At 40.0% G+C, this 115,343-nt stretch carries 114 protein-coding genes, 3 tRNA genes, 1 other RNA gene and 3 pseudogenes (2 of these 121 running past the window's edge); 54 read left to right on the top strand and 67 right to left on the bottom strand.

Annotation, left to right across the window (positions count from 1 at the left end):
- The 6 genes in view from PR795_RS04995 to hemA are tightly spaced (at most 44 nt apart) and all read right to left on the bottom strand, a layout consistent with a single transcriptional unit that may run on beyond the window.
- Nucleotides 1-663 carry the 5' portion of a TIGR01212 family radical SAM protein gene (locus tag PR795_RS04995; RefSeq protein ID WP_181480813.1) on the bottom strand. It extends 240 nt beyond the left edge of the window, so only the first 663 of its 903 coding nucleotides appear in the window; its start codon is at nt 661-663; its stop codon lies beyond the left edge, outside the window.
- 12 nt (nt 664-675) lie between these two features.
- Nucleotides 676-1,530, bottom strand: coding sequence for a 3-deoxy-8-phosphooctulonate synthase (kdsA, locus tag PR795_RS04990; protein ID WP_006661861.1), 855 nt, complete (start codon nt 1,528-1,530; stop codon nt 676-678).
- Between the two features lie 44 nt (nt 1,531-1,574).
- Nucleotides 1,575-2,384 (bottom strand): transglutaminase family protein, encoded by an 810-nt coding sequence (locus PR795_RS04985; protein WP_036966210.1) that lies wholly within the window; start codon nt 2,382-2,384, stop codon nt 1,575-1,577.
- A gap of 24 nt (nt 2,385-2,408) precedes the next feature.
- The gene (gene prmC, locus PR795_RS04980) at nt 2,409-3,242 is read right to left on the bottom strand and encodes a peptide chain release factor N(5)-glutamine methyltransferase (RefSeq protein ID WP_181480812.1); all 834 of its coding nucleotides are present in this window, start codon (nt 3,240-3,242) and stop codon (nt 2,409-2,411) included.
- Nucleotides 3,242-4,324: a peptide chain release factor 1 gene (gene prfA, locus PR795_RS04975; RefSeq protein ID WP_006659989.1), complete on the bottom strand. Its 1,083-nt coding sequence runs from the start codon at nt 4,322-4,324 to the stop codon at nt 3,242-3,244. Before prfA ends, prmC begins: the two co-directional genes overlap by 1 nt.
- Before the next feature lie 31 nt (nt 4,325-4,355).
- On the bottom strand, nt 4,356-5,618 hold the full coding sequence (hemA, locus tag PR795_RS04970) for a glutamyl-tRNA reductase (RefSeq protein ID WP_006659990.1): 1,263 nt from the start codon (nt 5,616-5,618) through the stop codon (nt 4,356-4,358).
- A gap of 494 nt (nt 5,619-6,112) precedes the next feature.
- Between hemA and lolB the strand changes: the two genes are divergently transcribed.
- The 3 genes from lolB (at nt 6,113) to prs (ending at nt 8,672) form a co-directional block, all read left to right on the top strand.
- Nucleotides 6,113-6,784, top strand: coding sequence for a lipoprotein insertase outer membrane protein LolB (lolB, locus tag PR795_RS04965; RefSeq protein ID WP_181480811.1), 672 nt, complete (start codon nt 6,113-6,115; stop codon nt 6,782-6,784).
- The gene (gene ispE / locus PR795_RS04960; protein WP_006661865.1) at nt 6,781-7,656 is read left to right on the top strand and encodes a 4-(cytidine 5'-diphospho)-2-C-methyl-D-erythritol kinase; all 876 of its coding nucleotides are present in this window, start codon (nt 6,781-6,783) and stop codon (nt 7,654-7,656) included. Before lolB ends, ispE begins: the two co-directional genes overlap by 4 nt.
- Before the next feature lie 68 nt (nt 7,657-7,724).
- Entirely contained in the window at nt 7,725-8,672 is a 948-nt protein-coding gene (gene prs, locus PR795_RS04955) for a ribose-phosphate diphosphokinase (RefSeq protein ID WP_006661866.1), read from the top strand.
- A gap of 340 nt (nt 8,673-9,012) precedes the next feature.
- On the opposite strand, the gene PR795_RS04950 is transcribed toward prs, so the two are convergent.
- The gene (locus PR795_RS04950) at nt 9,013-9,285 is read right to left on the bottom strand and encodes a DUF2583 family protein (RefSeq protein ID WP_006659994.1); all 273 of its coding nucleotides are present in this window, start codon (nt 9,283-9,285) and stop codon (nt 9,013-9,015) included.
- A 311-nt stretch (nt 9,286-9,596) separates the two neighbouring features.
- Here PR795_RS04950 and pth point away from each other — a divergent pair, with 311 nt between their 5' ends.
- From pth to PR795_RS04930, 4 genes and pseudogenes are all read left to right on the top strand, one after another.
- Nucleotides 9,597-10,187, top strand: a complete 591-nt coding sequence (gene pth / locus PR795_RS04945) for an aminoacyl-tRNA hydrolase (protein ID WP_006659995.1) — start codon at nt 9,597-9,599, stop codon at nt 10,185-10,187.
- A 103-nt stretch (nt 10,188-10,290) separates the two neighbouring features.
- Nucleotides 10,291-11,382 (top strand): redox-regulated ATPase YchF, encoded by a 1,092-nt coding sequence (ychF, locus tag PR795_RS04940; RefSeq protein ID WP_006659996.1) that lies wholly within the window; start codon nt 10,291-10,293, stop codon nt 11,380-11,382.
- A gap of 115 nt (nt 11,383-11,497) precedes the next feature.
- Nucleotides 11,498-11,680 (top strand): annotated as a pseudogene (locus tag PR795_RS04935) (tyrosine-type recombinase/integrase); the annotation flags it as partial.
- Between the two features lie 181 nt (nt 11,681-11,861).
- Nucleotides 11,862-12,479, top strand: coding sequence for a Fic/DOC family protein (locus PR795_RS04930; RefSeq protein WP_272516701.1), 618 nt, complete (start codon nt 11,862-11,864; stop codon nt 12,477-12,479).
- Here PR795_RS04930 and PR795_RS04925 read toward each other — a convergent pair.
- Entirely contained in the window at nt 12,476-12,640 is a 165-nt protein-coding gene (locus PR795_RS04925) for a hypothetical protein (protein ID WP_272516700.1), read from the bottom strand. The two genes, PR795_RS04930 and PR795_RS04925, sit on opposite strands and share 4 nt — an antisense overlap.
- A gap of 295 nt (nt 12,641-12,935) precedes the next feature.
- Between PR795_RS04925 and PR795_RS04920 the strand changes: the two genes are divergently transcribed.
- From PR795_RS04920 to PR795_RS04905, 4 genes are all read left to right on the top strand, one after another.
- Nucleotides 12,936-14,399 (top strand): ATP-dependent nuclease, encoded by a 1,464-nt coding sequence (locus tag PR795_RS04920; RefSeq protein WP_272516699.1) that lies wholly within the window; start codon nt 12,936-12,938, stop codon nt 14,397-14,399.
- Nucleotides 14,356-14,847, top strand: a complete 492-nt coding sequence (locus PR795_RS04915; RefSeq protein ID WP_272516698.1) for a hypothetical protein — start codon at nt 14,356-14,358, stop codon at nt 14,845-14,847. Before PR795_RS04920 ends, PR795_RS04915 begins: the two co-directional genes overlap by 44 nt.
- Before the next feature lie 2 nt (nt 14,848-14,849).
- Nucleotides 14,850-16,610, top strand: coding sequence for an ATP-dependent helicase (locus PR795_RS04910; RefSeq protein ID WP_272516697.1), 1,761 nt, complete (start codon nt 14,850-14,852; stop codon nt 16,608-16,610).
- A gap of 250 nt (nt 16,611-16,860) precedes the next feature.
- Complete coding sequence (locus PR795_RS04905; protein ID WP_272516696.1) at nt 16,861-17,688, top strand: DUF2971 domain-containing protein; 828 nt, start codon at nt 16,861-16,863, stop codon at nt 17,686-17,688.
- Between the two features lie 833 nt (nt 17,689-18,521).
- Here the strand turns inward: PR795_RS04905 and PR795_RS04900 are convergent.
- From PR795_RS04900 to PR795_RS04870, 7 genes are all read right to left on the bottom strand, one after another.
- The gene (locus tag PR795_RS04900; protein ID WP_181480810.1) at nt 18,522-19,901 is read right to left on the bottom strand and encodes a sugar porter family MFS transporter; all 1,380 of its coding nucleotides are present in this window, start codon (nt 19,899-19,901) and stop codon (nt 18,522-18,524) included.
- A 157-nt stretch (nt 19,902-20,058) separates the two neighbouring features.
- On the bottom strand, nt 20,059-21,495 hold the full coding sequence (gene zwf / locus PR795_RS04895) for a glucose-6-phosphate dehydrogenase (protein WP_036975860.1): 1,437 nt from the start codon (nt 21,493-21,495) through the stop codon (nt 20,059-20,061).
- Nucleotides 21,492-22,532: a phosphogluconate dehydrogenase (NAD(+)-dependent, decarboxylating) gene (gene gnd / locus PR795_RS04890; protein ID WP_224050988.1), complete on the bottom strand. Its 1,041-nt coding sequence runs from the start codon at nt 22,530-22,532 to the stop codon at nt 21,492-21,494. The genes zwf and gnd overlap by 4 nt, the downstream gene beginning before the upstream one ends.
- Before the next feature lies 1 nt (nt 22,533).
- The gene (locus tag PR795_RS04885; protein WP_006661894.1) at nt 22,534-23,223 is read right to left on the bottom strand and encodes an ROK family protein; all 690 of its coding nucleotides are present in this window, start codon (nt 23,221-23,223) and stop codon (nt 22,534-22,536) included.
- Nucleotides 23,224-24,470: 1,247 nt separating this feature from the next.
- Nucleotides 24,471-25,037 carry a cytochrome b/b6 domain-containing protein gene (locus tag PR795_RS04880; protein WP_036975862.1) on the bottom strand — a complete coding sequence of 189 codons (567 nt, stop codon included), beginning with the start codon at nt 25,035-25,037 and terminating at the stop codon, nt 24,471-24,473.
- Between the two features lie 192 nt (nt 25,038-25,229).
- Nucleotides 25,230-26,216 carry an XdhC family protein gene (locus tag PR795_RS04875; protein WP_181480809.1) on the bottom strand — a complete coding sequence of 329 codons (987 nt, stop codon included), beginning with the start codon at nt 26,214-26,216 and terminating at the stop codon, nt 25,230-25,232.
- A gap of 19 nt (nt 26,217-26,235) precedes the next feature.
- Complete coding sequence (locus PR795_RS04870) at nt 26,236-26,802, bottom strand: nucleotidyltransferase family protein (protein WP_006660005.1); 567 nt, start codon at nt 26,800-26,802, stop codon at nt 26,236-26,238.
- Between the two features lie 207 nt (nt 26,803-27,009).
- Here PR795_RS04870 and PR795_RS04865 point away from each other — a divergent pair, with 207 nt between their 5' ends.
- From PR795_RS04865 to PR795_RS04855, 3 genes are read left to right on the top strand one after another with little or no spacing between them, the layout of a single operon-like run.
- The gene (locus PR795_RS04865) at nt 27,010-29,805 is read left to right on the top strand and encodes a xanthine dehydrogenase family protein molybdopterin-binding subunit (RefSeq protein WP_036975866.1); all 2,796 of its coding nucleotides are present in this window, start codon (nt 27,010-27,012) and stop codon (nt 29,803-29,805) included.
- Nucleotides 29,802-30,353, top strand: coding sequence for a (2Fe-2S)-binding protein (locus PR795_RS04860; RefSeq protein WP_006660007.1), 552 nt, complete (start codon nt 29,802-29,804; stop codon nt 30,351-30,353). Before PR795_RS04865 ends, PR795_RS04860 begins: the two co-directional genes overlap by 4 nt.
- Nucleotides 30,350-31,585 (top strand): c-type cytochrome, encoded by a 1,236-nt coding sequence (locus tag PR795_RS04855; RefSeq protein WP_006660008.1) that lies wholly within the window; start codon nt 30,350-30,352, stop codon nt 31,583-31,585. The genes PR795_RS04860 and PR795_RS04855 overlap by 4 nt, the downstream gene beginning before the upstream one ends.
- Before the next feature lie 87 nt (nt 31,586-31,672).
- On the opposite strand, the gene PR795_RS04850 is transcribed toward PR795_RS04855, so the two are convergent.
- Nucleotides 31,673-32,668 (bottom strand): acyltransferase family protein, encoded by a 996-nt coding sequence (locus tag PR795_RS04850; protein WP_006660009.1) that lies wholly within the window; start codon nt 32,666-32,668, stop codon nt 31,673-31,675.
- 193 nt (nt 32,669-32,861) lie between these two features.
- Here PR795_RS04850 and PR795_RS04845 point away from each other — a divergent pair, with 193 nt between their 5' ends.
- The gene (locus tag PR795_RS04845) at nt 32,862-33,293 is read left to right on the top strand and encodes an SgcJ/EcaC family oxidoreductase (protein ID WP_181480808.1); all 432 of its coding nucleotides are present in this window, start codon (nt 32,862-32,864) and stop codon (nt 33,291-33,293) included.
- Nucleotides 33,294-33,412: 119 nt separating this feature from the next.
- A complete protein-coding gene (locus PR795_RS04840; RefSeq protein WP_006661900.1) occupies nt 33,413-33,871 on the top strand; it encodes a hypothetical protein in 459 nt (152 codons plus the stop codon).
- Between the two features lie 118 nt (nt 33,872-33,989).
- Here PR795_RS04840 and PR795_RS04835 read toward each other — a convergent pair whose 3' ends face one another.
- Nucleotides 33,990-34,514, bottom strand: coding sequence for an Lrp/AsnC family transcriptional regulator (locus tag PR795_RS04835; protein ID WP_006661901.1), 525 nt, complete (start codon nt 34,512-34,514; stop codon nt 33,990-33,992).
- A 150-nt stretch (nt 34,515-34,664) separates the two neighbouring features.
- On the opposite strand from PR795_RS04835, the gene PR795_RS04830 reads away from it, so the two are divergent.
- On the top strand, nt 34,665-35,276 hold the full coding sequence (locus PR795_RS04830) for a LysE family translocator (protein ID WP_006661902.1): 612 nt from the start codon (nt 34,665-34,667) through the stop codon (nt 35,274-35,276).
- 52 nt (nt 35,277-35,328) lie between these two features.
- Here the strand turns inward: PR795_RS04830 and PR795_RS04825 are convergent, their stop codons facing one another.
- A complete protein-coding gene (locus PR795_RS04825; RefSeq protein WP_036979333.1) occupies nt 35,329-36,747 on the bottom strand; it encodes an aminotransferase-like domain-containing protein in 1,419 nt (472 codons plus the stop codon).
- A 244-nt stretch (nt 36,748-36,991) separates the two neighbouring features.
- Between PR795_RS04825 and PR795_RS04820 the strand changes: the two genes are divergently transcribed.
- The 4 genes from PR795_RS04820 (at nt 36,992) to PR795_RS04805 (ending at nt 40,456) form a co-directional block, all read left to right on the top strand.
- The gene (locus PR795_RS04820; RefSeq protein WP_036962294.1) at nt 36,992-38,329 is read left to right on the top strand and encodes a cytochrome ubiquinol oxidase subunit I; all 1,338 of its coding nucleotides are present in this window, start codon (nt 36,992-36,994) and stop codon (nt 38,327-38,329) included.
- Entirely contained in the window at nt 38,319-39,329 is a 1,011-nt protein-coding gene (cydB, locus tag PR795_RS04815) for a cytochrome d ubiquinol oxidase subunit II (RefSeq protein WP_006660016.1), read from the top strand. Before PR795_RS04820 ends, cydB begins: the two co-directional genes overlap by 11 nt.
- Nucleotides 39,286-39,465, top strand: a complete 180-nt coding sequence (locus PR795_RS04810) for a DUF2474 domain-containing protein (protein WP_036975873.1) — start codon at nt 39,286-39,288, stop codon at nt 39,463-39,465. The genes cydB and PR795_RS04810 overlap by 44 nt, the downstream gene beginning before the upstream one ends.
- A gap of 151 nt (nt 39,466-39,616) precedes the next feature.
- A complete protein-coding gene (locus PR795_RS04805) occupies nt 39,617-40,456 on the top strand; it encodes a siderophore-interacting protein (protein WP_006660017.1) in 840 nt (279 codons plus the stop codon).
- 51 nt (nt 40,457-40,507) lie between these two features.
- Here the strand turns inward: PR795_RS04805 and phoH are convergent, their stop codons facing one another.
- The 4 genes from phoH to PR795_RS04785 form a co-directional block, all read right to left on the bottom strand.
- Nucleotides 40,508-41,293, bottom strand: a complete 786-nt coding sequence (gene phoH / locus PR795_RS04800; RefSeq protein WP_006660018.1) for a phosphate starvation-inducible protein PhoH — start codon at nt 41,291-41,293, stop codon at nt 40,508-40,510.
- A gap of 489 nt (nt 41,294-41,782) precedes the next feature.
- Nucleotides 41,783-42,748 carry an endonuclease gene (locus tag PR795_RS04795; RefSeq protein WP_220128209.1) on the bottom strand — a complete coding sequence of 322 codons (966 nt, stop codon included), beginning with the start codon at nt 42,746-42,748 and terminating at the stop codon, nt 41,783-41,785.
- Between the two features lie 323 nt (nt 42,749-43,071).
- Nucleotides 43,072-43,533 (bottom strand): threonine/serine exporter, encoded by a 462-nt coding sequence (locus tag PR795_RS04790; protein WP_006660021.1) that lies wholly within the window; start codon nt 43,531-43,533, stop codon nt 43,072-43,074.
- Nucleotides 43,533-44,345 (bottom strand): threonine/serine ThrE exporter family protein, encoded by an 813-nt coding sequence (locus PR795_RS04785; protein WP_048654608.1) that lies wholly within the window; start codon nt 44,343-44,345, stop codon nt 43,533-43,535. The genes PR795_RS04790 and PR795_RS04785 overlap by 1 nt, the downstream gene beginning before the upstream one ends.
- 148 nt (nt 44,346-44,493) lie before the next feature.
- Here PR795_RS04785 and PR795_RS04780 point away from each other — a divergent pair, with 148 nt between their 5' ends.
- Nucleotides 44,494-45,123 (top strand): TetR/AcrR family transcriptional regulator, encoded by a 630-nt coding sequence (locus PR795_RS04780; protein ID WP_006660023.1) that lies wholly within the window; start codon nt 44,494-44,496, stop codon nt 45,121-45,123.
- A 16-nt stretch (nt 45,124-45,139) separates the two neighbouring features.
- Here PR795_RS04780 and PR795_RS04775 read toward each other — a convergent pair whose 3' ends face one another.
- The gene (locus PR795_RS04775) at nt 45,140-45,547 is read right to left on the bottom strand and encodes a hypothetical protein (RefSeq protein ID WP_006661907.1); all 408 of its coding nucleotides are present in this window, start codon (nt 45,545-45,547) and stop codon (nt 45,140-45,142) included.
- Between the two features lie 246 nt (nt 45,548-45,793).
- Here PR795_RS04775 and PR795_RS04770 point away from each other — a divergent pair, with 246 nt between their 5' ends.
- Nucleotides 45,794-46,087: a DUF5339 domain-containing protein gene (locus PR795_RS04770; protein WP_006661908.1), complete on the top strand. Its 294-nt coding sequence runs from the start codon at nt 45,794-45,796 to the stop codon at nt 46,085-46,087.
- 56 nt (nt 46,088-46,143) lie between these two features.
- Here the strand turns inward: PR795_RS04770 and PR795_RS04765 are convergent, their stop codons facing one another.
- From PR795_RS04765 to sra, 5 genes are all read right to left on the bottom strand, one after another.
- On the bottom strand, nt 46,144-46,593 hold the full coding sequence (locus tag PR795_RS04765) for a universal stress protein (RefSeq protein ID WP_006661909.1): 450 nt from the start codon (nt 46,591-46,593) through the stop codon (nt 46,144-46,146).
- Nucleotides 46,594-46,771: 178 nt separating this feature from the next.
- Entirely contained in the window at nt 46,772-47,110 is a 339-nt protein-coding gene (locus PR795_RS04760) for a hypothetical protein (RefSeq protein WP_006660027.1), read from the bottom strand.
- Between the two features lie 124 nt (nt 47,111-47,234).
- Nucleotides 47,235-47,663 (bottom strand): universal stress protein, encoded by a 429-nt coding sequence (locus PR795_RS04755; RefSeq protein WP_006660028.1) that lies wholly within the window; start codon nt 47,661-47,663, stop codon nt 47,235-47,237.
- Nucleotides 47,664-48,110: 447 nt separating this feature from the next.
- Entirely contained in the window at nt 48,111-48,890 is a 780-nt protein-coding gene (locus tag PR795_RS04750) for a YaeF family permuted papain-like enzyme (RefSeq protein WP_006660029.1), read from the bottom strand.
- A 262-nt stretch (nt 48,891-49,152) separates the two neighbouring features.
- Nucleotides 49,153-49,368, bottom strand: coding sequence for a stationary-phase-induced ribosome-associated protein (gene sra, locus PR795_RS04745; RefSeq protein WP_006661910.1), 216 nt, complete (start codon nt 49,366-49,368; stop codon nt 49,153-49,155).
- A 395-nt stretch (nt 49,369-49,763) separates the two neighbouring features.
- On the opposite strand from sra, the gene PR795_RS04740 reads away from it, so the two are divergent.
- Both PR795_RS04740 and PR795_RS04735 read left to right on the top strand, forming a co-directional pair.
- Complete coding sequence (locus tag PR795_RS04740; protein WP_154636644.1) at nt 49,764-50,459, top strand: aspartate/glutamate racemase family protein; 696 nt, start codon at nt 49,764-49,766, stop codon at nt 50,457-50,459.
- A gap of 126 nt (nt 50,460-50,585) precedes the next feature.
- Nucleotides 50,586-50,822, top strand: coding sequence for a helix-turn-helix domain-containing protein (locus PR795_RS04735; RefSeq protein ID WP_006661912.1), 237 nt, complete (start codon nt 50,586-50,588; stop codon nt 50,820-50,822).
- Between the two features lie 326 nt (nt 50,823-51,148).
- Here the strand turns inward: PR795_RS04735 and PR795_RS04730 are convergent, their stop codons facing one another.
- From PR795_RS04730 to PR795_RS04715, 4 genes are all read right to left on the bottom strand, one after another.
- Nucleotides 51,149-51,619 (bottom strand): GNAT family N-acetyltransferase, encoded by a 471-nt coding sequence (locus PR795_RS04730; protein ID WP_036975878.1) that lies wholly within the window; start codon nt 51,617-51,619, stop codon nt 51,149-51,151.
- Between the two features lie 170 nt (nt 51,620-51,789).
- The gene (gene cspE / locus PR795_RS04725; RefSeq protein ID WP_006661913.1) at nt 51,790-52,002 is read right to left on the bottom strand and encodes a transcription antiterminator/RNA stability regulator CspE; all 213 of its coding nucleotides are present in this window, start codon (nt 52,000-52,002) and stop codon (nt 51,790-51,792) included.
- 404 nt (nt 52,003-52,406) lie between these two features.
- Nucleotides 52,407-52,619: a YccJ family protein gene (locus tag PR795_RS04720; protein ID WP_006660036.1), complete on the bottom strand. Its 213-nt coding sequence runs from the start codon at nt 52,617-52,619 to the stop codon at nt 52,407-52,409.
- A 575-nt stretch (nt 52,620-53,194) separates the two neighbouring features.
- Nucleotides 53,195-53,494, bottom strand: a complete 300-nt coding sequence (locus PR795_RS04715) for an HdeA/HdeB family chaperone (RefSeq protein WP_006660038.1) — start codon at nt 53,492-53,494, stop codon at nt 53,195-53,197.
- Nucleotides 53,495-53,793: 299 nt separating this feature from the next.
- On the opposite strand from PR795_RS04715, the gene PR795_RS04710 reads away from it, so the two are divergent.
- Together PR795_RS04710 and PR795_RS04705 are read left to right on the top strand one after the other, a co-directional pair.
- Nucleotides 53,794-54,240, top strand: a complete 447-nt coding sequence (locus PR795_RS04710; protein WP_272516695.1) for a DUF3290 domain-containing protein — start codon at nt 53,794-53,796, stop codon at nt 54,238-54,240.
- Between the two features lie 8 nt (nt 54,241-54,248).
- Nucleotides 54,249-54,899: a DUF421 domain-containing protein gene (locus tag PR795_RS04705; RefSeq protein WP_006660040.1), complete on the top strand. Its 651-nt coding sequence runs from the start codon at nt 54,249-54,251 to the stop codon at nt 54,897-54,899.
- A 316-nt stretch (nt 54,900-55,215) separates the two neighbouring features.
- On the opposite strand, the gene PR795_RS04700 is transcribed toward PR795_RS04705, so the two are convergent.
- The 4 genes and pseudogenes from PR795_RS04700 to PR795_RS04685 all read right to left on the bottom strand — a co-directional run.
- Nucleotides 55,216-55,737: a YagU family protein gene (locus tag PR795_RS04700; protein WP_036965053.1), complete on the bottom strand. Its 522-nt coding sequence runs from the start codon at nt 55,735-55,737 to the stop codon at nt 55,216-55,218.
- A 362-nt stretch (nt 55,738-56,099) separates the two neighbouring features.
- Complete coding sequence (locus PR795_RS04695; RefSeq protein WP_006661916.1) at nt 56,100-56,555, bottom strand: Hsp20 family protein; 456 nt, start codon at nt 56,553-56,555, stop codon at nt 56,100-56,102.
- Nucleotides 56,556-56,774: 219 nt separating this feature from the next.
- Nucleotides 56,775-56,879, bottom strand: a pseudogene (ymcF, locus tag PR795_RS04690) (cold shock small protein YmcF); the annotation flags it as partial.
- Between the two features lie 12 nt (nt 56,880-56,891).
- A pseudogene (locus tag PR795_RS04685) lies at nt 56,892-57,079 on the bottom strand (cold shock domain-containing protein); the annotation flags it as partial.
- Between the two features lie 470 nt (nt 57,080-57,549).
- Here PR795_RS04685 and ttcA point away from each other — a divergent pair.
- Nucleotides 57,550-58,491, top strand: coding sequence for a tRNA 2-thiocytidine(32) synthetase TtcA (gene ttcA, locus PR795_RS04680; protein WP_272516703.1), 942 nt, complete (start codon nt 57,550-57,552; stop codon nt 58,489-58,491).
- A 265-nt stretch (nt 58,492-58,756) separates the two neighbouring features.
- Here ttcA and zntB read toward each other — a convergent pair whose 3' ends face one another.
- Nucleotides 58,757-59,740 carry a zinc transporter ZntB gene (gene zntB / locus PR795_RS04675; RefSeq protein WP_006661918.1) on the bottom strand — a complete coding sequence of 328 codons (984 nt, stop codon included), beginning with the start codon at nt 59,738-59,740 and terminating at the stop codon, nt 58,757-58,759.
- A 363-nt stretch (nt 59,741-60,103) separates the two neighbouring features.
- Complete coding sequence (locus tag PR795_RS04670) at nt 60,104-61,726, bottom strand: peptide ABC transporter substrate-binding protein (protein WP_272516694.1); 1,623 nt, start codon at nt 61,724-61,726, stop codon at nt 60,104-60,106.
- A gap of 461 nt (nt 61,727-62,187) precedes the next feature.
- On the opposite strand from PR795_RS04670, the gene tpx reads away from it, so the two are divergent.
- Nucleotides 62,188-62,688 (top strand): thiol peroxidase, encoded by a 501-nt coding sequence (gene tpx / locus PR795_RS04665; RefSeq protein WP_006661920.1) that lies wholly within the window; start codon nt 62,188-62,190, stop codon nt 62,686-62,688.
- A 124-nt stretch (nt 62,689-62,812) separates the two neighbouring features.
- Here the strand turns inward: tpx and PR795_RS04660 are convergent, their stop codons facing one another.
- The 8 genes from PR795_RS04660 to pspA all read right to left on the bottom strand — a co-directional run bounded on the left by PR795_RS04660 (nt 62,813) and on the right by pspA (nt 69,555).
- Nucleotides 62,813-63,187, bottom strand: a complete 375-nt coding sequence (locus PR795_RS04660) for a hypothetical protein (RefSeq protein ID WP_006660050.1) — start codon at nt 63,185-63,187, stop codon at nt 62,813-62,815.
- A 273-nt stretch (nt 63,188-63,460) separates the two neighbouring features.
- Nucleotides 63,461-63,889 carry a hypothetical protein gene (locus tag PR795_RS04655; protein WP_036962198.1) on the bottom strand — a complete coding sequence of 143 codons (429 nt, stop codon included), beginning with the start codon at nt 63,887-63,889 and terminating at the stop codon, nt 63,461-63,463.
- A gap of 4 nt (nt 63,890-63,893) precedes the next feature.
- Nucleotides 63,894-65,459, bottom strand: a complete 1,566-nt coding sequence (gene tyrR, locus PR795_RS04650) for a transcriptional regulator TyrR (protein ID WP_006661922.1) — start codon at nt 65,457-65,459, stop codon at nt 63,894-63,896.
- Nucleotides 65,460-65,692: 233 nt separating this feature from the next.
- The gene (locus PR795_RS04645; RefSeq protein ID WP_181480802.1) at nt 65,693-66,748 is read right to left on the bottom strand and encodes a YcjF family protein; all 1,056 of its coding nucleotides are present in this window, start codon (nt 66,746-66,748) and stop codon (nt 65,693-65,695) included.
- Nucleotides 66,745-68,142, bottom strand: a complete 1,398-nt coding sequence (locus PR795_RS04640; RefSeq protein WP_006660055.1) for a YcjX family protein — start codon at nt 68,140-68,142, stop codon at nt 66,745-66,747. The genes PR795_RS04645 and PR795_RS04640 overlap by 4 nt, the downstream gene beginning before the upstream one ends.
- Nucleotides 68,143-68,231: 89 nt before the next feature.
- Nucleotides 68,232-68,588 carry an envelope stress response membrane protein PspC gene (gene pspC / locus PR795_RS04635; RefSeq protein ID WP_006660056.1) on the bottom strand — a complete coding sequence of 119 codons (357 nt, stop codon included), beginning with the start codon at nt 68,586-68,588 and terminating at the stop codon, nt 68,232-68,234.
- The gene (pspB, locus tag PR795_RS04630; protein ID WP_006660057.1) at nt 68,588-68,818 is read right to left on the bottom strand and encodes an envelope stress response membrane protein PspB; all 231 of its coding nucleotides are present in this window, start codon (nt 68,816-68,818) and stop codon (nt 68,588-68,590) included. Before pspB ends, pspC begins: the two co-directional genes overlap by 1 nt.
- 71 nt (nt 68,819-68,889) lie before the next feature.
- Nucleotides 68,890-69,555 (bottom strand): phage shock protein PspA, encoded by a 666-nt coding sequence (gene pspA, locus PR795_RS04625; RefSeq protein ID WP_006660058.1) that lies wholly within the window; start codon nt 69,553-69,555, stop codon nt 68,890-68,892.
- Nucleotides 69,556-69,840: 285 nt separating this feature from the next.
- Between pspA and pspF the strand changes: the two genes are divergently transcribed.
- The 6 genes from pspF to sapF all read left to right on the top strand — a co-directional run bounded on the left by pspF (nt 69,841) and on the right by sapF (nt 76,520).
- A complete protein-coding gene (gene pspF / locus PR795_RS04620; RefSeq protein WP_272516693.1) occupies nt 69,841-70,848 on the top strand; it encodes a phage shock protein operon transcriptional activator in 1,008 nt (335 codons plus the stop codon).
- Between the two features lie 349 nt (nt 70,849-71,197).
- Complete coding sequence (gene sapA / locus PR795_RS04615; protein WP_006661926.1) at nt 71,198-72,883, top strand: ABC transporter substrate-binding protein SapA; 1,686 nt, start codon at nt 71,198-71,200, stop codon at nt 72,881-72,883.
- Nucleotides 72,880-73,845 (top strand): putrescine export ABC transporter permease SapB, encoded by a 966-nt coding sequence (gene sapB, locus PR795_RS04610; protein ID WP_006660061.1) that lies wholly within the window; start codon nt 72,880-72,882, stop codon nt 73,843-73,845. Before sapA ends, sapB begins: the two co-directional genes overlap by 4 nt.
- Nucleotides 73,832-74,722: a putrescine export ABC transporter permease SapC gene (sapC, locus tag PR795_RS04605; RefSeq protein ID WP_006661927.1), complete on the top strand. Its 891-nt coding sequence runs from the start codon at nt 73,832-73,834 to the stop codon at nt 74,720-74,722. Before sapB ends, sapC begins: the two co-directional genes overlap by 14 nt.
- Nucleotides 74,722-75,717: a putrescine export ABC transporter ATP-binding protein SapD gene (sapD, locus tag PR795_RS04600; protein WP_006660063.1), complete on the top strand. Its 996-nt coding sequence runs from the start codon at nt 74,722-74,724 to the stop codon at nt 75,715-75,717. The genes sapC and sapD overlap by 1 nt, the downstream gene beginning before the upstream one ends.
- Nucleotides 75,714-76,520, top strand: coding sequence for a putrescine export ABC transporter ATP-binding protein SapF (gene sapF / locus PR795_RS04595; protein WP_006660064.1), 807 nt, complete (start codon nt 75,714-75,716; stop codon nt 76,518-76,520). The genes sapD and sapF overlap by 4 nt, the downstream gene beginning before the upstream one ends.
- A gap of 54 nt (nt 76,521-76,574) precedes the next feature.
- Here the strand turns inward: sapF and PR795_RS04590 are convergent, their stop codons facing one another.
- Complete coding sequence (locus PR795_RS04590) at nt 76,575-77,441, bottom strand: DUF817 domain-containing protein (protein ID WP_036979318.1); 867 nt, start codon at nt 77,439-77,441, stop codon at nt 76,575-76,577.
- Between the two features lie 292 nt (nt 77,442-77,733).
- Between PR795_RS04590 and gstA the strand changes: the two genes are divergently transcribed.
- Nucleotides 77,734-78,348 (top strand): glutathione transferase GstA, encoded by a 615-nt coding sequence (gene gstA / locus PR795_RS04585; RefSeq protein WP_006660066.1) that lies wholly within the window; start codon nt 77,734-77,736, stop codon nt 78,346-78,348.
- A gap of 66 nt (nt 78,349-78,414) precedes the next feature.
- Here gstA and pdxY read toward each other — a convergent pair whose 3' ends face one another.
- The 4 genes from pdxY to anmK form a co-directional block, all read right to left on the bottom strand.
- Complete coding sequence (gene pdxY / locus PR795_RS04580) at nt 78,415-79,278, bottom strand: pyridoxal kinase PdxY (RefSeq protein ID WP_006660067.1); 864 nt, start codon at nt 79,276-79,278, stop codon at nt 78,415-78,417.
- Between the two features lie 110 nt (nt 79,279-79,388).
- Nucleotides 79,389-80,663, bottom strand: a complete 1,275-nt coding sequence (gene tyrS, locus PR795_RS04575) for a tyrosine--tRNA ligase (RefSeq protein ID WP_006661929.1) — start codon at nt 80,661-80,663, stop codon at nt 79,389-79,391.
- A gap of 160 nt (nt 80,664-80,823) precedes the next feature.
- The gene (gene pdxH, locus PR795_RS04570; RefSeq protein ID WP_006660069.1) at nt 80,824-81,477 is read right to left on the bottom strand and encodes a pyridoxamine 5'-phosphate oxidase; all 654 of its coding nucleotides are present in this window, start codon (nt 81,475-81,477) and stop codon (nt 80,824-80,826) included.
- 20 nt (nt 81,478-81,497) lie between these two features.
- Nucleotides 81,498-82,622 carry an anhydro-N-acetylmuramic acid kinase gene (gene anmK, locus PR795_RS04565; protein ID WP_272516692.1) on the bottom strand — a complete coding sequence of 375 codons (1,125 nt, stop codon included), beginning with the start codon at nt 82,620-82,622 and terminating at the stop codon, nt 81,498-81,500.
- A gap of 524 nt (nt 82,623-83,146) precedes the next feature.
- Between anmK and PR795_RS04560 the strand changes: the two genes are divergently transcribed.
- Complete coding sequence (locus PR795_RS04560) at nt 83,147-83,614, top strand: glycine zipper 2TM domain-containing protein (protein WP_006661931.1); 468 nt, start codon at nt 83,147-83,149, stop codon at nt 83,612-83,614.
- 455 nt (nt 83,615-84,069) lie between these two features.
- On the opposite strand, the gene slyA is transcribed toward PR795_RS04560, so the two are convergent.
- Nucleotides 84,070-84,504, bottom strand: a complete 435-nt coding sequence (gene slyA, locus PR795_RS04555) for a transcriptional regulator SlyA (protein ID WP_006661932.1) — start codon at nt 84,502-84,504, stop codon at nt 84,070-84,072.
- A 518-nt stretch (nt 84,505-85,022) separates the two neighbouring features.
- On the bottom strand, nt 85,023-85,262 hold the full coding sequence (locus PR795_RS04550; RefSeq protein WP_006661933.1) for a DUF1289 domain-containing protein: 240 nt from the start codon (nt 85,260-85,262) through the stop codon (nt 85,023-85,025).
- A gap of 179 nt (nt 85,263-85,441) precedes the next feature.
- On the opposite strand from PR795_RS04550, the gene gloA reads away from it, so the two are divergent.
- Both gloA and rnt read left to right on the top strand, forming a co-directional pair.
- Entirely contained in the window at nt 85,442-85,849 is a 408-nt protein-coding gene (gene gloA / locus PR795_RS04545) for a lactoylglutathione lyase (protein ID WP_006661934.1), read from the top strand.
- Nucleotides 85,850-85,975: 126 nt separating this feature from the next.
- Nucleotides 85,976-86,620 carry a ribonuclease T gene (rnt, locus tag PR795_RS04540; protein WP_006660075.1) on the top strand — a complete coding sequence of 215 codons (645 nt, stop codon included), beginning with the start codon at nt 85,976-85,978 and terminating at the stop codon, nt 86,618-86,620.
- Between the two features lie 105 nt (nt 86,621-86,725).
- On the opposite strand, the gene PR795_RS04535 is transcribed toward rnt, so the two are convergent.
- Complete coding sequence (locus PR795_RS04535) at nt 86,726-87,073, bottom strand: Grx4 family monothiol glutaredoxin (RefSeq protein ID WP_006660076.1); 348 nt, start codon at nt 87,071-87,073, stop codon at nt 86,726-86,728.
- 612 nt (nt 87,074-87,685) lie between these two features.
- Here PR795_RS04535 and sodB point away from each other — a divergent pair.
- Entirely contained in the window at nt 87,686-88,264 is a 579-nt protein-coding gene (sodB, locus tag PR795_RS04530; RefSeq protein ID WP_006660077.1) for a superoxide dismutase [Fe], read from the top strand.
- Between the two features lie 88 nt (nt 88,265-88,352).
- On the opposite strand, the gene cydH is transcribed toward sodB, so the two are convergent.
- Nucleotides 88,353-88,436 carry a cytochrome bd-I oxidase subunit CydH gene (gene cydH, locus PR795_RS18085; protein ID WP_112860191.1) on the bottom strand — a complete coding sequence of 28 codons (84 nt, stop codon included), beginning with the start codon at nt 88,434-88,436 and terminating at the stop codon, nt 88,353-88,355.
- Nucleotides 88,437-88,703: 267 nt separating this feature from the next.
- On the opposite strand from cydH, the gene purR reads away from it, so the two are divergent.
- Entirely contained in the window at nt 88,704-89,729 is a 1,026-nt protein-coding gene (gene purR / locus PR795_RS04525) for an HTH-type transcriptional repressor PurR (RefSeq protein WP_006660078.1), read from the top strand.
- A 15-nt stretch (nt 89,730-89,744) separates the two neighbouring features.
- On the opposite strand, the gene punR is transcribed toward purR, so the two are convergent.
- A complete protein-coding gene (gene punR / locus PR795_RS04520; protein ID WP_006661936.1) occupies nt 89,745-90,650 on the bottom strand; it encodes a DNA-binding transcriptional activator PunR in 906 nt (301 codons plus the stop codon).
- Between the two features lie 122 nt (nt 90,651-90,772).
- Here punR and punC point away from each other — a divergent pair, with 122 nt between their 5' ends.
- The 3 genes from punC to PR795_RS04505 all read left to right on the top strand — a co-directional run bounded on the left by punC (nt 90,773) and on the right by PR795_RS04505 (nt 93,205).
- On the top strand, nt 90,773-91,996 hold the full coding sequence (gene punC, locus PR795_RS04515) for a purine nucleoside transporter PunC (RefSeq protein WP_181480797.1): 1,224 nt from the start codon (nt 90,773-90,775) through the stop codon (nt 91,994-91,996).
- Between the two features lie 156 nt (nt 91,997-92,152).
- Nucleotides 92,153-92,908 (top strand): helix-turn-helix transcriptional regulator, encoded by a 756-nt coding sequence (locus PR795_RS04510; RefSeq protein WP_181480796.1) that lies wholly within the window; start codon nt 92,153-92,155, stop codon nt 92,906-92,908.
- A gap of 24 nt (nt 92,909-92,932) precedes the next feature.
- Nucleotides 92,933-93,205, top strand: a complete 273-nt coding sequence (locus tag PR795_RS04505) for a putative quinol monooxygenase (protein ID WP_006660082.1) — start codon at nt 92,933-92,935, stop codon at nt 93,203-93,205.
- An 81-nt stretch (nt 93,206-93,286) separates the two neighbouring features.
- On the opposite strand, the gene PR795_RS04500 is transcribed toward PR795_RS04505, so the two are convergent.
- Nucleotides 93,287-93,964, bottom strand: a complete 678-nt coding sequence (locus PR795_RS04500) for a riboflavin synthase (RefSeq protein WP_006660083.1) — start codon at nt 93,962-93,964, stop codon at nt 93,287-93,289.
- Nucleotides 93,965-94,246: 282 nt separating this feature from the next.
- On the opposite strand from PR795_RS04500, the gene PR795_RS04495 reads away from it, so the two are divergent.
- The 6 genes from PR795_RS04495 to PR795_RS04470 all read left to right on the top strand — a co-directional run bounded on the left by PR795_RS04495 (nt 94,247) and on the right by PR795_RS04470 (nt 98,632).
- Entirely contained in the window at nt 94,247-95,620 is a 1,374-nt protein-coding gene (locus PR795_RS04495; RefSeq protein WP_006660084.1) for an MATE family efflux transporter, read from the top strand.
- Between the two features lie 158 nt (nt 95,621-95,778).
- Nucleotides 95,779-95,855, top strand: a tRNA-Val gene (locus PR795_RS04490).
- A 40-nt stretch (nt 95,856-95,895) separates the two neighbouring features.
- Nucleotides 95,896-95,972 (top strand) — tRNA-Val (locus tag PR795_RS04485).
- A gap of 42 nt (nt 95,973-96,014) precedes the next feature.
- Nucleotides 96,015-96,091 (top strand) — tRNA-Val (locus PR795_RS04480).
- A 449-nt stretch (nt 96,092-96,540) separates the two neighbouring features.
- Nucleotides 96,541-97,953, top strand: a complete 1,413-nt coding sequence (gene pykF / locus PR795_RS04475; RefSeq protein WP_006660085.1) for a pyruvate kinase PykF — start codon at nt 96,541-96,543, stop codon at nt 97,951-97,953.
- Between the two features lie 442 nt (nt 97,954-98,395).
- Complete coding sequence (locus PR795_RS04470) at nt 98,396-98,632, top strand: major outer membrane lipoprotein (protein ID WP_004263789.1); 237 nt, start codon at nt 98,396-98,398, stop codon at nt 98,630-98,632.
- A gap of 107 nt (nt 98,633-98,739) precedes the next feature.
- Here the strand turns inward: PR795_RS04470 and PR795_RS04465 are convergent, their stop codons facing one another.
- From PR795_RS04465 to ydiJ, 9 genes are all read right to left on the bottom strand, one after another.
- Nucleotides 98,740-99,792 carry a L,D-transpeptidase family protein gene (locus PR795_RS04465; protein WP_036962165.1) on the bottom strand — a complete coding sequence of 351 codons (1,053 nt, stop codon included), beginning with the start codon at nt 99,790-99,792 and terminating at the stop codon, nt 98,740-98,742.
- A gap of 250 nt (nt 99,793-100,042) precedes the next feature.
- Nucleotides 100,043-100,459 carry a cysteine desulfuration protein SufE gene (gene sufE / locus PR795_RS04460; protein WP_181480795.1) on the bottom strand — a complete coding sequence of 139 codons (417 nt, stop codon included), beginning with the start codon at nt 100,457-100,459 and terminating at the stop codon, nt 100,043-100,045.
- Nucleotides 100,460-100,515: 56 nt separating this feature from the next.
- Nucleotides 100,516-101,754, bottom strand: a complete 1,239-nt coding sequence (sufS, locus tag PR795_RS04455; RefSeq protein WP_181480794.1) for a cysteine desulfurase SufS — start codon at nt 101,752-101,754, stop codon at nt 100,516-100,518.
- A gap of 4 nt (nt 101,755-101,758) precedes the next feature.
- A complete protein-coding gene (sufD, locus tag PR795_RS04450; RefSeq protein WP_006660089.1) occupies nt 101,759-103,066 on the bottom strand; it encodes a Fe-S cluster assembly protein SufD in 1,308 nt (435 codons plus the stop codon).
- Complete coding sequence (gene sufC / locus PR795_RS04445) at nt 103,041-103,787, bottom strand: Fe-S cluster assembly ATPase SufC (protein WP_112860188.1); 747 nt, start codon at nt 103,785-103,787, stop codon at nt 103,041-103,043. Before sufC ends, sufD begins: the two co-directional genes overlap by 26 nt.
- Before the next feature lie 45 nt (nt 103,788-103,832).
- Entirely contained in the window at nt 103,833-105,332 is a 1,500-nt protein-coding gene (gene sufB / locus PR795_RS04440) for a Fe-S cluster assembly protein SufB (RefSeq protein ID WP_154633657.1), read from the bottom strand.
- A 16-nt stretch (nt 105,333-105,348) separates the two neighbouring features.
- Nucleotides 105,349-105,717 carry a Fe-S cluster assembly scaffold SufA gene (gene sufA, locus PR795_RS04435; RefSeq protein WP_036962289.1) on the bottom strand — a complete coding sequence of 123 codons (369 nt, stop codon included), beginning with the start codon at nt 105,715-105,717 and terminating at the stop codon, nt 105,349-105,351.
- Between the two features lie 383 nt (nt 105,718-106,100).
- Nucleotides 106,101-106,517, bottom strand: coding sequence for a 1,4-dihydroxy-2-naphthoyl-CoA hydrolase (gene menI / locus PR795_RS04430; RefSeq protein ID WP_006660093.1), 417 nt, complete (start codon nt 106,515-106,517; stop codon nt 106,101-106,103).
- Complete coding sequence (ydiJ, locus tag PR795_RS04425) at nt 106,514-109,570, bottom strand: D-2-hydroxyglutarate dehydrogenase YdiJ (protein WP_272516691.1); 3,057 nt, start codon at nt 109,568-109,570, stop codon at nt 106,514-106,516. The genes menI and ydiJ overlap by 4 nt, the downstream gene beginning before the upstream one ends.
- Before the next feature lie 254 nt (nt 109,571-109,824).
- Here ydiJ and ydiK point away from each other — a divergent pair, with 254 nt between their 5' ends.
- Together ydiK and rprA are read left to right on the top strand one after the other, a co-directional pair.
- Entirely contained in the window at nt 109,825-110,940 is a 1,116-nt protein-coding gene (gene ydiK / locus PR795_RS04420; RefSeq protein ID WP_006660095.1) for an AI-2E family transporter YdiK, read from the top strand.
- 235 nt (nt 110,941-111,175) lie between these two features.
- Nucleotides 111,176-111,282, top strand: an RNA gene (gene rprA / locus PR795_RS04415) — antisense sRNA RprA.
- Between the two features lie 370 nt (nt 111,283-111,652).
- Here the strand turns inward: rprA and ppsA are convergent.
- On the bottom strand, nt 111,653-114,031 hold the full coding sequence (ppsA, locus tag PR795_RS04410; RefSeq protein WP_036962149.1) for a phosphoenolpyruvate synthase: 2,379 nt from the start codon (nt 114,029-114,031) through the stop codon (nt 111,653-111,655).
- A gap of 280 nt (nt 114,032-114,311) precedes the next feature.
- On the opposite strand from ppsA, the gene ppsR reads away from it, so the two are divergent.
- Nucleotides 114,312-115,154, top strand: a complete 843-nt coding sequence (gene ppsR / locus PR795_RS04405) for a posphoenolpyruvate synthetase regulatory kinase/phosphorylase PpsR (RefSeq protein ID WP_179896531.1) — start codon at nt 114,312-114,314, stop codon at nt 115,152-115,154.
- Between the two features lie 135 nt (nt 115,155-115,289).
- A protein-coding gene (locus PR795_RS04400; protein WP_006660098.1) for a 3-deoxy-7-phosphoheptulonate synthase crosses the window boundary here: on the top strand, nt 115,290-115,343 show its beginning. It continues 996 nt past the right edge of the window; the window shows 54 of its 1,050 coding nt (coding positions 1-54); the start codon lies at nt 115,290-115,292; its stop codon lies beyond the right edge, outside the window.

The following is a 115,343-nucleotide window of genomic DNA, read 5'->3' as shown; positions in this document are numbered from 1 at the left end:
GCCCTCAACAATGTGCAATGGATGCAGCTTTATACCATCTGTGCCACATGCCAAAACCGCATCTAATGTCTGCATATTCATGGTTGCATTTTCGCTTGGCAGACCGCAAATCAAGTGCGTACATACCTTGAGTCCAAGTGCGCGAGCTTTTTGCGCTGTTGCTTGATAAGCCGCAAAGTCATGCCCACGATTTATACGGTGTAACGTCTTATCATGAGCAGTTTGTAACCCAAGCTCTAACCAAATTTCATAACCTTGTTGACGGTACCCAGCCAGTAAAGAGAGCACAGCATCAGGTACGCAATCAGGGCGAGTACCTACACATAACCCAACCATATCAGCTTGTTGTAGCGCTTCTTCATACAATAGTTTTAATCTATGCACTTCGTCATAGGTGCTGGTATAAGCTTGGAAATACGCTAAATAGCGATTTGCGCGGGATATTCGAGAAATTTGCTGTTGGATTTGCAAACTGATGGGTTGCTCAGATTGGTTTTCATCACTGAAGGATGACACATTACAAAATGTACAGCCACCCCGCCCCAACGTGCCATCACGGTTTGGGCAGCTAAAGCCACCGTGCAAGGTGACTTTGTGAATTTTTTCACCATATCGGCGCTGAAGATCAGCGCCGAACATGGAAACAACATCGTTTAATTGCATTTGGAACCGAGATTAACTGTTAGTATCCAGTGCAGGGAAGCTTTTTACCACTTCGTCGATCGCTTTAACTTGTTGCAAGAATGGCTCTAATTTATGCAATGGTAGTGCAGAAGGACCGTCGCAACGTGCATTTTCTGGATCTGGATGCGCTTCGAGGAATAGACCAGCTAAACCTACTGCCATGCCAGCTCTTGCCAATTCCGCCACTTGACCACGACGACCACCAGAAGCCGCACCAAATGGGTCTCGACATTGCAGTGAATGTGTCACGTCAAAGATGACTGGGCACCCTTTAGACGCTTGCATCATGACATTAAAGCCAAGCATATCAACCACGAGATTGTCATAACCAAAGTTTGCACCGCGGTCACACAGAATAATTTTATCGTTGCCACCTTCAATGAATTTCTCAACGATGTTACCGATTTGTCCTGGGCTGATGAACTGCGGTTTTTTGATGTTAATCACTGCATCCGTTTTTGCCATCGCAGCGACTAAATCCGTTTGGCGAGCAAGGAAAGCGGGTAATTGGATAACATCAACCACTTCAGAAACAGGTTGTGCTTGATCAGGCTCATGCACATCTGTAATGATTTTTACACCGAAAGTCTGTTTGATTTCTTGGAAGATTTTCATCCCTTCTTCCAGACCCGGACCACGATAAGAGTGAATAGATGATCGGTTAGCTTTATCAAAAGAGGCTTTAAACACATACGGAATGCCTAATTTTTGTGTCACAGTGACATAATGCTCACACACTTTCATCGCCATATCGCGAGATTCAAGTACGTTCATGCCACCAAACAGAACAAATGGCAGATCGTTTGCGACCTTAATATCACCGATACTGACTACTTTCTGTTGCATACTCTTACCCTTCATAGGAAGACAGTAAACTGTCTATACGTTAATCAATGCAGTACGACTGGAAGATTATCCAGCGAATAAATTTGGATCTTAATCATTTCGGACACTGGGTCTTCTGGGCAATGCTCAACAAAATAGTTAAGGTCGCTCAGTGCCACATGATTACAGTCTAAATGCGCGAGGATAAGTCCTCGGTCACGAATTTCATAGGGATCTTCAGGATCTAAGATTAGCAACGTCTCACAGACTTTTAATGCCATCTCCATTTTCTTCTCTTCCATCAGCGCCGCTTTCAATGTATCAAAAGTTTTGCGTACGATGACGCTATGTTCAGCGACATCTAGCTCATCAAAGATAAATTCAGAGTATGGATCGACCGTCCCTTTCAACCACATTGTTAATGTATGCTGAGATAGGGTTTCACCATTGACAGGGTTAATAAACCATTGAGAACCATCGCGCTTTGTCGAAACAAATAGCAACTGAGTCGGGAAAATCGCGGCGTCAACATCCAAGTCGAGTTGCTCAGCGATAAATAAAAAAATGGAACCAAGAGAGACAGGCGTACCTTGTTTGGAGGATAAGACTTTATCCAGCCACAACATATCCGACAGGGCATAGATGCCTTCCGCAGCACCATATTTCCACTGAGAATAAAACAGAGTAATCAGCTGCTCTATTTTTGACTGATTATCCGCAGTCAAATCTATTGCATCTCGCGCTTTAGCGACAAGTTCATCTAATTGCGCTTGTACCTGCATAAAAGGAAAATCGGCACGAATGATTTGAGAAACCATCATAATGCCTTCGCTTAACGGTAACTGATTAAACTCAATATTTGCTATTGTTTTCATTACAATTCCACTACTATTGCCCACTTAACCATTCCATTGACCAAGAGAAACTCGCTCTTTACCACCATAATCGAGACAAGTCTCGACATTGGTGTACCCATTTTCATTAAATAGCTCTCGGACTGTTGAGCCTTGCTGCCAACCATGTTCAAGCAGCAGCCACCCTTGTTGTTTTAAGTATTGTTTTGATGTGGCAATAATGTGTTCTAGATCTGAAAAACCGTGGTTATCAGCAATCAACGCGGTTGATGGCTCAAAACGCACATCACCTTGGCTCAAGTGAATATCATCCTCATCAATATAAGGAGGATTACTCACAATCATATCAAATAGTTCATTTGGTAGTGAAGCAAACCAATCACTTTGCGAAAATTGAATGTTTGGAAGCGCTAAGCGTTGTTGATTTCGTTGTGCTAACGCCACAGCCTCAGGGTTAAAGTCTACGCCGATAACACAACTATTCGGCAACTCTGATGCTAAAGCTAATCCAATCGCGCCAGTGCCAGTACCAAGATCCAAAATTCGGCACTCTGCGTTAGGTAATCGCACTAACGCTTGCTCAACAAGGCATTCGGTATCAGGGCGAGGGATTAGCGTCGCTGGCGACACATACAATGGTAAAGACCAAAACTCACGTTCGCCGACAATGTATGCTATTGGCTCCCCCTGCTCACGACGCATTAATAAAGCGTCAAGCTGGGTCTGTTCATCTGACGTGAGTTCCGTCTCATCAAAGGCTAGAATATAAGTACGGCTACGCCCCGTCGTGTATTGCAACAGGATCTGCGCATCACGTTTAGCGCTATCACTGGCAGACAGCCTTACGACTGCCTGCTGTAACCATTCGCTATAACGCATTAGTCCTGCTCAGATAATGCAGAAAGCTGATCAGCTTGGTATTCGTTGATGATAGGCTGGATTAATGTATCCAGTTTCCCTTCCATCACTTCATCCAAACGGTACAGTGTCAGGTTGATACGGTGATCTGTCACACGACCTTGTGGGAAATTGTATGTCCGGATACGGTCAGAACGGTCACCAGAACCTAACAAGTTACGGCGCTCAGATGCTTCCGCAGCATGACGTTTATCCATTTCTGCTTGGCGTATACGTGCACCTAACACCGACATCGCTTTCGCTTTGTTCTTGTGTTGTGAGCGCTCATCCTGACACTCAACCACAATACCCGTTGGTAAGTGGGTAATACGAATTGCTGAGTCAGTGGTGTTAACGTGCTGACCACCCGCCCCAGAAGAACGGAAAGTATCAATACGCAGATCCGCTGGGCTGATTTCTGGCAATTCAGCTTCTGGCAACTCAGGTAGAATAGCAATAGTACATGCGGACGTATGAATACGACCTTGCGACTCAGTCTCAGGAACACGTTGTACTCGGTGACCACCTGATTCAAATTTCAGACGACCATAAACACTGTCACCCGAGATTTTCGCGATCACCTCTTTATACCCACCGTGCTCACCATCGCTGGTGCTCATCAGCTCAACACGCCAGCGATTACTTTCTGCATAGCGGCTGTACATACGGAATAGATCACCCGCAAAAATCGCTGCTTCATCGCCACCCGCACCAGCGCGGATTTCCACAAAACAGTTATATTCATCATCAGGATCTTTTGGAAGTAACAGCAATTGTAATTGCTGTTCCAGCTCTTCATTGCGCTCTTTTGCTTCTTTAAGCTCTTCTTGAGCCATCTCTTTCATTTCAGGATCGTCTAACAGCATTTGGGCTGTTTCGATATCATCCTGAACGGTGCGCCACGCAGTAAAACACTTCGCGACATCCGTTAACTGAGCATATTCTTTTGATAAAGCACGAAAACGGTCTTGATCAGCAATCACACCCGCATCAGCAAGGTGCGCTTCAATTTCTTCGTAGCGTTCTTGTAATGCTTCTAGTTTTGCGACAATAGAAGGCTTCATTCGTTATATCAGACCTATGATTAAAAAGTGGTTATTGATGGTCCAGCCCTAAGCTGTCCCTAAGTAGATTTAGACGCTCAACATCCCCATTTCCTGCAGCTTGCTGCAAAGATTTAGTCGGAGCGTGGATCAGGCGGTTGGTTAACTGTTGTGATAATTGCATGATTACTTGCTCAGGGTTGGCACCTTGGGCAATGGCTGCAAGTGCTTTCTCGGTCATACTTGCCCGAATTGCTTCCGCCTGTTCTCTATATTCGCGAATTGTAGAGACTCCGGCTTGTGAGCGCAACCAATCCATAAAATGACCGCTTTCTTGTTCAACGATAAATTCCGCTTCAACCGCCGCGGCCTTACGCTGAGCCAAGTTTTGGGCAATGATGGATTCAAGATCATCAACAGTATAGAGATAAACATCTCTGAGTTTTTCTACATCCTGCTCGATATCACGAGGTACAGCGATATCAATCAATAACATAGGTTTACTGCGACGTGCTTTCATCGCACGTTCGACCATTCCTTTACCAATAATTGGCAATGGGCTGGCTGTCGAGCTGATCACGATATCTGCTTCAGCTAAACGGTTATCGATGTCCGCTAATGAAATAACTTGTGCGTTAACTTCCTTGGCGAGCAGTTGTGCACGTTCAAGGGTTCGGTTAGCTATCATCATTTTCTGCACGCCATGCTCACGTAAATGACGCGCGACTAATTCAATAGTTTCACCTGCACCGACTAACAAAATATTCAAATGTTTGAGTGATTCAAAAATCTGTCTCGCGAGTGTACAAGCAGCAAATGCGACAGAAACGGCATTCGCACCAATATCGGTTTCTGTTCGTACACGTTTTGCCACGGAAAAAGATTTTTGGAATAAGCGCTCTAATTCGCTAGACAGTGAATGGTTATCTTGCGAAAGCGCAAAGGCCTTTTTCACTTGACCGAGAATTTGAGGCTCCCCGAGAACCAGTGAATCTAACCCACTCGCCACGCGCATAAGGTGACTTACTGCGCGTGCATCTTGATGCCAGTAGAGACTGGGTTGTAGGTCTTTAGCGGTGATCCCATGAAAATCACATAACCATTTTGTTAACTGTTCTTGCGCTTTTTCTTGAGATTCAAGGCTTAGATACAGTTCAGTTCGGTTACAGGTAGACAGCACAACACCGCCACGCACTTGAGGCTGTTTTAAAAGTTCCTCAAGTGCGTGGTCGATTTTTTCAGGACCAAAAGCGACTTGCTCACGCAAAGCTACCGGTGCTGTTTTATGATTAATGCCTAAGGCTAATAAGGTCATTGTGCTTACGACTTACTCACATTGCTCACATTGCTAATTTATTTATCAGCCTGATACTAGTAACCTAGCTCATTGCTGAGATTTATATGCGTATATTGTAGATGATTAACGCTTCTGTTTCTACGGGTACTCAATGGCTAACAGCCAGAAAGATGATTAACCCCAAAATATGAAGTAATTATCTGACTAGCTGCCTTAAATATCAATAAGATGCTTTAAGAATGCATTTATTACGCACAGAAAGCAAATCCATACTTTTCATCATATTATCATTGATAAGCCAATAAGATTGGCGCAATATCCCTGAAAAATATCTCATTTTAACGTTAGCATCCCATTAAAGCACTCTGGTGTTTTCGATAGCTTTAATAGGCAATGATGTCTAAAATAAATTTAATTCTCTATTGAGAAAACCAGAAAATGGTTAAAATAACGACCCTGTTTGTGGTTTCATCTGCAATGTCATTACTATTCACTCTATGTTGAGAATCGATATGCAATTTTTTTCTGCTCTGTCGTTTATTCGCCCAGCCAAAGGCTTTTTGCGATTAATTCCCCTCTCAGCCTTATTTCTTACCGCCTGCGTGACAACGTCACAAAAAACCACAAAAGAAACCTCTTCATCTTCTGATGAACAGTGGCAAAAACATCAGGCTCAAGTTTCGGAATTGCGAGATTACCAAACTCGAGGCTCCTTTGTGTATATCGGCGGACAAGGAACTGGCACGGAAACCAAAACCTACGCGAAATTTTTCTGGCAACAATACACGCCTGAAAAATACCGTTTATTGCTCACCAATCCATTAGGAACTCGCGAACTGGAACTCAGCGTTGAGCCCGATTTAACCAAGTTAATCACCAAAGACGGTCAAACGCATATGAGCGATGTACCCAGTGAGCTAATTTATCAACTAACGGGTATGGATATCCCAATTGATGAACTCACCGCGTGGTTAGTCGGCTCACCCGGTCGAGCGTCAGAATACACCCTTGATAGTAACCACCTGTTGAAATCAGTCACTTTTAAAGTCAATGGTGAAACATGGAATTTGGATTATCTCTCTTACGATACCAAAACCACACCAATGTTACCGAATCAGATGGAATTGCATCAAAAAGATAAAATCATCAAGTTAAAAATGGATAGTTGGACACTGAAAAAATGACATTAACGTGGCCATCACCGGCAAAATTGAATCTATTCTTATACATTACAGGGCAGCGTGCTAATGGCTACCATGAGCTACAAACCTTGTTTCAGTTTTTAGATTATGGTGATGAAATTACCTTCACTGCACGTTCCGATGATCACCTTAATTTACTCACTCCAATGGTGGGCGTGGATGTCGAAAAAAACTTAATTATTCGCGCTGCCAAAAGTTTACAGACCTATTGTCGTGAGTCACTAAACCATCAGGGTCCTTTGGGTGCCGATATTTGTATTAACAAAGTGTTGCCTATGGGTGGCGGTATTGGTGGTGGTTCATCCAACGCGGCCACTACGCTCATTGCGTTAAATGAACATTGGCAAACCCACGTTTCTGATGATGTTTTAGCAGAATTAGGTCAACATCTGGGTGCAGATGTGCCTGTTTTTGTTCGTGGTCATGCTGCCTTTGCTGAAGGGATTGGCGAAATTTTAACACCGGCAGAACCAAAAGAGCGTTGGTATTTAGTCGCTCACCCCGGAATTGAAATCTCAACCCCGATGATCTTCACAGATCCAGAATTAAATCGAAATTCTCCAAAACGCGCTTTAGCCGCATTATTACTGGCTCCGTATGCAAATGACTGCGAACCAATTGCAAGAAAACGTTTTCGTGAGGTTGAACAGCTCGTTTCTTGGCTGTTACAATATGCTCCGTCTCGCCTAACAGGAACAGGCGCTTGTGTCTTTTCTGAGTTCGAAACACAAGCGGATGCCCTGAAGGTGTTAAATAAAGCCCCATCGTGGGTGCACGGATTCGTCGCTCAAGGAGCGAATGTTTCTCCTGTGCACAAATTCCGCGCTGGGATAACCCGTGTATTGCACCAATAAGTAATGACCCATCCATCATTGCTGTTGGTCAACAATATCTCTCTGGACGCAAGCCTGAGGTTTTTCTCGTGCCCGATATGAAGCTTTTTGCTGGTAACGCTACACCGGAACTAGCACAACGTGTTGCTAACCGCCTTTACACTAATCTTGGAGACGCGGCTGTTGGTCGTTTTAGCGACGGCGAAGTCAGTGTTCAAATTAATGAAAATGTTCGCGGTGGTGATATTTTTATCATCCAGTCAACTTGTGCACCAACTAATGACAACCTGATGGAACTGGTTGTGATGGTTGATGCCCTGCGCCGTGCATCTGCTGGTCGTATTACCGCTGTTATTCCTTACTTCGGTTATGCAAGACAGGATCGTCGCGTACGTTCTGCCCGTGTACCAATCACCGCTAAAGTTGTTGCCGATTTTCTGTCTAGTGTAGGTGTTGACCGTGTTCTTACCGTTGACTTACACGCAGAGCAGATCCAGGGCTTCTTTGATGTTCCTGTAGATAACGTATTTGGTAGCCCAATCCTTCTGGAAGACATGTTGCAGAAAGACTTAGAAAACCCAATCGTTGTTTCTCCAGACATCGGCGGCGTCGTTCGCGCTAGAGCAATCGCGAAATTACTGAACGATACCGATATGGCTATCATTGATAAACGTCGCCCACGCGCAAACGTTTCTCAAGTCATGCATATCATTGGTGACGTTTCAGGTCGTGACTGTATTTTAGTTGACGATATGATTGATACTGGTGGCACACTGTGTAAAGCAGCTGAGGCGCTGAAAGAGCGTGGTGCTAAGCGTGTATTCGCTTATGCAACTCACCCAATCTTCTCCGGTAACGCTGTAGACAACATCAAAAACTCTGTGATTGATGAAGTCATTGTTTGTGACACAATTCCTCTTTCTCCTGAAATCAAGGCGCTGAACAAAGTTCGCACCCTGACCCTTTCAGGCATGCTGGCCGAAGCTATTCGCCGTATCAGCAATGAAGAGTCAATTTCTGCGATGTTCGAGCACTAATTCTAAAACGGGGTCTTAATGGCCCCGTTTTAACATACTGGTTTCAGTCGTTTTTCATTAAATTATTGAGGCGAGAAATGTGCTTTATCGCACCACATTCATTGTGGTCACGATACAAAAATTTATAAGTAGCGCCCCTACTGTTGTCCATCAACCGTAGGGGCTTTATTTTTTGTATGTGATATTAAGATAATTTCTAAACAAAAAATAAGAGTGAAATTCTTAGTCAATAATTTCACTCTTATTTATATTCATCATGCTTCCGCTCACCGAGCGCATTATTTTCTGCAGTCAGCTCTCAACAGTTAATTTCACACTGTTGGGATTTGACGTTAACTTATCATGGATAACGATGGTTATCATTACGGGAATGAAATTGGCGTTTTACTAAACAGTAACGATCTTCCACTTTTTCCCTACCACCCATTCTCGCACCCACTAACCAAACTAATGCACCAATAAAAATTCCAAACAACGAACCGTTAATGATGTCATCGGATAAGCCTAAGTCCACAATATGAGAAAACAGGTTTAAACCAATGCTCCCTCCCATGACGACCATGCCCAGTCCCATTAAACCATTTCCGATGAATGTAACCGTTTTCCGTTTCATATTTACCTCCAATATCAGTAAACTGATAAGCAAGCATTGAAGAAAAGTTCGATAAAACTTTATATTTATGTAAAGAGTATAGCTCTTTAAGTAAAATTATTTGCGATAAGCTTCACATGTATAGAAGAGTTTAAGGATATCTACTCAAAAAATGCTTTTTATCAAACTATAAACTTGCCTTATAGCATTACCGAATAATTCAGAAGCTAATTATCACTACAGAAATCTTCTCGCTGACAATTTTGTACATCCACCCCGACACGAGGTAAACTAGTCACCAATTTCTATACATTGACAGTGAAAAAGTCCCCGTGAGTAAAATAAAATTAATTGTTGGATTAGCCAATCCGGGCGCTGAATATGCGCAAACCCGCCATAATGCTGGTGCGTGGTATGTTGATTTACTGGCACAACGCCATAACCAATCACTAAAAGAAGAACCTAAGTTTTTTGGCTATACAGCGCGCATCAATATTGGCGGCAATGATATTCGTTTGCTAGTACCAACGACTTTTATGAATTTAAGTGGTAAATCCGTCGCCGCAGTGGCCAATTTCTATCGAATCAATCCTGATGAAATTTTAGTCGCTCATGATGAGCTCGACTTACCACCGGGCGTTGCAAAAATGAAACTGGGTGGTAGCAACGGCGGACATAACGGCTTAAAAGATATTCAAAGCAAATTTGCCAATAACCCGAACTTTTACCGCTTACGCATTGGTATTGGGCATCCAGGCGATAAAAACAAAGTTGTTGGTTTCGTGTTAGGCAAACCACCGCTGTCTGAACAGAAGCTTATTGATGATGCGATTGATGAATCTGTGCGCTGCACGGACATCCTGTTATCAGATGGAATGGATAAAGCTATCAATCGCTTACATGGTTTTAAAGCCACTGCCTAAGAGTTGATTTCATCAAACACAAGTTTTTGTGTATAATCAGCGCCAATTTTCTAAACATTAGGGGCAGCACACGCCTGCCCCTCGCTATTAAGGTGAGAAACATATGGGTTTTAAATGCGGTATCGTTGGTCTGCCTAACGTGGGTAAATCCACTCTGTTTAATGCATTGACCAAAGCCGGCATCGAAGCAGCCAACTTCCCTTTCTGTACGATTGAACCAAACACGGGTGTTGTGCCAATGCCAGACCCACGTCTTGATCAATTAGCTGAGATCGTGAAGCCTCAGCGCATTCTACCAACCACGATGGAATTCGTTGACATCGCTGGCTTAGTAAAAGGCGCATCAAAAGGTGAAGGTCTTGGTAACCAATTCCTGACTAACATCCGTGAAACCGAAGCGATTGGTCACGTTGTTCGCTGTTTCGAAAATGACAATATCATCCACGTTGCGGGTCAAGTTGACCCTGCGGCGGATATCGAAGTTATCAATACTGAATTAGCACTATCTGACTTAGACACTTGTGAGCGTGCTATTCACCGCGTACAAAAGCGCGCAAAAGGCGGCGATAAAGACGCAAAAGCGGAATTAGAAGCACTGGAAAAATGCCTGCCACACTTAGAACAAGCGGGTATGCTGCGTTCACTGGATTTAACGGCTGAAGACAAAGCCGCTATCCGTTATTTAAGCTTCTTAACGCTGAAGCCAACCATGTACATTGCCAACGTCAATGAAGATGGTTTTGAAAATAACCCTTACTTAGACAAAGTTTACGAAATCGCGAAAGCTGAAGGTTCTGTTGTTGTTCCTGTTTGTGCCGCTATCGAATCCGATATCGCCGAGCTGGACGATGAAGAGCGTGATGAATTCATGGCAGATTTAGGCATTGAAGAGCCAGGTTTGAACCGTGTGATCCGTGCGGGTTATGAGTTATTAAACCTGCAAACTTACTTCACCGCTGGTGTGAAAGAAGTGCGTGCATGGACTATCCCTGTTGGCGCAACAGCTCCACAAGCGGCAGGTAAAATCCACACTGACTTCGAAAAAGGCTTTATCCGCGCACAAACTATCGCATTTGAAGATTTCATCAAATACCGTGGTGAGCAAGGTGCAAAAGAAGCGGGTAAAATGCGCGCGGAAGGCAAAGATTACATCGTCAAAGATGGTGATGTGTTGAATTTCTTGTTTAATGTGTAAACTTACACTTTAGTCTCACACTGTTTCACAAAGTACCACCTCATAAAAAAATAGCATAAAATTCATAACATTAACTGGGTTTTATGCTTTTTTATGTCTCATTAAGTTTCATAAAAGCTCGCGATTAAATGAGCTTGGATATAGACCTGATGCTATAGAAGCACAATTAGCCCATATGGACTCAAATAGCGTTAGACGTTCATATAACCATGCAACTTATCTTGAAGAGCGCAAAATCATGATGCAGGATTGGGCTGATAAACTTGATATTTGGGTAAAACTAGCCAATTTTGAATGAAAACCATGATGCATGGGTGTGTTAGCGTTGAAATATAACGATATTTATTAATTTTTCAGAAAAACCTATAATTTAACCTACACTTAATTAATCCGTTGATTTATAGGTAGTTATTATTTATTTGATGTTTTTAGCATTATAACGTACAAAATTCATACCCATACCACAAGAACACGCTTATATGAATAAATACGATGTGTTTAACAGCGAAGGAAAATTTGCTGATAGTTCTGATGAAGAAGTGCTAGCTAATAAGCTAGGGCTTTCAAACGTTGATGATATCAATGATGCAGAGCTTGTCCTGTTAGAAAAACTGTATCAAGTCATTTTTGAAGAACAATTTCCCACTGAGCAAATTACCGTATCACTTATTCAGCGTTGGCACCGCCAATGGTTAGGGAATGTTTACGAGTGGGCTGGTCAGTTACGTACGGTGAATATTAGCAAGGGTGGCTTTATGTTTGCCCCTGCGGGACGTGTTGCAAAGTTACTTGCTCAATTCGAGAAAGAGTTTCTAGCGAAGTACACACCTTGCACCAATATGAGCCGAGAACAAGTCATAGAGGCTATTGCCACGGTACATGTGGAGTTGATTCTGATACATCCATTTAGAGAAGGTAATGGGCGCTTATCGCGCTTACTTGCCGATGTAATGGCAGTACAAACTGGTTTCCAGCCGTTGGATTATGAAAGTTGGACTCAACACCCCGAGCAGTATATTGCAGCAATCCACGCAGGGTTAAACCTTAACTATGAACCCATGAAATATTGGGTTAGCGAAGCCTTAAAAGAAAGCTAAATCGCCAGTTTCAAATGACCAAACTTCTCACGCTTTGCTTTCATTTCTTCTTCAAGGCGACGGGACTCCTGCCCTGTTTCAATAGCCGTAGACGTTGTTACCGCGCGAATGAGCTGGGTGCGAGTGGGTTTTGTGGCTTGAGTTAATTCATTTTTGTTCATAGTTATCTCACTTCAAACTGACAATAGTGCATTTTATCACCGTTGTTTTATATGGCAATACAGCTTTCCTGTTCTCTTTAAGTCATAATACTCTAAAAAGAAATAAAACCTATACTCAAACTCGAAAAACGAATATTTTCACTTCTATTTATGAGAGTTTTTCCACAAATCAGGGTAGGAGGCTTCAGTTTTTTCTTTAATATATTGAAATTATGTTGTTTTTTAGTTAGAACGTTTATCTAAAGCTTTAACTTGACGTAAGAAATTTTCGAATATTATCAGGACGGACACTCACATGTTTCTAAGTAAATTAAAAATTAAAGGTTTCAGATGTTTTGATGATGAATTTAACATTTCTTTAAATGAAGGCCTTAGTGTTATTGTAGGAGAGAATGGAGCAGGGAAATCTGCTATTATAAATTCAATAAGACAGTTATTTATCGATTCGGAATCAGAACGATACAATATAACTGAGAATGATTTTCATAGCCCATTTAGCAATCCCCCCAAGGTAAGTGATTCATTTACAATTAATGCGGAATTTTCTAATTTAGATGTAAAAGAGAAAGTTGCTTTACTTCCTTGGACGGGAAACTCTGATGTAGCTAAATTAAATTTACACATTGAGAACAAGGAGATAAGAGGTAGATATAAAAAATCACTGTGGGGCGGTGATTCGCAAAGCTCTCAATTTGATTATGAATTATTAGACCTAATCTATTGCATATATCTTCCTCCATTAAGAGATGCTGAATCAAAATTAACCAACGGCCGCCAATCCAGATTATCAAAGCTTTTAAAAGCCATAAACAGAAAAGATCTAAAAATATTAAAAAGAAATGGAGAAGTGCATCCTCTTGTAGATAAAGTAAATACTTTTAATGATGAGTTATCAAACAGTGATTTATATAGTATAAAAACCGCAAATCAATTAATTAAAAACCATCTACAAAATGCAATAGGATTTAATTTCGGTCAAAATACAGCCATTCAATTTGCAGAAAGTGATTTTACTAGAATTGTAGAGAGTTTAAGATTAATATTTTTCCCTAATTTAAATGAAAAAGATACCAAACTTTTCAGAAGTTTAGAGCAAAACAGTTTAGGTTATAACAACCTTCTTTATATAGCCTCTATATTAGCCGAGTTAACTCTCGGTAATGAACAAGATTCATCTACTTGTAGAATATTATTAATAGAAGAACCTGAAGCCCATCTACACCCTCAACTTCAAATAAGATTACTTGATCATTTAAAAAAAGTATCTGAAGATAAAGAAAATAATGTTCAAGTAATTGTTACAACACACTCAACAACTCTTGCATCGTCAGTCAACGTGGATTCTATAATTCACTTATCCAGATCAACTTCTCCAGTAGCAACACGTATAAAAGACTGTGGATTAGCAAAAAAAAGTAAAGAGTTCATTAATAGGTGGATGGATGTGACTAAATCCAACTTACTTTTCGCAAGTGGGGTAATTCTTGTTGAAGGCATAGCCGAGCAAATGTTATTACCTATTTTAGCAAATAGGATATTAGCGGATCGAGGTGCAGGGAAGAATACTTTATCAGATTTAGGTGTTTCTGTTATAAATCTCAACGGAATCTATTTCAGACACTTCATGGGAATATATTGTAACTTTACTATCCCAAGCGAAAAAACAAAGCATGATGGAGATAACATTCCTGTAAGGTGTGCAGGATTGACAGACCTTGATCCACAAAAAAAAAATAACAGAGAGTGTTGGAGAAGATAAATTTATCGAAAAAACAATTATTCCCCATGATGGCAATATGTATGAAGGCACCAACCATGCAATCAAGCTCGTAGAAGAGATAAACTGTTCAAAATATGCAAGACTATATGTAAGCAAATACAAAACACTTGAATATGATTTAGCAATGGAAGGAAATAATATTGCAGTTATGTCAGCTGTACTCTATGACATTTGGCCAACAAATGGGGAAATAAAAAAGAAAATAAAAATAATTGCAGATGTACAAGACGATTGGTCTAGTAAAGATTCAAAAGAGCGGGCAGTAGTTGCGCATGATTTACTACAGTACATTGAGCACAATGAGTTAGGAAAAGGATACTTCGCACAAAGCTTGTCAGACAAAATATCTACAAATCTAGTTATTTTTGAGACACCAGAATATATTAAAAATGCTATTCTCTGGGCATGCCAAGAGGGAGATGAATAAAAATGAAAGACTTTAACTCTCAACAAATAGATTATCTTGAATCCTCCATCAACTCAAGTATTTATCTCGAGGCTTGTCCCGGCAGCGGGAAAACTGAAATTATTGCAGCAAAAGTGGCAAAAGAAATACATAATTGGGGACATTCCCCTGGAGGTCTTGCCTTATTATCTTTTTCTAATAGCGCTACAGAAGAACTTATCTCAAGAGTTCAAAAATACTCTCCAGAAACCTTCTGTAAATTCCCGCATTTCATTGGGACTTTTGATAGCTTTATATTTAAATTTTTAATTAGCCCTAACGCTAAAGACCTAACTAAATTTGAGGGTGAGGATAATAACAACACATTAAAAATCATAGAGGCCACATCGCCATTATTCATTCAAACAAAATATGCATACAATAAACGAGGAAAGATTAAAGCACATCATTTTAGTTTCGATAGAAAAAATAATTGTATACGTTTCAACTCTAATAATTCTGAACTTGATAGAATGAGAAAATCTATAAAATTAGAAGACTGGCAACTTGACGATTTAATCGACACAAAATACAGACTATTTAAATCCGGGTTCATGAATCATGATGACTCGTTATATCTAGCTGAAGAAATTTTTAGTGACCAGAAATATAAAACATATGCGTCATTACTTTCACAAAGATTCCCACTTATAATTATTGATGAATGCCAAGATTTAGCATTCGAGCACTTATTTATATTGCAAAGCCTTCATGATTTAGGTGTTGCACTTCATTTTGTTGGTGATTTAGACCAATCTATTTATGGTTTCCGTGCTGTAAATCCAGCTGATACAATAAAATTCATTGCGGATAACAACTTTAAAAAAATGCCACTAAAAACCAATTATCGAAGTTGTCAGCAAATAATTAATCTTTGTTCAAAATTAATATCAAATAGTGGTATCAGTGGCCAGTTTAGCTCTATGGAATCACCATGTATTGTATTGCAATATAATGAAACGCCATTAGAGCTAATCGACAAGATTGAAAAATCATGTCTCGGTTACAGCAACAACGTAATAGTAGCTCGTGGACATTCAATTTTGGAAAAGTTTACATTTAATGGCATTGAAAATAATCAAGTAAAAAATCTTGTTAACGCAATAAATCTTTTCTCATTTCAAGGAACTCAAAATATTAAAAATGCCTTACAGTTATTTTCGACAGTAATACGCTCAAAATTAAACCATCCAATAAGAGAATCTACGTATAATCGCCCTAATGAAATAGAATCATCTGTACAATGGCGAATGTTTCTTTTCAATACATTAAAATATCTCATCGAGAATAACCTCAATGACTTTACAGTAACATGGAGCAAATGGTGTAAAAATGCTAATACAGTTCTTCCCATTATTCACCAGCAATCATTCATTATTGATGAATTAAAATCGATAGCTGAAGACGTATTTTCCTTACCAATAAAATCACCGTCAGGACTTGCCAAATTTAATGTATCAGAATTCACTACAATAAATGAAAGGAATAACGAAAATTATAAATACGCTACAATTCATAGCATTAAAGGTGAAACCCACGATGTGACAATTCTACTATCATCTCCTTCAAATACAGGAAATAATGGCTCACATTGGAAGCAATGGATAAATAATCCTAATTCAGAATCGGCTAGATTTGCATATGTCGCGAGCTCAAGACCTAGATATCGACTAATTTGGTGTGTCAAAAAATTGAAAGTTGATGAATCTGAATCATTAAAAGAACTTGGTTTTATCATTGAATAAAATATTTAAAGCGGACACTCGCTTGAAGGTGATTTTCTAAAACAGATCAATCAATACCTTTGGATGGCAAGAAGGTATCTATTAAATTTATGGTGATTTAATCTTCATTTGATTATTATATTGTATATATTCATATATTTTGTGATAGAGTTTTTGAGGGGTATGAATGGTTGAGAGTTGGCATTAACTAAGTCATGACGCTCTTATAAGTAAATTATATATTTTTATATAAAACATGGAGTTATGTTTAATGAGTGTAATTTATCACTATTGTGATCTTAATGCATTATTGAGTATTATAAATAATAAGAAACTTTGGGTTTCATCGGCTGGAAACTTAAATGATTACACTGAAATAAATTATGTCAGAAACATTTTCGTTGACTCATTGAATTCAAAGAGAAACCCATCTAGTGATAATGTTATTAATGAATTCATAACTTGTTTTCAAGGTACATTTCCTCACCCTTATATTTGTAGTTTTTCAAAAAATAAAGATCTTTTAAGTCAATGGCGTGCCTATGCTGGTGATGGCTGTGGAGTTTCTATTGGTTTTAATACAGAAGCCTTTGGTTTTTCTGACACAGCACCAATTTTGAGTATGTCTAATGTTCATTCCATTGGTATCAATGAAGTTTTTTACGATGATGTTGAGGTTATTTGTGAGTTTGCTGATCGCATGTCTGAAGCTGTAACTGCATTATCTATTCATAATGAATCGGATAGATGGTTGGGCTACAATCAAATAGCAAGTGAAGTCAGAACAAAATGTTTGTTTACTAAAAATAAATTTTTCGAGGAGGAACAAGAGGTGAGAATTGTACATCTTCCTTTCGTTACAGGAAATGATCGAGGCGAATTTAACGTTTTACATTCAATTTCAGATCTAAAGCAAAGGGTCACAGGCACTAAAATAACTTCGTATTTTGAATATGATTTTTCTTCAAAAGATAACCTTATATTTGATGTTGTTCTTGGCCCTAAATGTGAAATAAACGAATATGAAATTGAGATGTTGCTAGCATCGAATGGCTATCTAAATATACCAGTATCTAGATCTGGCGCGAGTTACAGATAACCAGATTAACATTTTTTTGTTTGTACAAAACAACGTTAATCATGAAGCTCTAGCTTGGGCTGTAATGATGTTTGTATGATGTCCGCTCTTGGCACCAAGCTGCCTGTCAGATTATGTTATACTCTATGCAATAGATTAGTGTTTTATACTGATGTAATTTTACTTTGATAATCTTATAAGTACTATTTTAGCAGACACCTTGTTCTAAATGAGTACACCGCTGAGTACAAAATAAATAACTTAAAATTAAATCATTATAAATCAAAATTATACGACATAAATTTAGGTTTAATGTGTAAACTTACACTTTAATTTCACACCGTTTCATCTCTTAATAAAACAGCATAAAATTCATGAGATTAACTTGGTTTTATGCTGTTTATCGTATCTCAGACGATTCATGAAAACCTACAACTGAATGAATATATAACTGAGTACCGCTTATTTATCTTCGTTGAAATCCACCATCATCGTCTTCATAGATAGCGCCAAGACGGAATTGAGCACCTACATTCTCCTGCTTACCTGATTTATGAAACCACTCAATGACCAATCGTCCGCTGTTTTAAAATCTTTGGGAGCACCGTTACCAAAGTCATAATCGGACCCGATTATAATTTGAGCACCCGCGTCACCACGACTTGCCGTTGCGAAGTTTTAATTTTTAATCCATGCAATATCAGAGTAATTCATATAGCACAAGTAGCTGATTTGAATTGTAAATACAATATACTTACTTGTAGTAATTGAACAATAATAGACGCCAGTAATAAAAAGTTGGATATTTTATACATCAATATCCAACTCATTTTAAGAAAATAGAAAGTAAGGTATTACGCTCTACCTATATCTTTTAAACGATTTCCTTCCATTAATTTTCTTTCTATTTGTTCAAGCGCCACATTTTTAGTCTCAGGTACATAATATAATGTAATGACAATAAATATAATATTAAGTATTGAATAAATCCAAAATGTATTTGTATCTCCTAACAATGATAGCAATGTTAAGAATGTCGCACTCACTAACATATTAGCCACCCAGTTCGCAGTCGTTGAACATGTTATTCCAAAATCTCTGCCTTTTAATGGCTGAATTTCAGAGCAAAGAACCCATATGATAGGACCCGCGCTAACCGCAAAACCGATGATAAATAATAATAATAACGATACACTAATATATTGTAAAAATAGAGTATGTGTTTGATAAGACAGTATATGAGCAAGTAATGCTATACTGATAGCCATAACAGAAAACCCAGCTAATAATAGTTTTTTCCTACCAAAACGGTCAACTATTGCTATAGCAAATAATGTCGCAATTACATTAACAATACCGACTAAAACGGTTCCATACATTTGCTGAGAAGTAGAAGCAAATCCAGCTAAAGAAAATATTTTAGGCGCATAATACATAATTACATTTATGCCGGTAAGTTGTTGCATAAATTGCAATGAAATACCTAAAAATACACTTCTTCGAAAATTTCTATTATCTCTAAATAAATTAAATCCCGATTGTTTCACTTTTAAGCTATTGAGAATATCACCAAGTTCTTGTTCTACTTCCTCTTTGGACTCACGTAATTTGAATAATATTTTTTTAGCTTCTTCAACTTTATTTTTGCTTGCTAACCAACGTGGACTTTCAGGTAAAAATGTAACACCAAAAAATAATAATACAGCTGGAATAGCCGTAATCCCTAACATCCAACGCCAAGCATGATCATAACTAAAACCCGTATCTGATATAAAAGCTAATAATATACCGATAGTAATCATTAGTTGGTACATAGAAATCATGCCACCCCTGATTTTCTTAGGGGCAATCTCAGATAAATAAGCAGGAGTTGTAAATGAAGATATACCAATCGCGAGGCCTAATATAACTCTAGAAAATATAAGAAAATAAGCATTTGGTGATAGTGAAGAAGCTAAAGCTCCAATTATAAATAATACAGAGCTAATAATTAGACTTTTCCTTCTTCCATTACGAGATGAAAGCCATCCACTCATCAATGCACCCAATGCAGCACCTAACATCATAGAGCTAACAATAAATTCTTGTAATGTTGACGAGATTTCAAAATCTCGGCTAATAAATGGAAGCGCTCCTGAAATCACTCCGGTATCTAACCCAAAGAATAGTCCTGCAAGCGCAGCTAATAATCCAACAAAAAACACCATGACATTTATCGAATGTTTTGTTTTCATTATAAAATCATCCTGTTATTAATATATTTCATCGTTGATTTCACTAATTAAATCAATAATTACTTACAATTCGAATAAACCTTAATTTTATAAAATACAGTAAAAATATTTTCCTGTTATGTACATGTAAAATTAAAAATTCACAAAAAAATATATTTCATTGATTACCATAATTAATTGAACGCCAAGAATGATTTTTTTGCATTATTTTATTCTGAGAGTTAGGTCCTTCCGTTCCTGCCTGATAAAGGTCAGGTTCTCCATGACGCCACGATTTTATAATTGGCTCAATGACTCGCCATGCCCACTCAACCTCATCGAATCGTAAAAAGTTACTTTTCTCTCCCTTTAAAGCATCTAATATTAATTGCTCATAAGCAGATACTTCGTATTCTCCCGCATGAGTATAAGGTGCAGTGAGTTCTATATTATGTGTATTTAACTTCATCCCAGGTAACTTAGCTGTCACCTGCATATCTATTTGTAGATTAGGAAGTAATCTAAAAACCAGCCAATTATTGTCAACGCTGATATCGTCAGGCAGTGCTTCTGATGGACCTTTAAATTGAATTGCTATTTCTGCATAATTGCGAGCTAATCTCTTTCCACTACGTAAATAAAAAGGCACACCTCTCCAGCGCCAATTATCAATATCTATCCGTAATGCAGCGAAAGTTTCTGTATTACTATTGGCAGGAATCCCTATTTCATCGCGGTAAGAAATGGTGCTTTTATCATTTATTTTTCCAGCTGTATATTGTCCTCTTGCAGCCCAAGTATCTACATTTGTATCGTTCACCAATCGAATTGATTTTAATATTTCAACTTTATGATCTCTAAGTATTTCACTATCCCAATGTCCTAATGGTTCAATTGCGGTCAATGTTAATAACTGCATTAAGTGATTTTGCAGCATATCCCTCATCGCACCTGCATGGTCATAGTAAACGGATCTATTTTCAACCCCCAGAGTTTCGGCATAGGTAATTTGTACTTGTTCAATATGTTCAGAACACCATATAGGCGCTAATACACGATTAGCGAAACGAAAAATCATCAGGTTGAGAGTGGCTTCTTTACCTAAAAAGTGGTCAATCCTATAGACTTGAGATTCATTCCAATAAGAATGAATTTGACTATGTAAAAACTGTGCCGAATCTAAATCAGTGCCAAATGGCTTTTCAATTAAAATACGCCGCCAATAACTTGAGGATTCTATTGATAGACCAGCTTCTCCAATTTTAACTGCGGCTTTAGCAAATAACGTAGGTGGTAGTGCTAAATAAAAAAGAGCTGAGCCATCAATTTTTTTACTTAAAGTAGCCAGATCTTTTACATCAAGTGAACCACTAATAAAGCTCAAACACTTGCTGAAACTAATCCATTTTTCATCATCAAAATCAAGAACAAACTCACTAAGCGCATCATGAACATGCTCAATAAAATCGTTATCATTCCATTGATCGCATGAGTATCCAATTATATTTAATTTAGAAATCAAACCTAACTGATGCAATCTAAATAACGAAGGCATTAAAAGTCTTTTGGTCAAATCACCGCTAGCACCTAGAATAACTAAAGATAATGGTTTCATTTTTCACCACCATTTAATGTATTTTTTTCTTGGTGACCACCAAAAGCATGACGCATTGCAGATTGTACTCTGTTTGAAAATGAATCGCTTTGCTGTGAAAAGAAACGAGAATATAATGCGGTCGTTAATACTGGTGTTGGTACACCCAAGTCAATCGCAGCAATAGATGTCCAACGCCCCTCGCCTGAGTCAGAAACTTTTCCGGTATAGTTATCTAAGTCTTCTGAGAAAAACATTTCTTGTGCAATCAAATCTAACAACCAAGAACTAATCACACTTCCTCTTCGCCAAAGCTCACTAATATCTTTTAATGGTAATTCATATTTATAATTCATCGGGGATTCAAGGGGGGCTGTTTCCGCATCCACATCTGTTTTATCTAATCCTTGGTTGGCATGTTTTAAAATACTAAACCCCTCTGCATATGCTGCCATTAATCCATATTCAATGCCATTATGGACCATTTTCACAAAATGCCCTGCGCCATTCTCTCCACAATATAAATATCCATTCTCTGCGGGTGATGGCTCATTTTCACGTCCTTGAGTCCTTTTAGCACCTGAAACTCCAGGCGCTAAAGCTTTGAATACGGGTTCAAGGAATTCATACTCGTTTTTGGATCCACCTATCATGAGACAATATCCTCGTTTCTCCCCCCAAACGCCACCGCTAACACCCACATCTAAATAATTTATACCGTCATTTTTTAATTCATTTGCTCTACGGATATCGTCAGTAAAATGAGAGTTCCCACCATCGATAATAGTGTCACCATTTTTTAAGTATGGTTTAAGTTCAGTAATAACCGTATCAACGATGCCTGCCGGAAGCATTAACCATATTTGTTTAGGTTCAGATAAACTTTCAATAAAATTATTTAAATTTGTTGTAAACTTTATTTTTTGGGGTATGTTCGCTTGAGCTTCAATATTCTTGTCATAAACTACACATGAAATACCAGAACAAGAAATACGTCTAACCATCGCAGCGCCCATTCTTCCTACACCGATAAAACCTATTTGTTTTTTCATATTCATCTTATTCATTCCACATTTTCATTCCACCAATAAATGCTTTATCATTACCACCTCTTCTAACATATTCAGGCAGATTATTAAGTCTTACTACGTTGCCGCCACCAAGAACAATATAATCTGGCATGAATACCTGATAGAAATCATCGGTAATATTTAAAACCTCATCTTCCCAATTTTTATTCCCATTTTTTTGTCGGTAAGCATCACAAGTAAAATATTCATAATTATGATCTAAATAATTAAGGTGTCCTAATTCTAGAGAGATAACTTCATTATTCACGACCAAGCTACTACCTAATCCTGTCCCCAATCCTAAAAAAAGCATTTTCCCGCCATCGTAGCTTCCTGTCGCTTGCATTGCGGCATCATTGATTATCTTAACAGGACAGTTAAATGCAGATTCCAAATCAAAGTTCACCCATCCATAACCTAGATTAGCAGGCTCTTTCATTATTCGATTTTCAATAATTGGTGATGGGAAACCAATGCTAACACCCGCGTAATGAGAAAAAGAAAGATTTTCATTTAATTCATGGATAAACTTTTGTGGTGTCATTGAAAGACCTGATTTTATTTTTATCACATTATTTAAATCAGAAGAATAAACCTTAATGAAAGTTCCACCTATATCAATAACTAAGATATTTCTTTTTTTAAAGAAATATTGAACATTCTGATTGGATGATGCCATCAACAATCCCTCCATATTTCAATTTCAATTTCAATTTCAATTTCAATTTCACATAAAAATTTCAAAATAAACATTTAAATAGACATGACCAGCCTAATAAATTTAAAATTTATTTACTAATATATTCAATAAATCCAATTTTAAATTGAGGACAATAAAAAATTAAGATTAGATCATCAAAAAACATTTAATTTAATAATACAAATTTATCTATCGATTGAAAGAAGAAATACAAACCTGTTGATGAATCATTTAATATAATACACGACCACCACATCATAATAAGACTATTACAATAGTATAATGAGATTGAAAATTAATTACATTAATAGTCTCGACTTATGAAGTTAACAACTTAATATAAACATCAAAACAAAAAGTTATTTATGATATATTCCTCTATATAATGCATGTTTTTGAAAATAAAATTTTGAAGAAGTATTATTAAGAGTATGATAACAATTAATAATTTTATTAGCTTCGTAAAATTATACATATATAACGTATCTCTTCTAAAATACTAAAAAATGATTTTATTTTTCAATTTTATCATAAAAACAAAGAATTAGATCATCAAAAATCCGATTGCTTGAAGCATATCGAATAACTTTTGATTCACCTTCTCTGCTAAAGCCATCGTTAAACAATGACATCAATATTGTATGTCACTCGTTTTCTTTAATGGGTACTGGCTACGCTTGTCGTTTTCAACCTTAACAGTCTTTGTAGCGATGACGTGACCTGTGACTGCGTTAGCTATTTCAGAGACTGTCATGACTATTCTTAATATTGTGAACTTCACTAATTTTACATTTCTCATTTCTGACTTCTGACTTTTTATGTTGATACCATCACAAAATAAAATATTTAAGCTATTAATAAATATAAAATACAAGTTGAACACCAAATATACAGATAATAACTCTAATGATGAGGGAGAAGTTAAACATTAACTTAGCCATGATGATGCGACATAATCCTTTGTAAATATATAACAAATTGATTATATTAAACTTTATGGGGTCGATAAAATGAAAATACCACTAATTACGTAAACTTAAGTCAGCCACAAAACAGAATAGCAAGAGTTGGTCATCTCTTCAGTGGCCAATGGCAATAGATAACAACATGTTTTTTCATTCATGCTACGGTAATTTATTGGTATTACGGGTATTTGGTAAAATATCAGATGGGTAGACAATATGGGCACTCATTGCCCATATTGTCTATAAGAGTATCAAATAAGCCTATTTACTTTTCTTCCAAATGACAAAATGAATAATGCCTAAGCCACCATGACCATAAATATAAATCTCAATTAAAATCGTAAGTGATTTATGAATACTCCTAGCCTCTAATGCAAGTGGAGACTGCTGTAACCATAGAATAAACCATGCAATGCCCGATAAAATAACAATTGATAAAGCACCTAATCCTAACCCTTGAACTGTTGCGGCGAGTCCTTTAGGAGAGCTGTCTGGTAGCTTTTTAGCTAAAAGAGAATTTACATCTTCTTTGATTTGTTTAAAGTCGCCCCAGAGATAAGGATAAAAATACCTAAGACCGCGTTGATTAAAGCACGATACAACTAAAAAGAATGTTAAGAAAAAAAGTACAAAACCGGAAACAATATGTATCCAAGTGAATAAATAAGTCATATCAAAAAAAGGAGGAACAACTGACTTTGTTCCAGTCATCCAATTACTCACTATGATTTGCAGTATCACCAAAAGTAAAATTAGTGCATGTAAAACTCTTATTTTTTTAGTTTGGTAAATCCCAAAAAAATCCCAAATTGATTTAAATATGCTCACAATGACTCTCCTTTTTTATAATTATTCGATCGGATATAGCTTTATAGCTTATAACCCATTTGTTATATAAACTGAAGCTCTAACCATAGAACACCTTATATAAAAAACCGCAGACATCTACTGGTTAATTATGCCTTCCTTTTGTGATTAGCGCCCAACTATTAGGGTCACTTACATTCATGGGCTTTATTATTAATGGCTCCGGCTCGTTGCAAGCTCCCGCCCATTCTTATGAGCCACAATGTCCGCCATAATGGCTAACGCAATCTCGGGGGGTGTTTTACTGCCAATTGGGATACCGATAGGCGCATGGATCTGGTCTAGCATTTCAACCGTCAAGCCGCCTGAATTTAATAACCGCTCACGACGCTTAGCGCTGGTTCGGGTTGATCCCATGGCGCCAATATAAAATGCAGAGGTATTAACCGCTTCCATCAAGGTTAAATCATCAATGCGCGGATCATGGGTCAACGACACGATGGCGGTATTGGCTGCGCTTGGATTCTCTTCTAAAAAACGAGCCGGAAATATTTTTTTAATCTCGATTTGCTCTGCAATTTGTCCCGCAAAACGCAATAACTCATCATCTCTATGCTCACAAATAATCACTTCAAAACCGAGCGTCACCGCAAAGTTTGCACAATACACCCCAACATTAGAAATGCCGGCAATAATCAGTTTTGGCGGTGCCATGATATAAAACTGAATATCATCACCGTTGCGCTCAATCTGAGTAGGATGTTGTGAGTTTGGAATCGTTGTAATCTCACTCATATTAGGTAACGTGAGTTTCTTGATAATTGCCGTATAGCCAAGTAATGCAGTTTGAATTTGTGTGAGATATTGGTAAGAACGTTCATTACAGGGTAAATACTCGATAAGAACATCTAAACTCCCTTCACACGGTAAATTCACTTTGGCTTCCACGCCCCCCTGACCATAGCGAACAACTTGGCTATTTTCTAAGTAGTGTCCTTGTTGAATACGTTGAAGAAAATCCTCCTCAATACATCCACCAGAGAGCGATCCCGTATAGCTCCCATCTCCCTTAGCGACTAACAGCGATCCTGGGCTTCGTGGTGAAGAGCCATAAGTATTTAGTACCGTACATAACCAAACTGGCTCCACCTTGATCCAGCGAATAGCTTGAGAGATAACAGAAACATCTTCACGCAGCATATTGAAATCCTATTCATTTTTATTCTTGATTTTTATGGGGAAGATAATCAAAGTCTTTAGTGACATTTTCATCGTTTATCTCTATTTCATAAACAAACTGATGTCGTAAGATTGATTTTGCACCATCATCTCCCACTAAATGAATTAAATTTTGCCGATATTTTTCTGATATACCGACGGGATGCCCCGGTATATTTTTATATACAGGGCGTACTAATGAGTAATTTTTTAATTCATCAGCAATTCGGATAAATATTTCACGGGGTATATAGGGCATATCCCCCAATTGAATTAGCCAGCCATGCCAATTAGGGGTATTTTGCACACCGACTGCAATAGACTCACCTAATCCGTAGCTGTTTAACACGGAAAATGGAATATTAAATTGTAAACAATTATTAATAACGCCATCATTATCAGCGCGAGTGACTACATGAAGAGGCAACCCACTACTCATTGAATTTGAAAGTGTTTTTTCAAAAACCGTTTGTTTATCAAGCAAGTGGTTGAGTTTACTTCCACGTCCTCCAGTGCTTTGGAAACGCTCACTTTTTCCTGCTGCTAATATTAATATGCCTATATTCATGGTTTACATTATACATAGTTATATTTATTGTTTATATTATAAATAATATATAAAAATGACTACTACAATTATTAGTTGTGACGGTCGCCAATTCTAATCACATTTAGATGAATTATTTTTGGATATATAAAAATTTACATTACGACACTGGCAATAAAATAAAAAATAATAAATTGAAGCAATGAAAAATAAGTGTAAGGGTATATTATGAGCAATAATCATGTCGGACTATCCCGCAGACACTTTCTTAAATGTGCTGTCGTTGCTGGGATCTCTTGTTATATCGCCCCTTTGTATAGCCGAGCTTTTGATGTGCTATTCGAGGAAAAAATTCTCCAAGCCCCAGATTGGAATCCCGTCGATAAAAAAATTAAATTTCGTATCGATGGCTATGCCAAAGTCCAAGGCGAAAAAGTCTTTGCTAGAGATATTCGAGCGCGAGACATCCCACATTGGCCTAAACAACAAGGTCATGCCTTTCTTCTGCGCGTCACCGAAGCCGATAAAATTTACGAAGGTTTTAATCTCGAGCGACTCAATGATGGCTTAATGCCTGATCGAATTGTCACCGCTAGCGATTTAGAAAAAGATGGAGTCGCCTTTCCTGAATTTTATGGAGAAGATTTACTTCTACCAACGGGAAAAACCCCCGCTTATTTAGGACAAGCCGTCGCGTTACTGATTTACCATGATTTTGCCAAGTTTAGCTTTGCGAAAGAAACGCTTAAATTCCACGATGACGTCATTCAATATGGCGCGTATACCGGTCCATTACAACGTGACCCATGGGGAAGTTACCGAGGCGTTCGTATTGGCGGTGAAAATCCATTCTCCCCTGATGTCTATTCCAGCATGAAGGATATGCCGATTTCGCCGATTGGCATGAAAAAACACCTACCAATCTGGCCTGAAGGACGTGAAGGTGGGAAGCTGGATGAGGAAGGTATGTATTATGCCGATGAGCTGGCAAAACAACTGGAAAATCCCCCTGAAGACTGGCTGATTATCAAGCGTAAATACTTTTCACAGTCCATCGACACTTGTGCACTGGAACCAGATAACGCCAATGGCTGGTACGATGCTAACACACAATCCTTTCATTTAGTGATCCCGACACAATCACCTCAAGAAGTGGCGGCATCACTCCCTGAAATGCTGGCAAAAACCAAATTTCCGATTAAGCAAATTTTCTTACACCCTTGCTTTACCGTAGGTTATGGCTCAAAAGACCACACTCCGTTCCCATATTATGGTGCAATGGCAACCCTTTATGGTGATGGAGTTCCTATTCGCTTAGCTAATGATCGCTATGAACAGTTTCAATCCACCATCAAACGCCACGCGTTCGATATGGACTATACCCTTGCCGTCAATAAGAAAACCCATAAAATTGAAGCACTTTCCGCCTCATTTATTGGGGATGGTGGTGGGCGATGTAACTTTACCCCGTCTGTCGTAATGGTTGGCGCGACAGGCGCTCAAGCAATTTACTATATCCCTCGCAGTGATTTATCAGCTGTCGGTATCGCCTCTCGTGCCGTTGATGCAGGTTCGGCCCGTGGCTATGGTACCTTACAAGCCATGGCAGCGACCGATATGCTAATGGAAGAAGCCGCCAAATTATTGAATGCCGATCCTATCGAATTTCGCCTGAAAAATATTATCCAATCAGGAATGAAAAATACCCAAGGTGCCATCCCCGGTGGTGCTATTCGAGCCGATGAAGTTCTCACCCGTTGCGCTGAACACCCGATGTGGAAAGAAAGAGCAAAACGGAAAACCGATTTTGAAGCCAAAAATACAGGTAAACTGTTTGGTACTGGCATTTCCTGTGTGCAAAAAGACTTCGGCACAGGCGCTGAATCCTCATTTGCACGGGTTGAGCTCACCCCTGAAGGTAAAATCGCGATTTATCACAGTGGTGCAGAGATTGGTACGGGAATGTCGACATCCCAAGCGGTGGTATGTGCTAAATGGTTAGGTAAACCGGCTGAAGAAGCGCATTTCTCCGTGGTGGATTGGTCCGTGCTCCCAATGATTTCGACGGGTAATCCATTTGCCATGGCACAGGATGAGCAAGACCGTCTTGCAGCGAACCCGCTCTGGACACCAAATTACTGTTCTCCTGCAAGTGCCAGTAACTCTGCTTATTACTTTACCCACAGTACAGAAGAAGCAGCTCGATTAGTTTTCGAATATGGTCTTTGGCCTGCTGCAATGTCCATTTGGCAAGAAGGGATTGGTGGAGGACAAGCTGCGCCATTAGTCGTCCGCCGTGAAGATGCTCGCTGGGTCGCCAATGGTCTCACAGCCGATGGGCTCGAAGTCCTGAGTTTACAACGCCTCATTGATCGTACGTTTGAAATGGGCGGTCTAACAGGTGCGGTTTGCCATGTCTTTAACCGCTGGGAATGGGCTGAAGCTGATTTCGAAATCAATCATGAAACTCGCCGCCTTCCTGTGGATGGTCTTTCTCTGCGTTTTGCCAACAAAGATTATCAAGTTTGGAAACGCCAAAAAGCCTATTATCCTGATACACAGCGAAATAATGCAGGTGTGACCTATTACAGCGCAGTGGCTACCATCTCTGAACTCGCCATTGATAAAGCAACTGGTCATGTTGAATTGCTCGACCATCATACCGTTGTCGAGTGTGGTAATTTAATCGTTCCACAACTCGTTTCAGGACAAATTCAAGGTGGATTGGCGATGGGGATTGGTCATGCCCTCCATGAATATTTACCTCTCTATGAAGATGGACCGGGGAACGGAACTTGGAACTTTAACCGTTACCGTTTACCACTTGCGAGTGACGTTGCAGTTTGGAAACAAACTAGCGAGGTTCTGCCTGGGTTATCCGAAACCGATCCACCGAAAGGGGTTGCTGAAGTTGTTATGATCCCGGTCGTTTCTTCTATCGTTAATGCTATTGCTGATGCAACAGGTCACCATTTCTTAAGTTTGCCTGTTCGCCCTAAAGACATTCTAGAGGTATTATCATGAGCCTAAATTATCTGCCACTCACCATCAACATTAACGGTCAAAAATATGGACCGATGGATGTGCCTGAAGGTCTCATGATGATTGATTTTCTTCATGAGTATGTTGATCTTACCGGTTCTCGCCTTGGCTGCGGTCAAGGTATCTGCCACGCTTGTGTGGTGATTTTAGATAACCCATCAGGCACCAGTGAAGAAGTGCGTACTTGCATTACAGGCGCGCACTTCTTTAACAATAAAAGTATTCGCACCGTTGAGGGTGCTGCAACGAAAGAAGAAAATGGGGAAGTTAAGTTATCCCCTGTTCAACAAGCGTTTGTCGACCACTTTAGTTTCCAATGTGGTTACTGCACCCCTGGTTTTGTGAATGCTGCAACGATTTTTGTTGAAGAATTGCAACGTAATCCTATTGCCGAAGAAGACTTAGAAGAAGCCATCAAAACCGCCCTGAATAACCACATTTGCCGCTGTACTGGCTATGTCCGTTATTATGAAGCCGTGCGTGATGTCGTCATGAGTACCCCAGGACTAATCAAGGAGGCGATAAAATGATCAAACGTATTATTTTATGGCTGATAGCGATAGCTATTGTGGTCTTGGCGGTTCTTTATTGGTATGAAAGCCGCAAACCTGATGGTCCAGTACAAAAAGTCACCGCCAGCGCGGAAGAAATTGAGCGTGGTCGCTACCTCACACTAGCAGGTGATTGTGCCGCCTGTCATACCAGTGCTAATGGTGCGCCACTAGCTGGTGGTTTTCCTCTTGATACCCCATTCGGTACCATTTATAGCAGCAACTTAACACCTTCTGCCGATTATGGTATTGGCCGTTGGACGAAAGACGAATTTCACAAAGCCCTCACAGAGGGAATTTCTCCGCCAAGTAAAAATCTTTACCCAGCGATGCCATATACCTCATATAAAGGCATCAGTCGCAGTGATTCTGATGCGATCTATAGCTATTTAATGAGCCGCCCTGCGGTCGATGTCGCACCACCTGAAAATTCACTTCCTTTCCCACTGAACCAACGGATGGCGATGATTGGTTGGAATCTATTATTTTTCAATGACACACCGTTACCAAATAGCTCACAAGGTAGCTCCCCTGAATGGGTGCGCGGAAAATATTTGGTTAATGTGTTAGAACACTGTGCTGAGTGCCATACCCCAAGGGGCGTCTTCGGTGAAATGGAGTTAGATAAGTACATGAAAGGTGGCTCACTGGGTCGTTTTACAGCCCCAGACATTACACCTGAAGCCCTTGCAGCACGTGGCTGGACAAAAGAGGATCTGCAACAATTCTTCATGACAGGACTTGCGCCGCAAGGTTCCGCTTACAGCGATATGCACCCTGTTATTTATCTCAGCTCTCAACATCTCACTCCGGAAGATAACAAAGCCATCGCCACATACCTGATGGGTGATAATCCACCAGCCACATTACCGCTCAAAATGGGTGAAGGCAATCCACAAGGAAAACAGGTTTATCTTGAAAGCTGTTCAGGGTGTCACTCTTATGATGGTGAAGGTAAGCCAAATGTTGCGGTCGCAATGAAAGGGAACTCAACGTTGCGTGATGTGGATAGCACCAATCTCATCAATGCTGTTTTAGATGGTTTGCCGGAACAAGCGTTCCCAAATAACCAAAACATGCAAAGTATGCCGGGTTTTGCTGACAAGCTTAATGACCAACAAATTGCGGATTTGGTCAACTTCCTCCGAGTTCAATGGGGTGGTCAAGCCGCAGATGTTACCCCTGAGCAAATTAAAGCGCTGCGTAAATAACGTATACTGCACTTCATAAAGGCTTACCGCGAGTATTAGGTAAGCCTTTATTTTATCGAACCCTTTCATTTCCAGCTTTATTTCACTTTACTCTTTCCTCAGCTTTATTTCTGGATTCAAAAACCAATGAATGATCCGGTTTTTAGCAAGAAATAATGCTAGCGCAATCGTAAAAAGAGCCAATAAAATTAAGAGCGGCAGACTAGCGTCAATCTCGAGTGAGCCTAAACCCGCCAATAACACAAAACAGATGATCGGGTGAATCAAATAAACCCCTAATGCATTATTCGCTATTTTCACAAAACGTTCAGTCGATAATGAAAGGCAAATAATCGCTATCGAGATCAACACCCCTATTAGAAAGGCAAAAACATACAGACAAAAATGATGAATGAATAGATGACTACCGAAGACGTTTATTAATCCTGATTCGATTTCCACTTGAAAATAAAGATAAATCGTCACCAGCATAATCACGCTTGATACGATAGAAAATGCATGTTGCCTCAACCAAAGGACTTTTTTATCATCACAAAAGTAAGCCATAACAAAGAATGGAAAATACCAAATTATAGATGAAAAACCTGTTATATCAGATAAATAGATTTTCGAAACATATGCAATACCAAGAGACAGCAGCAAAATAAGAAACACGCCCCTCGCCTTGTTCTTGATAAAGGGAGGCAGTAATAGAAAAATGGCTTGCCATATTGGGACGGCTAAAAAGAACCAAACACCGTTTTGAGGAAACAGCAAATACTCTTCGACGCTTAATCTATTCGTGAAATAAAGTGGGATCGCATCTATCGATTGGAAAGTCACATAGATAATCAACGGTGGGATTAAATGTGCACGCCAATCCTGCCATGAAATTCCTCTGCTTGTATATGCCGCAATAAAAACAAACATAGGAATTAACACTAAATCAAATAAGTTGATTAATATTGAATAATCAGATTTCACACTTGGTACAATATTTAAATAAAAATTAAAAACAATCAAAGAACTTAATATTAATTTTAATGTTTGCCAATTAGGTAAATGCTGATTTTTTACCTGTATGGTCAGAGCGTTATCACTCATGTTTTTCCCTGTATTGCCCTTATTTGATTAACATCCGCGCGCGTTTAAAATCGTCCCCCTAATTTAACAAACACCATCGTAATAATCTAACCCTAGCCGAAAATCTGAAAAAATTTTCGCCATTGACTTTCGCACTCGTACATTTGATCTAGTATTGATAGCAAACCCTACTTAACCAATATAGGCATTTTCAATGCACCCTACTGTCAAAAACGCCGAAGATATGCCTTTATCCTTTGAATCTGCGTGGAATAATCACGATATGAATGTCTTTGGTCAGCTATTTCACCCTGAGGCTACCTTTGTGAACCGATTTGGACACTATGTAAAAGGTATCAACGAAATCATCGAGTTGCATATTCCCCTTCACAAAACTATCTATTCTGATTCCATCATGAAAAATGAGCTTATCGATATTATCCCATTAGATGAAAGTCATATAATCACCCATTTTTGGAGCCGTCTAGCTGCAGGTGAGGCACACCCTATCGGACCACATAAAATTGATACCTTAATTATGGCGGTATTAGCTAAGCAAGATGAAACATGGCAAATCCGCGCTTTGGAAAACGTGACCTTGGTAAATCCCAGAACAGGACATATCAAACTAAGAGATGTGGAATAGTCTGCTTTTTCACCCTTAATACATTTAGCTTAATTTTAAATGCTAAAATGACCATTGAGCATATGAATAAGATGCCGATAACATAACACATTGATGACTCTTTAATTGGTAGGGACCCCATGAAACTTCGCCGTACATTTATAGCTATAGTATTACCGATATTAATGTCTGCCCCCGTATTGGCAGATTCACATACAGTGACTGTATTTCAATGCGTTAACAAGAATGACCGTCAAGTCAAAGTGACATTGATTAATGGTCAGTATCAGTATCAATTTGGAAAATTAAATCAGCAACCGGACATTGAAATTACCCGAAGTCCTAAACAGCTTACGCAGGGCTTTTTCCAAACCCGTTATGCAGATACTGATACTGGATATGCGGCTTCTCAAGAAATTGATTTTAAAAATGGGACTTATACCTATACCATTTTTACGAACCATTCAGGCTCTAAAATAGAATCAGGTGTTGAGGTGTATAACAAAGATAAGAGACTGACAAAGGTTGTTTGTGTGCCAAATACTGTTGTTGATAATATTTATGAGCACCTTTCAGAGATCCCTGAACGTCCTGAATAATCTTTTTGCAAGATAATGATTCCGCTAAGGGCATTCAGCACTGATCAGCAAACTGCTCAGTAATATTTATCGATATTATTGAGCAGTAGAAGAAGACAAATACGTTAAACTGTTCAGTCTATAATGGCAATGCATAGGTCACTTTGACCGTTTCCATTGGTACTTCGGTTTTTATACTCTGTACACTGCGAATTTGTGTCAGATAATCAGCATGGAAACGACGATAAGATGCCATATCCTCCGTCACAATACGGATTAACGCATCACATTCACCCGCCATGAGATGGCACTCCACCACCTCAGGCATCCCCTGAATATCCTCAACAAATTGATTGATTGTTTGTGCATCTTGCGTTTTGAACCAAATCCGCGCGAACAGTGATAATCCTGCACCAATTTTTGTGCCATCCAACACCGCAACATAGTGCTTAATCACGCCTGCGTCTTCAAGCAATTTAACGCGCCTTAAGCACGGGGATGGAGATAACCCAACTTCTTTCGCTAATTCAACATTTTGGATTTTTCCATCACGTTGAAGTACCTGCAAAATATGCTTATCAATTGCATCTAACTTGATAGGCGATGAACTGCTGTGTTCCAGCTCATGCTTTTCAGATTGATGTGCGCCTGTACTCTTTGGCATGCGAACCTCTTTTGTTTTTATTTTTTGATATTAAATGTCAAATAAACATCCATGACAAGCAACAAAACAACCAAATTTCAAAGGAAAATAGCTATAATAACCAAACATTTTTCTCTTCATAAGAAAACAATAATAAATAGAGGTGTTTGGATGGAGCTACAAACGTTATTGCTGTTTAGTGCAACCGTAATCCCTCTGGTTTGCACACCGGGACCCGATATTTTATTTATCTCATCACAAGGATTATCTGGCGGCATTTCTGCTGCGTGGAAAGCCAATTTGGGCATTATCCTGGGTTATGTTGCTCACGCTATTTTAGCGGCACTTGGGCTCGCCGCTATTGTTGCCGCATCCCCGTTCATTTTCCACACAATCAAATGGGTGGGCGTTGCGTATGTTGCTTATTTGGCCGTCCGTATGCTGCTATCCGCCCTAAAATCGAAAGCGCTCCAGCTTAACACAGTTTCCACAAAAGCAGTGATTGGCAAAGCCTTTCTTACAAGTTTTCTTAACCCTAAAGGGTTACTGGTGTACTTCGCGATTTTACCTAATTTTATCCATGTTTCTGAAAGCGTTGCAATACAATCTTTAATCTTATCAGCGACTTTTATCACATCGTGCATCATTATCTACGGTACAATTGGTATGGTATTCGCCTCCATGCATAGCAAGCACCAATACAATGACAAAAAGCGCCGGATTACAGAAGGTGTGTCAGGTGGCATGCTCACATTCGCCGCCATCGGACTTGCCAACAGTTAACTATGTCACATTTAGGGGCGGGTTCCCTTCCGTCCCCCATCTGCATCGCGGGTTATTTATGCCCCGTTAATCGATAACACAAACGCCCAAGAACCTTCATCGCCTGCTCTAATCGGTCATTCCATGTAAATGATGCATTTAATCGAAAAGCATGGTTAAACTGATCGCTGGTTGAAAACATACTCCCCGGCGCAATACTAATTCCTTCTTTCAGTGCTAACTGATAGAGCTGTAGAGCATTAAATGGTGGCTCAAACTCAAGCCACAGGAAATACCCGCCCTTTGGTGTATTCACCTTCACTGTCGGTGGCATGTATTTGGCAATTGCGCTCAACATCAAATGTTGGCGCTGCTCCATTGTTTGGCGTAATTTACGCAAGTGGCTATCATATCCCCCTTGGGATAAATATTCGGCTATCGCTAGCTGTGTTGGCACACTCGCAGAGACTGTACTCATCATTTGTAGATGCTGAATTTTGGTCGCATGATGACCCGCAGCTACCCAGCCTACACGGTATCCCGGCGCTAAACATTTCGAAAATGATGAACAGTGAAAAAAGTTACCCTGTGAATCTAATGACTTAGCGGGAATAGGCTGCTGATTGCCAAAATAAAGCTCGCCATAGACATCATCTTCGATCAACACAATTTTGTGGTTATTCAAAATATCGACCAGCCGTTTTTTATTGGCGGGAGGCATCGTTCCCCCTAACGGATTTTGGTAGTGGGTCATTAACCAACACGCTTTGATCGGATACTTATCGGCGATATTTTCCAAGGCATCGAGATCGATTCCAAATAACGGATCCGTTTTTATCGCAATCGCTTTGAGCTTTAAACGCTCAATAGCCTGCAATGAGCCATAAAATGCAGGTGACTCAATGACCACCCAATCACCCGGTTGGGTGACTGCTTGTAAACTAAGCACCAAGGATTCCATCGCTCCAGCGGTGATCACAATTTCATCGGGAGCCACGTGGATCCCTTGAGTTGCGTAACGCTGGGCAATATTTCGACGTAACTGTTCGTTACCCGGCGGTAAGTTCGTCGTCGTATTCGTTTTCGATAAACGTCGCGCCACTGACGCGAGAGATTTGGCTAATTTGGGGTCATCCAGTAAGGCGGGCTCAGGGAAAGCGGAACCAAAAGGGATAATATCGGGGTCTTTGCAAGCTTGTAAAACACCAAAAATCGATGCGTTTATCTCCACATTTTCGTTTAAATGGAGTCCTTTTCCCCCTTTTGCAGCCGCAAAGGCGTTATTACGATTTGCCACATAATAACCTGACTGCGGGCGCGCTGAGACCCACCCCTGACTCTCAAGTAACTGATAGGCTTGAACTACCGTCATTAAGCTTAGACCTGACTGCTTAACACTTTCCCTAAGTGAAGGCAGCCTGTCTCCAACCTGCCAAATATGATCTTCAATCTGTTGACGAATTTGTGCTGCTAGCTGTTCATATCTCGTCATTACCGCCTCACTGTTATAGGTGATTTGCCAAAAATTGTTACTATTATAGTTTATCGTCTCATGTTCTACTTATCCACACATTCACCTGACTTTTTTTAACTATAACCACAAAACATTTTTAGTTGGATTTATGAGTGTTAACAATCCAGCGAAATCAATTATTTATTGCTAAGGAACAGCCAAAAATTACTTCGCAATGGCTGAAAATGTGGCGTGTCGTAATCAATTCCATTCAGGGGTCAATATGTTTGGACTAACTGCGCTGGAACTTGCCCGTATACAATTCGCGTTTACGGTGTCGTTCCATATTATCTTTCCCGCCATCACCATCGGGCTTGCCAGTTTTTTGGCTGTACTCGAGGGTTTATGGCTAAAAACCCGCGATACTGACTATATAAAACTGTTTCATTTTTGGTCGAAGGTTTTTGCGGTCAATTTCGGTATGGGCGTTGTTTCTGGATTGGTGATGGCATACCAATTTGGGACTAACTGGAGCTTTTTTTCAGACTTTGCAGGTGGGATCACGGGTCCCCTCTTAACCTATGAAGTTCTGACTGCCTTCTTTTTAGAAGCAGGATTCCTGGGTGTAATGTTGTTTGGTATGAACCGTGTTGGTGAAAAGCTGCACTATTTTGCAACTTGTATGGTTGCACTGGGCACCATCATTTCGACCTTCTGGATCCTCGCCTCCAATAGCTTTATGCAAACACCACAGGGATTTGAAATTATCGATGGGCGGATTGTTCCTGTCGATTGGCTGGCGGTAATATTCAACCCTTCATTCCCCTATCGATTACTGCATATGACCACCGCTGCATTCTTAGCGGCAGCATTTTTCATTGGCGCATCTGGCGCATGGCATTTACTCAAGGGCAATAACTCCTCCGCGATGAAGAAAATGTTCTCCATGTCCTTGTGGTTGATTCTGATTTTAGCACCGATCCAAGCCTTGATTGGGGATGCTCATGGATTGAATACCTTAAAATATCAGCCAGTGAAAGTTGCAGCAATGGAAGGTCACTGGGAAAACAAACCGGGTGAGGCAACACCGCTCATCTTATTTGGTATTCCTAATATGGAAAAAGAAAAAACCGAATATGCCATTGAAATTCCGTATATGGCGAGTCTTATTTTAACGCACAGTACGACCAAACAAGTTCCTGCGCTAAAAGAATTTCCACCGGAAGATCGCCCGAATGTGTTTATGGTGTTCTGGTCATTCCGAGTGATGGTGGGACTTGGTCTATTGATGATTGCTGCCGGTGTTTGGGGATTATGGCTACGCTCACGTAAAAAACTGTATGAATCCAAAATGTTTCTACGTTTTATGTTTGTCATGGCGCCGTCTGGTTTAATCGCTATTTTAGCGGGTTGGTTTACCACTGAAATCGGGCGTCAACCTTGGGTCGTTTACGGTTTACAACGCACAGCGGATGCCGTGAGTGCTCATGGAGAAATGCACATGAGTATTAGCTTGCTCGCCTTCTTTGTGGTGTATGGCAGCGTATTTGGCATTGGCTACATGTACATGATGAAATTAATTCGTAAAGGTATTTCCGAGGAGGCAACTCATGGGCATTGATTTACCACTGATTTGGTTTGTCATCATTGTCTTTAGCATGTTGATGTATATCGTGATGGATGGCTTTGATTTAGGAATTGGAATTCTGTACCCCGCTCTGAAAGAGAGCCAAGACCGCGATTTAATGATGAACAGTGTTGCCCCAGTTTGGGATGGTAATGAAACATGGTTAGTCCTCGGTGGCGCGGCGCTATTTGGTGCATTTCCTCTCGCTTATGCCATTGTTTTAGACGCCTTGTCTATTCCACTGACCTTTATGTTATTTGCGTTGATTTTCCGTGGCGTCGCCTTTGAGTTTCGCTTTCGTGCAGATGAATCCCATCGTCGGCGTTGGGATCATGCCTTTATTTGGGGCTCAATTCTCACCACATTCTCACAAGGGGTTGTCATTGGTGCTTTCATTCAAGGTTTCCATGTTGAAAATCGCGTCTATATGGGAGGATATTTTGATTGGTTCGCACCATTCCCACTGTTCTGCGGCTTCGGTTTAGTGATTGCCTACGCCCTACTGGCATGCGGCTGGTTAATCATGAAAACTGAAGGACACCTGCGCAAAACTATGTACCGCGTGCTACCCGTATTAACACTCGCCATGTTAACGGTTGTAGGGGTGCTCAGTGTATGGACACCGATGTTAAATGACGCTATCTATGAACGCTGGTTTAGCTTACCTAACCTGTTTTTCTTTTTACCCGTTCCATTATTAGTGCTCGGCTGTGTGTGGCTAATTTTAAAAAGCGCCAAGCGCCAACGCTATGATAGTGTGCCTTTTTTAGCCGCATTAATGCTGATTTTCTTAGGGTTTACGGGTTTAGGCATCAGTATTTGGCCAAGCCTGATCCCACCAGCAATTACATTCCGTGATGCAGCAGGTCCATCAGAAAGCCTCGGCTTTATGCTGGTTGGTGCCCTATTCATCATCCCTGTTATTTTGGTTTACACCTATTGGAGTTACTATGTCTTCAGAGGAAAAATTACCCCAGATCAAGGCTATCACTGATACTTCAGTTAATTCTCCTTGGTGGAAAAAGCTCGGTTGGATGGCAGCAATTTGGTTAGGAAGTGTATTGGCGCTCTTTGCATTTTCATCCTTATTTAGATTGTTAATGACCGCCGCGGGAATGAAAGTGAAATAAACACCGATGCCGCAGTATTCAATGCTGCGGCATATTCATTTTTACATTCAAGAATTCTGTATCTTTGATTAGTTTTCTAATAAACATTCATGATATGATAATGATAATAATTAACATATAATAATATTATCATTAAGAAAGGAGACGGTTCGTGGCTAGTGAACAAACTGTTGAAAAAAATATCTACCGTCCTGCCCCCCCACAGCTCATTCAAGTAAAATCTATCGTCGATATTAGCCCGTCTATTCGTAGCATTACGTTTACGGGTGAAAAGCTAGCAAATTACCCGACAAAGTGTGAAGGTGGTCATATCAAGATCTTTATTGCCCCTGACCACCAAAGCCAACCTGCGCTTCCCGTTTTAACCGAAAAAGGACGCAGTTGGCCCGAAGATAAGCCGCGCCCTTTTGTGCGGACTTATACCGTTCGCGCGATCCGTCCCGAACTCAACGAAATTGACATTGAATTCGCTATGCATGAAGGCGTAACAGGACCTGCGTATCTGTTCGCCCGTGATGCAAAACCGGGTTATTGGTTGGGGATCACCAACCCTGGTGGTCCAGATCCACTTTTACCTATCCGTGCTCACTACTTTATGGCTGGGGATTCAAGTTCTTTGCCTGCAATTACTGCATTACTGGAAAAAATGCCTGCAACAGCAACAGGTCGCGTCGTTTTGCGCCTCGACCACCAAGACGATATTCGAGAGTTAACCAAGCCGGCTGGCATAGAGATTGATTGGATTTGTGGCGATGTCAGTCAAACCACTGACCTGATTAATACATTTAAGTCGTGGGATATTCCAACAGAGAATACAGGGTTCTGGATTGCAGGCGAAGACCAAATTATTCGTGAATTACGCCGTTTTGTTCGCCGTGAAAAAGGAGTTAATCGCGATGATATCTACGCAATCCCTTACTGGCGATATGGCTATGATGAAGAAGGTTATCATCATGAACGCCATGCAGTTATGGATAATCCTGACGATTAAACATAAAACTGCCCCGAAAAACGGGGCAGTTCCACACATAAATATTTTTAGTTAATCATTATAAGCTAGCAAAGCTTTATGACACAGTTGCGATCTCACGCAATCATCAATCGTAAAGTTCACCATTGACACCATTTCATCACTACTAAAACGCTGCAATGCATCACCTAAGCCCGACTGTACCCCACTTGGTAAGTCGCACTGAGTAACGTCACCATTAACAATGACCGTCACATTTTCACCCAAACGTGTTAAAAACATCTTCATTTGAGTGACAGTGACGTTTTGTGCTTCATCGAGGATGACAATGGCATTTTCAAATGTGCGACCTCGCATGTAAGCGAATGGTGCAATTTCAACTTTCGCAATTTCAGGTCGTAAACAATACTGTAAGAACGAAGCACCTAATCGCTTCATGAGAACGTCATAAACAGGTCGGAAATATGGCGCAAATTTTTCGGACATATCCCCCGGTAAGAAACCAAGATCTTCCTCCGCTTGTAGCACAGGTCTAGTCACAATAATTTTACTGATTTCCTTATTAATCAAGGCATCCGCTGCTAACGCCGTACTGATATAAGTTTTACCGCATCCCGCCTCACCGTTAGCGAAAATTAACTGTTTATGTCTTATCGAACTAATATAGAGCTTCTGGGCTTCATTACGTGGTGTTATCGGAGTTTCATCGCGGCGTTCTTTCGCCATACCTATCGGCTCAATGCCTGTAAATTCGGCAAAGGAGGTGACGTTATTCATATCATACCTCCCTGAACGGTCTTTGCGTGATGTACGTTTCATTTCACGACGTGCTTTTGTTGCAGCTTTCTGTCTACTCATAGTATTAACCCTTCCAGGTATCGATGATGTCAATTTCAGATGACGAACTATTCAAAACAGAGAGGAGCTCCCTTCAAGCTCTTGTGTCACATAGGTTGATAATTCAGATATAAAAAAACCGGTTAGCAATCTCATCATGTCAGTTTCATGATGGAGTGGTAACCGGTTCCGCGTACTCATTAACAAACACCTAGTTCTCATTAGTCTCTCCTATACAGGCGATACTCGTAAACTAAATAATCTGTATGACAATATTATGACAATATAAAAAATAATTCGAACGGGAGAGCAAATATTATATTGACCTGAATATCATCAACCTACACAGTTTCCTTACATTAAATATAGCGCGAGTTTTTTTAAATTTGCAACATTAAGTTAACAGAAAATGTGTAAATTCACCTATCCATAAGATAAAATGTGAGAAATATCATATAAAAGCTGTAATAACACCGCGCCATATATTGCATTATTACAGCCAGACTTTGATTAACGCGGTTTGCAATTACCGGCTAATTGATAACCTTTTGCTTGAGCGTCGGCTTCACTTGTAAACAACTCAGCATTTTTATCTGATAAGGTTTTAAATCCAGAACAGTGCGATAAATGGTATTTTTTTGAATTACGATTACCTTTTACCTGCGTCTCACTTTCCTGGTTTGGGATAGACTGAGGTACTGGCTGAGGGACTATTTCACTGGGCTTATCACTCATTTTTAAGCCATCGCCGCTATTTTTATGCCCTAAACTCCATGTTCTTGCGCCCGTCACAAATGGGTTATGGTGCCCCATCGACTTAGCAATGCGCTGGTCACGTTTTTGTTCCCACTCATCCACTGGGTACTGTTTATCCCACGCCATAAATAACTGCTGCTGTTGGCGTGACATGGATAAATTATAGCGGTCATGCATATAGAAGTAGACCCGAGCAACCTGTCCTTTCACCTCGTCGCGCGGCTCAAATATTTTCTGTTTAAAATCAATACGACTACGACATGCACCGTAAGAATAAGGCGCATTAGCAGGTAATTGACCATAGCTCCAATTACTGCGGTCACCGTTCACTTCCCCAATTGAAGGCGCAAGGTTATGCATATCTGCTTCCATTCGAGAAAACACAGGGTCAGTTGAGACGCAATTTTTACGACCGCCATTCTGCCAGCACTGTCTTTGATGACCAAACACCCAAGCAGGAACGATATGTTCCCATTCAATACGCTCTGCACGGCTCTGTTGTTTGCGCACTTGGTAGCCGCAGGAGGATAAATCAACTTGCCCACCACTTTTACCTGTCCACTCCCACTCACAACCACAATATAGCGTTCCTTGTCCTTGGTGATTTTGATCACCATAAACGAGGCTTTTACTGGATGTTTTCGCTTCAGTGAAATTGCTCGGTGCAGCATAAACGGAAGAGATAAATAACGAGGAAAAACACACTAACGCAATAATCATGCGCGAAAAATAAAAAATCTGTTTCAAAATAACACCATTGATAGGAAAAAAAGCAATTTATTAAATACAACACGCAAGTTATTCATGTAAAAATCGCCGAATACACTATGTATACTCGCTAGTTGAATGAAATATAAGTCTTTTTGATATCAATTGGTACTCAATTTTATTACATCAAAAACAATATCGGAATTTGCGCAATAATATACAAAGAATAGATAACAAACTTTATTAACAAAAAGCGTTAATCACTATCAATTAACGCTTTTGCTATTGCGTGGTTTATTACTTAATGGGTTCTAGCAATAAAACATCATTGAGTATCAAACACTTGGCTTTTTACGGTACAACCATAATCCAGGTAATGAAATCCCTATGGAGAGCGCTCCAACAATAAAGGATGCTCTTAAAAAGTAAGTCACGAGGGTTTCCATTAATTCAGGTGTATAACCATACTGAGAAATTTTCACCACTGAAATCATCGCAATATAGGCACTGATCCCCGGAAACATAGGAATAACGGCCGCCACAGTAAAGACTTTGGGATGAGCAAGCCACCAACGCGACCATTGGATCCCAATCATGCCAATAAGAATCGCGGCAAGAAAACTCGCCCACTCAATTTGTAAGCCAAAAGACATCAGAATCATACGTGAGCCATAGCCAATCGCGCCTAATAATCCACAGAATTTCAATGCTCTTGCAGGAACATTAAACACCATGGCAAAACCAACGGCTGGGATCGCCGCTAAGACCATTTTTTCAATCAGCTCGACAATAAACATTATGCCCACTCCCTCAAATTCCAGATAATCATTGCCAGCACGACGCCAATGCAAGTAGCCAAAGTGAGCAAGCTTGCCATCATCCAACGGGCAATGCCGGTGTTAACATGTCCTTTAAACATGTCTGCAACCGCATTAATCAATGGAAATCCGGGGACTAGTAACAGAACACTTGCCGCCATCGCGATTGTTTCAGTGACATTCAAATACGGCACTTTGAGTAATAAGCCAGAAACCGATGTGGCAACAAAAGCTGTAATACAGAAATTAATCAATGGGTTAATTTGACGGGAAGTCAATATTTGCCGGATATACATCGCGCAACCACTTGCCATAAACGTGATTACTGCACTTTCCCAACCACCGCCATTAAGAGAACTAAAACACGCACAAGAAAGCGCAACCATCACCACCATTAACCAACGGGGATAGCGTAATGGTTTGATTCCCGCTAATTTCTTTTTCAGCTGTTTGCAGTCAAGTAAGTGATGTTCAACAAGGATCACCGCATGCTGAACTTCCGTCACAACATGCATGTTAATGCCACGGTCAATAATTCGCCGAGTCGAGGTTAGGCAACGCCCATCAATAATTGTTGTTAATACTATCGAGTTAGATGAAATCGCACTGTCCACCTGAGTTGCCCCCAAGGCAATCCCCAGACGAGTTGTCAGCTGTTCCACCAGCATACTTTCCGCGCCATGTTGCAATAGCAACAAACCGCATTCAATACACAGCTTTGTAATTTCCCGCTGCCCATCAAGGATGCGTTCCTCTCCCTGTGCCTTTTCATCAACCATGCAACCCTTCATTCTCTCCCCCAAGGATTTGACAAAAATTCAGATATTGATTTAAACATGATAATATTCATATACATCATAGAGGAAAATAACAAACTGAATTATGACCTCTTTCAGATAATTTAGTCCAATGCCGCCATTTTGTTAGGAAATTGATTTCATGAACCAAACTCGCTCGGCCAAAACCCCGAAAGGACAGCGTCGTCATCAAGCACTTATTACAGCAGCGGCGGATATTTTTCTACAATATGGTTTTGAAGGCACCACATTAGATATGATCATCGAGCGAGCGGGAGGCTCTCGTTCAACGCTATATAAAAATTTTGGAGATAAAGAAGGCTTATTTGCGGCAGTTGTTGCGCATATGATCGACGATATATTTACTGAACCAGACCATAAAGAGCCACCTTTAGACAATATTGAAGCCGTATTATCATTTTATGGTTCGCGTTTTTTAGTCAATGTGATTAAACCTCAATCTATCGGGCTATACCGCCTAATACTGGGAGAATACAACCGCTTCCCTGATATTAGCCAACTTTTTTTCGAACAAGGTCCCGTACAAAGCTATCAGCGCCTTGCCGAAAAGCTTGCACAAATTCCGACTGTAAAAGTAGATCAAGCCATATTACTAAGCATTTCATCTCGTTATTTAGAAATGCTAAAAGCGGATGTATTTATCAAAACCTTCTGTGTTGAAAACTTTAAGCCTAGCGACGAGTTTATTAACCAACAGATAGGTCTTTCTGTTGATATCATCGCTAGCTATATTCGTAAAATCAGCGCGTAGAATCAGTACCAATAGATCAGTGCGCCTTTAAAATTTCACTCGCACGTTGCTGCGCGGCTTGAGAATTGTCGACGAGAAAAACATCGGGTCCATATAATGATGAAACCACAGGGGCAGTACGTTCCATTTCCTCTCTATCTCGACCGTCTGGTTGTAGCGTAATCACCATTGCTCGACAATATTTAGCCATCAGTTCCCTTTCTGTTTTCAGCCAACGACGTATAAATTTCATACATTCCATATCTTCAGTTGTCGGCTTTCCTTTAGGCTCCATCGGCGGATAAATTAAAACAAATGATGTTTTTTTCTCTAATAATTGCTCAAGTTCCGATAGCCATGATTGTGTTTCTACCATCGTTGATGGAAATCGATTCATCGAACAACAAGGCCAATCTTGGGTGTTAATTATTACATTATTGCTCATTATCATTCCTCTCTCTATGTATGTGCTATCAATAAAGTGTACTGAAATGTACACTTTACTCACACAACCAGTCAAGAATGATTCTCATTTATAATTTGCAGTTTATGCTATTTACCTACTTTCAAAATTTGCAGCATTTAATTTGATAAAAATTAAAACTCTCTGAAATATTCAGCGTTCGCTGATGTCTTTTTAAAAAATGAGATGATATGCTGGTCGAAATAGGATTTTTAAAAGTGAATTATGATGAAAAATATTCTGCCAATTGCATTGGGTCTATTTGTCTCACTGACTGCATTAAATGCGAGTGCAGGACAAGTTTGTGATAAATATTTCAAAGAAATGAATGCGCTGGTTCAACAAGCGGAAGAACAATATAAGAATGAGCCGAATGCGAGTGAACAAATCGCATTAATGAAATCTCAATTAGAAGATGCTAAAAAAACACTTGCTAGTTACCCTGAAGATACTCAAGAACAAGCATGTAGCCAAGCATTAACCGCCATTGCGCACGCCAAAGAAACAGTGAATAAATCATAAATTTTTCTAAAAAAAAAAGACCTGACAAATCAGGTCTTTTTTATCAGATAATAGAATTATCTCACCACTAAAACTGATATTTTCGCATAAGAAACAATACCTGAAGCATTCGAGCCTAATAGATGAGTCGAAATACTCGGGTTACGAGACCCAACAACAATTAGGTCAGCCTGTACCTTTTCAGCTTCGTCTAATACCTTTTCTCTCGGAGAGCCGAATTCGACTTTATAAGAGATACGATCCGCTGGAAAATCCATCTCTTTAACAATACGATTAACTAATTCAACAAGCTGCTCTTCAGAGCGCTCTACCGCCTTTTTAGTAAATGATGACAGCAAATCATAATGATAGCTATAACTCATCGAGAATCTCGAAACATCCGGTACTGAGTGGAATAAATGGATTTTAGCATTATCCATTTTTGCTAAATGAATAGCCTGTTTTAATGCTTTTTCAGTCAATGTATCTTCAGAAATATCAACGGGAACCAAAATAGTTTTATACATATAAGCCCCTCTCAAGGATGTATCTCTCATTCAATTTATTCGTTTTTTGAATAGACGAGATAGCGGTTTAATGGTTATTTTTGTCCAGAAAAGTATAGCCTGAATTAAATAAAAATGTCGTGAACTGATTTACTAATCTGAGAATAGACGCAGTAAATTGATTACAATTTTATTCAATTTAATCCTCTTCTAAGTGCCACTTATGTAATATGCGATGAATAAATGGTGTGACGATTAATCCAATACTAATAATGAATACACTTTGTAAAAATAAACCGTAAATAGCGATAAAGAAACGTCCTGCTTGAGTGATAGGCGCTGGCTCTAGTGCTTGACCACTCAACATTGATAAGGCATTTAACATGGATTCTATTATTGAATGCCCTTCGATAAAATAAAATCCAATAATTCCGGGTAGTAAGCCAATAAAAAACACCAACAACGCTAAAAAATAAAAGCGTAGAATTCGTAATACAAAATGCTCAACACTTATTAATTCTTTAGTGAATTTCTCCATAAAAATCCCAATACATCCATACTGATAGAAACGATGCTCATACCAGTAATATCTATCGTTTTATTGACTCATCAGCAATATAAAAAACCTATGCAAAAATGCATAGGTTTTAAAAGAAAACAAACTAGCGAACAACCAGAACAGATGTTTCCGCGTAGCGGACAATTCCTGCCGCAGTTGAACCTAACAGGTGCGTCGTAATATTTGGGCGACGAGAACCAATAACAATGATATCGGCGTTGATATCTTTTGCTGTATTAATCACTTCGTCACGAGGTGAGCCAAACGTAATCGTGTAGCTCACATCATCATGAGGAAGATCAATCGAATCCATCAGCATTTTCATATCTTCTTCCGCTTTCACGGTTGCTCGGTCTTTAATTTCCATATAGCCCAAAGCATATGCATTTATAATTGCCGAAGAGATAGGCAGAACGTGGATCAAATGAATTTTCGCACCAGACTGTTTCGCTAAATTTACCGCATGGCGAACTGCTTTGCTGGTCAGCTCTTCTTCAGTGAGATCGATAGGGACCAAAATCGTTTTGTACATAAGCCCTCCTGATAAATTGTCGAATAAACATTAACAATAAAATTATAATCAACTGTGCATAAATGTCTCTTATCTAAAAAGATAAATGAGATCTCTGGCTACAAATTAACAACAATATTTCCTTGCACATGTTTTGCCGCACCTGAATCCTCAGAATAAAAGTAAAAAATAATAAAATTTTTTCGCTCCGATTACATTAAACCATAGTAACGAAACTGGGTAAAATCTCCAAATCAATTGTTTTTTAATGTATTTTTATCATGTGCGATAAGGTGAAGAGATTGAATAGTGATATGAAAAAAAGGGTTGATTTCTTAAATGAGAATGGTTATCTTTTACCTCGTGAATAGTTGAGCGTTTTACTCAACTTTTTCACAACGACATTGCTCACATTGCTTCCAGTTTAGCTGGCCAACTCATTTGAGTTGGCCTTTTTTTTATGCTTTATCATTTATTGAGGATTGCACCACCAAAACTCCAATTTTTTAAATGCCCAACATAAGTTAATCGTTCTGTCGGCATAAAGGTCGGCACATCTCCTGAACGCATATGCAAAATATCTGCTGGCGTAATCCATGATGAATTTCCTTCAAATAAAGGCACTCCTGCATATTTGTACGCATCTAGGACAAACTGCGAACAAAAGAATCCATTGGCTTGTTCAATATCATCCCCTAACTGCACACTCGCCAATGTTTTTAGACAAAAGCTTCGGATAGATTGCCCAATGAGTGGCAGCTCACAAACACGTTTGGTAAGCATCCAGGGTGCAATCATAACAATCCCTTTCATATTATATTTACCGCCATCATTAGCGACAGAGAATTCACGCAATTTCTCTGCATGAAATGACGTTAATAAATTATGCCTCAAGACCACCATATTATTAGAATCAGTGATAGCTTGATCCAAAGGAATTATTCTAACGCCACTCCCAACCGACTCCGCTACCTGACCGAAACCCAGATAAATAGAAGCATGGCTCACGCCACTGACGCTAAATAAGCGGATCCCCCATGAGTTCATGCCTGTTGCTGAAGACAAAAGAATATCACCGGGTAGCATATCTGCAACCGTCAGTGCTTCCACCGAGTCCTTAATTGGAATGGTATTGGCATGCTGGATACTAAATTTCAGCTTATTTGACTCATCATCCGCTTTAAATTGCGTAGAACAACCATTTATAAATATAAAACACAAAAACAGCATCCATTGGCATAATTTCATCTACATATATCCATTTTAATTGTATTTATCATTATTCTCTTCATTGATTCTATCGACAGAATATAACTACCACACTATTTTATTTTCTTTAAGGCTAAGAAATTTAGTGGGTGGTCACAAAAAATCGTAAAATAATCATGACTTGAATGTGTGGTAACACACCATCAGATAATTCAAAAAAACGGATTTGGATATAGGAAAGGTATGGTTCAGGAATACCATTAACCCTCTAGCTACTAGAGGGTCTTATTCTACTTAAAAGTTAAATATATTCTGGATAAAAAACGCTGACTGAGTGATAGGTTTTTTTCTCTGTCGCTTTATTTTTTTGCATTGCAACAAATGGCTTATCTTCCAGATTTTTTGGCAGAGTCGTCGCTTTTTCTTTTGCAATCACAGAAACTTGGATGTTGCGCTTAGAACGACTCAATTTAAATGACATACCTAACAGGCGGCGAGCCTGATTATTACTTACCATCATAAACTCCTTAACTAAAAAATTTAAATTCATAAACTGAACATCAAAAAAATAGTCAGTGTAGGTCACTAGGTTTATTTCATTTTCACTAAACTAAAAAATAAAATAAGTAACTTTAGTAGTATAGCAGTAATAATATTTTATTTAATGAAGATTTACTGGATAGTCCCATTGAGTGACTAATTAATAATTAAAAATAGTGTAGACTAACCTAATATAGAAATATTTTTATGATTCGATAATTCAATGCTAATAAGCCTATATTTCTTATTTTAAGGTTGATAAATTAAACTTCTAATAATTTACCGCCACTGATAAAAACTTAAGTTAATTCATTGACTCCCAATAAATTCACTCAGTATAGTAAGGAAAAAATGTATACGAGGCATCAATAAATGAAAACTATAGGATTGATTGGAGGTATGAGTTGGGAATCAACTCAACTCTATTATCAACAGATCAATGAAGGCATAAAGCAACAGCTAGGTGGGCTGCATTCTGCAAAAGTTATTTTATATAGCATTGATTTTGCTGAAGTTGAGCATTTTCAATCCCATGGACAATGGGATCTTGCCGGTGAACATTTAGCGAGTGCAGGAGCGAGCTTAAAAGCTGCTGGCGCTGACTTTTTGGTTCTCTGTACCAATACAATGCATAAAGTTGCCCCTCAAATTGAGGAAAAATCAAAACTTCCATTCCTACACATCGCTGACGCTACAGGTGAAAAAATAACGCAGTCTGGCATTAAAACTATTGGTTTGTTAGGTACTGCGTTTACGATGGAACAAGCCTTTTATAAAGATCGTCTGACCGATAAATTTAATTTAAGGGTGATAACCCCAAATGAAGCAGATAGAAAAATCGTCCATGATATTATCTATCATGAACTCTGTTTAGGGATCATCTCCGATACCTCACGCACTGAATACCAACGCATCATGAAAACACTTGTCGAACATGGCGCTGAAGGAATTATCTTAGGATGTACTGAGATCACCCTACTGGTGAATGCTGGCGATACTTCTGTACCTGTATTTGACACGACAGCTATTCACGCACAATGTGCGGTAGAATATGCACTGAAAGCTTAATTTGAATGAATCTTAGGATAATTTTTACTAATTATCCTAACCATCACAAAATACAGATATTCCCCTATGAAAAATCAAAGCAAATATGTTACTTATTGCTTCACGATTATTCTAGGATAGGGAATTATGAACGAAAGAAAACCCAACAACCTCTCGTTGGGTAAATTTATCCAAAAAGAGAGGCTCGCGCGCCAAATGACTACCACGGAAATCGCCCAAGCAATTTCCGTCTCAGAGCGAGTGTACTCCCACTATGAAGAAGGTTCAGTGTCTATCTATATTGAGCATCTTGTCGCATTAAGTTCAATATTAAAAATTGACCTTCAATTATTTTTTGAAGCGTATTTAAATCCAGAAAAATAGAGCTTTCATCTTTTATTTAGCATAAAGCGCCATACCTGACTTTATGCTAAACGTTATTTCTTAATTTTACTCTCTAGTGTTACATATAAAATACACCCATCATAAATATCTCTGAGATTTTCCCACTATAAAGTAGGTACTCAAAAGGTACTGCAACCATATTAATCGTGCTCATCATAACGTCCGCGATTATTTCTATTGGACTAAATACAGGCATACTTATTCTCCTCTTTTGAGTACAATATCTTGACTAGGTAAATATAACTATAGGATTAAGAGCAAATTATGCCTCAAGTGAGTTTTTAAATTTACATTGAGTTATTTAATCAACTTTTACTTTTTCCATGAATATAAATATCAGGTCGATTAATCGTCCATGCATAATTTTGTTTGTTGACAGGCTCATAACCAAATTGTTGATATAGCCATGCTGCGGTTGTTGTAAATAGAGTGATTCTACGTAGTTTTTGAAAAATTGGATGGCTATGAATACAACTTATCAGCCATTTGCCAAGCCCCTGCCCTCGATATTCTTCAAGCACATATACATCACAAAGATAAGCGAAAGTTGAGTAATCTGTGACTAAACGGGCAAATCCTATTTGTACCTCATTACGATAAACACCAAAATTAAGACTATGCTCAATAGATAAACGAACGGTTTCAACATCAATGCCTTTCGCCCACGTAGATCTTGTTAGATAGTGTTGTATCGCGTGAATATCTAATCTGTTTTTATCTGTGCTGATCAGATAATCATTCTTATTCCATTCTTCTGTGGCTGAAAGCATATTCATGGTCACACCTTTTTGGTGATTATGAAAATTTCACCATACCATTACCTGAAGAGAATGACACTACTGCAACAATTAGTTTATGTGGATGCGATTTACTGATAGCTATAAACGAAAAACCCCCGCCAATTGGCAGGGGTTTGAAATTTTAAGCGCTGTATTAAGCTGGTATATTAAAGAGCTACGACGTTTACAGCCGCTGGACCTTTTGCGCCATTCTCTACTGAGAAGCTAACTTTTTGTCCTTCGTTCAGCGTTTTGAAGCTGTCGCTTTGAATTGCAGAGAAGTGTACGAACACATCTTTGCTACCATCAGCAGGAGAAATAAAGCCAAAGCCTTTAGATTCGTTAAACCATTTTACTAAACCAGTCATTGTATTAGACATATTGAATTCCTTTAAATTTTAATTGTTGCCACACGGCATATAGGTTTGATACTTCTTTATACTTATGGAACTAATTAGGAGGAATTCACTACGAGTGGATATCAATGGATAACACTTGATGGGGAACTTTTCAAAACTTGCTTTCATAAATAGGTCTGTACTTTCAAACCGATGGACGTATTTACTCATATATCCTTAATCATAGCAATGTTTTTTTTCATAAATACTGTAATTATTTTAAAATCAATTTCAATTGAACATGTTTTCATACATAACAAAAAGCAGTAACAAACTGAAAAATAAGAAAATTCAAAAAACCATACGATGATAACTCAGGCAATAAAAAAAGCTACGCGGTGCGTCGCCTTGTATAGAGCAAACCCCTTTAGGACATTAAAATACAGTTAAATATTTTTACGCTCTATTGTTTGCTCACCCCAAAACAATTTGTCTTCTGTTGTCTTAGAAAATGCCAGTGGAAGTACTTCATCAGACCCTTCCTCCCAAATTTTTTCAGCTAACACCTCATTCCCTTTAGCTAATTCAAATATGGCTTGAGCAATCTCAATTGAAGTTTCACGGACCTTTGCCCATTCAGATATGTGATGATCTTTCATATTTAATATCCACAGTTATTAGTCTTAAGTGAAATCATAACATAGCTACAAAATTTTTAGTTAGCACCTTCTCAGCTAATTAAAATACACCGCATTAGATAATACTTATTCAAATATTAATAGCGCTCAAATACACCATAATCGGGTCTTTCACCACGCATAATAGCTCTTTGTTGCTCATGAACGGCGTCCCTATCAACTCTCTTTTGCTCATCTGAACGCGCGTCTTTATGTTGCTTTGGCCACGTTGATTTATTTGGCTCAAACGTTGGATTGAATGAACACCCTGCAATAATAAAAAAACAAAAAAATAAGGTAATGAGTTTCATTAAATATATTTAGTATTAGATAACGGAAACTATAACCTATCAAAATTAGAATATCACAGCAACCGATGATTTTATATTTAAGCCACAGACGCTATAATTAACCACAGTTAGGCTAAATATTATGATTGAGTGAAAAATAATTTATTTTATTGTCATTAACGCTTGGTTTAGTAGAAAGATAAGTCTAACAGTCAGTCATACGAGTAGCCGCAGATGTAAACTGTGGCTACTCGAGATTAAGAAAACTTATTTCTTACTAGCGAGGTAATCTTTTAAGGTTCCCTCTGGTTTTTTCTTGCAAAATTCAAGAATTAAAGGTGCTTCTGCAACGCTTTTTTCAGATAGCGCCACCCAATCACCGCCTTTAAATTGAGTGTCTTGTGATGTTACCCACAAGGCAACTGGAGCCCAACTTTTAGGATTCAGGTCCACATACTCTTTACATGTCATATTTTCGGGTGTCGAGGTGACTTTGTCGGCAGCTAATGCGTTGGATGACAGAATACTTGAAGTCAGTATACAAGCAGAAATCAGAACTTTATTCATAAATATTCCTCTTTATTTTCTAGTGGTAATGCCTATTGAAACAAGTCTATTATTTATAAATAATAAGAAATTTCAGCAAAGTCAATAGTGTTAAAAGGGTAATTTTGCCCTATCAAATTACAATTATCGCTTATAGATTATCCGCAAGTGAATGTATACTTTGGTTAGCAGGGGAGACATAAATTTGAGAACGTAATAGTGCCCACTTCACACTAATTGTTATTTAATATCGACGCTGAAATGGCAATAAGTCACTATGATAAAAATTAATATCGTAAACAATCAGGAAAGATGTCTCTATGAATTTTTATGGAATAGATTATTTACAAACACAGTCCAATATAAATGATTATTTAAAATATATTGTTATTTTTGGCACATTATTCACTTTGATCGTCGCTTTTATCCTGTATATGCGTCATCGTTTACAGACTAAATATCGAGATTTAACGATTATCGCCTTCTTATTTTTGCTCTTCATTTCAGGTGTTCAATATGCAGAGTATACTGACAACCAAAATATGCACTCGAAATCATCACAAATGGTTAATTTTGTAAGAGTATTATCGAAAGACAAAGATGTAAATATAAACTCTATCCTTTCCAATTCAGTACAATTATCCGATGCTGTCATCATTAAAATTAATGATCGTTATTACCGTATTAACTTAAGCTCAGATCAAAAAACTTACAATTTAGTCGAGGTTTGGTTAACAAATCCCGAAATAACCATCATAAAAAATTAAGGAAGAAAATGATTATTTATGCACCGATTATTATAAAGCTGGGATTGGGAATACTATGTTTGATTGTTCAAATCAACCTTATGGGAAAAGGTAACCTAGCCCCCTCATCCGCAATGGACCAGGTTCAAAACTATGTTTTAGGTGGGATTATTGGTGGTGTCATTTACAATGAGTCGATAACCGTGCTGCAATTTATACTCGTGTTAATCATCTGGACTTTGCTTGTTTTTACCCTTAAATTTTTAAAAGAAAATAACCCATTAATTAAACGTGTTATTGATGGAAAGCCAATTACCTTAGTACATAATGGCAACGTTAATGTTAAAGAGTGTTTAAAAAATGGCGTTTCCGCAAATGATTTAATGTTTAAGTTAAGATCCAATGGTATTTATGAAATAGAACAGCTAAAACGCGTTGTTCTTGAACAGAATGGGCAGTTAACTATTATTCAAAGTGGTGATGAAAACATACGTTATCCAATTATCGTGGATGGCTTAGCTAACGGTGATCTACTTGAAATCATCGGAAAAGACATTGGGTGGTTAGAAGACAACATCTCTAAACAAGGCTTCAATAAAATTAGTGATGTCTATTTAGGTGAGTATTTGTCGGGTAGAATTAATTTATATGGATATGAGAAAAATGGAGTCAAAGATTAAGTCAAATTTATTCCTTGCGTGTAACTGATAATGTTCTTTTTCTGAGTATTGTATTATTAATAAGGTGTAATTTCGCTCATACTATCACGCTATAGTGGCCAATAACCTTTGTTCGGGATGATGTCCTATCAAGCATCCGAGTTAATTGATAACAATGTAATTGATTCTGAGTCTGCATATATCTGACAATCATCTAGAAATCAAAAAAATAAAAAGGTCGCACTAGGCGACCTCTCGAATAGATAACTTATATAGCTTAAACGAGCCTTTACATTTTATCAGTAATTTATAATAGATAAGGGGTAAACATCCCAATCTACTCAGCATCTTTTTCTTTGGTTAAACAATAACGCAAATTTTGCCTAATTGCTTCAATTGACCAGATCCAAAAAGCTGTTCCAACAAACTCAGAAATAAGGGCTTGATAGCCAGCAGTCCATAGCCAGCCAGATAGTCCTAATAATGGTACGACTAAGCCATGAGCAAAAATAGAAACAGCGATACCAAAACAAATACCGTGTAATAATCTAACTTTGGGTAAATACTCAGCAATAATACAATATATTACTGCAATCACTATTGAAAATAATATATGGACACCATTTCCCCCCCAATTAATGCTATAGCCCATCCAATGATAAGTCATTGTATCTATATTTAACCCAAGCTTTTCTAGTAAGACGATTGGCGGTGGTGTTGTTTCAATGGTTCTTGGCGGAATTAAGCCTTCAAAACCTGACTTGACTAATGCTGAAAAAATACCCGCGATGATACCAACATATATTGCTATACCAATATGTCTGGAACTTTTTTTTGTTAACCTAAAAAAATCAATCATTATATACTCGCTCTATAATTTGGATATTATAAGTATAGTAGAGATAAGAATACGTGTTTATTATTTTAATTATTAGTTATAACAGTACGGCTTAATTCATAGGATAACAGTAATTTTTTTCTTAAACATAAACAAATAATCAATCAAAAAGAGAAAAATAAACACATGTATTTTAACAAAATAGCATTTAAATATATATAAAAATCACTTAAAAGCGAGATTTCATACTATAAGATTAACGGATTTGTATTAACATTGATTCTTTAAGCACACAATATTGCCTTACTATACACCAATGCTCATAGCAACCTCTATTGAATAAAAAACCCGCCATTGTTGGCGGGTTAAAAAATATAGAAAAATTATTTTGTATCTTTATTTTCAATAGCTATGACCCGAGGTTTTTCTTCTTCCGGGATTTCATATTCAATATTTAATGTTAACAAACCGCTTGATAATTCTGCATTTTCAATTTTTACATTCTTACCGAGATTAAATTCAAGAGAAAACTTATTTTGAGTTATCCCTTGATGAATCCATTTTTCTGAATCATTAACTAATTCAGTTGATTGCTCACCTTGTACATAGAGTTTCCCACCTTTTAAGGATACACTTAACTCATCCTCCTTATAACCAGGAACACTAACAGTTAATTGATAATTTGATTCATTTATTTGTTTTAAATTATATGGATGCTCTGAGGTTAATGGCCGGTTACCTGTTAATTGACTGAATAAACGATCCATTTGGTCAAACCTGTTAGAAAGCAGGTTATCAGATAACGCTGGAAATAATGAAAAAGATCTAATGTTAGACATAATTTCTCCTTCAATATCAAAATAAATATCTATTACATAAGCACTATTAGCCAGTATGGATTAATTTTTTATCCTGTTACATCACTTATATAGGATTGCTAGCGAGAATTTCAAGATAATGATTACAGTTCTTTACATTTAATATAGGCAGTCATAAAAAAATCACCACAGCGAGGTTCTTAACCATAGCCTGTCAAGTGACTAACATGCCTGAGCTTGCATGGTGCTTTTGCAAAAAATACATTTAGCACCAGAAGGGTCACTTTTTGTTACTTCAAAATGGTACCGTCTGTACTGAGTCCCTTTACAGCAAAGACATCTCATAACGATATCGCCCTAAAGCGCCACCACATTTGCCGCAGCTGGACCTTTTGCACCATTCGCTACTGAGAAACTAACTTTTTGTCCTTCAGTAAGCGTTTTGAAGCTATCACTTTGAATTGCACAAAGTGTACGAACACATCTTTGCTTCCATCTTCAGGAGAAATAAAACCAAAGCCTGTAGATTCGTTAAACCATTTTACTAAAAAATGTCATTGTATTAGACATATTGAATTCCTTTAGATTTTAATTGTTGCCACACGGCATATAGATACGATCATTATTTTAATCATCAATATGAATTGAAAATGTACTTAACATAAAAAACATAACATACTGATAAATATTTATTTTTATGATATAGACTCCTGATGCCGTCTTATTATCATCCCACTTAATTTGCCTTCAAATCGATCAGAGTATGATCATAAGGTAGAACCTTTTTTGCTTACTAGTATCGAAAGCCCCCTACCATCTGCTATCATTGCTGGCTTAGAGATTTCTTTACCGTGAATGTTTTTTAGCTTTTTGTCTGTGAATTTTTATTAAATTCTGACATATCAGTCTTATTCAATGTCTTACTACATGAGTCAGTGTAAGACTGGGTTAATTCGGAAACAACGAGAACGACAAAAAACCAAAAAACATATACTTTTCAAAAAATTAAATAGCAATCAGAAACAAGAAAGAACAACCGAGAATGACGACTAATAAAGAGCAATATAACCTAAATAAACTCCAAAAAAGAATCCGCCGTGATGTTGGGCAAGCTATCGCCGATTTTAATATGATTGAAGATGGTGACCGCATCATGGTTTGCCTATCTGGGGGAAAAGATAGCTACACCCTACTGTCTATTTTGCAAAGCCTGCAAAAAAGTGCCCCAATTTCATTCTCTTTGGTTGCGGTAAACCTAGACCAAAAACAGCCTGGCTTCCCTGAGCATATTTTACCGGCTTACTTAGAGGAACTCGGTGTTGAGTATAAAATCGTTGAAGAAAATACTTACGGTATTGTGAAGGAAAAAATTCCTGAAGGAAAAACGACCTGCTCTCTGTGTTCTCGTCTGCGCCGTGGTATTTTGTATCGTACAGCAACAGAGATAGGTGCAACCAAAATCGCATTAGGTCATCACCGCGATGACATTTTACAAACACTGTTTTTAAACATGTTCTATGGCGGAAAATTAAAAGGCATGCCACCAAAGCTCATGAGTGACGACGGGAAACACATTGTTATCCGCCCTCTGGCTTATTGCCGTGAAAAAGATATTGAGCGTTATGCGAAAGCCAAAGCATTCCCTATCATTCCTTGTAATCTGTGCGGTTCTCAGCCTAATTTACAACGTCAAGTGATTAAAGAGATGCTCCGTGATTGGGATAAACGCTATCCTGGTCGCATTGAAACCATGTTTAGCGCAACTCAAAATGTTGTTTCCTCGCATCTGTGTGACACTGAACTTTTTGATTTTAAAAATATCTCTCATGGAGATGCCGTGATCAATGGCGGCGATATGGCTTTTGACCGCGAAGAGCTACCGACTCAGCCAATGATGGATGAAGATGATCAGCCCGACTATAACGCTGACCGTTTAGATGTAATTGAACTTAAATAAGATTACTCATAGTTATCCCACTACCTCTATATAATAGGGGTAGTGTCAGATTTTATGCAAAAAAAAAGCCGATGTAAGAGACATCGGCATTACAGTGGTCAATTATTCTGTATAAGAACTCAATATGAGAAAAACTACAATTATGGAGCACAACGTTCATCGCTCAACGTTGCATTCACCTGCGGGAGTAATATTGCCTTAAAACCCTATTCACTTTATTGATTTATCTCAAACTAGTGCCCATTATCCAGAATAATTCACCGTCTTATAACCATCGACTTCTTTTTAACCACCAGAACACTGTGGCAATCAAACCCGCGAGTAACAAGCAGAATGTACTGAAGGCAAACTTGAACTCATTACCCGGGATCCCCCCTAAATTCACACCAAATAAACCGGTTAAAAACGTGGTGGGTAAGAATATCATTGCCATTAATGACATAGTATAAATTCGGCGATTCATCATTTCTGTCATCATGTTCGTAATTTCGTCAGACATAATCGCAGTACGCGCAATAAAACCGTCTAGATCTTCAATACAACGCCCGAGTCTGTCCGATATTTCTTGCAAACGACGTCTATCATTTTCATCCAGCCATAATAATTTTTCGGCCGTTAACCGTGAAAACATATCTCGTTGCGGTGCCATATAACGGCGAACAACAATAATTTGTTTACGCAACAGGGCTAATTCCCCTCTTTCCGGAATTTCGCCATGCAATATCACATCTTCCATTTCAATCAATCGTTCGTGAAGAGAATCAGTAAAATCACTAATTTCATCAGTCATTGCATCCGTAACATCAGCAAGCCATTCTCCTGTGCTTTGAGCACCTACACCTTCTTTTAAATCATCAATAACCGAATCCAATGAATGAACACGTCGATGTCTACATGAAACAATCAAACGGCTATTCATGAAAATGCGAAATGCCACTAGCTGCTCTGGACGCTGACCTGTCGTGTTATTTAATGTCTGCAATGTGAGTAACACACCATCGCCAATACGCACCATACGCATACGATTCATTTTACCAGTCAGTGATGATTTCACTTGGTCATTAAATAAATCAGTCTGTTGGATCCAGCTAGCGGTCTCTTTATTTTTATAATCGTAATGCAGCCAAAATGGAGATTGCTGTGTCGCATTTGCATTTAAATCGATAGGAAGAACCCCGCCATTCCCATCTAACTGAAAGGCATGAACAGGGCTAGAGTGTTGAAATTGCGATCCATAGGTCGACGCCATGCAAATATCTCCATAAATTGAAAAGTAAGGTATTTTTAGTTGATTAAAGGGAATATTGCAATGATTTCAATAACAAAATAAAAATACAAAGTTTAATTTAGTGTTAAAGAACAGAAAATAAAAGCATTAAAATAAGATGGTGTGCAGGATTTATAGCTCAATGAAATTTCTCAATTTTTGCTAGGGAGATCCCATTCGATTGACACAAATTAGCAATAAAACCGCAAAGTTTTTCCCTATTATTAGCTCTGTAGTGTTTATTCCTTTTTGGTCCTCCTTCTAACTCTCCAGTGGAAGGAGTTTTTTTATTTTAGGACCGCAAAAAGTTTAGCCAGCACGGTGGGTACTGGCTAAATATCATTGTTAATGCTTAATAATATAGAAGCTATGGCTGTATGCCACATCCTCTGGATTTTCAATCGGATAACCTTTCAACCACGGCTTAATCAACCGTGCATTCGTGTATTGGTAGATTGGCGTAATTGGCGCTTCTTTAGCAATAATCGCTTCTGCTTGATTATAATAGGCATTACGTTGAGCATCATTGGTTTCAATACTTGCTGACGTCATTAATGCATCATATTGCGAGCTATTAAACTTAGGAATATTGCCATTATGTTGAGATGTCAGGAGCGATAAAAAAGTCGATGGCTCATTAAAATCCCCAATCCACGATGCGCGGATCACATCAAAGTTTCCGGTGTTACGGCTATCAATGTAGGTTTTCCACTCTTGGTTCACTAACTTAACCTGAACCCCTAGCTTCTTCTTCCACATAGAAGCAATCGCAATCGCAATTTTTTGGTGGTTTTCCGAACTATTATAAAGCAATGTCAATTCCAAAGGGTGAGCTTCACTATACCCTGCTTGTTGTAACAATATTTTAGCTTGTTGATCCAACTCTTTTTGCTTATGTGACTGATACAGTCCTTTTTGGGGCTTGAAACCTGCGGTGACATCAGGTGTAAAATAATAAGCGGGTTTCTCACCAGTGCCTAATACTTTGCTGGCAATCAGTTGTCGGTCAATCGTCATAGATAATGCCTGACGGACTCTCACATCATTTGTCGGTGCTCGCTGAGTATTGAATGCGTAATAGTAGGTACCTAATTGGTCAGGCGTAAAAACTTCATTCGGAATATCTTGTAATAATTTTTGATAACGCTGTTTCGGGAAGGATTCAGTAATATCTAAATCACCCGCCAAATAGCGATTGGTTGCATGAGACTCTTGGTTAATCGGAACAAAGGTGACCTTTGTGATAACGGTATTTTTATGATCCCAATAATGCGGATTTGGGGTTAGTACGATTTTTTCATTCACAACGCGATCATTCAGTTTAAATGCACCGTTTCCAACCAAATTTCCCACTTTTATCCAATCTGCGCCATATTGTTCAACGGTTCCACGATGGACAGGAAACAGGCTAAAGTTAGCAGTTAATGAAGGAAAATAAGGAACTGGCTTATTTAAGACAATTTTCAATGTATGCTTATCTACTGCTTCTACTCCTAATTGCTCTGGAGGAAGCTTTCCATCAATAATATCTTGCGCATTATTAATACCAGCCAGTGCAGCAAACCAAGCAAATGGGGAAGTATTAGCGGGAGTCACTAAACGACGCCAGCTGTAAACAAAATCTTCGGCGGTAACGGGTTCACCATTCGACCACGCAGCATCAGGACGTAATTGAAAAACCCAAGTTCGGTTATCATTGGTATGCCAATTTAATGCCACTCCCGCGATTGGCTGACCGTGATTATCTTGATTAACAAGACCCTCAAATAAATCACGCATGACTTGAGCTTCTGTAAGGCCAACTGATTTAATTGGATCTAATGATGCGGGTTCATCTTTAAGATGGCGCACAACTTCTTGATTTTCTGCTAAAACAGTACCTGCGGGAATGGTCGCGCTGAGAGTAGATGTAGAAAGGAAAAGTGACGAAATGAATACAGCTAAAGAGGTCAATGAACGTTTATGCATATTATTATTTCTATCTATTAATCAAAAAGAAGGTAACTCAACAGTAAAAACCATTGAGCTTTGATGAATTCATCCATTAAAAACCGCTAAATTCATATTTAGTAAGTCAGCGCTCTCCCAATGATATCCAGTAAACCATTGACTTGATTATCGGTTTAAAATTAGCTTTCGCCTCATCATATAACAAGTAAAACACGGCACAAAGCGCTCTTTTTATCCCATTGAATATGGTATTTTAGGATGATACATAATAAAAAACATAAACTCTTAATAGAGCTTATTAATTGTATACTGCAGCGTCACCTTCTTGTTTATCATACTGAGAAGCTGACAATGCAATTGGTCAATAATAGAATGTAAAAACAACAGTTCAGGGCGTGAAATTACGTAATTTTTTGATTATAAATATTACTTTCTCATTTCATCCTCTGCAGCTCAACCTATAAACGGGAGAAAAACGAATGTCACAGACAGTTAAACTCAAAGGCAACAGCATTTCACTTGCAGGTACATTTTTACAGGCAGGTTCACAAGCGAAACCTTTCACTTTAGTCGCTAAGGATTTAAGCGAAGCAACTTTAGAAACGTATCAAGGTAAACGCAAAATTCTGAATATTTTTCCAAGTGTAGATACCGGTGTTTGCGCTGCCTCTGTACGAAAATTTAATCAACTAGCAAGTGGTTTAGATAACACCGTTGTTTTATGTATTTCTGCTGACTTACCTTTCGCACAAGCTCGCTTTTGTGGTGCTGAGGGTTTAGACAACGTCGTTACATTATCTGCATTCCGTAGCGATTTCGCAGCAGATTACGGTGTTGAGATGACAACAGGACCATTAAAAGGCTTAACTGCACGTTCTGTCGTGGTATTAGATGAGAATGACAAAGTCATTTACAGCCAGCTAGTTCCTGAAATTACCGAAGAACCTGATTATGACAACGCGCTAAATAGCCTGAAATAATCTCAATTTATGCTGGACCACAATCACCGATACTTTCAGTGATTGTGGCCTTTTTTATCGACAGGTATTTTACGAATAATGTTGACGGGTAGCATTGACGTTTACGAGGCTTACGCAGCACGTTTTAATCAACATGAGCCCAAAATAGCCGTTTGTGATTTTTCGCGTTAACGACATTAGTAAAAATCATGTTTTCCTTCATCATACTCACTAATGAGTGTGACAGAGTACTTAATACTCGCTGTGCTTGCTCTTGTGTAACAGGGCAACAAGAAGTGAGAATATCAATAATCAAATCCCGCGGTTTATCCCCATTTTTCACTAGTGCTTCCCACGTAAAACGGGTCTTTTTGGCTAAATAATTTGCCGCTGCCTTATTCATTAAATAAAGTTCTGCCGCAGCATTAGCTGATTCAAACATATCACCTTGATAGTGACTCTTAGACATATACTCACGTAGCTTGAAATTGACAATAAAATTAATAGTGAATTGTTCCATTGCAACTCCTTGAAGGTATAAAACCAGCGTTGCTATTATTCATAATCAATGCACAACTTAAGCATTTATTTATCATTAACTGAGAAAGTAAAATGGCGTTCACCATTTTTATAGCAGAAAAAATCACCAGCACGCAATGATCAAAGCATCGCTTTTTAGGTAAAGAACATGAAAATTTGGGTTAATCGAGTTAGCTCACTAAATTATTTGCGCTTATATTTAATTTAGTGAGCATTTTCATTGGATGGGCTTTACAAGTTGGGAGCGGTGCCATTAATCTGGAAAGTACCGTATTTCAAGCAAAGTGTCTTTCTTGTCTTGAATAAACTGGAGATAGGTTTCTCCTCCTGAAAAACTTTGCTCAATTTCTAATTTATTCTCACCACTCCAACGGTAAATAATCGATAGACAATTATCATCAGAGCAAATCACTTCCTTGTTTTTATTGGGTTCTAATTTCGCCTCTAAAAACTGTTTATCCTCACCGAGCAAGTCACGATATTCTTGATAAGCGCTAAGCAATGAACGATCAGAAAAATGGCACTGAGTTAACGCACCGTTTTCATACACGTCATCCATTGTTTGCACTGCATTTTTGCAAAGTTTATCAATCAATTTATTGTTTGGTTTTTCTTGTGCGAAGCTGTTGACGCTCACGCTCATTAATATGCCGATCACACTCAATTTTAAAATATTCTTCATCGCGTTAGTCTTGCTCTTTCTTAGTGCTGAGACCATATTCTCTCAATTTATTCGCAATCGCAGTATGAGAAATATCTAAACGTTTTGCCAATTTTCTTGTGCTCGGATAATCACGATATAGTCTTGCTAATACAGATGCTTCATAACGTTTGGTAATATCATCCAGCGAGCCATTTAATGTATCTAAAGCAATCGCAGGTGCATTAACTGCATCCGGTAATTGAACATCGCCCACATCCAGAATATCGCCATTAAATTGCGATAATCCTTGATATAATGCATTCCTCAATTGTCTAACATTGCCTGGCCAGTAATAAGAATTCAGTGATTCAATTAATGCTGGTGAAATTTTAGGTTCAGCAATATGTAATTCTTTAGCAAAGTTAGCCACAAACATTTTAGTGAGCGGTTTAATATCTTCACTGCGCTCTCTTAATGGTGGAATAGTCAATGTCAGTACATTCAGGCGATAATAGAGATCTTCTCGGAATTTTTTCTGTTCGACTAATTCGGGTAAGTTTTTCTGTGTCGCACAGATCACTCGTACATTTACCTTAACTTCATGCTCCTCACCGACACGTCGGAATGTGCCATCATTCAGGAAACGTAGCAGCTTGATTTGCATTTGAGGCGACATCTCGGCAATTTCATCCAGTAAGACAGTTCCACCGTTTGCCTGCTCAAAAAAGCCTTTTTTCCCTTCAATAGCATTTGGATAGGCACCCGCAGCATATCCAAATAACTCACTTTCGACGACATCATCCGGCAACGATGCACAATTTAATCCTAAAAATGGCGCATTGCCGCGAGCACTGTGTAAATGGCACGCTTTTGCCAAAATATCTTTACCTGTTCCCGTTTCACCGACTAACAAAAGTGGCTCATCAAGCATTGCAACACGTTTGGCTCGCTCGATCACTTGAACCATAGCAGGGCTAACCGCAACAATTTGGTTAAATCCACGGTTATCCACATCAACTTCTGCCGCTTGCTTACGCTGATTTTCCAATATAGCGACCGATTTGAGGAGAATAACTGCGCCTGTGCAGTGAAATTTTCCGTCTTCATCCGCTAGAATGATTGGTGTGACCTGCATTAAATAGTCACTTCCTTTTACAGAGACTCGCTCGGTATAAGGCTCAGGTGACTCCCGCTCAAACCAACGATGTAGCCCATGATTAGGAATTAACTGCGAAAAAGATTTTTGTTTGATTTTGGTTTCATCAACCCCAAATAACTGCAAACTCATTGGGTTAATCAATTCGATATTCAGCTTATTATCAATGGATAATACAGGTTCAGGGAATGAGTTAAGCAATGCCCAAACAGCTCTATGCTCACGCTCTGATGGCATAAAGTAGATACGACGTACATCAATCACTCCATTAATACGGCGGATCTCTGCCATTAACGTGCTAAAAACCTGAAAATCGACAGGTGCAAAATTCAGGTAAATTCGACGTTGAGCTGAAATTTCGATACCTTTTAAGTCAATGTTTTGTAGGACTAAAAGATCAAGTAATTCACGCGTTAAACCGATACGGTCTTGGCAGGTCACTTCGAGGCGCATGATGAAACCTTCTGTAGAGAACATAATTCTTGATATTTTAGCGTTAATTAGGTCAGTAATACAGTATTCGTGTCACATATTGTTGACACCCATCTAGTTTCTAAGAAATATCAGTCCGAGTTTTTTCTTAGAAAGCAGGGTTGTTGATTAAACAGACAGGAAAAGTCTCTTTTAGAGGGGATAGGCAGGATGTGATTAAACTGTCAACTCATCCTGCCAGCTATATTTACAGCTTATGAATTATCTTTCTTTGTGGGGATCGCGTTTTTCAACTGCCCAATTAATTGGCGGCGGAAATCGCCTAATCTTGGCTTATCGTCTATCCATGGTAATGGACGACATAGCTCCATCGCCTTGATACCAAGTCTAGCCGTCAGTAACCCAGCCCCTATTCCTTGTGCCGCTCGAGTCGAGAGCCGCGCGGTAATATCCTGAGACAGCCAGTCCATACCCACTTCACGAATAAGCTCGGATGCACCTGCAAATGCAATATTAATCAGTACCATACGAAATAAACGAATTCGGCTATAGTACCCAAGTTCAATACCATAAATTGCCGCAATGCGATTAATTAAACGAATATTGCGCCATGCAATAAATGCCATGTCCACAATCGCCAATGGACTGACTGCAATCATTAATGCAGATTCTGCCGATGAACGGCTAATCTCTTTGCGTGCTTGTTCATCCAAAATTGGCTGCACTAATTTACTATATAGCTCAATCACTTCCCTATCGTTATGGGAGTCATGAACGGTTGCTTGCCAACTCTGAATGGCGGGATGCTGCATCGGTAATGCGGATTGCTTGGCTAGCTTCTCACAAAATGCCTTACCCTGCCCCATTCCATGGCTATGAAGCAATTCCCGTGCATGATCTCGCTCTTGAGCTCTCTCCCTGAGTCGATATAAACGCCTCCATTCACCAACCACAGAGCCAACACCAGCCACGACAATCAGTCCGCCCGCAGCAGCCGTTCCAAGTGCAGTCCAATCTTGGGTAATCCATGATTGGTGGATCCAAATACCTAATTGAGCAACAACGCTTACGCCAAAAATACCCGCTGCAGTCCCAACCAGTTTTCGCCAAAAACTGCGCTTAGGTTTGAGTGCGTCATTGATCAAGCTTTCAACTTCACCGTCTTGGCTATCTTGCTCTTCCTGTATATCGACTGGAATAAATTTTTCAAATGCACTTTCATCAAAAGTTTGAGCTTGTTTTAACGACTCCATAGCAGGTTTACCTGCTTTATCTGCAAAATCCACACGTTGTTTTAGAGGTTCACTCATTTCAGTTTATCTCCTAACAAAAATTCCAGCGCACTGTCCATTCGGATATGAGGCAAAGGTTGGTCTAACGGCGTTGGACGAGGGCGGAAATTTTCAAATTGGAAGCCCTGCTGTTGCCAGAACTGTTCATTTGGCAAACGCTTAGGCACATCTCCTGGGTAGAAAGTCAGTGGCTGACCATCACTAAGACGTTCGCCTTTCAACGCTGGTAATTTTTCGCCTTTATAATCGACAATACCGCTTTCCGTTGCTTGAATTGACGCAAGCCCAACACAATCCATACTGATACCTTCAAATGCTGCATTTTGCCATGCATCTTGGACTAGTTGTTGTAATAACGAGACCAAATTAGCATGTTGGTCGGGTGTAACATGATCGGATTTACTGGCTGCAAATAGAAGCTTATCAATACATGGGGAAAACATCCGTCTAAGTAATGTGCGTTTTCCATAATGGAAGCTGCGCATTAACTGTGTTAACGCCATCCGCATATCATTGAATGCGTCTGCACCGCTATTTAGGGGTTGCAAACAATCCACCAGCACAATTTGACGATCAAAACGTTGAAAATGGTCTTTATAAAACCCTTTCACCACATGGTCACAATAGTATTGATAGCGGCGCTGCAACGCACCAATATTGGTGTGTTTATCCGCTTGCACTAACTGTTTTTCACCATATTTTTCAATGTTTGGCCATGGGAAAAACTGTAATGCAGGTGCACCCGCGAGATCTCCCGGTAAGACAAACCGACCAGGTTGAATAAAGTGCTGCCCTTGACGCTTACATTCATGTAAATATGCAGTGTAAGCATCCGAAATTTCAGCTAACAAGTTCTCATCTACGGGCGCTAATGGGTCACATTTTTCGCAAAGCTGTAACCACTCATTAGCGAGTTCAGCACGCTTGCCTTTCAGCAGCACCTTCATTTGGCTAGACCATGTTAAATAGTTCAGATCCAGCATAGGTAAATCCAGTAACCACTCTCCCGGATAATCTACAATCTCCAAATACAAGGAGGAGTTATCTACGAAATGACGAACAAATGAGTCATTTGAACGGTAATGCAGTTTTAAGCGAATTTCGCTGACACCTCGAGTTGGCGTGGGCCATTGAGGCGGATTCCCATACAGTGAGGCAATACCTTCATCATAAGCAAAACGAGGAATAGACATATCGCGCTGAGGGATACGTTTAACGCCTAAAATACGTTTGTCTCTTGCCGCAGAAAATAGCGGGAGACGCGCACCTGTCGTGGAATTAAGGAGTTGATTGACGAGAGAAGTGATGAATGCAGTTTTGCCACTACGGCTTAGCCCCGTAACAGCAAGCCTTACATGGCGATCAACGCTACGGTTCATTAAGTCAGTTAATTCATTTTGTAGCCGTTTCATAGTGCTCCTAATTCTCGCTCTCCCAATAAAAATATAATGGGAATACAGTTATTAAACTCTATTCCCATTTATGTGATGGTGCAAATCTGTTATAGGTGACGAAATTTACTGTTCACGGTATAAGTATCCGAGGTCACATAGCGTTCCATTTGACGCAACTTCATTTCTCCAGCTTGTAGCTGTGCATCAATTTGGTTTAATAGTGTCGTCACTTCAAGACCAATGTCTCTTTCACTGCGATAACCACTTGGCGCAGCTTCAACAAAAAAGCACATCACCACATACACAATTAAGGTCAATCCAAAGCTCATAAACAGGGCGAGTACTGCTAATGCTCTGACCAAAGCAACCGGTAACTCTAAATAGTCAGCGAGACCGGAACAAACACCACCAAAAACCCGTTTATCCGTTAAGCGATATAACTTACGGTTGCGTAGATTAGTCATTATTTTTGCCTCCAATTTGGATGCTCGGCATCTAAAATATCTTCAAGCGTTTTAATACGTTGCTGCATACGAGATGACTGTTCAGCCAATTGCATTAAACGTTGCACTTCATTCTCAGTAAGCTGACTTCCCTGCCCGTTATTTTTCTTACCATAATGGAGCCACAACCAAATTGGCAGAACAAAAATGACAAAAATGATTAATACGAGAGACAATAAAACGTAGCCCATCACATTTCCTTATTTATGGTTATTTAGCCTAGCGCACTGGCGCAGAAATACTGCGCCTTGCGTGTTTAATATTATTCGTCTTTGTTAATTTTAGCTTTAAGCGCGGCTAATTGTGCACTAATTTCATCATCCGCTTTTAACTCAGCAAATTGCTGTTCTAAAGAGCGTTGTTTACCAATACCGTAGCTTTGCGCTTCGCCTTCCATATGGTCAATACGGCGCTCAAACTGCTCAAAACGTGCCATCGCTTCATCCAGTTTACCACTATCTAACTGGCGACGAACGTTGCGGCTTGATTGCGCAGCTTCTAAACGCACTGTCATTGACTGCTGTTTTGCACGAGTTTCTTGCAATTTATTTTCTAATTCAGTGATTTCACCTTTTAAGCGAGTCAGTGTTTCATCAACAATAATCAGCTCATGTTTTAAGGTATCGACCATGGCGCTGACTTTTTGCTTTTCAATCAATGCCGCACGCGCTAAATCTTCTTTATCTTTAATGAGTGCTAATTCCGCTTTTTCTTGCCATTCAGCAATTTGCTTTTCACCCATTTCCACACGACGCTCTAAGCTTTTTTTCTCCGCTAGCGTACGTGCTGATGTGGAGCGAATTTCCACTAACATGTCTTCCATTTCCTGAATCATCAGGCGGATCATTTTCTGCGGATCTTCAGCTTTATCAAGCAGTGAAGCAATGTTGGCATTAATGATGTCGGCAAAACGTGAAAAAATACCCATAATTTATATCCTCTTGATGGATGTTATCTTTCTGTAGAGCCTCAACCCGATGTTGGCGTCCAACCAATACGTGATGCTCCATGAATATAAAATTGAAATTATTAAACCGATAATTATTTCAATTTAAATCTTTTACAACTCTAAAATAGCAAGCAGCGTGCCAACTTTTCAATTATCAAATAACATGTTGAAAACAAACAAAAATAAAATTTTATTTTCTATTGGTGACCATTTACACTATAGTTAAAGGCAGGTGAAATTAACCAACACTTGGTAAAAAAAACCATGAAAGAAACTAACAATACTATCATTGGGGTTTCCAGCAATTTCCTCGATGTTCTCGAACGAGCCTCCGAACTTGCAAAACTCAATAAGCCTGTGCTCGTCATTGGTGAACGAGGAACGGGTAAAGAGCTCATCGCCGATCGTCTTCATTATTTATCCCCACGCTGGCAAGAGCCTTTTATCTCCTTAAATTGCAGTGGACTCAATGAGAACTTACTGGATTCTGAATTATTCGGGCACGAAGCAGGTTCATTTACCGGCGCACAAAAGCGCCATCAAGGTCGCTTCGAACGTGCGGACAAAGGGACGCTGTTCCTTGATGAGCTCGCAACGGCTCCTATGTCTGTCCAAGAAAAGCTCTTACGAGTGATTGAATATGGCGAGCTAGAACGTGTCGGAGGAAGCCAATCTTTAAAAGTGGATGTTCGCTTAGTGTGCGCAACCAATGCCAATCTTCCGGAGCTGGCACGTCAAGGGCGATTTCGCGCAGATTTACTCGATAGGCTCGCCTTTGAAGTCCTGCATATGCCACCTTTACGAGAGCGCATTCCAGATATTCTTTTGCTCGCTGAGCACTTTGCGATTGGCATGATAAGGGAGTTAAAACGTCCTTATTTCACGGGTTTTTCTGAAAAAGCACAACAGACTCTCATGCAATATGCTTGGCCGGGTAATATTCGTGAGCTTAAAAATGTGGTGGAACGATCGGTATATCGTCATGGAGAAAGTGACCAACCTGTCGATACGATTATTTTAGATCCGTTTGGGGAAAAACTTGCCGAACTACATGATGCCACCCCGTCCTCATCAGCCCCCCAAGAAGCGCACCTTTCCTTCCCTTTTGATTTACGCCAATGGCAATTGGAATCGGAAAAAAATCATGTTAAAGCAGCACTACGTCACGCGCATTTTAATCAGCGTAAAGCCGCTCAGTACTTGTCACTCAGCTATGATCAATTTCGAGGATTGATAAAAAAACATCAAATTAGCTTAGAAGGCGGCGATTGAGCAAAAAAAAAGCCAGCACCCGAGCTGGCTATACAAATAAAACACTGGAAGCAATGTGAGCAATGTCATGCCTTGTCTGCAAAAGCTAAGCACTTAGGAGACGAATTTAATGATAATGGTTATTAGTATCATTTGTAAAGCTTTTTAATGCGATTATTTCTCATTAAGATTAGATGCAAAATAACTCTTTATTTTATAATTAATTACGACCAAGTTGATTCTCATTTACATACATTAACTTTCGTTTCAATTGATATTATGAACAAAATATCACCACAAATTTTGCTTATACCCAGTAACCCTATTTTTACGCTACAATAAGGCAATTCAGGTCAACTACATTAGATCTATGCGCCTTTTAACTCTTTGGTTTTTATTTACTGTTTCTCTGTCAGCATTGGCTGAGCAAACAGACATAAGTTACAAAGACACCATTGCCAATGATGTCCCAGCAGATATTCGCCAAAATGGCTTCATTTACTGCGTCAATGGCATTGTCACTACATTTAACCCACAACTTGCCAGTAGTGGGTTAATTATTGATCCCCTTGGTGCACAACTGTATGACCGCTTGCTCGATGTTGACCCATTTACTTATCGATTAATTCCCGAACTAGCCTCACGTTGGGAAGTGCTGGATAACGGTGCTACCTACCGGCTATACCTCAGAAAAGACGTCAAATTTCAAACTACACCTTGGTTTACACCAACACGCAATATGAATGCTGATGATGTGGTTTTTAGCTTCTCTCGCATGTTCGAAACGAGTAATCCGTACCATTTTATTAATGGTGGACGTTATCCTTATTTTGACAGTTTGCAATTTGCGAGTAGTGTCGAAAGCATAAAAAAATTAAATAATTATGCGGTTGAGTTTCGCTTAAAATCCCCCGATGCTTCCTTTTTGTGGCATTTAGCGACTCACTATGCACCGATTTTATCTGCGGAATATGCAGATGCACTCTCTGCGAGCAATCACCAAGAAATGATTGATTGGCGCCCCGTAGGGACAGGTCCATTCTATTTTGATGATTACCAATCTGGGCAGTTTGTCCGTTTATTACGTAATAAAGATTATTGGAAGGGAGAACCTCGTATGGAGGAAGTGGTCGTTGATATGGGGGCCGGTGGTACTGGGCGCATATCAAAACTGCTCACAGGGGAATGTGATGTTCTTGCTTACCCTGCTGCCAGTCAATTAAAAGTCCTACGTGATGATCCTCGCCTGCGTATTTCCATGCGCTCAGGCATGAATATCGCCTATTTAGCCTTTAATACCAGCAAGCCTCCACTCGACCAACTCAAAGTTCGCCAAGCCATATCCTATGCAATTAATAATGAGCGACTCATGCAATCCATTTACTATGGCACCGCAGAGACGGCTTCATCCATTTTGCCACGCGCTTCTTGGGCGTTTGATAATCAAACAAAAATAACTGATTACAATCCAGAGCTGTCGAAGCAGATGCTACAAGAAATGGGATTAGAAAATTTGAAACTTGAGCTATGGGTTCCTGTTGCATCACAATCCTATAACCCAAGCCCTTTAAAAATGGCAGAGTTAATTCAGGCTGATCTTGCACAAGTAGGCATTGTCATGAGTATCCGCTCGGTTGAAGGTCGCTTCCAAGAAAATCAGTTAATGGATCGTTCTCATGATATGACATTGGCGGGTTGGACAACCGACAGTAATGACCCTGATAGCTTCTTTCGCCCTCTGCTAAGTTGTGCCGCAATTGGTTCACAAACTAACTTAAGCCATTGGTGCGATACACAATTTGATGAGGTTTTACATAAAGCCCTTCTGACCCAAGAGCTGGCTGATCGCATTGATTACTATCATCAAGCACAGAAGATTCTCGCTGAAGAATTACCCATTTTACCCCTAGCTTATTCACTGCGTTTACAAGCTTATCGTTTTGATATGAAAGGATTAGTGATTAGCGCTTTTGGGAACACCTCATTTGCTGGGGTTTATCGTGAAATGCAAGAACCGAAAAAAGTAGTACCTAATAAGGCGGAGCAGCAGCCATGATCATCTATTCTTTGAGGCGACTGCTACTTTTGCTGGTAACTGTATTTTTTCTATCACTGGTCAGCTTTAGCTTAAGTTATTTCACACCCAATGCGCCACTCAGTGGTGCATCACTCATTGATGCCTATATTTTCTATTTCGATGGTTTATTGCATTTCGATTTTGGGGTTTCCAGCATTAATGGTGAACCCATTACGGACCAACTTCAAGACACATTCCCAGCCACTATGGAACTGTGCATTCTCGCTTTTTTATTCGCGTTGTTTGTGGGCATCCCACTTGGAATGATCGCCTCATTTTGGCGTAATAAACCCGTTGATATCGCAATCAGCACCTTTGCCTTACTTGGGTTCTCCGTACCGGTTTTCGTTTTAGCTTTGGTCTTAACTCTATTTTTCTCTCTCCATTTAGGCTGGTTACCTGTTTCGGGGAGAATTGACCTGCTTTATAACCTAAAGCCAGTCACTGGATTTGCGTTAATCGATGCATGGATTTCGGGCTCACCATATCGTAAAGATATGATTATCAATGTATTAGAACACATGATCCTGCCTGTAGTCACACTCGCACTGGCGCCAACCACTGAAGTGATTCGATTAGTTCGTATTAGTACCGATGAGATAGCCAGCAGTAACTATGTCAAAGCTGCCGCCACGAGAGGGCTTTCCCGATTTAAAATTATCCGCCGCCATATTTTTCATAATGCTATCCCACCTATCATTCCCAAATTGGGTCTGCAATTCTCCACGATGCTAACATTAACGATGGTGACAGAATTAGTGTTTAACTGGCCTGGATTAGGACGTTGGTTGGTTACCGCAATACGCCAAGGGGATTATTCCGCAATTTCCGCAGGCGTCATGTTGATTGGCGCATTGGTGATCACCGTGAACGTATTATCCGATATTTTAGGTGCGATGATGGACCCATTAAAGCATAAGGATTGGTATGTCCTCAGATAATTTTTATCGTGAACAAAAAATGCCATCCCCAACACGGGTGGTGTGGAATATTTTTTCCTCCGACGTCCTAGCAATGATCGGCTTTTTTGGGGTTCTTTTTTTAATCATCCTCTGTTTTGTCGGTCCCTATTTAGCGCCTTATGCCATTGATCAACAATTTTTGGGATACCAAATTACGCCACCATCATGGTCTCATTATGGTGAAGTTGCCTTTTTCTTTGGAACTGATGATTTAGGTCGCGATATTTTAAGCCGCTTACTCATTGGGACAAAATCAACCTTCGGTTCTGCTTTGTTAGTCACCATAATTGCAACAATTGTTGGCTTAGTTTTAGGCTGTTTAGCTGGGATGACTCGTGGTCTTAAATCCGCAGTGTTTAACCACATTCTCGACACTTTGCTATCCATTCCTTCTTTGTTGCTCGCCATTATCGTGGTCGCATTTATGGGTGCCAGTTTGACCAATGCCATGCTGGCGATTTGCCTTGCTTTGATCCCACGTATGGTGCGCACAATTTATGTTGCTGTTCATGATGAACTTGATAAAGAGTACATTGTGGCAGCACGCTTAGATGGCGCTTCAAACATCTTTATTTTGTGGTATACCGTATTACCGAATATCACGCCGATTTTAGTCACTGAGCTGACGCGTGCGCTTTCAATTGCCATTTTGGATATTGCTGCTCTAGGCTTTTTAGACCTAGGCGCTCAACTTCCATCTTCCGAGTGGGGCGCCATGCTTGGGGATACGTTAGAGCTCATTTATGTTGCACCGTGGACCGTGATTTTGCCCGGTGTGGCGATAATGTCGAGTGTCTTGTTTGTAAACCTACTAGGTGATGGACTACACCGTGCGATTAATTCGGGGGTAGAATAATGCCATTACTTGATATTCGTAATTTAACGATTGAGTTTATGACCGCCAATGGTCCCGTTAAAGCCGTTGATCGGGTATCTATGACCCTCTCTGAAGGTGAAGTTCGTGGCTTAGTTGGCGAATCGGGTTCTGGTAAGAGCCTCATCGCGAAAGCCATTTGTGGGATCACCAAAGATAATATCCGTGTCACTGCTGATCGTTTTCGCTTTCAAGATATCGACTTACTTAAGCTTAGCCCGCGCAAGCGGCGTCAACTGATCGGGCATAACATCTCCATGATTTTCCAAGAGCCGCAATCGTGTCTTGATCCCGCGGCTGATATAGGAAAGCAGTTGATTCAATCCATTCCCGGCTGGACATATAAAGGACGTTGGTGGCAGCGCTTTAATTGGCGTAAACGCCGCGCAATCGAATTACTACACCGAGTGGGTATCAAAGATCACAAAGATATTATGCATAGCTACCCTTATGAGCTAACTGATGGCGAATGCCAAAAAGTGATGATCGCCATTGCTATCGCCAACCAACCGCGCTTATTAATTGCAGATGAACCAACTAACGCGATGGAATCCACCACACAAGCACAAATTTTCCGTTTATTGGATAAATTAAATCAAAACAATAATATGGGAATTTTGCTCATCAGCCATGATATGGAAATGATGTCTAAACTGGTGGACCGCATTAATGTGCTGTATTGCGGTCAGACCGTAGAAAGTGCAACACCTGAAGATATTTTACAGCGTCCTCGTCATCCTTATACACAGGCATTGATCCGTTCTATTCCTGATTTTGAAAGCCCAATTCCCCATAAAGGTCGATTGAATACTTTACCAGGCGCAATTCCATCATTAGAACATTTACCGATTGGCTGTCGCCTAGGTCCTCGCTGTCCTTATGCTCAACGTACTTGCATTGATGCGCCACCACTACGCAGTATTAAGGGTCATCTGGTTGCCTGCCACTATCCCCTGAATACGGAGGAGCAACCATGATGGAAACGTTACTTGAAGTGCGTAACCTAACCAAAACTTTCCGTTTTCGTGAAGGACTCTTTCGCCGCCATGAATTGCAAGCCGTTAAGCCCCTGAGTTTTAACCTACAGGCGGGACAAACTTTGGCCATCATTGGGGCAAACGGCTCAGGTAAATCAACCCTTGCCCGTATGCTTTCAGGCGTAACGGAACCGTCTGGTGGTGAAATTCTTATTCGTGGTCATCGACTCAGTTTTGGTGATTATAGCTATCGCAGTCAGCGTATTCGCATGATATTTCAGGATCCAAGCACCTCCTTAAATCCGCGACAGCGTATTGGGCAAACACTGGAATTGCCGTTAAAATTGAATACCGATTTAACGGGAATTGAACGGGAACGACGGATTATCCAAACGCTACGCCAAGTCGGCCTGCTCGCTGATCATGCTGAATATTACCCACATATGCTAGCATCTGGTCAAAAACAGCGAATCGCCCTCGCCCGCGCATTGATTTTACAGCCAGAAATTATTGTTGCTGATGAGGCACTGGCTTCCCTTGATATGTCGATGCGCTCGCAGATCATTAACTTGATGCTCGATTTGCAAGCTAAGCAAGATATTGCTTATATCTACGTGACTCAGCATTTAGGTATGATGAAACACATTAGCGACAAAATGCTGGTGATGGATAAAGGCGAAGTGGTTGAGCGAGGTAATACTGCAGAAGTTCTCGCAGCGCCACTCCATGATGTGACTCGTCGCCTCATTGAAAGCCACTTTGGTGAGCCATTATCCATTGATGCATGGCGGCAAGATTTGTAATCACAGAAAATGCGAGCGAGATTCACTTGCTCGCATTTCACGAAAATCGGGTCTCTAGCGAGCGATTGAAACACAGCTTTTGATATGTTTGAGATGCACCACAATAGTAAAAGTGACGATCACCAACAACGACCATGCCCCCCATTTTCCTGCATGCACCATCGACCATGCTCCAATCTGGTTTGGATATTGCCAAACACCGAAGAACGTCCCAAAATTCTCCGCCAGCCAAATAAAGAAGCCAATTAGCATAAATGCAAGTAACAGTGGCATTTTTCGCTCTTTATCCAATGGGGTGTAAAACACCATGCTGCGAGCATATAAGCCAAAAATAAAGGCAGTCAAATACCAGCGATAATCATCAATATAATGGTGGCTGAAAAAGTTAATGTAGATTGCCAAGGCCACTAAAGTTGCCATCCAGTAAGGCGGATAATGTTCAATCCTAACGTTAAAAAAACGCCAAGATTGAATGATATAACTGCCTACCGCTGCATACATAAACCCCGTAAATAACGGGACACCCCATAATTTAGTATAGGCATCATCAGGATACTGCCATGAACCAATCGTCGCAGAGGTTTTAAATAATTCCATCATAAACCCAACTAAATGGAACACGCAGATAGCTTTTAATTCATCCCACGTTTCTAATTTCGCCCACACCAATAACGCTTGAAATGACACAGCAAAAATCAATAAAACATCATAGCGAGGAACACCCAAGATCCCTTTTGCTGGTACTAGGAATAGTGCTAAAAAGAAAAAACCTGCAAACAAGCAAGAGCGCGCATTAATCAAACCAAAAAACCAAAACTCAAGAATAAAGCGTTTGAATCCTTTACTATTATTAGGTTTGTGCGCCATCAAAAGAGAGTCAAGCTTGGTAAGATGGTTCAATATGTGAGAAACGGATGCCATTTTAGCCGCTCATAAAATGTAGTCGGAGGGGTTGAGGGATAACCTCAATACAATGCGCGAGAGTATAACAAACTACTCTCAGATACCCACCCTGTAACAATCTTAATTTCAGATGATTATCAATTGGCTAGATGGCCAGCTCCTCGCTGCTCACTTATCGTAAGAATCACCTATTTTTACCGATTTTAAATATTGAGACTAATTCCACATCCTTTAGCAATTCTCTTTTTGAATCTAGTGTATACTTGGTGGAACAATAAAGATGATTATTCTATGACTTAGGAGTTTTATAATGAAATTGTATTACGCTCCCGGTGCCTGCTCACTCTCCCCTCACATCATTCTGCGTGAAGCAGGATTAGATTTCAGTATTGTTCGTGTTAACTTAAAAGAAAAAATCACAGAAACGGGTGAGAACTTCTTAGCAATTAACCCTAAAGGTCAAGTCCCTACTCTCGTTTTAGATGATGATGAACAATTAACAGAAGGCGCAGTCATTGTTCAATATATTGCGGATCAAAACCCAAACAGAAATTTAATTGCACTGCCGGGTTCAATGAAACGTTATCATCAGTTAGAAGCGTTAAACTTCATTTCTACCGAACTCCATAAGAACTTCGGACCATTATTTTCCCCTGGTACCCCAGAAGAATATAAAGATGTTGTCCGCGCAAATTTACTGAAGAAATTCCAGTATGTGAACGATGTTCTGAAAAACCAACCTTACTTTGTTGCCAAAAGCGATTTCTGTGTCGCTGACGCATATTTGTTTACTGTCACTAATTGGACCCGTTTGGTCGGTGTTGATATCAGTGGATTAAGCCATCTGAATGAATATTGCGAAAAAATTGCTAAACGACCAAAAGTTCAAGAAGCATTAGAAGCAGAAGGATTACTGAAAAAGTAATCACTCACAAATAACCATTTATACAAAAACAGCGCCAATGGGCGCTGTTTTTATTTACAATCTCAATTAATCTAACTGAGTTGCACAGAACTTATGTTGAGGATTAACCATCAAATCTTGAGCTGCAACTAATTGAAGCTCGTATTCACCCATTTCTTTAGTTTTCAACATTACTTCATAAACCGCCGCGGCAACATGCTCTAAGCCTTTATTTAATGGCTCGCCTTTCAAGATATTGACCAACATTAGACCGCTAGTTAAATCACCAACCCCAACAGGTTGCTTTTCACCAAAATCCACTAATGGACGGCTAACATGCCAACTATGTTCTGCAGTGACTAAAATCATTTCAAAGCGATCTGCACGATAACCCGCTCGGCTCAAATGCTTAACTAATACTGTTTTAGGACCTTGATGGCATAACTTACGCGCCGCGTTCACCGCTTGCTCAACCGTAGTGATTTTTTCATTCGCTAACGTTTCTAACTCTAATAAGTTAGGTGCAATAACATCACTCGCCGCTAATGCTTGCTGGCAAAGAAACTCAGCCACTCCGGGGGCAACGATACACCCTTTTTCTGGGTGTCCCATAACAGGATCACAAAAATAGAGTGCTTGAGGATTTGCAGCTTTAACCTTTTTCACAATTGCCAGAATGTCACTACCTTGTTCAGCGGAGCCAATATATCCACTTAACACGGCATCACAGATTTCAAGCTTATGAATCTTTGCTAATCCCTCGACAATATCCGTCAAGTGTTGAGCGGGAAATACAGAACCTGTCCATTGAGGATATTGTGTATGGTTGGAGAATTGCACTGTGTTAAGTGGCCACACATCTACGCCCATACGGCACATAGGGAATGCAGCAGCACTGTTTCCTGCATGGCCGAAAACAACATGGGATTGAATTGATAATACGCTTTTCATTGGAAACCCAGAGAATTGTTATGTCGAATGAAGAGAAATCAGTGAGTAGCCATTGCCAATATGAATAGCCCGGAGATTTCCGGGCTCAATATTACAAAGGTTCGTCAGAGCTATTTCCAGTTAATTAAGCAGTCGTTCTTCTTACCGCGGCGGATAAGGGTATAACGGCCAAATAAACGGTCAGCATCAGTAAATACATACATTGGTTCAGTTTGTTTTTGACCATTGATAGATACTGCATTTGAGCTGATTGCGGTTCTAGCTTGACCACGGGAAGGAGCCAGCTCTGAATCAACTAATGCTTGCTGAAGATCTGCGCCGTCTTCAAGGGCGATGCATGGAATACCATCTTGCGCCAATTGCTCGAAGTCAGCCTCAGTTAAATCAGATACCGCACCAGAGAATAGGCTTTCAGTAATACGTTTTGCTGCTGCAAGACCCGCTTCGCCGTGAACTAATTTAGTCACTTCCTCTGCTAATACATACTGTGCTCGAGGTGCTTTGCCACTATTTTTGTCTTCTTCTTCCAATGCATCTATTTCGCTTAATTCCATGAAAGTAAAGAATTTCAGGAAGCGATAAACGTCAGCATCTGCTGTATTGATCCAGAATTGGTAGAATTTATATTGGCTGGTTTTCTTTGGATCTAACCAAACTGCACCACCTTCAGTTTTACCGAATTTAGTACCGTCAGTTTTGGTGATCAGAGGAACGGTTAAACCAAATACTTGGTTTTGGTGTAAACGACGTGTTAAGTCGATACCGGAAGTGATATTTCCCCATTGGTCTGAACCACCAATTTGCAGTTCAACACCCATCTCTTTATTCATATTCGCAAAGTCATAACCCTGTAACAGGTTATACGCAAACTCAGTGAAAGAGATGCCGACATCATCGCGGTTTAAACGCTGTTTAACGGACTCACGATTAATCATTTGGTTAACAGAGAAGTGTTTACCAATATCACGTAAGAACGTCAGTACGTCCATTTTGCCAAACCAATCATAGTTGTTAGCTAGACGTGCGCTGTTTTCACCGCAATCAAAACTAAGGAATGGTGAAACTTGGTTACGGATTTTTTCTACCCACTCTTGAACGGTTTCTGTGGTGTTTAATTTACGTTCAGTAGCTTTAAAGCTCGGATCGCCAATTAGACCCGTTGCGCCACCAACCAACGCCACAGGCTTGTGCCCGGCTAGTTGGAATCGTTTTAAACACAGCAAAGGAACCAGATGTCCCAAGTGCAAGCTGTCAGCGGTAGGGTCGAAGCCACAATAGAGAGAGATAGGGCCCTGCGCCAGTCTCTCTGCTAACGCATCCTCATCCGTTACCTGGGCAACGAGGCCCCGCTCTTGCAATTGTTTAATCAGGTTATTGCTAGACATCAATGACTCCATCGGTTGAATTTTGTCTATCTATTTTAATATTAAAAATGGACAAAGTGAGACAACGCTCAAAGGCTTGCCAATATGATTTGTCAATTTTCTTAAACGAGGCTATAGCATAAAGCGCATATCAATTAAGCGCCAGCTAAAAAACCATTTATTACGGGGCTAATCGGTCAATTACCCAACCATCCCCTTCTCTTTGGTATAGAAAGCGGTCATGCAGGCGGTGAGCACCACCTTGCCAAAATTCGACACTATTGAAAACAACACGATATCCCCCCCAAAAACTGGGTAATGGAACCTCGCCATTTTGGAATTTCTGTTTAAGTTCTAAAAATTTCCCTTCTAGGATCCCTCGCGCTGAAATTCTCGAAGATTGCGCCGATGCCCAAGCCGCAATTTGGCTATCTTTTGGACGGCTATGGAAATATTTCAGTACTTCAATCGGGCTCAATCGCTCAGCAACTCCCGTAAAATGAACCTGACGATCCAATTGATACCATGGGAAATGCAGGCTGATTTTATTGTTATGCTCTAAATGCTGCGCTTTACGACTACCTAAGTTGGTATAAAAAACTAACCCATCTTTATCAAAATGCTTTAATAACACGATTCGCTGATAAGGCTGTCCGGTTTCATCGACGGTTGCTACACACATTGCGGTAGGATCGGTTAACCGTGCTTCGCAAGCTTGCTTTAACCAACGCTCAAAAAGCGGAATCGGATCAGGAGTTAAATCTTTGCGTCTCAAGCCACCTTTTGTATATTCACGTCGTACCGCGGCAAGATCGATCTCTTCAAGCTCGTTCATTTTACTGTCCTTTATAGCGGTTATTTTTTATCTATATTAGCAGGATATATCGCACCTAATACGCTATCTCTGCTGGCACCAGTGACTGAGGCAAGGCTACCGGATAAACCTGAAATTGTGCGGGCCGCAAGCCATGCAAACGCGAGTGCTTCCATATCATCGCCACTCAGTCCATATTTATCGCTGGGTGCCACTTCAATACCCGGTAATAATGTCGCTAACCGCAACATTAAGAATTTGTTCTGAGCGCCACCACCACACACTATCAAACGTTCACAGCCGCCGCATAATTTAACTTGATCCACAATAGATACAGCGGTTAATTCACACAATGTAGCTTGAACATCCTCAGGTGATAACAATTGAAAATGCACTAGATGCTGCTCCAACCATTGCATATTAAAATATTCACGCCCAGTACTTTTGGGTGCTGAACGTTTAAAGTAGCCATCATTAAGCATCATGTTCAATAGTGCTTGATTCACCGTACCCGTCTTTGCCCATTCTCCATCTTTATCATAGGCTTGTTGCTTATTACGCCAGACCCAAGTATCCATTAGCATATTGCCAGGTCCTGTGTCATAACCTTTTACATAAGCATTTGGGAGTAATGCGGTAACATTCGCTATTCCACCAATATTGAGCACAATTCGTTTTTCAGTGGGATGCCCTAATACCGCCAAATGGAATGCAGGAACTAATGGCGCACCTTGACCGCCGTAAGCCATATCTCTACGACGAAAATCACCAATTGTAGTGATTCCCGTTAAGGCTGCGACTCGATTGTTATCACCAATTTGCATAGTAAAGGGGGTTTCGCTATCAGGTTCATGCCAAACCGTCTGCCCATGACAGCCAATAGCAATAATATCTTCAGGAGATAAACTCGTTTGCTGAAGAAGCTGATTAATGGCATTGGCATATATTGTGCCGAGTTCTCTGTCAATTTTCCCTAGCTCAGAAAGTGTTGTTTCCTGCCCTTGGCAAATATTTAGAATCCGCTTTTTCAATTCGATAGGAAATGAGGCACTCAAGCTCGCTTGTTCCGCAACAAATTTATCATTTATTGCAGCTAAAACGACATCAACACCATCTAGGCTAGTTCCTGACATAACACCGATATAGCGACCTGACTTAATCATCATTTATTCCCTTTAACGTGCCTATTCACTTGATGAGATAAACTACGAAAGATTGTGCTTCGAGGGAAGTATTTGTCAACTGATCGATTCAATTTCTCGTACCGCTTCGCAGGAATAATAAATAAATGAAGAGAAGATTCAAAATAGTGAGCAAAATAGCAGCAATAGATGTTTTTTTTATCTATTGCTTATTTAATTTGATTTATAATGGTTCATTCTGTAATTATCTGCTACACCTTAAAGTGAGTGGTCACCATTACAGGTAAAAGTGCACTCTTTATTGATTGCTATAATGAGATGCTCTGAAATAGATAAAAACAGAACACTCTTTAGCAAAGGGTGCCCTAAATTGGGATTTTAGGTGGAATTTGAGACATTTTACCTAGTGTTGATGCATTATTTAATTCAAGATTAGTAATCTAGGCTCTGTTATCTAAAATAAATTTTTGATGTTATTGCGCTTATGGTAAGAACAAATATTCAATGCTACGTTACTGCCACAAACAGCAAGTCTCATAGGAGTTATTATGCTTAAGAAAGTTTTTGTAGGTGTTGCTGCGGTTGTTGCATTATCTGGCTGTGTCAATACGAGTACGCTTTCTGGTGATACTATTTCAGCTCAAGATGCTAAACAAGTGCAAACCGTTACTTATGGTACAGTCCTGAATGCGCGCCCTGTTACTATCCAAGCGGGTGAAGATGGTAACGTTATTGGTGCTATTGGTGGTGCTGTAATTGGTGGTCTATTAGGTAATACTGTTGGTGGTGGTACAGGCAAAACGCTGGCAACCGCAGCTGGCGCAATTGCCGGCGGTTTAGCAGGTCAACAGGCTCAAGGCGCTTTAAATAAAAGCCAAGGTGTTCAACTGGAAATTCGTTTAGACAGCGGTAAAAATATTGTTGTTGTTCAAAAACAAGATCCAACTGCTTTCCGTGTTGGTCAACGTGTCATGATTGCAAACAGCGGAAGCACAGTCACAGTTTCACCTCGTTAAGTTGATTCAAATTAAAATAAAATGCGTTCACCTCCCATGATTCGGTGAACGCATTTTCTGTTAACAAGTTTTAGTGATTTAATTTTAATCTCATGGCTGTTAATAAAATTTAGTGTTATTAACAATGCTAAATTATTTTACTGAATTTTTTTGTATGCTTCATTTTAAATTTATTTTGATTCGTCTTTACATCCCCATACTTCATAGATGAAATAATTTAAATTGATATTATTTTAATGAAAGGAAAATATGATATTTTCACACTATCCTTTACTGTTCAGCCTTATCTACAGCGTCCAAAACTTTATATCTAAAAGTAGCAAAATATAAAGCCGCCTCACGTAAAAAATCATGCATTAGATAAAATCAAAATACATATTACGTGAATAGTGGCTATATTTATTAGTTCAATATATTTTCGATTACATTTCATTCATGAATAAACAATTATTAAGCTATGAATCATTCTGTAATCGTAGGATATTTTTTTCCAACTTTAACAACAATAGAGATAACTGCCCTAGCTCATCATGGCTAATATTACTCAGAATTTCTGTACGCGTATTATTAATCACTTGATCCACAGTTTTGATAAAAGGCTCTGATTCCTCAGTTAATTTGATTCTTTTGGCTCGTCGATCGTTAGCACAAGTATGGCGAGAAATTAGCTTTTTCTCTTCCAATTGATCTAGCGTCCGAACCAATGACGGTTGCTCAATCCCAATGGCTTTTGCCAGCTGAATCTGTGATTGTTCTGGAGGTAACTGACTAATGTTATGTAATGTTACCCAATGTGTTTGCGTTAACTTCAGTGGCTTTAGACGGTAGTCAATTAATGCTCGCCACATACGTACTACGCGAGATAATTCAGTTCCAATTTGTGATTCCAATTTACCCTCCTGTATATAATTATAATGTCTAAAAAATATACCTAATACATATTATTTTTTAAATTATATATTAATTCCCTTTTATATTGACAACCTTTTATTGACTCAATACCTAATAAATACCTATATATAGTGAGTATCAATAATTTATTGCGTGATATATCCTTTATTTTCTTCCATGTACTTTCATGTAAAAACAATCCAATCACTTAATAAGATAACCTATCAATTATCTTATTAATAAGAATAGCCTTACTCTTCTTTCGAATCTATCTATTTTAACCCTTATAGTAATTACAGCTAACAATAAAAAATGCAATAGCAAATAAATCCTTTAAAAACAAAAGAATATAGTTATTCTTAAAATTATGTCATTTACAGTGGATTTGCATAAATACCATCATCATTTTGAATAAATAAAATTTTATTGAAAGATAACCAATGAAATTAATGTTAATTTATCAATTCGTACTTTAATGATTTACAACCTACTAATTAGTAGTGAAATAATTAACCCACTAAAACAATGACTGCTGTGGATCATTATTTTCTTCTTGGGCCACTTTCTTACTATTTGCTCTTAATAGTCGTTGACGGCATAAACGAATCACATGACGTTTCTGAGCATTGGTTAATTGCAACCACCCGAAACGTTCATCTCGAGTACGATAGCAACCTCGGCAATACCCTTGCTCATTGGTTTGACATATCCCACGACAAGGGCTTGGAATGTCAAAAAACTCAAGTTGTTCAGCCATCGTTAACCACCCGTAATATAAACATAAAATTATGATATACTCCCTCGAATTGAGTATAACCATGATATGGCTAAAAAATAAACCACAATCGCTGTATTTAGCCATATCCACGCGTTATATTAATAAATTGATTCGACTTTAAGCATCACTGCGTACGAATTTATTGGGAGACTTTTATTATGCGCTTACTACATACCATGCTCCGTGTCACCGACATGCAACGCTCCATTGATTTTTATACTAAAGTATTAGGCATGCGCCTACTGCGTACGAGCGAAAATGAAGAATATAAATATTCCTTAGCATTCGTAGGCTACAGTGATGAAAGCGAAGGTGCTGTTATCGAACTAACTTATAATTGGGGCGTAACAGAATATGATTTAGGCAATGCATATGGTCACATTGCACTCGGAGTTGATGATGTTGCTAAAACATGTGAAGACATCCGTCATGCAGGTGGAAATGTGACTCGTGAAGCAGGTCCTGTCAAAGGCGGCACCACCGTTATCGCATTTGTTGAAGATCCTGATGGATATAAAATCGAGCTCATTGAGAATAAAAGTGCAAGTAAAGGATTAGGTAATTAATCCTCTTCATGAATTTAAAATTTCGGGGGAGGATATCATCCCCCGAAATTTCTTCAGTATCTACCTGCAAAAATGAATTCCCTTTGGCATAATGAAGCCAACCAGAAACTGTAAATTGAAAGCCTAATGTCTGAAAAAAATAATCCTAACTCACTGGTTAACCGATTTCGGGGTTACTACCCTGTTGTTATTGATGTTGAAACTGGTGGGTTCAACCCTAAAACTGATGGCCTGCTTGAGATAGCCGCCATTACACTTAAGATGGATAAAGATGGCTGGCTCGCCATTGATGAAACGCTGCATTTTCATGTAGAACCTTTTGAGGGGGCGAATTTGGAACCCTCGGCTCTTGAATTTACAGGTATCGATCCAACCAACCCATTACGTGGGGCAGTGAGTGAATATGACGCATTGCATGCCATTTTTAAAACAATCCGAAAAGGCATGAAAAACACAGATTGTAATCGAGCAATTATGGTGGCGCACAATGCTAATTTTGACCACAGTTTTGTCATGAATGCAGCTGAACGCTCTGGGTTAAAGCGTAACCCTTTCCATCCTTTTGCAACATTCGATACGGCAGCACTGAGTGGTTTAGTTTTTGGGCAAACTATCCTCGCAAAAGCATGTGTCACAGCGGGTATTCCATTTGATGGAAAACAAGCTCATGGCGCCTTGTATGATACTAATCGTACCGCACTGTTATTCTGCGAGTTAGTGAATAAATGGAAAAAACTTGGCGGATGGCCGCTTCCTAGCGAACCTCAATAACGCCCTTTATTCCCGCCAGAAATACAAAAAAACCGTATTAGTTTTTATGCTAATACGGTTTTCTATCAATATGTTGTAAGCTCAAAGGCCCACATAACCATTTGATTACTCAGTAATGGTTTCATCTGCTGGACGGTATTTGTCCGCAGTTTCTTTAATCAATGTTTGTAACTCGCCACGCTGGAACATTTCAACGATAATGTCACAACCACCAACTAACTCGCCATCTACCCATAATTGTGGGAATGTTGGCCAGTTAGCATATTTTGGCAGCTCTGCGCGGATATCTGGATTTTGTAGAATGTCGACGTAAGCAAAGCGTTCACCGCAAGAAGACAGTGCTTGAACAGCTTGAGCAGAAAATCCGCAGCTAGGCAGTTTTGGAGAGCCTTTCATATATAATAAAATTGGGTTTTCTTTAACTTGGCGCTCAATTTTTTCGATTGTTGTCATTTTATATCCTAAAACGTGGGTGCTGATTTTGTAGTCAGGTGAGTCACTTTAAATCATTCCTCAGAACCATTTCCAAGATAACTCATTAGACAGAACAGATTGACCGGTGTAATGCCGGCATTGTCAAAACATCGCAAATTGTTCCGTGATTGTTTCATACAATATGCCAGTTTTATAAGGTGAATACTATAGCACTCCTATTTGCGGTACTCAAAAGGTGAAGAACAAATAGCAACGTTTTCTTTTTGCTATAAAAAATTTGCTGTTGGCGTTTTTGCCGTGTAATCATAGGAGTTATTTGTTAATATATTAGCAAATTAATAACACTTGATGCATTTCTCCGCTTATCCATGATAATCACGATCAGGGTGAGAGTGATATTATGCAACTTACTAACAATTAAGACATAAATAGCATCATGTAGCAGGTTTTTTCTTACAGTAGCCTGTATTCTGTTATGATAAACAAATAACTGATTCGATGACGTGGTAGCTGATAATCGTTTCCCGTCACTATAATAGAAGTAGATTAACAAATAGATACACGCTTAATTTCGCTCATTTTACGAGCAAACACCCTAAACACTGAATAAAAGCAATCAAGGAGTACGCAATGTCTTTTGAATTACCAGCTCTACCTTATGCTAAAGATGCTTTAGAACCGCATATCTCTGCTGAAACCTTAGAATATCACTATGGTAAGCACCACAACACATATGTTGTTAACCTGAACAACCTGATCAAAGGTACCAAATTTGAAGGTCTGTCTTTAGAAGAAATCATCAAAACTTCTGACGCTGGCGTATTCAATAACGCGGCTCAAGTTTGGAACCACACTTTCTACTGGCACTGCTTAGCACCAAATGCAGGTGGAGAACCAACAGGTAAAGTTGCTGAAGCTATCAACAAAGCATTCGGTTCATTCGCTCAGTTCAAAGAGCAATTCACTGATGCCGCAGTTAAAAACTTCGGTGCAGGTTGGACTTGGTTAGTGAAAAAAGCAGATGGTAGCCTCGCTATCGTCAACACCTCTAACGCAGCAACACCAATCTCTGGTGACGACAAGCCCGTTCTGACTGTTGATATCTGGGAACACGCTTACTACATCGATTACCGTAACGCGCGTCCAAAATACTTAGAAAATTTCTGGGCGCTGGTTAACTGGAAATTTGTTGAAGAAAATCTGGCTTAATTTTAGTTCAGATCTAAAATGACTAAGGGCGAGTACAATACTCGCCCTTAATTATTTCTCATCCTAAATAGTAAGGATGGAAATGAAATCAGAAAATGTGCACAACAAACAAAATAATTACAGCTAAAGAGCCAAATGCCGCTAGTAATCCATATTTTAAATCTGTATCCATGAGACCCTCTCATATCGAGAAATTGAATTATCAAATAACCATAAAATAAAAAGGTTATTTCAGTATACATGCACAAAAACGTAAAACCAGTGTCTATATCACATGTTATAACATCAATTATTTCTTTCGTTTTTGCGCTAGATCAGACAAAATCGATAACAAATCGCTAAATTATTGCCAGCAAAGAGACTATACATCAATATGCAGGTAATTATTTAACTAGAATTATTTTAGAGACCAAGTTTTGGTTAGGAGTTTTTTCTTCTCATGGCAACAATTAAAGATGTGGCGAAGCGTGCAGGCGTCTCCACCACAACCGTCTCCCATGTTATCAACAAGACGCGTTTTGTCGCTGATGATACAAAAACGGCCGTTTGGGCCGCCATCAAAGAGCTCAATTATTCTCCAAGTGCGGTTGCTCGTAGTTTAAAAGTCAATCACACCAAATCAATTGGTCTACTGGCGACATCAAGTGAAGCGCCCTATTTTGCAGAAGTCATCGAATCTGTCGAAAATAGTTGCTATGAGAAAGGCTACACTTTAATTTTATGTAATTCTCACAATAACTTAGGTAAGCAAAAAGCCTACCTGCAAATGCTGGCGCAAAAACGAGTCGATGGTCTACTTGTCATGTGCTCAGAATACCCCGATACCCTAATTGGCATGTTGGAAGATTACCGCAATATTCCAATGGTGGTAATGGATTGGGGAACTTCTCGCGGCGACTTTACTGATAGTATTATTGATAACTCTTTCCACGGTGGTTATTTAGCCGGTCGTTACCTTATTGATCGCGGTCATCGGGAAATTGGCGTGATCCCGGGGTCTCTCGAAAGAAATACGGGGATTGGACGTTTAACTGGTTTTAAAAAAGCCATGGAAGAAGCCAAAGTCACCCTGAAAGATGAGTGGATTGTTCAGGGGGATTTCGAGCCAGAATCCGGTTATAAAGCGATGATGCAAATCCTCAGTAACAAGCACCGCCCTACAGCTGTCTTTTGTGGTGGTGATATTATGGCGATGGGGGCAATTTGTGCTGCTGATGAGATGGGACTGCGCGTTCCTCAAGATATTTCCATTATTGGTTATGATAACGTGCGTAACGCTCGTTACTTCACCCCAGCTTTGACTACCATTCACCAGCCAAAAGAGCGCTTAGGTCAAATGGCATTTGCGATGTTGCTTGATCGTATCGTGAATAAACGTGAAGATGCACAAACGATTGAAGTTCATCCACGTTTAGTTGAACGCCGTTCCGTGGCAGATGGTCCATTTATTGATTATCGTCGTTAACCATATCACTATAATTTAGCTAGCAAACCACTCCGCGTTGAGCGTTTCACTATCACCAAGATAGTCCAGAAGCCAACTCAACGCCGGAGATGTATTGTTTTCAACCCATGTTAAGCAACATGGACTTTCAGGGAAAGGCTGCGCTAGCTCCAATTCAACTAATTTCCCTTCTGCACACAAGGGTGCGGCTCGATGTTCTGGCACCATTCCAACGCAGAGACCATTCGCTAAACATGCCAAACCACTTTCCCAATAAGGCACAACTAAGCGGCGCTGGTTATCCAATGCCCACGTGTCTCGCTTAGGTAAGCTTCGAGAGGTATCTTCAAGACATAAACTCGGATACTCTCGCATTTGGTCATCCGTCAGTTTACCTTGGATTTTTGCTAATGGGTGTTCAGGGCTTGCCACACAGCGCCATGACATAAACCCCATATCACGAAAACTATAACGCTCACCAATGGGTGAGGCACGAGTTGCACCAATTGCCACATCCACTCTGCCATCCGCTAAAGCATCCCAGACACCATTAAAAACTTCAGGGTGTATATAGAGCTCAATATCAGGAAAATGGCGATAAAAGTCTAAAATCAACTGCTCAGTACGCTGTGGTTTCACAATACAATCAACCGCAATACTGAACTGCCCACGCCACCCATTTGCGACTTGCTGACACTGATGGCGGGTATCAATCATTTTTTTGATAACACTTCGGCTCTCTTTAATAAAGATAACGCCCGCTTCAGTCAACACTACATCGCGGTGACGCCGCTCAAATAGTGGTACTGCCAACCATTCCTCGATTTGTTTCACTGTATAGCTGATCGCTGAAGGGACTCGATGCAGCTCATCTGCGGCACCACTAAAACTTCCCGTTCGAGCCACTGCGTCTATGACTTCAAGTGCATGAGCTGACCACATTTTCTTTCCCTTCAAATAATTTGATAGCAGAGTCCAAATATTACCGTTTCACAACGTAAAAAAATAGCCTATACAATAAGATAACCGTTAACATTATTTCAAATATAGATTAAGTAAAAACTATGACAAATACTGCGACAAAAAACTCCTCTGGATTTTTGATTTACCTTGCCGGCTTAAGCATGCTGGGGTTTTTAGCCATCGATATGTATCTGCCTGCCTTTGGTTCAATGCAAACCGCATTAAACACCACTGAAGGTGCGATCAGCGCATCATTAAGTATCTTTTTAGCTGGCTTCGCTTTTGCTCAGCTTTTGTGGGGGCCTCTTTCCGATAAATTAGGTCGTAAACCTATCCTTATTGCCGGGCTTGCCTTATTTATTGTGAGTTGCTTAGGGATGATCTGGGTTACTGACGCAACTCAGTTATTAATATTACGATTCTTACAAGCCGTTGGCGTCTGTGCTGCCGCTGTTTTATGGCAAGCATTGGTTATCGATCGCTATAACGAAGCCGATACCCAAAAAGTGTTTGCCTCTATTATGCCGCTGGTTGCACTCTCTCCTGCCTTAGCACCATTGTTAGGCGCATGGGTACTTGAACACAGAAACTGGGAATTTATTTTTATTGTACTGATGTTGGTTGGCGTTTTATTGCTGTTACCCACATTATGTTTAAAGAAAGTTGCCCCAAAAATTACTGTTGATGAAGAAAAAGCTCAAGCAAAAATTTCTTTTATTACCCTGCTAAGATCCCCCGTTTTCAGCGGCAACGTCATGATTTATGCCGCATGTAGTGCAGGTTTCTTTGCCTGGTTAACAGGTTCCCCATTTATTTTACGTAATATGGGCTTTAACCCTGCTGACATCGGTTTAAGTTATATACCTCAAACGTTAGCCTTCATCGTTGGGGGTTATGGCTGCCGTTTTGTGTTAGCTAAAGTTCGTGCTGAAACTTTATTCCCATTATTATTAGCAGGTTATGCCATCAGCATGATTATTCTATTTATAATGGCAATCTACATGCAGCCAACATTGACGATGATCTTGATTCCATTCTGCTTTATGGCTGCAATGAACGGAGCTTCGTACCCTATTGCCGTTGCAAAAGCACTCAACACATTCCCATCAGCCAGTGGTAAAGCCGCTGCGTTACAAAATGCTTTACAGTTAGGGTTGTGTTTCTTAGCCAGCTTATTAGTGTCTACACTCTCTTTTGATCCATTACTTTCCACTACGGGAGTGATGGCATTTACTGTTATCCCAATGATTATTGGCTACTTTATGCAGCGCTGTGCCACTAAATCAAATGAGGCAATTAAGCATACTGAATACCAGCATGATTAATTAAACTTATACTTCACCGTATTAGAAATCAGCCACGTTACCATCATGAGTCACGTGGCTGATTTTTTTATTTTGATGAATACGTAATTTATAGAGTTAATTTTTACTTATAACACGCTATTATTAGCACATTCAATTATGACGTTTTGAAGAACCATGCTGAAACAGTATTATCCTCCTGATGAATTAAAAGAATTTGTGAGTTCCATTTTGATCATCAAGAAATTTACTGATGCGATTAAAATATTTCCGGGTACCGGCGCTGAAATCTGGGTTTCGACGGAAAATATCAGCATATCGACCCATGAGCATACATCCGTTAATCCCTTTCAATTAGTCATTCCCAGAATCAATATCTTTACTGCCATCCCTAATAATGCCAGTGTGATGGTCTTACGTATTCGCCATGACGCATTGCGTTTTTTACTTCCACTACGCACATTAAATTATACAGACACGCCAACCCCTCTTAGCCAAGTTTGGAGCAATAACTGGTTTAAATCATTAGCTAACTCCTCGTTTAAGGAGCTAAATGAATGTTTCTATGTTACCAAGGAGACTAAGAAAGCCCATTTTATCGATCACGTACTTGATTCCCTTTATCGTAATCCAAATAAAAAAATCACCGAAATTGCCGATGAAATAGGCTACAGTGCACGCTTAGTTCAAAAGGAGTTTTTAAAAGAATTTGGAATTACACCAAAACGTTATCAAATCAATTGCCGCTTAGAACACGTCATGAAAAGTATGGTTAAAGAACAAGATACCTACCGGTGGTTTGAAACGGGTTATTATGATCAATCCCACTTTTATCGGGATTTTAAGCGTTACTTTACTATGACGCCATCGGCATTTTTAAAGTCAAATTATTCGCTTTTTTACAATACAAAAACAAAGTCTCCATTAAGATAGTTCCGAGTATATAAGGAGAACGGTATGAGTATTGTTGTATATGCCCAAATCACTACCGAAAAAAAGGATGGGTATTTAACGAAAAAAATCGTTAGTGAAATTGCCAAACGCAGCCGGATGGAAAAAGGATGTTTGCAGTATGATCTGATGGCAAAAGAGAATGGTTATATTGTTTTTGAAGAGTGGGAAAATGCACACGCATTAGAAATGTATCAAAAAAGCTCACATTTCAAACAATTAGTCGAAGCTATTGAGCGTGATAATGCAATTTTTTCCGTCAACTTTAGTGAAAAATAATAGAAAATTCGAGTGAATTTAACATCATCGATTAAATAAGCTATAGCTCAATGATGAGCTATAGCCTCACCAAATGAGAAACTAAGCGGAAGGTTTCTCACTTTCTGCTAAGTCTTCTGCAGCTTGCTTTTGTGTCAATAATTTTTCTTGTTCTTTTTGATGCAAAACACGCTCAACGGTATCAACGATTGCTTGGGTTTGTGGATCAATCTCAATATTGACCTTATCCCCCAGACGTTTGCTTCCAAGCGTTGTTCTTGCCAGCGTTTCGGGAATTAAATGTACGCAAAAACGATTATTGATCACATCACCAACCGTTAAACTGATACCATCAATCGCGACAAAGCCTTTGTGCAAAATATATTTCATCAGTGCTTTATCATAGATAGATAGCCAAATTTGATGATTATCTTCCGAAGTGAAAATTTTACTAATTTCAGCCGTGGTCACGATATGACCCGAAACGACATGACCACCAATTTCATCACCATATTTAGCCGCACGCTCGATATTAACCACGTCCCCTTCTTTTAATTCACCCAAATTTGTTAAGCGTAACGTCTCTTTGATTAAATCAAAGCTAACATTTTCACCTTCAATTTTAGTCACGGTTAAGCAGCAACCATTGTGTGCTACCGATGCGCCTGTTTCTAAACCCACTAATAATTCTGGCGTGAATTTCATGACATGAGTACGGAAATTAGCTCTTTCCGTGATTGCAATAATTGGAGCGGTTCCTTGAACAATGCCTGTAAACATAATGACTCTCAGTGCTGTGAATTAATGAACTCAGTTTACCTAAGAATTTTCAGAGATCTATCTTATTTGAGTGGTTATATTCATGCTGTCATCACAAAATATTTAAACCATTTCTATACTAATATGCTGTTTTATTATTCTTAACTATAACAATGTTGGATTGAGTACATAAAAGAGATAGAATAAGGGGTTAGCATTAACTATCTGATTTTTTAGTGAATCATAGAATTTTCATTCCTCTTTTTCTTTTTTTAATTCGAAACTTATTGTGAAGGTGTATGCGTGCAGAAATATATTACAGAAGCGCGTAGCTTGTTGGCTCTCGGAATCCCTATCTTCTTCGCCCAATTCTCCCAAACTGCAATGGGGTTTGTGGACACCATTATGGCTGGAAGTGTTAGTGAAATTGAGATGTCAGCTGTGGCTGTTGGTTTTTCTATTTGGTTGCCTGCTATCTTATTAGGGCAAGGCATTCTCATGGCTCTCACGCCAATTATTGCTCAAATGAACGGCTCTGGTCGTCGGAATTTAATTGGTGACCAAGTTCAGCAAGGATTATGGCTGGCATTCATTTTAGGTATCAGTGTCATGTTATTGCTATACAACAGCAAACTGATTATCAGTAACATGCCTCATATCGATGAAGAGTTAGCGGATAAATCGGTACGTTTCCTCCACGCGATTATGTGGGGAGCGCCTGGTTATCTTTTCTATCAAGTCTATCGTAGCCAATGTGAAGGTTTATCGAAAACCAAACCGGGGATGGTTATCGGCTTTCTTGGCTTGATGGTGAATATTCCCGTTAACTATATCTTTATTTATGGCCATTTTGGCGCACCAGCCTTAGGTGGCGTCGGTTGTGGTGTTGCAACTGCAACGGTGTACTGGGCGATGTGCTTAATGATGAGATGGTATGTTAAACATGCGCCAAATCAGCGAGATATCCGTCCAGCACAAACATTAGCAACGCCAAATCCAGATATTTTAAAGCGCATTATCGTACTCGGAGCGCCGATTGGTTTAGCACTGTTCTTTGAAGTCACATTGTTTGCTGTTGTTGCCCTACTGGTTGCTCCTCTAGGTGTTGTTGCTGTTGCAGGTCATCAAGTGGCTCTTAATTTCAGCTCCGTGATGTTTATGTTCCCACTATCGATGGGGATCGCCGTCACTATTCGTGTTGGCTATAACTTAGGACGCCAGTCTACAGAGGCCGCAAAAGTGTCTTCTTATACAGGGCTTGCGGTCGGGCTATCTTTAGCGTGTTTAACGGCGATCTTTACCAGCTCATTCCGCGAGCCTATCGCTATGATGTATAACAAGAATCCAGAGGTTGTTGTTCTTGCCTCTAGCTTAATGCTATACGCAGCGATTTATCAGCTTTCAGATTCTGTGCAAGTTATTGGCGCTGGGGTACTTCGCGGTTATAAAGATACTCGCTCAATCTTCTTTATCACCTTTACTGCGTATTGGATTTTAGGCTTACCGTCAGGCTATATTCTGGCATTAACAGATTTAGTGACTGACCCTATGGGACCAAAAGGTTTTTGGCTAGGATTTATTATTGGCTTAACCGCAGCAGCCATTGGTATGGCAACACGTATTTTGTGGATCCATCGCCAGTCGGATAGTGTTGTTCTATTACGTTCAACTCGATAATTGACGTAATTTTCAGCGTTTTATGGCAAGGGAGACTCTGTTTTTTTGCGAATAGTTTTAAATACGAGCAAACTCTCGCAAAATTACATTTTCCCCTTGCCAGATTGACGACAGAACGTTAATATTCGTCCCCGTCGTTAAAGCAGTAATGATTGTATGCGTCCGTAGCTCAGTTGGTTAGAGCACCACCTTGACATGGTGGGGGTCGGTAGTTCGAGTCTACTCGGACGCACCATTTAAATTGCCATCAGCGACAAATCAAGCATCATTTCAGTGCGTCCGTAGCTCAGTTGGTTAGAGCACCACCTTGACATGGTGGGGGTCGGTAGTTCGAGTCTACTCGGACGCACCATTTAAATTTGTCATCATCGGCAAACAAAGCATCAAATTCAGTGCGTCCGTAGCTCAGTTGGTTAGAGCACCACCTTGACATGGTGGGGGTCGGTAGTTCGAGTCTACTCGGACGCACCATTCTAATTATCCAAATCAATAATGACTCCGAACCTCTATTTATCCTGATTAAACATACTTTTTTCAAATATCATATTTGTCTTGATTGTGATTTTGTTTTCCCTTATTTTGTTGCGCAACCCACATTCAATTGAAAATCTCGCGGTTGTTTGATCTTAATTACTTCTGAATCAAATTTAGTAAAATTTGATTTGTCTCACAGTTTGATGTTGTTTATAATACCCCTACGAGCTGAAAGGTTTCAACAAAGACAAATCAGCATGTTAGCTTTAATGAAAAATGTCATCTACACTATACTAAGAATCAAAAATTGACGCTTTTCCAATAAATAGATTTTGAATACCAGACTGTCGCCTATTCTTATAAATGAGTTGCGCAACATAGACTATCTTGCGCATTAAGCATCGGCGGCAATACCGATTTCCTTTATAACCATTAGATAGACTGCCATGAAAAAAACCAAAATTGTTTGTACCATCGGACCAAAAACCGAATCAGAAGAGAAATTAACCCAGTTACTGGATGCAGGCATGAATGTCATGCGCCTTAACTTCTCCCACGGCGACTATGAAGAACATGGTCAACGTATCAATAACCTCCGCTCTGTCTGTGCAAAAACCGGTAAACAAGCAGCTATTCTGCTGGACACTAAAGGTCCAGAAATCCGCACCATGAAATTAGAAGGCGGCAATGACGTTTCTCTCGTTGCAGGTCAAACCTTCTCTTTCACAACAGATACTTCCGTCATCGGTAACCAAGAGCGTGTTGCTGTTACTTACCCTGGCTTAACTAAAGATTTAAAAGTCGGTGATACCGTTTTAGTCGATGATGGCTTAATTGGTATGACTGTCACCAATATCACTGACACAGAAGTCGTTTGCCAAGTATTAAACAATGGCGACCTTGGTGAGAAAAAAGGCGTTAACTTACCGGGTGTTTCTATCGGTTTACCCGCTCTGGCAGAAAAAGATAAAGAAGATCTCATTTTTGGCTGCCAACAAGGTGTTGATTTTGTTGCTGCTTCATTTATCCGTAAACGTTCAGACGTTGAAGAAATTCGTGCTCATCTGAAAAAACACGGTGGCGAGAATATTCAAATTATCTCTAAGATTGAGAACCAAGAAGGTTTAAACAATTTCGACGAAATCCTTGAAGCCTCTGACGGCATCATGGTTGCACGCGGTGACTTAGGGGTTGAAATCCCAGTTGAAGAAGTTATTTTCGCCCAAAAAATGATGATTGAAAAATGCGTTAATGCTCGTAAAGTGGTTATTACTGCAACGCAAATGCTAGATTCAATGATCAAAAACCCACGCCCTACCCGCGCAGAAGCAGGTGACGTTGCGAATGCTATCTTAGATGGTACTGATGCAGTTATGTTGTCAGGGGAAAGCGCGAAAGGTAAATACCCAGTTGAAGCTGTGACCATCATGGCAACAATTTGTGAGCGTACTGACCGCGTAATGCCTACTCGCATTGAAAACCAAAAACCAACTCAGCGTTTACGTGTCACTGAAGCGGTTTGTCGTGGTGCCGTTGAAATGTCAGAAAAACTGGATGTACCATTAATCGTTGTAGCGACTTACGGTGGTAAATCAGCGAAATCTGTACGCAAATACTTCCCTACCGCGCCAATTCTAGCTCTAACAACGAATGAAGAAACTGCACGTCAGTTACTGTTAGTTAAAGGCGTTATTCCGATGATCGTGGGCCCATTTGAATCAACCGATGATTTCTATCGCGAAGGTAAACGTGCTGCACTGGAAAGTGGTTTAGCTGTATCCGGTGATGCAGTGGTTATGGTCTCTGGTGCATTAGTACAAAGCGGTACAACGAATACGTCATCAGTGCACGTTCTGTAATCATTTAGCCTTAGTAAGAATGACAATAACCCTATTGCTTCACCGCAGTAGGGTTTTTTATTCGCTAACATAACTGGAATTTAGTGATTCGTGCGAAATATAATTTCAATAAGTTACGTTATGATCTTCGAAAATCTAATTCACGCAAATCTCAATTACAAATCATTTACAAAATTAATCATAAAACGATAACCATTCGCTCAAATTTCAAACTAACAATCCCTTAATTGAAATTTTTATTCGTTTTCACCCTGTTAAATATAAAGTATTTCTAGCAAAACTTTGAATTACGTACTAGCATAAGACTTAGTAAGTACCATACCCTAATTTACATTAGGTTGTTTTAAAGGGATAGAGGTAGCTTTAAGATAACGCTCTTAAGTCTATTTTTTGGTTGCTTGCTTTTATATTTTCAAGATAAATCAATCTAGAGGGTAAAATAATGATTCGTACTAAAATTGTACTGGGCTCTATCGTATTAGCTTCAGCATTACTGGCGGGTTGTTCTAACAGCACTGAAGTGCAAAAGCTCTCTTCAGACGTGCAAACTCTGAACGGTAAAGTTGACCAGCTGAGCAATGACGTTCAGTCTCTGCGTTCTGATGTACAAACTGCACAAGAAGAAGCAGCTCGTGCAAACCAACGTCTGGACAACCAAGTACGTACTTACAAAAAATAAGTTCGACTTGATGTTATCTAGAAAAGCTTAACAGCTGAATTATTATTGAGGGCCTATTTTATAGGCCCTTATTTTTTACGTCGACTCTCGCTCAAGATAGGTAGTCATTAACTTTTAAATGACTGATATTTGGCAGGAATAGATGACTTCACTTCCCCTTCAAACACAGGTTGAGGTTGAGTGATCGTAAATGGTGCAATCGGTTTTAATTGCTGATAATCGCGTCCCATCGTTTCCGAGTTTTCGCCAACATTCACTTTTACAGGAAGCCCTGAGCGTCTAGATAGCTCTGCTTGAACCTTCGCTTTATCAACCCCTGGATTCGCTAAAAACGCTTGGAAATCGTCTGTCAGCTTAATTGGCATCGTTTGTGGGTTATCACTGTCTTTACGAGACAACGGCTGATGCACTTCAATATAGTAACTACCATCCGGCTCTTTCGAATACTTAACAGGCTGATCAATAACTTGAACTCGGGTACCTTTTGGCACATTCGTGAACAACGCCTTGATATCATCAGGGCGTAAACGAATACAGCCAGAACTCACTCGCATACCAATACCAAAATTAGCATTAGTACCGTGGATCAGGTATTCACCTCGACCATAAGACAGACGCAGCGCATACAGCCCCATTGGGTTTTCAGGTCCAGCTGGTACTACCGCAGGCAACGTTATACCTTGTTGCGCATAATGCTTACGAATATTGGTTGTCGGTGTCCATGTTGGGTCTTTAATCAGCTGGCTAATGGATGTGACCATTTCAGGGGTATCACGTCCTAGTTGGCCAATTCCAATTGGATACACAACCACTTTACGGCTATTTTCTGGATAGTAATAGAGACGAAGTTCCGCTAAGTTGATCACAATGCCTGTACGCGGCGTTGAAGGTAATAACATCTGCGCTGGAATAATCAGTGGCTTACCCACTTCAGGCAAATAAGGGTCGGTGCCAGGATTTGCTTCTAACATTGCCAGTAAACCAATTTGGTAGTCACTTGCAATTGCTTCCAGTGGGCGCCCATCGTTAGGCACCACATACGTGATATTTTCCCCGATTAGGCGCGTATTGTTATTGGGTAATGGATAATCTTTAGCCTGTGCTGGTGCCAGCACCGCACTCATGACAAACAAACTTACCGCCGTCAAAACTCTTTTCATACCTACTCCAAGGAAAATAAGATTCATTACAAAATTCAAACAATATCGCTCATAATAGCAACTATCTCGAATATCTTTAATACTTAATAAATATTTTAGCCAGCTAATCATTAGAATAAGCGATAGCTACCGTAAGACATTGTTAATTTAACAATAGAATACAGTAAGTTACTTAACTATAAGTTCTAGTATAAGAATAAGAGGAATAAAAGAAAAATGTGGGAAATTCTGAAGATTTCCCACTGAGGCATTAAATTAGTTGGCTGGCTCGCGTCAAAATCGACTTGATCATGCCATTTAAACCTTGCGTACGCGAAGGTGTAAGATGCTGTTCAAGCGCTAATTGTTGGAAAAACCGCTTCACATCCACGGCAAGAATTTGCTCGGGTGTTTTCCCTTGAAAAAGGATAATCACAATCGCGACTAGACCTTTAACAATTGCTGCATCACTGTCTCCCGCAAGAGCCACATAACCGTCCGGTTGCTTTTGCATATCAATCCATACTTGGCTTTGGCAACCTGCAATCAAATTAGCATCCACTCTTTGAGCTTCAGATAATTCAGGGAGTCGCCCACCCAGCTCAATCATATACAAATAGCGCTCTTCCCAATCTTGGCAACGGGCGAAATTGCGTAATAGCTTAGTTTCATCGGGTAACGCCGACATAATATTTCCTTTACTGTCCATTGCTAAATACGACTTGTCTTTATATAAAGCCTGTTTTAGCCGAGTAATTGTTTAATCCGCAACAACGCATTATACAAAGCATCAATCTCTTGCTTTGTCGTATAAATGCCTATAGACGCTCGACACATAGCTGGAACCTGATAGTGCTCCATTAACGGCATCGCACAATGGTGCCCTGTACGAATAGCAATCCCATATCTATCAAGAAATGCGCCAACATCATAGGCGTGATGCTCACCTAAATTAAAGGCGATCACCCCTTCTCGTTGATCATTCCCATATAATCGAAGGGAAGGTACTTGCTTCAGCAACTCTGTGGCATATTGCATCAGCTGTTTTTCATATTCAAAAACGTCGCTAAGTCCCAAACCATTGAGATAATCCAAAGCAGCCCCTAAACCAACGATACCACTAATGTTCGGGGTTCCGGCTTCGAATCGCCAAGGAATATCTGCAAATGTAATCCCTTTTGTGAGGCTAACTTGGCGGATCATCGCTCCGCCTCCTTCCCAAGGCGGCATTTTTTCTAACCATGCCTTTTTGCCGTATAAAATCCCAATCCCCGTTGGTCCATACAGCTTGTGCCCAGAGCAAACATAAAAGTCACAATCCAGCGCTTGAACATCCACTGTTTGATGCATAGCCCCTTGCGCGCCATCCACGACAATAGCGAGGGGATTTCCATATTGGCTGGCAATTTCGCGCGCATGTGAAATCAATGCCTTCACTGGGTTAACCGTACCCAACACATTGGAAATATGGGTAAAGCTGAATAATTTAGTCCGCGCATCAATCAGTTGTGTTAGTTGAGCAGTATCCAGTGTACCATCTTCAACAATCGGCAAAATACGGACTTCAAATCCACGTTCTTCTGCCAGCATAAACCATGGGACGATATTCGCATGGTGTTCCATTTCAGTGATAATAATATTGTCACCTTGCTGGATAAACTCACGCCCGAAGCTATTCGCAACGAGATTAATTCCTTCTGTCGTGCCTTTAACAAACACAATCTCTTCAGGGGATGTGGCATGCAAAAAATCAGCGGCTTTTTGTCGTACATTTTCGACTCGCGTAGTCGCATTTGCGCTCAGCGTATGTACGCCACGATGAACCGCGGCATATTCGTGCAACGTAAATTGGCTTTCAGTATCCACAACGGATAACGGTTTCTGGGCGCTGGCTGCGCTATCCAGATATACCAGTGGATGGTTATTTACTGATTGCGCTAAGGCAGGAAAATCCTGCCTCACTGTTTCAACATCAAAGGCCATCGGTTTACACCTCTGCTAATCGCTGGTGAATACTCAACATTACTGCCTGTTTCAGCCCATCAATAGCAATAGATTCCGTTAACTCGGCGGCAAATGCGTTAATAATCATCTGTTTCGCAGCTTGGCTATCAATTCCTCTAGAGCGCAAATAAAAGAGCTGCTCGTCATCAATACGCCCGACTGTCGCACCGTGTCCACATTTCACATCATCGGCATAAATTTCAAGTTGCGGTTTCGTATCGATTTCCGCTTTTTCACCCAGTAATAAGGTGTTGTTCGTCATTTGCCCATCTGTTTTTAGTGCATTCGGCGCAACTTTGATCATGCCGTTAAATACCGCTTTACTGCTATCCATAGCAATGACTTTGTGCAATTGATGGCTTGAGCAATAACCTGCATTGTGCTCAAGATAACTGCGCGTATCCGCAATTTCATTGCCTTGTGGTAACAGCAAACTATTTAACTCAAATTCCGTATTTTCACCTTCAAGACGGCTACTCGTATGATGACGAGTCAGTCCAGCACCCAATAAAAAGCTACTGCTTTTCACTACGCTATCGCGACCTACGATAATGTCATTATGAGCAAAATGCTGAGCCGAAGCGTTCTCTGTCATGAGCTTGAAATGGGTAAATTGAACATTATCCCCTACTTCAACAGTCAAACGCCCGCCAGTGAGATGCGGTTGATCATCTAAGCTAACAAAATGTTCAATGACGTGAGATTGGCTATTATTTCCCAGCGTAAGATGATAACGATACTGGCTCATGTTCATCGCTTCTGGATCATGGCTACTACTGGAAATATTCAATAAATAAAGCGGCTTAGCTGCCACTTTATTGGCAGCAAGCTGAATAATCAGCGGCTGAACCGCTAAACATTCCGTGAGATGCAAGAAAATCTCGCTGCTCACTGCGTCTGGCAACCAATCTTGGCTATCAAGTAGTGAAACTTGAAATTCCCCTGTATCCACCGAGCTCAGTTCCGCATTATACCGACCATCCACCAGCACAATGCGATACGCATCGATAGGTAACGCAAGAGCTTCACTCAGTTGTACCTGCTGGTTGGGCGAACTAAAACGATATTGGGTATTTAACACGCTATTAAGCGGCGTATAGTGCCAATCTTCATGACGAAACGCTGGTAGCCCTACATGCTTAGCAAGGCTCCAATGAGTTTGAGCATGCTGAGATTTTCCACCTGCCCCCTGCTCATATAGCGTTTCAAAACGGCGCATTGCCTGTTGATTTAATGCATCAACGGCAGCCCGCTTTTCAGTTCTTTCACTGTTGGTCAATAAGCCAGCCATAGCCTTGCTCCTCCAGTTTTTTCGCTAAACTGAAATCACCTGATTTAATAATTTTTCCTTGATAAAGGACATGCACAAAATCGGGTTTTACGTAATCTAAAATGCGTTGATAGTGCGTCACGATGATAAACGAACGCTCAGGTGTGCGCAGAGAGTTCACCCCATTAGAGACAATCTTTAACGCATCGATATCTAGACCAGAGTCAGTTTCGTCCAAGATACATAACTTCGGCTCTAATGCCGCCATCTGTAAAATATCATTACGTTTTTTCTCGCCACCCGAGAAACCCACGTTCACAGAACGTGTTAACAGGTCTTGGGGCATATCTAATAATTCGATTTTATCTTCAATAAAATCTTGAAAATCAAAACGGTCTAGAGGCTCTTGTTGGCGGTATTCACGAACTGCATTCACTGAAGTTTGCAGAAAAAACTGGTTACTGACGCCTGGAATTTCAACTGGGTATTGGAATGCAAGAAAAATACCTTCACCAGCCCGCTCTTCTGGATCTAACGCTAATAAATCCTTACCATTGAACGTCACTTCACCGCTATCAACTTGATAATCTTCGCGTCCCGCTAAGGTCGCGGATAACGTACTCTTACCCGAACCATTTGGTCCCATAATAGCGTGAACTTCCCCTGGTTTAATTTCCAGAGATAAGCCTTTTAAGATTTCATTACCTTCTACACTTACATGCAAATCTTTAATACTTAACATATCAACATGCCTTTGGCGCTTAAGCGCAACTAAACTCGGTTAGGATCAGCCCACACTATGTTCTAAGCTGATAGCCAATAATTTTTGTGCCTCAACGGCAAACTCTAATGGCAGTTCTGAGAAAACATCTTTACAGAAACCGTTAACAATCATTGAGATAGCATCATCTTCGCTGATCCCACGTTGCAAGCAATAAAATAGCTGGTCTTCCCCAATACGGGAGGTTGTCGCTTCATGCTCCAATTGTGCCGTATTGTTCTTCACTTCCACATACGGGAAGGTATGCGCACCACATTGAGTACCTATGAGCATCGAATCACACTGGGTAAAGTTACGAGCGTTATGGGCGCTAGGAAGAATTTTGACTAAACCACGATAGCTATTTTGGCTTTTACCTGCCGAAATTCCCTTCGAGATAATGGTTGAGCGAGTATTTTTACCAATATGGATCATCTTGGTCCCTGTATCCGCTTGCTGATTACCGTTGGTCAGCGCGACAGAGAAAAATTCGCCTACCGAGTTATCCCCTTTTAAGATCACACTCGGGTATTTCCAGGTAATCGCAGAGCCTGTTTCGGATTGGGTCCACGACATTTTGGAATTTTCACCTTCGCACAGGGCTCGCTTAGTCACGAAATTGAGGATCCCCCCAGTTTCGCTATCGCCACCAGAGAACCAGTTCTGCACCGTCGAATATTTGACTTCAGCATCTTTATGGATAATCACTTCGACTACGGCTGCATGTAACTGATAGCTATCGCGCACAGGCGCTGAACAGCCTTCGATATAGCTCACATAGCTGCCTTCATCTGCGATTAAGATGGTACGCTCAAATTGCCCTGTTTTTGCCGCATTAATACGGAAGTACGTTGATAATTCCATCGGGCAGCGAACCCCTTTCGGGATATAAACAAACGTTCCATCTGATGCCACTGCGGCATTCAGTGCGGCAAAGAAATTATCGTGGCTCGAGACTACGCTACCTAAATATTTTTGGACGAGTTCTGGGTATTCTTGAATAGCTTCACTGAACGAGCAAAAAATAATCCCGTGTTTGGCCAAATCACCGCGGTAGGTTGTTGATACAGAAACAGAGTCAAATATCGCATCCACGGCGACTTTGCTTCCTTCACGAACAGGGACACCGAGTTGGTTGAAGGCATCTTCAACTTCGCTCGTCAGGTAATTTGCCTCTTCAGCCGTACCCGTTGATTGCGTCGCCCCTGATTGTGAACCGCAGGTATCATCACACGACCCACAGGAAGGTGCTGAATAATAACTATAATCTTGATAATCTAAGTTTGGATAATGTGCTTTTAGCCAATGCGGCTCTTCCATTCCTTTCCAATGATTGAATGCATCTAGACGGAACTGCAACATCCATTCAGGTTCATTACGTTTAGCAGAAATGGCGCGAACGACACCTTCATTGAGCCCTTTAGCCATCTCATCGGTGGCAACTTGGGTAAAAAAGCCTTCTTTATAACGTTTTTCATCAAGCCAGCTTTGAACATCTTCGCCAACTTCTACATTGCTCTGAGACATAATCTAGCTTCACAAGTTAAACGCCGAAGCTTTCACCACACCCACAGGCATGCTGAGCTTTCGGGTTATTAAATTTAAAAATATGGTTAAGTCCTTCTTGGACATAATCCACTACGGTGCCATCAATAAATGGCATAGCTTGTTTTGGTACATACAGGTGTGCACCATCGAGTTCAAACAGCAAGTGGTCATCGGTTGGATTTTCAATCATCTCGAAGACATATCCAAAACCCGCACATCCTGACTGTTTGACGCCAAGCGACAGTCCCTTGCTATTCGGTGTTTGAAGAACCAATTTATTAATCTGTTTAGCGGCATTCGGGGTTAGGCTGACGCCCTGCCATGAATTTTCATCGAGTGAAAATGTTTCTACACCATCAGTCATATTGACCTCACTTTTCTTATGGTTTTTCAGCCTGTTATCAGATATTTTTTCTCTATATGACATGGTAATGATAACCCATATGACTTCAACCACTTGTTTTAAGAGGTTATAGCGATTAGAGGGCATTATTGATGCCATTTCCACACAAGAGAAAGTCTAACCAATTAATTATTAAGCAATAATTTTAGATTATGATGATATTTATTATGTATTATTGAGTACATAAAAATGACACAAATTAATAAAGTAATATTTGATATAGGACGAAATTAATTGAGTAAAAATAAATAATTCAGATAGGTTATAAAGTTTTGATATGAAAGACAAATAAATGGATGATACCCTCAAATAAACTGAGGGTATCTATCAGGCGAAATTGCTGATTATTCAAACAAAATTGCGGTGGTTAAACGAGAGGTACAACACAGCTGCCCTTTCTCGTTAAAAATTTCGATATTCCACACCTGCTGACGACGTCCTAAATGAATCGGTTTGCAGACACCTCTCACTATACCTTCCCGAGCGGCACGAACATGGTTAGCATTAATTTCCAAACCAACCACTCGCTGCTCACCTTCACTGCAAAGATAACCGGCAATGGAACCTAAAGATTCCGCTAATACCACGGATGCTCCACCGTGTAATAACCCAAAGGGCTGCTTAGTACGGTGATCTACCGGCATCGTCCCTTCAAGGTAATCATCACCAAAGCCAGTGATTTCAATCCCCAAGTGACCTAACATACAGCCTTCAGCCATTGCTGCCATTTGTTGTAAGTTAAATTGACGCTTCCAAATCATGAAACAATCTCCAGTAAGGCTTGAATTGGGTGTTTAATTGCCGTTTTTTCCATTCGTTTTACTTGGCTACGGCAGGAATATCCCGAGCTTAAACAACGCTCTAAGGGTAATTTTTCTATCGCAGGTTTCCACGACAAATTATAAATACCTTTTGAGTTTTCGAGGTTCGCAACTTCATGACCATAAGTACCCGCCATACCGCAACAACCCACGCTAACATTGATGAGCTTGCGTCCATAACGCGTAAATAATGCCGCCCACTGATTAGCACTATTAGGCAATGCGGTGGATTCTGTACAGTGACCAAAGAAATACCAAGGCTGCTCATCCGCTCCACTCGTCTCTGTTTGCGCCGGTAATGAAATTAGCCATTCATGAGCTAGCATCACCGTAAATTGGCACTGCTGCTCGCCCAATATTTCATGATATTCATCGCGATAACATAGTACCAGCGCAGGATCGACCCCGACCATAGGCAATTTCAGCTTAGCAACCCGATTTAAAAACTCCGATGTTTTACGTGCGGTTTTTGCAAAGCGACTTAAAAAACCTTTAATATGCTGCGCTTTGCCATTCGGTGAAAACGGCAATAAGACAGGCTTATAACCCAATTTGTCAATCAGCCGAACAAAGTCAACGACCACTTTCGCATCATAATAACTGGTGAACGGATCTTGCACGACTAACACATGTTTTTCACGTTGGCTCGCTGACATTCCCTCAAGTTGCTCCAACGTCATTGATGTTGCGGCATGACCCGATAACTCTTGCTTCAACGTCGGTTGTGAAAACAGCGGCAAATCCACCATACCAATGGTGCGCTCACTAAGCTTTTGCACCAATGTTTGGCGTAAAAAGAAGTTAAACACACCTGGTGCCTTTGACAGCAATGGTGCACTCACTTCCACATTCGCCACAATATGGTCACGCACAGGTCGCAAATAGCGACTATGGTAAAGAGCAAGGAATTTTGCACGGAAAGATGGCACATCAATTTTAATTGGGCATTGAGTGGAGCACGCTTTACAGGCTAAGCAACCTGACATGGAGGCTTTTACTTCATGGGAGAAATCATAGTCCCCCTGTTTAGCACGCCATGAATTACGCGTTTTTTCAATTAGCCCACGCAGCGATGGAGAATCGCTTTTGACACCTTTATCAATCTGTTCTGGTGTTACGCCTTGCTCTGCCAATAGGCGTAGCCATTCACGGACTAACGTGGCGCGACCTTTCGGTGAATGAACCCGCTGACCACTGATTTTCATTGATGGGCACATTGGGCTTTTCACATCAAAGTTAAAACATAGCCCATTACCATTACAATCCATAGCTCCCCGAAATTCTTGGCGTATTTGAATTGGAATTTGACGATCAAAAGTACCTCGTTTCACCGCATCGACTTGCTTCATTGGGGCATCGATACCTGCAGGTGGGCATATTTTACCTGGATTCAAACGGTTATCGGGATCAAAAGCCGCTTTTATATTGCGCAGTTCACCATATAGCACCTCGCCAAAGAACTCAGGGCTATATTGTGCCCTAAAGCCTTTACCGTGCTCCCCCCACAGTAACCCGCCATATTTTGCAGTTAACGCAACGATCTCATCAGAAATTTGCTTCATCAATATTTCTTGTTGAGGGTCGCACATGTCTAATGCAGGACGAACATGTAGCACACCGGCATCGACGTGACCAAACATGCCATAATTCAATTTATGGCTATCCAACAGAGCCCTAAACTCGGCAATATAATCCGCAAGGTGTTCTGGTGGTACACAAGTATCCTCAACAAAAGGGATCGGTTTTGCTGCGCCTTTACTATTACCCAGTAATCCCACTGCTTTTTTGCGCATATTATAGATACGTGTAATATCATCCAGGTCATGGCAGACCTGATAACCAATCACTCCAGCCTGGTTGTTTGCCATCAGTTCATCAAGACGTTGGCATAAGCTATCGGTCAAATGATTAATTTCATTCGCATCATCACCACTAAACTCAACAATGTTCAGCCCTAACATCTCTTTATTCGGGACATCTGTGATTAGTGATTTTACTGAGTGCCAGACGATATCTTCTTTCGCTAAATTGAGCACTTTGGAATCAACTGTTTCCACTGATAGTGCCTGTGCTTGTACCATAAATGGTGCATTACGTAGCGCAGATTCAAACGAATCATATTTAACGTTCACTAAGCGACGTACTTTCGGTAACGGCGTAATATCTAATGTGGCTTCGGTAATAAACGCCAGAGATCCCTCAGAACCTGTTAAAATACGAGTTAAGTCAAACTGGGTAAGGTCATCACTAAAGACATGACGTAGGTCATAGCCCGTTAAAAATCGGTTTAATTTTGGGAATTTTTCTTCGATTAACGGACGTTGCTCTAAACAACGCTCAAGTACGGTTTTATAAATTCGACCTTCTACTGAATCCTCTAACGCAATCGTTTGGGCGAGTTCGATAGGCATAGCTCGGGTATCTAGGCAGGCGCCCCCTAAAACCATCGCTTTAACTCCCAAAACGTGATCTGACGTTTTGCCATACACCAATGAGCCCTGCCCAGATGCATCAGTGTTAATCATGCCACCCAGTGTTGCACGGTTACTCGTTGATAATTCTGGGGAGAAGAAATACCCATACGGTTTTAGAAACTGGTTAAGCTGGTCTTTAATAACCCCCGCTTCAACCTTTACCCATCCTTGCTCTGGGTTAATTTCTAAAATTCGATTCATATAACGGGACATATCCACCACAATACCTTCGGTGAGTGACTGCCCATTTGTGCCCGTACCACCTCCCCGTGGAGTGAAGCTGAGTTCGCGGTATTTATCTTGCCCTGCTACGCGCGTAATAATTTGCACGTCAGCACTTGAACGTGGAAATATAACTGCGTGAGGTAATAGTTGGTAAATGCTGTTATCCGTTGCCATAGACAAACGCTCAGCATAGCTGGTGCCAGTATCACCAGTAAAACCTTGCTGTTGTAACTCGTGCAGAAATTGTATGGCTAACTGACTAAGATGTGGTGCTTCAGATATACGCGGGATCATTATTAATCATGACTCTTGTTGTTGAGTAATCGCATTTGTCGTGATGTACTATCCTTAGTTTAAGTAGCACAATAGGCACAAGGTTTATTGAACGATCTCCTCGCGACCTGTAAAGATAGCGCATCTGCCGATGACATTGTCAGTAAAACCATATCACAATATTGTTTCTTTTAAGCATGAAAAATAATTACGTTATTTTCACCTGTAAAAGCACTAACCCCACAGAATTTTCATTTATTAAGGATTGATCATTAATGGAAAAATCGCAAAAACGCTTGGACTTACCCAAGCTTGTCCTAGGGCTGCTCTCCATTATCTTTATGATAGCCACCTGTTTTTGGGTTTTAAGCCCATTTATTTTAGGATTTATATGGGCGGGGATGATGGTGATTGCGACTTGGCCAATTCTCTTACGATTAGAAGCACGCCTTTGGCATAAACGTTGGCTCGCCTCACTTACCATGGTTCTGCTGATCTTTCTTCTATTTGTTATTCCAACCAGTATTTTGATTGGCAGCATTATCCAAAACAGTGCACCGCTCATTGAATTGGCAAAATCCCCCACTAACATGACACTGCCTGACTTAGAGTGGTTAAACCAAATTCCAATGGTGGGCGAAAAACTGTATTACGCTTGGCATAGTCTCGTTGCCAGTGGCGGAAACGCATTATTGGCAAAAGTTCAACCTTACTTTGGTCAAGCTGCGGGTTGGTTTGCCACTCAAGCCATTAGTGCTAGTCGTTTCTTGTTCCACCTTGTCTTAATGCTACTATTTAGCGGGTTACTCTACTATAAAGGTGAATTAGTGACTTTGGGTGTTCGTCACTTTGCTGTACGCCTTGCCGGCATTCGTGGTGATGCAGCAGTGGTTCTCGCAGCGCAATCCATTCGTGCTGTCGCGCTAGGGGTTGTCGTCACCGCACTGATCCAAGCGATTGTCGGTGGAATTGGTCTAGCTCTGTCTGGTATTAGCTATGCCGCTATCCTTACTGTTTTAATTTTTATCTGCTGCGTAGCGCAACTTGGTCCTCTGCTAGTGATGGTGCCTTCTGTGCTCTGGTTATTTTGGACAGGTGATACCACATGGGCGATTATTCTCGGTGTATGGGCAGCGGTTGTTGCGACCATGGACGGCGTATTACGCCCTTGGCTCATCAAGATGGGGGCAGACCTTCCTATGGTGCTTATTTTAGTGGGAGTCATTGGAGGCATCTTGTCATTCGGGATGATAGGTCTATTTATTGGACCGGTTGTACTGGCCGTTTCATACAGCCTACTTAAAGCGTGGATGAACGAAGTTGCGCCACCAAGCGAAGATTTAGAAGCCACTGAAAAATTTCTTGAAGAAGAATTTTTAATGAAGAAATAAATTTAGTTTAATCCGGAAAAACATGTTTCATTTTGAACATGTTTTTCCATTTAGACATTCTCATTAATATTTAGAAACAATATTTAACACTCTACTGTTAGTTTTTATTTTAAATTATGTTAATATCCCTCCGTCGAATGAATAATCATTTTAGAACAATAAGTAATATTTTATTAAGAGTGTTCTGAGTGATTAACTTATTTAAACGGTTTAATATATTTCCGTTAATATCTCTTCGATAATGAATTAATAAGTTGCGTTATTTAATTTCCAACGTGACTTACTTAGCCGAATTGCTGTGTGTAGTCTTTGCCTGTCAGCCCATGATAGGCTTTTTTTTTATCTTTACTCTCCCAGTGCTTACTCCCATCTGCGTCACAGTCATGTCCAGACCTATATCAACAATATAATATTCTTATTACTCTCCTTATACGTAATTACGCATAATTAGAGTAATGGATTTAATGGAGTTAATGGTTTTTATTAATTCAATGGTATTATATTTAACATTGATAATGAATAAAGCGTGAGACTGTAGTTTTATTTTGCTGAAATTCTGAATAATATATTATGAATATTTACGTAAATTAAACTTATATTTTGTTTAATACGGATGAGTTGATGAAAGCGTTATATATATAAATAAAGGTCGGTAAATAGTTATTATTTACCGACCTTTTTATAATTGCCCATCTAAAAATGAATAATCAACCTATTGATTTTCTGCGATTGTCACCCAAGTTTGCACAACAGTATCTGGATTCAAAGATAGGCTATCAATGCCTTCATCCACCAGCCATTGAGCGAAATCTTGATGGTCTGAAGGACCTTGACCACAGATACCAACATACTTGTTCTGACGCTTAGCCGCTTTGATTGCCATCGACAACATCGCTTTCACTGCATCATTACGTTCATCAAACAATTCAGATACAACACCAGAATCTCTATCAAGACCAAGCGTTAACTGAGTCATGTCATTTGAACCAATGGAGAAACCATCAAAATGCTCAAGGAATTGGTCTGCTAATAGTGCGTTGGATGGGATCTCACACATCATAATAAGCTTGAGACCATTTTCGCCGCGTTTCAAATCATGCTTAGCTAATTCAGCCACAACAGACTCAGCTTGTGCGACAGTACGAACGAATGGAATCATGACTTCAACGTTAGTCAGTCCCATCGTGTTACGGACACGTTTAACCGCTTCACATTCTAATGCAAAACAATCACTGAATTTTTCAGAGACATAACGCCCAGCACCGCGGAAGCCCAACATTGGGTTCTCTTCCTTCGGTTCATACTTATCGCCACCGACTAAATTCGCATATTCATTGGATTTAAAGTCAGATAAACGAACGATAACGCGTTTAGGCCAGAATGCCGCAGCCAGTGTTGAAATGCCTTCAGTTAGCTTACTAACATAGAATTCCACTGGGTCATCATAGCCAGCCATCATATTACGGATTTCGGCTTGCAGCTCAGGAGTTTGCTCATCGAATTCGAGCAGCGCTCTTGGATGCACACCAATCATCCGGTTAATGATAAATTCAAGTCTTGCTAAGCCTACGCCTTCATTCGGTAAACAAGCAAAGTCAAATGCACGGTCAGGATTACCCACGTTCATCATGATTTTCACATTTAAACTTGGCATATCTTTAACTTGAGAGCTTTGAACTTCAAACTGTAGCTTTCCGTCATAGACAAAACCGGTATCCCCTTCAGCACAAGAAACCGTGACTTCTTGATTTTCTTTCAGAGTATCCGTTGCATCGCCACAACCGACAACTGCGGGAATGCCCAGTTCACGAGCGATAATTGCTGCGTGACAAGTACGTCCACCACGGTTTGTCACGATGGCGGCAGCTTTTTTCATGATCGGTTCCCAATCAGGGTCCGTCATGTCTGTCACTAACACATCTCCTGGTTGAATGCGATCCATTTCACTTAAGTTATGGATGACTTTCACCGTTCCTGCGCCAATACGATGACCGATAGCACGGCCTTCAACTAAAACCTGCCCTTGGTCTTTCAGTTGGTAGCGTTCCATAACCTGCTGGTTAGAACGAACGGTTTCAGGACGCGCTTGGACAATATACAGACGACCATTATGACCATCTTTTGCCCATTCGATATCCATTGGACGACCGTAATGTTTTTCAATCTGTAACGCTTGGCGAGCTAGCTCTTCCACTTCGAGGTCAGTTAAAGAGAAACGATTGCGTAGTGCTTCTGGCACATCTTCAATCTTCACTTGCTTACCGTGCTCTTTACTGTCCGCGTAAACCATCTGCAACTTCTTAGAGCCTAAAGTACGGCGTACAATTGCAGGCTTATTGTTTTTCAGCGTTGGTTTATGCACATAGAATTCATCTGGGTTTACCGCACCCTGGACAACCATCTCGCCAAGACCATAAGCCGAGGTGATAAAGACGACTTGGTCAAAACCAGATTCAGTATCGATAGTAAACATAACACCGGAAGAAGCGAGGTCAGAACGCACCATTCTTTGTACCCCCGCAGACAGTGCAACGCCACGATGATCGTAACCTTGGTGTACACGATAAGAAATAGCACGGTCATTAAACAGCGACGCAAACACATGTTTAATAGCAACCAAAACCGCTTCAATCCCTTGAACGTTAAGGAATGTCTCTTGCTGCCCAGCAAATGAGGCATCCGGCATATCTTCAGCGGTTGCTGATGAGCGAACAGCAAATGACGCTTCGGCTTCACCTTCAGAAAGCTGGAGGAATGCGTCACGAATATCCTTCTCTAATGCTGGCGTCAATGGTGTATCAATAACCCATTGACGGATCTGAGCACCGGCTACCGCCAGTTGGTTCACATCATCAATATCCGTTTCATCTAGCAGGTTGTAAATACGCTGATTTACACCGCTCTGCTCCAGAAAATCATTAAACGCCTGTGCGGTTGTCGCAAAACCGTTTGGTACGGATACACCAAGATCGGACAAGTTGGTAATCATTTCACCGAGAGAAGCATTTTTGCCTCCAACACGGTCAACATCATTCATCCCTAATTGGTTATACCAAAGTACATTACACGGAGTAAGGCCATTTGTGGACATTGAAAGCGATCCTTTTATAGCAATTTAGTGACAGACAACAAATCGTAAAAAATCTCGTTGGCGAATAATCGCCGCGGGAATAGACTAGCACAGACGTTATGGGAAGATGGACTGGTGAATCGTTCCATCAATTAATAAAAATTTTTTGTTCTAAAAATTGTTCAAAATTTGGCTATACTTCCCCCACAAATTATTTTTTGACGTTTATTCACTAACAATATTTTTCAAAACTCAGAAAAAACACGATAAAAAGAAGCTATTTATGAGCGAATTAAATTCTATGAGTAAAAGTGCCAGCCAAGTCCAGCGTACCGTTTTTTTCATCTCCGATGGCACCGCGATTACCGCTGAAACGTTAGGGCACGCTGTCTTATCTCAGTTCCCTTTATCCTTTATTTCTTACACGTTGCCGTTCGTCACCAATCAAGCCCGTGCCCTTGAAATTAAGCAAAAAATCGATGCCATCTACGTGGAGACGAACCTTCGTCCTTTAGTGTTCTATTCAATCATTTCGCCAGAAGTCAAAGAGATCATCACCCAAAGTGCAGGTTTTTGTCAGGATATTGTCCAAAGTCTTGTTGCCCCAATCCAACGAGAAGTGGGATTAGAGCCTGAGCCTAAATTGAATCGTACTCATGGATTATCCATGCAAAATATGAATCAATATGACGCTCGCATTGCCGCCATTGAATATACTCTCGCACATGATGATGGAATTTCACTGCGCAACCTTGAGCAAGCCCAAGTGATCTTAATTGGTGTATCACGCTGTGGGAAAACACCCACCAGCTTATACTTAGCGATGCAGTTTGGTATTCAAGCCGCTAACTATCCCTTCACGGCTGATGATATGGACAATTTACAACTACCCGCAGCATTGCGTCCATATACTCACAAATTATTTGGATTAACCATCAGCCCTGAACGACTCGCGGCTATTCGTGAAGAACGACGAGAAAACAGCCGTTATGCGTCACTCCGCCAATGTCGTATTGAAATTGCAGAAGTAGAAGCTCTATTTAGACAGAATAAAATCAATTACTTAAATACGACGAACTATTCCGTTGAAGAAATTTCAGCCAAAGTGATCGATACGATGGGATTACAGCGCCGTATTTTTTAATAAAATTAATTATAAAAAATTATTCATTCACCCTAGTTGATGGTTTGAATTTGAGCCACTTTCGTTTATTGTGACATTAGTCACTAATACGGCAGGACAAAATGGTTCAGCCGAGTACCAGTTTTGAGAAACGAAATGCAAAAAACAGATGAGTTACGCACTCAGCGAGTGGACAGTTTAATTACGCCA

The sequence above is a fragment of the Providencia sp. PROV209 genome, from assembly GCF_028479485.1.
Lineage (GTDB): Bacteria > Pseudomonadota > Gammaproteobacteria > Enterobacterales > Enterobacteriaceae > Providencia > Providencia alcalifaciens.
The sequence above is the reverse complement of the archived record's forward strand: the minus strand, read 5'-3'. Positions and strand labels throughout refer to the sequence as shown.

Excerpts from the sequence above, each read along its gene's own strand:
- PR795_RS04760 (WP_006660027.1), bottom strand. The coding sequence starts at position 47,110 with ATGGAGAAATTCACTAAAGAATTAATAAGTGTTGAGCATTTTGTATTA.
- PR795_RS04660 (WP_006660050.1), bottom strand. The coding sequence starts at position 63,187 with ATGGAACAATTCACTATTAATTTTATTGTCAATTTCAAGCTACGTGAG.
- pspC (WP_006660056.1), bottom strand. The coding sequence starts at position 68,588 with ATGACTAATCTACGCAACCGTAAGTTATATCGCTTAACGGATAAACGG.
- PR795_RS04830 (WP_006661902.1), top strand. The coding sequence starts at position 34,665 with ATGGAGCTACAAACGTTATTGCTGTTTAGTGCAACCGTAATCCCTCTG.
- PR795_RS04775 (WP_006661907.1), bottom strand. The coding sequence starts at position 45,547 with ATGAGCAATAATGTAATAATTAACACCCAAGATTGGCCTTGTTGTTCG.
- PR795_RS04510 (WP_181480796.1), top strand. The coding sequence starts at position 92,153 with ATGCTGAAACAGTATTATCCTCCTGATGAATTAAAAGAATTTGTGAGT.
- PR795_RS04695 (WP_006661916.1), bottom strand. The coding sequence starts at position 56,555 with ATGTCTAACATTAGATCTTTTTCATTATTTCCAGCGTTATCTGATAAC.
- PR795_RS04535 (WP_006660076.1), bottom strand. The coding sequence starts at position 87,073 with ATGACAACAATCGAAAAAATTGAGCGCCAAGTTAAAGAAAACCCAATT.
- gnd (WP_224050988.1), bottom strand. The coding sequence starts at position 22,532 with ATGAATATGAAAAAACAAATAGGTTTTATCGGTGTAGGAAGAATGGGC.
- sapC (WP_006661927.1), top strand. The coding sequence starts at position 73,832 with ATGTCCTCAGATAATTTTTATCGTGAACAAAAAATGCCATCCCCAACA.
- PR795_RS04920 (WP_272516699.1), top strand. The coding sequence starts at position 12,936 with ATGTTTCTAAGTAAATTAAAAATTAAAGGTTTCAGATGTTTTGATGAT.
- ispE (WP_006661865.1), top strand. The coding sequence starts at position 6,781 with ATGACATTAACGTGGCCATCACCGGCAAAATTGAATCTATTCTTATAC.
- sufC (WP_112860188.1), bottom strand. The coding sequence starts at position 103,787 with ATGTTAAGTATTAAAGATTTGCATGTAAGTGTAGAAGGTAATGAAATC.
- PR795_RS04900 (WP_181480810.1), bottom strand. The coding sequence starts at position 19,901 with ATGAAAACAAAACATTCGATAAATGTCATGGTGTTTTTTGTTGGATTA.
- sufA (WP_036962289.1), bottom strand. The coding sequence starts at position 105,717 with ATGACTGATGGTGTAGAAACATTTTCACTCGATGAAAATTCATGGCAG.
- PR795_RS04715 (WP_006660038.1), bottom strand. The coding sequence starts at position 53,494 with ATGAATAAAGTTCTGATTTCTGCTTGTATACTGACTTCAAGTATTCTG.
- pspB (WP_006660057.1), bottom strand. The coding sequence starts at position 68,818 with ATGGGCTACGTTTTATTGTCTCTCGTATTAATCATTTTTGTCATTTTT.
- rnt (WP_006660075.1), top strand. The coding sequence starts at position 85,976 with ATGTCTGAAAAAAATAATCCTAACTCACTGGTTAACCGATTTCGGGGT.
- PR795_RS04855 (WP_006660008.1), top strand. The coding sequence starts at position 30,350 with ATGATCAAACGTATTATTTTATGGCTGATAGCGATAGCTATTGTGGTC.
- PR795_RS04840 (WP_006661900.1), top strand. The coding sequence starts at position 33,413 with ATGAAACTTCGCCGTACATTTATAGCTATAGTATTACCGATATTAATG.
- sufS (WP_181480794.1), bottom strand. The coding sequence starts at position 101,754 with ATGGCCTTTGATGTTGAAACAGTGAGGCAGGATTTTCCTGCCTTAGCG.
- PR795_RS04590 (WP_036979318.1), bottom strand. The coding sequence starts at position 77,441 with ATGGCATCCGTTTCTCACATATTGAACCATCTTACCAAGCTTGACTCT.
- PR795_RS04705 (WP_006660040.1), top strand. The coding sequence starts at position 54,249 with ATGATTATTTATGCACCGATTATTATAAAGCTGGGATTGGGAATACTA.
- tyrS (WP_006661929.1), bottom strand. The coding sequence starts at position 80,663 with ATGTCTAGCAATAACCTGATTAAACAATTGCAAGAGCGGGGCCTCGTT.
- ydiK (WP_006660095.1), top strand. The coding sequence starts at position 109,825 with ATGGAAAAATCGCAAAAACGCTTGGACTTACCCAAGCTTGTCCTAGGG.
- PR795_RS04470 (WP_004263789.1), top strand. The coding sequence starts at position 98,396 with ATGATTCGTACTAAAATTGTACTGGGCTCTATCGTATTAGCTTCAGCA.
- PR795_RS04885 (WP_006661894.1), bottom strand. The coding sequence starts at position 23,223 with ATGGCATCATCCAATCAGAATGTTCAATATTTCTTTAAAAAAAGAAAT.
- PR795_RS04845 (WP_181480808.1), top strand. The coding sequence starts at position 32,862 with ATGCACCCTACTGTCAAAAACGCCGAAGATATGCCTTTATCCTTTGAA.
- PR795_RS04860 (WP_006660007.1), top strand. The coding sequence starts at position 29,802 with ATGAGCCTAAATTATCTGCCACTCACCATCAACATTAACGGTCAAAAA.
- PR795_RS04750 (WP_006660029.1), bottom strand. The coding sequence starts at position 48,890 with ATGAAATTATGCCAATGGATGCTGTTTTTGTGTTTTATATTTATAAAT.
- PR795_RS04770 (WP_006661908.1), top strand. The coding sequence starts at position 45,794 with ATGAAAAATATTCTGCCAATTGCATTGGGTCTATTTGTCTCACTGACT.
- pdxY (WP_006660067.1), bottom strand. The coding sequence starts at position 79,278 with ATGAAAAGCGTATTATCAATTCAATCCCATGTTGTTTTCGGCCATGCA.
- ydiJ (WP_272516691.1), bottom strand. The coding sequence starts at position 109,570 with ATGATCCCGCGTATATCTGAAGCACCACATCTTAGTCAGTTAGCCATA.
- PR795_RS04910 (WP_272516697.1), top strand. The coding sequence starts at position 14,850 with ATGAAAGACTTTAACTCTCAACAAATAGATTATCTTGAATCCTCCATC.
- PR795_RS04720 (WP_006660036.1), bottom strand. The coding sequence starts at position 52,619 with ATGAAAGATCATCACATATCTGAATGGGCAAAGGTCCGTGAAACTTCA.
- zntB (WP_006661918.1), bottom strand. The coding sequence starts at position 59,740 with ATGGCGTCGACCTATGGATCGCAATTTCAACACTCTAGCCCTGTTCAT.
- sodB (WP_006660077.1), top strand. The coding sequence starts at position 87,686 with ATGTCTTTTGAATTACCAGCTCTACCTTATGCTAAAGATGCTTTAGAA.
- zwf (WP_036975860.1), bottom strand. The coding sequence starts at position 21,495 with ATGAAACCATTATCTTTAGTTATTCTAGGTGCTAGCGGTGATTTGACC.
- PR795_RS04465 (WP_036962165.1), bottom strand. The coding sequence starts at position 99,792 with ATGAAAAGAGTTTTGACGGCGGTAAGTTTGTTTGTCATGAGTGCGGTG.
- prmC (WP_181480812.1), bottom strand. The coding sequence starts at position 3,242 with ATGCGTTATAGCGAATGGTTACAGCAGGCAGTCGTAAGGCTGTCTGCC.
- kdsA (WP_006661861.1), bottom strand. The coding sequence starts at position 1,530 with ATGCAACAGAAAGTAGTCAGTATCGGTGATATTAAGGTCGCAAACGAT.
- anmK (WP_272516692.1), bottom strand. The coding sequence starts at position 82,622 with ATGATGATTAAGTCAGGTCGCTATATCGGTGTTATGTCAGGAACTAGC.
- PR795_RS04985 (WP_036966210.1), bottom strand. The coding sequence starts at position 2,384 with ATGAAAACAATAGCAAATATTGAGTTTAATCAGTTACCGTTAAGCGAA.
- ychF (WP_006659996.1), top strand. The coding sequence starts at position 10,291 with ATGGGTTTTAAATGCGGTATCGTTGGTCTGCCTAACGTGGGTAAATCC.
- pspA (WP_006660058.1), bottom strand. The coding sequence starts at position 69,555 with ATGGGTATTTTTTCACGTTTTGCCGACATCATTAATGCCAACATTGCT.
- sufE (WP_181480795.1), bottom strand. The coding sequence starts at position 100,459 with ATGTCGGCGTTACCCGATGAAACTAAGCTATTACGCAATTTCGCCCGT.
- PR795_RS04870 (WP_006660005.1), bottom strand. The coding sequence starts at position 26,802 with ATGAATATAGGCATATTAATATTAGCAGCAGGAAAAAGTGAGCGTTTC.
- pykF (WP_006660085.1), top strand. The coding sequence starts at position 96,541 with ATGAAAAAAACCAAAATTGTTTGTACCATCGGACCAAAAACCGAATCA.
- gstA (WP_006660066.1), top strand. The coding sequence starts at position 77,734 with ATGAAATTGTATTACGCTCCCGGTGCCTGCTCACTCTCCCCTCACATC.
- PR795_RS04645 (WP_181480802.1), bottom strand. The coding sequence starts at position 66,748 with ATGAGTGAACCTCTAAAACAACGTGTGGATTTTGCAGATAAAGCAGGT.
- PR795_RS04730 (WP_036975878.1), bottom strand. The coding sequence starts at position 51,619 with ATGAATATGCTTTCAGCCACAGAAGAATGGAATAAGAATGATTATCTG.
- ppsA (WP_036962149.1), bottom strand. The coding sequence starts at position 114,031 with ATGTCCACAAATGGCCTTACTCCGTGTAATGTACTTTGGTATAACCAA.
- PR795_RS04925 (WP_272516700.1), bottom strand. The coding sequence starts at position 12,640 with ATGAACAAAAATGAATTAACTCAAGCCACAAAACCCACTCGCACCCAG.
- PR795_RS04560 (WP_006661931.1), top strand. The coding sequence starts at position 83,147 with ATGCTTAAGAAAGTTTTTGTAGGTGTTGCTGCGGTTGTTGCATTATCT.
- phoH (WP_006660018.1), bottom strand. The coding sequence starts at position 41,293 with ATGAGTAGACAGAAAGCTGCAACAAAAGCACGTCGTGAAATGAAACGT.
- sufB (WP_154633657.1), bottom strand. The coding sequence starts at position 105,332 with ATGTCTCAGAGCAATGTAGAAGTTGGCGAAGATGTTCAAAGCTGGCTT.
- PR795_RS04505 (WP_006660082.1), top strand. The coding sequence starts at position 92,933 with ATGAGTATTGTTGTATATGCCCAAATCACTACCGAAAAAAAGGATGGG.
- PR795_RS04850 (WP_006660009.1), bottom strand. The coding sequence starts at position 32,668 with ATGAGTGATAACGCTCTGACCATACAGGTAAAAAATCAGCATTTACCT.
- PR795_RS04950 (WP_006659994.1), bottom strand. The coding sequence starts at position 9,285 with ATGAAACGGAAAACGGTTACATTCATCGGAAATGGTTTAATGGGACTG.
- PR795_RS04700 (WP_036965053.1), bottom strand. The coding sequence starts at position 55,737 with ATGATTGATTTTTTTAGGTTAACAAAAAAAAGTTCCAGACATATTGGT.
- PR795_RS04500 (WP_006660083.1), bottom strand. The coding sequence starts at position 93,964 with ATGTTTACAGGCATTGTTCAAGGAACCGCTCCAATTATTGCAATCACG.
- punR (WP_006661936.1), bottom strand. The coding sequence starts at position 90,650 with ATGTGGTCAGCTCATGCACTTGAAGTCATAGACGCAGTGGCTCGAACG.
- menI (WP_006660093.1), bottom strand. The coding sequence starts at position 106,517 with ATGATTTGGAAGCGTCAATTTAACTTACAACAAATGGCAGCAATGGCT.
- PR795_RS04655 (WP_036962198.1), bottom strand. The coding sequence starts at position 63,889 with ATGAAGAATATTTTAAAATTGAGTGTGATCGGCATATTAATGAGCGTG.
- pdxH (WP_006660069.1), bottom strand. The coding sequence starts at position 81,477 with ATGAACGAGCTTGAAGAGATCGATCTTGCCGCGGTACGACGTGAATAT.
- prfA (WP_006659989.1), bottom strand. The coding sequence starts at position 4,324 with ATGAAGCCTTCTATTGTCGCAAAACTAGAAGCATTACAAGAACGCTAC.
- PR795_RS04820 (WP_036962294.1), top strand. The coding sequence starts at position 36,992 with ATGTTTGGACTAACTGCGCTGGAACTTGCCCGTATACAATTCGCGTTT.
- PR795_RS04865 (WP_036975866.1), top strand. The coding sequence starts at position 27,010 with ATGAGCAATAATCATGTCGGACTATCCCGCAGACACTTTCTTAAATGT.
- PR795_RS04905 (WP_272516696.1), top strand. The coding sequence starts at position 16,861 with ATGAGTGTAATTTATCACTATTGTGATCTTAATGCATTATTGAGTATT.
- PR795_RS04710 (WP_272516695.1), top strand. The coding sequence starts at position 53,794 with ATGAATTTTTATGGAATAGATTATTTACAAACACAGTCCAATATAAAT.
- sufD (WP_006660089.1), bottom strand. The coding sequence starts at position 103,066 with ATGGCTGGCTTATTGACCAACAGTGAAAGAACTGAAAAGCGGGCTGCC.
- pspF (WP_272516693.1), top strand. The coding sequence starts at position 69,841 with ATGAAAGAAACTAACAATACTATCATTGGGGTTTCCAGCAATTTCCTC.
- tpx (WP_006661920.1), top strand. The coding sequence starts at position 62,188 with ATGTCACAGACAGTTAAACTCAAAGGCAACAGCATTTCACTTGCAGGT.
- PR795_RS04810 (WP_036975873.1), top strand. The coding sequence starts at position 39,286 with ATGTCTTCAGAGGAAAAATTACCCCAGATCAAGGCTATCACTGATACT.
- PR795_RS04825 (WP_036979333.1), bottom strand. The coding sequence starts at position 36,747 with ATGACGAGATATGAACAGCTAGCAGCACAAATTCGTCAACAGATTGAA.
- sapF (WP_006660064.1), top strand. The coding sequence starts at position 75,714 with ATGATGGAAACGTTACTTGAAGTGCGTAACCTAACCAAAACTTTCCGT.
- PR795_RS04785 (WP_048654608.1), bottom strand. The coding sequence starts at position 44,345 with ATGAAGGGTTGCATGGTTGATGAAAAGGCACAGGGAGAGGAACGCATC.
- PR795_RS04740 (WP_154636644.1), top strand. The coding sequence starts at position 49,764 with ATGAAAACTATAGGATTGATTGGAGGTATGAGTTGGGAATCAACTCAA.
- cspE (WP_006661913.1), bottom strand. The coding sequence starts at position 52,002 with ATGTCTAATACAATGACTGGTTTAGTAAAATGGTTTAACGAATCTAAA.
- PR795_RS04930 (WP_272516701.1), top strand. The coding sequence starts at position 11,862 with ATGAATAAATACGATGTGTTTAACAGCGAAGGAAAATTTGCTGATAGT.
- sapA (WP_006661926.1), top strand. The coding sequence starts at position 71,198 with ATGCGCCTTTTAACTCTTTGGTTTTTATTTACTGTTTCTCTGTCAGCA.
- PR795_RS04780 (WP_006660023.1), top strand. The coding sequence starts at position 44,494 with ATGAACCAAACTCGCTCGGCCAAAACCCCGAAAGGACAGCGTCGTCAT.
- PR795_RS04640 (WP_006660055.1), bottom strand. The coding sequence starts at position 68,142 with ATGAAACGGCTACAAAATGAATTAACTGACTTAATGAACCGTAGCGTT.
- PR795_RS04835 (WP_006661901.1), bottom strand. The coding sequence starts at position 34,514 with ATGCCAAAGAGTACAGGCGCACATCAATCTGAAAAGCATGAGCTGGAA.
- cydH (WP_112860191.1), bottom strand. The coding sequence starts at position 88,436 with ATGGATACAGATTTAAAATATGGATTACTAGCGGCATTTGGCTCTTTA.
- PR795_RS04550 (WP_006661933.1), bottom strand. The coding sequence starts at position 85,262 with ATGGCTGAACAACTTGAGTTTTTTGACATTCCAAGCCCTTGTCGTGGG.
- lolB (WP_181480811.1), top strand. The coding sequence starts at position 6,113 with ATGCAATTTTTTTCTGCTCTGTCGTTTATTCGCCCAGCCAAAGGCTTT.
- ppsR (WP_179896531.1), top strand. The coding sequence starts at position 114,312 with ATGAGTAAAAGTGCCAGCCAAGTCCAGCGTACCGTTTTTTTCATCTCC.
- PR795_RS04765 (WP_006661909.1), bottom strand. The coding sequence starts at position 46,593 with ATGTATAAAACTATTTTGGTTCCCGTTGATATTTCTGAAGATACATTG.
- sapB (WP_006660061.1), top strand. The coding sequence starts at position 72,880 with ATGATCATCTATTCTTTGAGGCGACTGCTACTTTTGCTGGTAACTGTA.
- sapD (WP_006660063.1), top strand. The coding sequence starts at position 74,722 with ATGCCATTACTTGATATTCGTAATTTAACGATTGAGTTTATGACCGCC.
- hemA (WP_006659990.1), bottom strand. The coding sequence starts at position 5,618 with ATGACCTTATTAGCCTTAGGCATTAATCATAAAACAGCACCGGTAGCT.
- PR795_RS04755 (WP_006660028.1), bottom strand. The coding sequence starts at position 47,663 with ATGTACAAAACGATTTTGGTCCCTATCGATCTCACTGAAGAAGAGCTG.
- tyrR (WP_006661922.1), bottom strand. The coding sequence starts at position 65,459 with ATGCGCCTCGAAGTGACCTGCCAAGACCGTATCGGTTTAACGCGTGAA.
- PR795_RS04670 (WP_272516694.1), bottom strand. The coding sequence starts at position 61,726 with ATGCATAAACGTTCATTGACCTCTTTAGCTGTATTCATTTCGTCACTT.
- cydB (WP_006660016.1), top strand. The coding sequence starts at position 38,319 with ATGGGCATTGATTTACCACTGATTTGGTTTGTCATCATTGTCTTTAGC.
- purR (WP_006660078.1), top strand. The coding sequence starts at position 88,704 with ATGGCAACAATTAAAGATGTGGCGAAGCGTGCAGGCGTCTCCACCACA.
- sra (WP_006661910.1), bottom strand. The coding sequence starts at position 49,368 with ATGGTAAGTAATAATCAGGCTCGCCGCCTGTTAGGTATGTCATTTAAA.
- PR795_RS04735 (WP_006661912.1), top strand. The coding sequence starts at position 50,586 with ATGAACGAAAGAAAACCCAACAACCTCTCGTTGGGTAAATTTATCCAA.
- PR795_RS04875 (WP_181480809.1), bottom strand. The coding sequence starts at position 26,216 with ATGCTGCGTGAAGATGTTTCTGTTATCTCTCAAGCTATTCGCTGGATC.
- PR795_RS04795 (WP_220128209.1), bottom strand. The coding sequence starts at position 42,748 with ATGATTATTGCGTTAGTGTGTTTTTCCTCGTTATTTATCTCTTCCGTT.
- gloA (WP_006661934.1), top strand. The coding sequence starts at position 85,442 with ATGCGCTTACTACATACCATGCTCCGTGTCACCGACATGCAACGCTCC.
- PR795_RS04790 (WP_006660021.1), bottom strand. The coding sequence starts at position 43,533 with ATGTTTATTGTCGAGCTGATTGAAAAAATGGTCTTAGCGGCGATCCCA.
- punC (WP_181480797.1), top strand. The coding sequence starts at position 90,773 with ATGACAAATACTGCGACAAAAAACTCCTCTGGATTTTTGATTTACCTT.